105 protein-coding genes, 1 tRNA gene and 4 pseudogenes are annotated in these 112,638 nt (G+C 69.8%); 38 read left to right on the plus strand and 72 right to left on the minus strand.

The window, feature by feature from the left end; all coding sequences use genetic code 11:
* From H293_RS0136225 to glgB, 4 genes and pseudogenes are all read left to right on the plus strand, one after another.
* Positions 1-627, plus strand: a pseudogene (locus tag H293_RS0136225) (alpha-1,4-glucan--maltose-1-phosphate maltosyltransferase); the annotation flags it as partial.
* A complete protein-coding gene (treS, locus tag H293_RS0136230) occupies positions 624-2,324 on the plus strand; it encodes a maltose alpha-D-glucosyltransferase (protein WP_020122706.1) in 1,701 nt (566 codons plus the stop codon). The pseudogene H293_RS0136225 and the gene treS, both read left to right, overlap by 4 nt.
* 96 nt (positions 2,325-2,420) lie before the next feature.
* The gene (locus H293_RS0136235) at positions 2,421-3,809 is read left to right on the plus strand and encodes a maltokinase N-terminal cap-like domain-containing protein (RefSeq protein WP_020122707.1); all 1,389 of its coding nucleotides are present in this window, start codon (positions 2,421-2,423) and stop codon (positions 3,807-3,809) included.
* 33 nt (positions 3,810-3,842) lie between these two features.
* Positions 3,843-6,530 (plus strand): 1,4-alpha-glucan branching enzyme, encoded by a 2,688-nt coding sequence (glgB, locus tag H293_RS0136240; protein ID WP_020122708.1) that lies wholly within the window; start codon positions 3,843-3,845, stop codon positions 6,528-6,530.
* Between the two features lie 80 nt (positions 6,531-6,610).
* Here the strand turns inward: glgB and H293_RS0136245 are convergent, their stop codons facing one another.
* The 6 genes and pseudogenes from H293_RS0136245 to H293_RS53045 form a co-directional block, all read right to left on the minus strand.
* On the minus strand, positions 6,611-8,875 hold the full coding sequence (locus tag H293_RS0136245) for a HelD family protein (protein WP_078612770.1): 2,265 nt from the start codon (positions 8,873-8,875) through the stop codon (positions 6,611-6,613).
* A gap of 119 nt (positions 8,876-8,994) precedes the next feature.
* On the minus strand, positions 8,995-9,327 hold the full coding sequence (locus H293_RS0136250; protein WP_310591944.1) for a thioredoxin family protein: 333 nt from the start codon (positions 9,325-9,327) through the stop codon (positions 8,995-8,997).
* Positions 9,324-9,752 carry a MerR family transcriptional regulator gene (locus tag H293_RS0136255; protein ID WP_028808503.1) on the minus strand — a complete coding sequence of 143 codons (429 nt, stop codon included), beginning with the start codon at positions 9,750-9,752 and terminating at the stop codon, positions 9,324-9,326. Before H293_RS0136255 ends, H293_RS0136250 begins: the two co-directional genes overlap by 4 nt.
* A gap of 277 nt (positions 9,753-10,029) precedes the next feature.
* Positions 10,030-10,266 carry a nucleoporin Nup84/Nup107 family protein gene (locus H293_RS50655; RefSeq protein ID WP_259294601.1) on the minus strand — a complete coding sequence of 79 codons (237 nt, stop codon included), beginning with the start codon at positions 10,264-10,266 and terminating at the stop codon, positions 10,030-10,032.
* An 81-nt stretch (positions 10,267-10,347) separates the two neighbouring features.
* Positions 10,348-11,145 (minus strand): DUF2127 domain-containing protein, encoded by a 798-nt coding sequence (locus H293_RS0136265; protein ID WP_020122713.1) that lies wholly within the window; start codon positions 11,143-11,145, stop codon positions 10,348-10,350.
* Between the two features lie 206 nt (positions 11,146-11,351).
* Positions 11,352-12,222, minus strand: a pseudogene (locus H293_RS53045) (MFS transporter); the annotation flags it as partial.
* Between the two features lie 110 nt (positions 12,223-12,332).
* On the opposite strand from H293_RS53045, the gene H293_RS0136275 reads away from it, so the two are divergent.
* Positions 12,333-12,950, plus strand: coding sequence for a TetR/AcrR family transcriptional regulator (locus H293_RS0136275; RefSeq protein WP_020122715.1), 618 nt, complete (start codon positions 12,333-12,335; stop codon positions 12,948-12,950).
* A gap of 127 nt (positions 12,951-13,077) precedes the next feature.
* Here the strand turns inward: H293_RS0136275 and H293_RS0136280 are convergent, their stop codons facing one another.
* The gene (locus tag H293_RS0136280) at positions 13,078-14,454 is read right to left on the minus strand and encodes a C4-dicarboxylate transporter DctA (RefSeq protein WP_020122716.1); all 1,377 of its coding nucleotides are present in this window, start codon (positions 14,452-14,454) and stop codon (positions 13,078-13,080) included.
* Positions 14,455-14,604: 150 nt separating this feature from the next.
* Here H293_RS0136280 and H293_RS0136285 point away from each other — a divergent pair, with 150 nt between their 5' ends.
* The 5 genes from H293_RS0136285 to H293_RS0136305 all read left to right on the plus strand — a co-directional run bounded on the left by H293_RS0136285 (position 14,605) and on the right by H293_RS0136305 (position 20,257).
* The gene (locus H293_RS0136285; RefSeq protein ID WP_020122717.1) at positions 14,605-16,386 is read left to right on the plus strand and encodes a sensor histidine kinase; all 1,782 of its coding nucleotides are present in this window, start codon (positions 14,605-14,607) and stop codon (positions 16,384-16,386) included.
* Positions 16,383-17,072 carry a response regulator gene (locus H293_RS0136290; protein WP_007384787.1) on the plus strand — a complete coding sequence of 230 codons (690 nt, stop codon included), beginning with the start codon at positions 16,383-16,385 and terminating at the stop codon, positions 17,070-17,072. The genes H293_RS0136285 and H293_RS0136290 overlap by 4 nt, the downstream gene beginning before the upstream one ends.
* Before the next feature lie 115 nt (positions 17,073-17,187).
* Complete coding sequence (locus tag H293_RS0136295) at positions 17,188-18,555, plus strand: extracellular solute-binding protein (RefSeq protein WP_020122718.1); 1,368 nt, start codon at positions 17,188-17,190, stop codon at positions 18,553-18,555.
* The gene (locus H293_RS0136300) at positions 18,552-19,412 is read left to right on the plus strand and encodes a carbohydrate ABC transporter permease (protein ID WP_020122719.1); all 861 of its coding nucleotides are present in this window, start codon (positions 18,552-18,554) and stop codon (positions 19,410-19,412) included. Before H293_RS0136295 ends, H293_RS0136300 begins: the two co-directional genes overlap by 4 nt.
* A 2-nt stretch (positions 19,413-19,414) precedes the next feature.
* Positions 19,415-20,257 (plus strand): carbohydrate ABC transporter permease, encoded by an 843-nt coding sequence (locus H293_RS0136305; protein ID WP_020122720.1) that lies wholly within the window; start codon positions 19,415-19,417, stop codon positions 20,255-20,257.
* Between the two features lie 737 nt (positions 20,258-20,994).
* Here the strand turns inward: H293_RS0136305 and H293_RS0136310 are convergent.
* A complete protein-coding gene (locus H293_RS0136310) occupies positions 20,995-21,453 on the minus strand; it encodes a PPOX class F420-dependent oxidoreductase (RefSeq protein WP_020122721.1) in 459 nt (152 codons plus the stop codon).
* A 178-nt stretch (positions 21,454-21,631) separates the two neighbouring features.
* Here H293_RS0136310 and H293_RS0136315 point away from each other — a divergent pair, with 178 nt between their 5' ends.
* Positions 21,632-22,336 (plus strand): helix-turn-helix domain-containing protein, encoded by a 705-nt coding sequence (locus tag H293_RS0136315; RefSeq protein ID WP_020122722.1) that lies wholly within the window; start codon positions 21,632-21,634, stop codon positions 22,334-22,336.
* Between the two features lie 21 nt (positions 22,337-22,357).
* On the opposite strand, the gene H293_RS0136320 is transcribed toward H293_RS0136315, so the two are convergent.
* Entirely contained in the window at positions 22,358-23,383 is a 1,026-nt protein-coding gene (locus tag H293_RS0136320; protein WP_020122723.1) for an ATP-dependent 6-phosphofructokinase, read from the minus strand.
* Between the two features lie 195 nt (positions 23,384-23,578).
* On the opposite strand from H293_RS0136320, the gene pta reads away from it, so the two are divergent.
* The 3 genes from pta (at position 23,579) to pyk (ending at position 28,400) form a co-directional block, all read left to right on the plus strand.
* The gene (gene pta / locus H293_RS0136325; protein ID WP_020122724.1) at positions 23,579-25,678 is read left to right on the plus strand and encodes a phosphate acetyltransferase; all 2,100 of its coding nucleotides are present in this window, start codon (positions 23,579-23,581) and stop codon (positions 25,676-25,678) included.
* The gene (locus H293_RS0136330) at positions 25,675-26,892 is read left to right on the plus strand and encodes an acetate kinase (RefSeq protein WP_020122725.1); all 1,218 of its coding nucleotides are present in this window, start codon (positions 25,675-25,677) and stop codon (positions 26,890-26,892) included. Before pta ends, H293_RS0136330 begins: the two co-directional genes overlap by 4 nt.
* Before the next feature lie 83 nt (positions 26,893-26,975).
* Positions 26,976-28,400, plus strand: a complete 1,425-nt coding sequence (gene pyk, locus H293_RS0136335; protein ID WP_020122726.1) for a pyruvate kinase — start codon at positions 26,976-26,978, stop codon at positions 28,398-28,400.
* Positions 28,401-28,468: 68 nt separating this feature from the next.
* Here pyk and H293_RS0136340 read toward each other — a convergent pair whose 3' ends face one another.
* From H293_RS0136340 to H293_RS0136360, 6 genes and pseudogenes are all read right to left on the minus strand, one after another.
* The gene (locus H293_RS0136340; RefSeq protein WP_020122727.1) at positions 28,469-28,882 is read right to left on the minus strand and encodes a hypothetical protein; all 414 of its coding nucleotides are present in this window, start codon (positions 28,880-28,882) and stop codon (positions 28,469-28,471) included.
* Positions 28,883-28,977: 95 nt separating this feature from the next.
* Positions 28,978-29,109 (minus strand): annotated as a pseudogene (locus tag H293_RS60565) (polymorphic toxin type 27 domain-containing protein); the annotation flags it as partial.
* A gap of 292 nt (positions 29,110-29,401) precedes the next feature.
* A complete protein-coding gene (locus H293_RS0136345) occupies positions 29,402-30,730 on the minus strand; it encodes a hypothetical protein (protein ID WP_020122728.1) in 1,329 nt (442 codons plus the stop codon).
* Positions 30,720-31,283, minus strand: a complete 564-nt coding sequence (locus H293_RS0136350; RefSeq protein WP_020122729.1) for a DUF6114 domain-containing protein — start codon at positions 31,281-31,283, stop codon at positions 30,720-30,722. The genes H293_RS0136345 and H293_RS0136350 overlap by 11 nt, the downstream gene beginning before the upstream one ends.
* A gap of 135 nt (positions 31,284-31,418) precedes the next feature.
* Entirely contained in the window at positions 31,419-32,072 is a 654-nt protein-coding gene (locus H293_RS0136355; RefSeq protein WP_020122730.1) for a DUF6230 family protein, read from the minus strand.
* A gap of 662 nt (positions 32,073-32,734) precedes the next feature.
* Positions 32,735-33,712, minus strand: a complete 978-nt coding sequence (locus H293_RS0136360) for a tetratricopeptide repeat protein (protein WP_028808506.1) — start codon at positions 33,710-33,712, stop codon at positions 32,735-32,737.
* 232 nt (positions 33,713-33,944) lie between these two features.
* On the opposite strand from H293_RS0136360, the gene H293_RS0136365 reads away from it, so the two are divergent.
* Entirely contained in the window at positions 33,945-34,571 is a 627-nt protein-coding gene (locus tag H293_RS0136365) for a TetR/AcrR family transcriptional regulator (RefSeq protein WP_020122732.1), read from the plus strand.
* A gap of 18 nt (positions 34,572-34,589) precedes the next feature.
* Here H293_RS0136365 and H293_RS0136370 read toward each other — a convergent pair whose 3' ends face one another.
* The 8 genes from H293_RS0136370 to H293_RS0136405 all read right to left on the minus strand — a co-directional run bounded on the left by H293_RS0136370 (position 34,590) and on the right by H293_RS0136405 (position 40,610).
* Positions 34,590-36,290 (minus strand): acyl-CoA mutase large subunit family protein, encoded by a 1,701-nt coding sequence (locus H293_RS0136370; RefSeq protein WP_020122733.1) that lies wholly within the window; start codon positions 36,288-36,290, stop codon positions 34,590-34,592.
* 76 nt (positions 36,291-36,366) lie between these two features.
* Positions 36,367-36,705: a DUF3817 domain-containing protein gene (locus H293_RS0136375; protein ID WP_020122734.1), complete on the minus strand. Its 339-nt coding sequence runs from the start codon at positions 36,703-36,705 to the stop codon at positions 36,367-36,369.
* Between the two features lie 43 nt (positions 36,706-36,748).
* The gene (locus H293_RS0136380) at positions 36,749-37,258 is read right to left on the minus strand and encodes a MarR family winged helix-turn-helix transcriptional regulator (RefSeq protein WP_007384766.1); all 510 of its coding nucleotides are present in this window, start codon (positions 37,256-37,258) and stop codon (positions 36,749-36,751) included.
* A gap of 489 nt (positions 37,259-37,747) precedes the next feature.
* A complete protein-coding gene (locus H293_RS0136385; protein ID WP_020122735.1) occupies positions 37,748-38,398 on the minus strand; it encodes a TetR/AcrR family transcriptional regulator in 651 nt (216 codons plus the stop codon).
* The gene (locus H293_RS0136390) at positions 38,395-39,075 is read right to left on the minus strand and encodes a DUF4166 domain-containing protein (protein WP_020122736.1); all 681 of its coding nucleotides are present in this window, start codon (positions 39,073-39,075) and stop codon (positions 38,395-38,397) included. The genes H293_RS0136385 and H293_RS0136390 overlap by 4 nt, the downstream gene beginning before the upstream one ends.
* Positions 39,072-39,824: a hypothetical protein gene (locus tag H293_RS0136395; RefSeq protein ID WP_020122737.1), complete on the minus strand. Its 753-nt coding sequence runs from the start codon at positions 39,822-39,824 to the stop codon at positions 39,072-39,074. Before H293_RS0136395 ends, H293_RS0136390 begins: the two co-directional genes overlap by 4 nt.
* A 145-nt stretch (positions 39,825-39,969) precedes the next feature.
* Entirely contained in the window at positions 39,970-40,263 is a 294-nt protein-coding gene (locus H293_RS0136400; RefSeq protein WP_007384762.1) for an MTH1187 family thiamine-binding protein, read from the minus strand.
* Positions 40,260-40,610 carry a DUF3817 domain-containing protein gene (locus H293_RS0136405; RefSeq protein ID WP_020122738.1) on the minus strand — a complete coding sequence of 117 codons (351 nt, stop codon included), beginning with the start codon at positions 40,608-40,610 and terminating at the stop codon, positions 40,260-40,262. Before H293_RS0136405 ends, H293_RS0136400 begins: the two co-directional genes overlap by 4 nt.
* Before the next feature lie 541 nt (positions 40,611-41,151).
* Here H293_RS0136405 and H293_RS0136410 point away from each other — a divergent pair.
* The 4 genes from H293_RS0136410 (at position 41,152) to H293_RS0136425 (ending at position 43,799) form a co-directional block, all read left to right on the plus strand.
* Positions 41,152-41,784 (plus strand): AIM24 family protein, encoded by a 633-nt coding sequence (locus H293_RS0136410; RefSeq protein WP_033416047.1) that lies wholly within the window; start codon positions 41,152-41,154, stop codon positions 41,782-41,784.
* 1 nt (position 41,785) lies between these two features.
* Positions 41,786-42,436 carry an AIM24 family protein gene (locus tag H293_RS0136415; protein ID WP_020122740.1) on the plus strand — a complete coding sequence of 217 codons (651 nt, stop codon included), beginning with the start codon at positions 41,786-41,788 and terminating at the stop codon, positions 42,434-42,436.
* Entirely contained in the window at positions 42,433-43,230 is a 798-nt protein-coding gene (locus H293_RS0136420) for an AIM24 family protein (protein ID WP_020122741.1), read from the plus strand. The genes H293_RS0136415 and H293_RS0136420 overlap by 4 nt, the downstream gene beginning before the upstream one ends.
* 92 nt (positions 43,231-43,322) lie before the next feature.
* Positions 43,323-43,799: a MarR family winged helix-turn-helix transcriptional regulator gene (locus H293_RS0136425; protein WP_020122742.1), complete on the plus strand. Its 477-nt coding sequence runs from the start codon at positions 43,323-43,325 to the stop codon at positions 43,797-43,799.
* 13 nt (positions 43,800-43,812) lie between these two features.
* Here the strand turns inward: H293_RS0136425 and H293_RS0136430 are convergent, their stop codons facing one another.
* Together H293_RS0136430 and H293_RS0136435 are read right to left on the minus strand one after the other, a co-directional pair.
* Entirely contained in the window at positions 43,813-45,201 is a 1,389-nt protein-coding gene (locus H293_RS0136430; RefSeq protein WP_020122743.1) for a sensor histidine kinase, read from the minus strand.
* Positions 45,198-45,860 (minus strand): response regulator transcription factor, encoded by a 663-nt coding sequence (locus tag H293_RS0136435; protein WP_020122744.1) that lies wholly within the window; start codon positions 45,858-45,860, stop codon positions 45,198-45,200. Before H293_RS0136435 ends, H293_RS0136430 begins: the two co-directional genes overlap by 4 nt.
* Positions 45,861-45,995: 135 nt before the next feature.
* On the opposite strand from H293_RS0136435, the gene H293_RS0136440 reads away from it, so the two are divergent.
* Entirely contained in the window at positions 45,996-46,556 is a 561-nt protein-coding gene (locus tag H293_RS0136440; protein WP_020122745.1) for a PepSY domain-containing protein, read from the plus strand.
* 48 nt (positions 46,557-46,604) lie between these two features.
* Here H293_RS0136440 and meaB read toward each other — a convergent pair whose 3' ends face one another.
* Together meaB and H293_RS0136450 are read right to left on the minus strand one after the other, a co-directional pair.
* On the minus strand, positions 46,605-47,561 hold the full coding sequence (gene meaB / locus H293_RS0136445; RefSeq protein ID WP_020122746.1) for a methylmalonyl Co-A mutase-associated GTPase MeaB: 957 nt from the start codon (positions 47,559-47,561) through the stop codon (positions 46,605-46,607).
* A 38-nt stretch (positions 47,562-47,599) separates the two neighbouring features.
* Positions 47,600-48,802, minus strand: a complete 1,203-nt coding sequence (locus H293_RS0136450) for an acetyl-CoA C-acetyltransferase (protein ID WP_051138207.1) — start codon at positions 48,800-48,802, stop codon at positions 47,600-47,602.
* 148 nt (positions 48,803-48,950) lie between these two features.
* Between H293_RS0136450 and mce the strand changes: the two genes are divergently transcribed.
* The 7 genes from mce to H293_RS0136490 all read left to right on the plus strand — a co-directional run bounded on the left by mce (position 48,951) and on the right by H293_RS0136490 (position 58,734).
* The gene (gene mce, locus H293_RS0136460) at positions 48,951-49,391 is read left to right on the plus strand and encodes a methylmalonyl-CoA epimerase (protein ID WP_007384751.1); all 441 of its coding nucleotides are present in this window, start codon (positions 48,951-48,953) and stop codon (positions 49,389-49,391) included.
* Positions 49,392-49,600: 209 nt separating this feature from the next.
* A complete protein-coding gene (scy, locus tag H293_RS0136465) occupies positions 49,601-53,479 on the plus strand; it encodes a polarized growth protein Scy (protein ID WP_020122749.1) in 3,879 nt (1,292 codons plus the stop codon).
* Between the two features lie 183 nt (positions 53,480-53,662).
* Positions 53,663-54,598, plus strand: a complete 936-nt coding sequence (locus tag H293_RS0136470) for a coiled-coil domain-containing protein (protein ID WP_020122750.1) — start codon at positions 53,663-53,665, stop codon at positions 54,596-54,598.
* A 227-nt stretch (positions 54,599-54,825) separates the two neighbouring features.
* Positions 54,826-55,788 carry an ABC transporter ATP-binding protein gene (locus H293_RS0136475; RefSeq protein WP_020122751.1) on the plus strand — a complete coding sequence of 321 codons (963 nt, stop codon included), beginning with the start codon at positions 54,826-54,828 and terminating at the stop codon, positions 55,786-55,788.
* Positions 55,789-55,790: 2 nt separating this feature from the next.
* Positions 55,791-56,561, plus strand: a complete 771-nt coding sequence (locus H293_RS0136480; RefSeq protein WP_028808509.1) for an ABC transporter permease — start codon at positions 55,791-55,793, stop codon at positions 56,559-56,561.
* 113 nt (positions 56,562-56,674) lie between these two features.
* On the plus strand, positions 56,675-57,859 hold the full coding sequence (locus H293_RS0136485; RefSeq protein WP_020122753.1) for an ABC transporter ATP-binding protein: 1,185 nt from the start codon (positions 56,675-56,677) through the stop codon (positions 57,857-57,859).
* Positions 57,856-58,734 (plus strand): ABC-2 transporter permease, encoded by an 879-nt coding sequence (locus H293_RS0136490; protein ID WP_020122754.1) that lies wholly within the window; start codon positions 57,856-57,858, stop codon positions 58,732-58,734. Before H293_RS0136485 ends, H293_RS0136490 begins: the two co-directional genes overlap by 4 nt.
* Positions 58,735-58,760: 26 nt before the next feature.
* Here the strand turns inward: H293_RS0136490 and H293_RS0136495 are convergent, their stop codons facing one another.
* Entirely contained in the window at positions 58,761-59,102 is a 342-nt protein-coding gene (locus H293_RS0136495) for a hypothetical protein (protein ID WP_020122755.1), read from the minus strand.
* A gap of 223 nt (positions 59,103-59,325) precedes the next feature.
* Between H293_RS0136495 and H293_RS0136500 the strand changes: the two genes are divergently transcribed.
* A complete protein-coding gene (locus H293_RS0136500; RefSeq protein WP_028808511.1) occupies positions 59,326-60,354 on the plus strand; it encodes an LLM class flavin-dependent oxidoreductase in 1,029 nt (342 codons plus the stop codon).
* 86 nt (positions 60,355-60,440) lie between these two features.
* Here the strand turns inward: H293_RS0136500 and H293_RS0136505 are convergent, their stop codons facing one another.
* The gene (locus H293_RS0136505) at positions 60,441-60,833 is read right to left on the minus strand and encodes an SCO5389 family protein (RefSeq protein WP_007384741.1); all 393 of its coding nucleotides are present in this window, start codon (positions 60,831-60,833) and stop codon (positions 60,441-60,443) included.
* Positions 60,834-61,088: 255 nt separating this feature from the next.
* On the opposite strand from H293_RS0136505, the gene nucS reads away from it, so the two are divergent.
* Positions 61,089-61,760: an endonuclease NucS gene (gene nucS / locus H293_RS0136510; RefSeq protein WP_020122757.1), complete on the plus strand. Its 672-nt coding sequence runs from the start codon at positions 61,089-61,091 to the stop codon at positions 61,758-61,760.
* A gap of 87 nt (positions 61,761-61,847) precedes the next feature.
* Here nucS and H293_RS0136515 read toward each other — a convergent pair whose 3' ends face one another.
* From H293_RS0136515 to H293_RS0136530, 4 genes are all read right to left on the minus strand, one after another.
* Positions 61,848-64,364 carry an ATP-binding protein gene (locus tag H293_RS0136515; RefSeq protein WP_020122758.1) on the minus strand — a complete coding sequence of 839 codons (2,517 nt, stop codon included), beginning with the start codon at positions 64,362-64,364 and terminating at the stop codon, positions 61,848-61,850.
* 229 nt (positions 64,365-64,593) lie between these two features.
* Positions 64,594-64,917, minus strand: coding sequence for an STAS domain-containing protein (locus H293_RS0136520; RefSeq protein WP_007384738.1), 324 nt, complete (start codon positions 64,915-64,917; stop codon positions 64,594-64,596).
* A 170-nt stretch (positions 64,918-65,087) separates the two neighbouring features.
* Positions 65,088-65,936: a 3-hydroxyacyl-CoA dehydrogenase family protein gene (locus H293_RS0136525; RefSeq protein WP_020122759.1), complete on the minus strand. Its 849-nt coding sequence runs from the start codon at positions 65,934-65,936 to the stop codon at positions 65,088-65,090.
* A 137-nt stretch (positions 65,937-66,073) separates the two neighbouring features.
* A complete protein-coding gene (locus H293_RS0136530; protein ID WP_020122760.1) occupies positions 66,074-66,715 on the minus strand; it encodes a TetR/AcrR family transcriptional regulator in 642 nt (213 codons plus the stop codon).
* Between the two features lie 79 nt (positions 66,716-66,794).
* Here H293_RS0136530 and H293_RS0136535 point away from each other — a divergent pair, with 79 nt between their 5' ends.
* The 6 genes and pseudogenes from H293_RS0136535 (at position 66,795) to H293_RS0136565 (ending at position 72,240) form a co-directional block, all read left to right on the plus strand.
* Complete coding sequence (locus H293_RS0136535; RefSeq protein WP_020122761.1) at positions 66,795-67,577, plus strand: ABC transporter ATP-binding protein; 783 nt, start codon at positions 66,795-66,797, stop codon at positions 67,575-67,577.
* A 7-nt stretch (positions 67,578-67,584) separates the two neighbouring features.
* A complete protein-coding gene (locus H293_RS0136540) occupies positions 67,585-68,334 on the plus strand; it encodes an ABC transporter permease (protein ID WP_020122762.1) in 750 nt (249 codons plus the stop codon).
* 13 nt (positions 68,335-68,347) lie between these two features.
* Complete coding sequence (locus H293_RS0136545; protein ID WP_020122763.1) at positions 68,348-68,920, plus strand: cob(I)yrinic acid a,c-diamide adenosyltransferase; 573 nt, start codon at positions 68,348-68,350, stop codon at positions 68,918-68,920.
* Positions 68,921-69,219: 299 nt separating this feature from the next.
* Positions 69,220-69,660, plus strand: a pseudogene (locus tag H293_RS50665) (sensor histidine kinase); the annotation flags it as partial.
* Positions 69,657-70,298, plus strand: a complete 642-nt coding sequence (locus tag H293_RS0136560) for a response regulator (RefSeq protein WP_020122765.1) — start codon at positions 69,657-69,659, stop codon at positions 70,296-70,298. The pseudogene H293_RS50665 and the gene H293_RS0136560, both read left to right, overlap by 4 nt.
* Before the next feature lie 118 nt (positions 70,299-70,416).
* A complete protein-coding gene (locus H293_RS0136565) occupies positions 70,417-72,240 on the plus strand; it encodes a glycoside hydrolase family 18 chitinase (protein WP_020122766.1) in 1,824 nt (607 codons plus the stop codon).
* A 306-nt stretch (positions 72,241-72,546) separates the two neighbouring features.
* Here the strand turns inward: H293_RS0136565 and H293_RS0136570 are convergent, their stop codons facing one another.
* From H293_RS0136570 to H293_RS0136695, 26 genes are all read right to left on the minus strand, one after another.
* A complete protein-coding gene (locus H293_RS0136570) occupies positions 72,547-72,993 on the minus strand; it encodes a DUF2550 domain-containing protein (RefSeq protein ID WP_020122767.1) in 447 nt (148 codons plus the stop codon).
* A 142-nt stretch (positions 72,994-73,135) separates the two neighbouring features.
* Positions 73,136-73,510, minus strand: a complete 375-nt coding sequence (locus H293_RS0136575) for a F0F1 ATP synthase subunit epsilon (protein WP_007384727.1) — start codon at positions 73,508-73,510, stop codon at positions 73,136-73,138.
* A gap of 133 nt (positions 73,511-73,643) precedes the next feature.
* A complete protein-coding gene (gene atpD / locus H293_RS0136580) occupies positions 73,644-75,080 on the minus strand; it encodes a F0F1 ATP synthase subunit beta (RefSeq protein WP_020122768.1) in 1,437 nt (478 codons plus the stop codon).
* On the minus strand, positions 75,080-75,997 hold the full coding sequence (locus tag H293_RS0136585) for a F0F1 ATP synthase subunit gamma (RefSeq protein ID WP_007384725.1): 918 nt from the start codon (positions 75,995-75,997) through the stop codon (positions 75,080-75,082). The genes atpD and H293_RS0136585 overlap by 1 nt, the downstream gene beginning before the upstream one ends.
* A gap of 21 nt (positions 75,998-76,018) precedes the next feature.
* Positions 76,019-77,608, minus strand: a complete 1,590-nt coding sequence (gene atpA, locus H293_RS0136590; RefSeq protein WP_020122769.1) for a F0F1 ATP synthase subunit alpha — start codon at positions 77,606-77,608, stop codon at positions 76,019-76,021.
* A 125-nt stretch (positions 77,609-77,733) separates the two neighbouring features.
* Positions 77,734-78,549 carry a F0F1 ATP synthase subunit delta gene (locus tag H293_RS0136595; RefSeq protein ID WP_020122770.1) on the minus strand — a complete coding sequence of 272 codons (816 nt, stop codon included), beginning with the start codon at positions 78,547-78,549 and terminating at the stop codon, positions 77,734-77,736.
* On the minus strand, positions 78,546-79,091 hold the full coding sequence (locus tag H293_RS0136600; protein ID WP_020122771.1) for a F0F1 ATP synthase subunit B: 546 nt from the start codon (positions 79,089-79,091) through the stop codon (positions 78,546-78,548). Before H293_RS0136600 ends, H293_RS0136595 begins: the two co-directional genes overlap by 4 nt.
* Before the next feature lie 42 nt (positions 79,092-79,133).
* Positions 79,134-79,370 carry an ATP synthase subunit c family protein gene (locus H293_RS0136605; RefSeq protein ID WP_019060721.1) on the minus strand — a complete coding sequence of 79 codons (237 nt, stop codon included), beginning with the start codon at positions 79,368-79,370 and terminating at the stop codon, positions 79,134-79,136.
* 73 nt (positions 79,371-79,443) lie between these two features.
* The gene (gene atpB / locus H293_RS0136610) at positions 79,444-80,265 is read right to left on the minus strand and encodes a F0F1 ATP synthase subunit A (protein WP_020122772.1); all 822 of its coding nucleotides are present in this window, start codon (positions 80,263-80,265) and stop codon (positions 79,444-79,446) included.
* Positions 80,266-80,490: 225 nt separating this feature from the next.
* On the minus strand, positions 80,491-80,904 hold the full coding sequence (locus H293_RS0136615) for a hypothetical protein (RefSeq protein WP_020122773.1): 414 nt from the start codon (positions 80,902-80,904) through the stop codon (positions 80,491-80,493).
* A 308-nt stretch (positions 80,905-81,212) separates the two neighbouring features.
* On the minus strand, positions 81,213-82,520 hold the full coding sequence (locus H293_RS0136620; protein WP_020122774.1) for an MraY family glycosyltransferase: 1,308 nt from the start codon (positions 82,518-82,520) through the stop codon (positions 81,213-81,215).
* Between the two features lie 129 nt (positions 82,521-82,649).
* Positions 82,650-83,891 carry a serine hydroxymethyltransferase gene (locus tag H293_RS0136625; RefSeq protein ID WP_020122775.1) on the minus strand — a complete coding sequence of 414 codons (1,242 nt, stop codon included), beginning with the start codon at positions 83,889-83,891 and terminating at the stop codon, positions 82,650-82,652.
* 121 nt (positions 83,892-84,012) lie between these two features.
* Positions 84,013-84,684 (minus strand): arsenate reductase/protein-tyrosine-phosphatase family protein, encoded by a 672-nt coding sequence (locus H293_RS0136630; protein WP_007384716.1) that lies wholly within the window; start codon positions 84,682-84,684, stop codon positions 84,013-84,015.
* Positions 84,681-85,328 (minus strand): L-threonylcarbamoyladenylate synthase, encoded by a 648-nt coding sequence (locus tag H293_RS0136635; protein WP_020122776.1) that lies wholly within the window; start codon positions 85,326-85,328, stop codon positions 84,681-84,683. Before H293_RS0136635 ends, H293_RS0136630 begins: the two co-directional genes overlap by 4 nt.
* 52 nt (positions 85,329-85,380) lie before the next feature.
* On the minus strand, positions 85,381-86,226 hold the full coding sequence (gene prmC / locus H293_RS0136640; protein WP_020122777.1) for a peptide chain release factor N(5)-glutamine methyltransferase: 846 nt from the start codon (positions 86,224-86,226) through the stop codon (positions 85,381-85,383).
* 64 nt (positions 86,227-86,290) lie between these two features.
* Entirely contained in the window at positions 86,291-87,367 is a 1,077-nt protein-coding gene (gene prfA, locus H293_RS0136645; protein ID WP_020122778.1) for a peptide chain release factor 1, read from the minus strand.
* Between the two features lie 104 nt (positions 87,368-87,471).
* The gene (rpmE, locus tag H293_RS0136650) at positions 87,472-87,690 is read right to left on the minus strand and encodes a 50S ribosomal protein L31 (RefSeq protein WP_020122779.1); all 219 of its coding nucleotides are present in this window, start codon (positions 87,688-87,690) and stop codon (positions 87,472-87,474) included.
* A gap of 151 nt (positions 87,691-87,841) precedes the next feature.
* A complete protein-coding gene (locus H293_RS0136655; RefSeq protein ID WP_020122780.1) occupies positions 87,842-88,948 on the minus strand; it encodes an LCP family protein in 1,107 nt (368 codons plus the stop codon).
* Positions 88,949-89,155: 207 nt separating this feature from the next.
* Positions 89,156-90,958 (minus strand): trypsin-like serine protease, encoded by a 1,803-nt coding sequence (locus tag H293_RS0136660; protein ID WP_020122781.1) that lies wholly within the window; start codon positions 90,956-90,958, stop codon positions 89,156-89,158.
* Positions 90,959-91,091: 133 nt separating this feature from the next.
* On the minus strand, positions 91,092-93,125 hold the full coding sequence (gene rho, locus H293_RS0136665) for a transcription termination factor Rho (protein WP_020122782.1): 2,034 nt from the start codon (positions 93,123-93,125) through the stop codon (positions 91,092-91,094).
* Positions 93,126-93,534: 409 nt separating this feature from the next.
* The gene (gene thrB / locus H293_RS0136670) at positions 93,535-94,464 is read right to left on the minus strand and encodes a homoserine kinase (protein WP_020122783.1); all 930 of its coding nucleotides are present in this window, start codon (positions 94,462-94,464) and stop codon (positions 93,535-93,537) included.
* 231 nt (positions 94,465-94,695) lie between these two features.
* Entirely contained in the window at positions 94,696-95,754 is a 1,059-nt protein-coding gene (gene thrC / locus H293_RS57655; RefSeq protein ID WP_020122784.1) for a threonine synthase, read from the minus strand.
* 6 nt (positions 95,755-95,760) lie between these two features.
* Positions 95,761-97,053, minus strand: coding sequence for a homoserine dehydrogenase (locus H293_RS57660; RefSeq protein WP_020122785.1), 1,293 nt, complete (start codon positions 97,051-97,053; stop codon positions 95,761-95,763).
* Positions 97,054-97,211: 158 nt separating this feature from the next.
* Entirely contained in the window at positions 97,212-98,603 is a 1,392-nt protein-coding gene (gene lysA / locus H293_RS0136685) for a diaminopimelate decarboxylase (protein WP_020122786.1), read from the minus strand.
* Positions 98,604-98,619: 16 nt separating this feature from the next.
* The gene (nrtL, locus tag H293_RS0136690) at positions 98,620-99,795 is read right to left on the minus strand and encodes an ArgS-related anticodon-binding protein NrtL (protein WP_020122787.1); all 1,176 of its coding nucleotides are present in this window, start codon (positions 99,793-99,795) and stop codon (positions 98,620-98,622) included.
* Positions 99,796-99,970: 175 nt separating this feature from the next.
* Positions 99,971-100,489, minus strand: a complete 519-nt coding sequence (locus H293_RS0136695) for a response regulator (RefSeq protein WP_259294602.1) — start codon at positions 100,487-100,489, stop codon at positions 99,971-99,973.
* 120 nt (positions 100,490-100,609) lie between these two features.
* On the opposite strand from H293_RS0136695, the gene H293_RS0136700 reads away from it, so the two are divergent.
* Together H293_RS0136700 and H293_RS0136705 are read left to right on the plus strand one after the other, a co-directional pair.
* A tRNA-Arg gene (locus H293_RS0136700) sits at positions 100,610-100,681 on the plus strand.
* 209 nt (positions 100,682-100,890) lie between these two features.
* The gene (locus H293_RS0136705) at positions 100,891-101,529 is read left to right on the plus strand and encodes a hypothetical protein (protein WP_259294603.1); all 639 of its coding nucleotides are present in this window, start codon (positions 100,891-100,893) and stop codon (positions 101,527-101,529) included.
* A gap of 69 nt (positions 101,530-101,598) precedes the next feature.
* Here H293_RS0136705 and H293_RS0136710 read toward each other — a convergent pair whose 3' ends face one another.
* The 13 genes from H293_RS0136710 to H293_RS0136770 form a co-directional block, all read right to left on the minus strand.
* Entirely contained in the window at positions 101,599-102,972 is a 1,374-nt protein-coding gene (locus H293_RS0136710; RefSeq protein ID WP_020122790.1) for a tyrosine-type recombinase/integrase, read from the minus strand.
* Positions 102,969-103,139, minus strand: a complete 171-nt coding sequence (locus H293_RS0136715; RefSeq protein ID WP_020122791.1) for a helix-turn-helix transcriptional regulator — start codon at positions 103,137-103,139, stop codon at positions 102,969-102,971. Before H293_RS0136715 ends, H293_RS0136710 begins: the two co-directional genes overlap by 4 nt.
* Complete coding sequence (locus tag H293_RS0136720; protein ID WP_020122792.1) at positions 103,139-104,506, minus strand: replication initiator; 1,368 nt, start codon at positions 104,504-104,506, stop codon at positions 103,139-103,141. Before H293_RS0136720 ends, H293_RS0136715 begins: the two co-directional genes overlap by 1 nt.
* 98 nt (positions 104,507-104,604) lie before the next feature.
* Positions 104,605-104,889: a hypothetical protein gene (locus H293_RS0136725; protein ID WP_020122793.1), complete on the minus strand. Its 285-nt coding sequence runs from the start codon at positions 104,887-104,889 to the stop codon at positions 104,605-104,607.
* A gap of 18 nt (positions 104,890-104,907) precedes the next feature.
* A complete protein-coding gene (locus tag H293_RS59330) occupies positions 104,908-105,063 on the minus strand; it encodes a hypothetical protein (protein WP_020122794.1) in 156 nt (51 codons plus the stop codon).
* A 13-nt stretch (positions 105,064-105,076) separates the two neighbouring features.
* Complete coding sequence (locus tag H293_RS0136735; protein WP_020122795.1) at positions 105,077-105,256, minus strand: mobile element transfer protein; 180 nt, start codon at positions 105,254-105,256, stop codon at positions 105,077-105,079.
* 15 nt (positions 105,257-105,271) lie between these two features.
* Positions 105,272-105,964 carry a DUF2637 domain-containing protein gene (locus H293_RS0136740; protein ID WP_020122796.1) on the minus strand — a complete coding sequence of 231 codons (693 nt, stop codon included), beginning with the start codon at positions 105,962-105,964 and terminating at the stop codon, positions 105,272-105,274.
* Positions 105,965-106,051: 87 nt separating this feature from the next.
* A complete protein-coding gene (locus H293_RS0136745) occupies positions 106,052-107,422 on the minus strand; it encodes an FtsK/SpoIIIE domain-containing protein (protein ID WP_020122797.1) in 1,371 nt (456 codons plus the stop codon).
* A 5-nt stretch (positions 107,423-107,427) separates the two neighbouring features.
* Complete coding sequence (locus H293_RS0136750) at positions 107,428-107,775, minus strand: SCO3933 family regulatory protein (RefSeq protein ID WP_020122798.1); 348 nt, start codon at positions 107,773-107,775, stop codon at positions 107,428-107,430.
* Positions 107,776-107,953: 178 nt separating this feature from the next.
* Positions 107,954-108,775 (minus strand): protein phosphatase 2C domain-containing protein, encoded by an 822-nt coding sequence (locus H293_RS0136755; protein WP_020122799.1) that lies wholly within the window; start codon positions 108,773-108,775, stop codon positions 107,954-107,956.
* Positions 108,772-109,623, minus strand: a complete 852-nt coding sequence (locus H293_RS0136760) for a sigma factor-like helix-turn-helix DNA-binding protein (protein ID WP_020122800.1) — start codon at positions 109,621-109,623, stop codon at positions 108,772-108,774. The genes H293_RS0136755 and H293_RS0136760 overlap by 4 nt, the downstream gene beginning before the upstream one ends.
* Before the next feature lie 175 nt (positions 109,624-109,798).
* Positions 109,799-110,200: an ATP-binding protein gene (locus H293_RS55600; RefSeq protein ID WP_020122801.1), complete on the minus strand. Its 402-nt coding sequence runs from the start codon at positions 110,198-110,200 to the stop codon at positions 109,799-109,801.
* 96 nt (positions 110,201-110,296) lie between these two features.
* Entirely contained in the window at positions 110,297-111,160 is an 864-nt protein-coding gene (locus H293_RS0136770; protein WP_078612772.1) for a helix-turn-helix domain-containing protein, read from the minus strand.
* Between the two features lie 1,187 nt (positions 111,161-112,347).
* On the opposite strand from H293_RS0136770, the gene H293_RS0136775 reads away from it, so the two are divergent.
* Positions 112,348-112,638 (plus strand): transposase domain-containing protein (locus tag H293_RS0136775; protein WP_028808514.1); only part of this gene is annotated, 291 nt, incomplete at its 3' end.

A 112,638-nucleotide genomic window follows, 5' to 3' on the forward strand; every position in this document is an offset into this window, starting at 1 on the left:
GGTGAGGCGGCCTCCTACATGCGGCCGAACTTCTTCGCCAACACCCCCGACATCCTGCACGCCTTCCTCCAGCACGGCGGCCGTCCCGCGTTCGCCCTGCGCGCGGTCCTGGCCGCGACCCTCTCGCCGACCTGGGGCATCTACTCCGGCTACGAACTGGCCGAGAACACCCCGCTGCGCGAAGGCAGCGAGGAGTACCTGAACTCGGAGAAGTACCAGCTCAAGACCCGCGACTGGGACACCCCCGACTCCCTCGCCCCCTTGATCACCCAGCTCAACACCGTCAGGCGGGACAATCCGGCCCTACGGCAGTTGCGCGACCTCCACTTCCACCACGCGGACAAGGACGAAGTGATCGCGTACTCGAAGCGGAGCGGCTCGAACACGGTTCTGGTGGTCGTGAACCTCGATCCGCACCACACCCAGGAGGCCACGGTCTCGTTGGACATGCCGCAACTCGGCCTCGATTGGCACGAGTCGGTGCCGGTGCGCGACGAGCTCACCGGTGAGACCTATCACTGGGGCAGGACGAACTACGTGCGTCTCGAACCGGGCACGCGCCCCGCGCACATCCTCACCGTCCTGCGACCGTCCACCCCGCAGATCGGAGGGTCACCCACAATATGATCGTCAACGAGCCCGTCCACGACACCTTCGAGGACACCCCGGCCAAGGACCGTGACCCGGACTGGTTCAAGCGGGCGGTGTTCTACGAGGTCCTCGTCCGCTCCTTCCAGGACAGCAACGGCGACGGCGTCGGCGACCTCAAGGGCCTGACCGCCAAGCTGGACTACCTCCAGTGGCTGGGCGTGGACTGCCTGTGGCTGCCGCCCTTCTTCAAGTCACCTCTGCGAGACGGCGGTTACGACGTCTCGGACTACACCGCCGTCCTCCCGGAGTTCGGTGACCTCGCCGACTTCGTGGAGTTCGTCGACGCCGCCCACCACCGCGGCATGCGCGTGATCATCGACTTCGTCATGAACCACACCAGCGACCAGCACCCCTGGTTCCAGGAGTCCCGCAAGGACCCCGACGGCCCCTACGGCGACTACTACGTGTGGGCGGACGACGACAAGCAGTACCAGGACGCGCGGATCATCTTCGTCGACACCGAGGCCTCCAACTGGACCTTCGACCCGGTCCGCAAGCAGTACTACTGGCACCGCTTCTTCTCCCACCAGCCGGACCTCAACTACGAGAACCCGGCGGTCCAGGAGGAGATCATCTCCGCCCTGCGGTTCTGGCTGGACCTGGGCATCGACGGCTTCCGCCTCGACGCCGTGCCGTACCTGTACCAGCAGGAAGCCACCAACTGCGAAAACCTTCCGGCAACCCACGAGTTCCTCAAGCGGGTCCGCAAGGAGATCGACGCGTCCTACCCGGACACGGTCCTGCTGGCGGAGGCGAACCAGTGGCCCGAGGACGTCGTCGACTACTTCGGCGACTACGAGGCCGGCGGCGACGAGTGCCACATGGCCTTCCACTTCCCGGTCATGCCGCGCATCTTCATGGCGGTCCGCCGCGAGTCCCGCTACCCGGTCTCGGAAATCCTCGCCAAGACCCCCGCGATCCCCGCCGGCTGCCAGTGGGGCATCTTCCTGCGCAACCACGACGAGCTCACCCTCGAAATGGTGACCGACGAGGAACGCGACTACATGTGGGCCGAGTACGCGAAGGACCCACGGATGCGCGCCAACATCGGCATCCGCCGCCGGCTCGCCCCGCTCCTCGACAACGACCGCAACCAGATCGAGCTCTTCACCGCGCTGCTCCTGTCGCTCCCCGGCTCGCCGATCCTCTACTACGGCGACGAGATCGGCATGGGCGACAACATCTGGCTCGGCGACCGGGACGCCGTCCGGACCCCGATGCAGTGGACACCGGACCGTAACGCAGGCTTTTCCTCCTGTGACCCCGGGCGGCTCTATCTGCCGACCATCATGGACCCGGTCCACGGCTATCAGGTCACCAACGTCGAGGCGTCGATGGCGTCGCCCTCCTCGTTGCTGCACTGGACGCGCCGGATGATCGAGATCCGTAAGCAGAACGCCGCCTTCGGCCTCGGCTCGTACACCGAGCTCCCGTCGTCGAACCCGGCGGTGATCGCGTTCCTGCGGGAGTACGAGGACGACCTGGTCCTGTGCGTGCACAACTTCTCCAGGTTCGCGCAGCCGACGGAACTCGATCTGAGCGCCTTCAACGGACGGCACCCGGTCGAGCTGTTCGGTGGGGTGCGGTTCCCGGCCATCGGTGATCTGCCGTACTTGCTGACGCTCGGCGGGCACGGGTTCTACTGGTTCCGGCTCCGCAAGGACGCCGCATAACCGACGAGGACCCGGGCGGGGCGGTTTCCACCGCCCCGCCCGGGGCACGCATCAGTAACACCCCGACCAGCCAGCCCGGGGAAAGGACGCCACGCCATGTCGGAAGCCGTCACCCGTACCGCCACGACAAGTCCAGGCCTCCTCGCCTCACTGGACCCACTCCTGCGCGAGTGGCTGCCGCGGCAGCGCTGGTTCGCGGGCAAGGGGCGCCCGGTCACCGGCTTCTCGCTGGTGGAGGCCACCGAGCTGCTGCCGCCCACCGCCAAGCTCGGTCTGTACCACCTGCTGGTCCGCGCCCACCAGCCGCTCACCGTGGGCGCCCCGCCGCACCCGGGGGACTGCTACCAGCTCCTCATAGGCGTGCGCGAGGCGCTGCCGCCCCGGCTGGCGCCCGCGCTGATCGGCCATGTCGAGGAGGGCCCGCTCGCCGGGCGTACCGCGTACGACGCCCTCCACGACCCACTGCCCGCCGAACTGCTCCTGGAGGCGATCCGCTCCGGGAGCCGGATCGGCGGGCTGCGTTTCGAACGGGACCCTGACCAGGAGATCCGGGAGGGTCTGGTGGCCCGGGTGATGACCGCCGAGCAGTCCAACTCGTCGATCGTCTACGGAGATACGTTCATCCTGAAACTCCTGCGCCGGATCGTGCCCGGCGTCAACCCCGACCTGGAGCTGCCGCTGGCGCTGGCCCGCGAGGGCTGCCCCCGGGTGCCCGCGCCCACGGGGTGGCTGCGGGCGGAGCTGGCGGGAGAGCCGTACACCCTCGGAGTGCTCCAGCCCTTCGTGCAGGGTGCTTCGGACGGCTGGGAGCTGGCCCTGCGGGAGCTCGCCAAGGGCGAGGACTTCAGCGCCGAGGCGCACGCGCTCGGACGGGCCACCGCCGAGGTGCACACCGCGCTCGCCCGGAGCCTGCCGACCGTGACACTGGGCCACCAGCAGCTCCAGTTGCTGGTCGACGGCATGATCGAGCGGCTGGAGGCGGCCGTGCAGGCGGTCCCCGCGCTGCGGCCGCACGCGCCGGGCCTGCGCTCCGCCTTCACCGCGCTGGGCGACCTCTCCTCCGAGGGCCGCACCTGGACCGCGCAGCGCATCCACGGCGACCTCCACCTCGGCCAGTGTCTGCGCTCGGCCGCCGGGCACTGGTCGCTGATCGACTTCGAGGGCGAGCCGTCCAAGCCGCTCTCCGAACGCCGTCTGCCGCAGCCCACGGCCCGGGACGTCGCCGGGATGCTGCGCTCCTTCGACTACGCGGCACACTCGACCGACCTGCCGGTACCGGGCTGGGCCGAGGCGTGCCGGGCCGCGTACTGCTCCGGATACGCCGAGGTCAGCGGCGTGGACCCGCGGACCGATCCGGTGCTGCTGCGTGCGTATGAGACCGACAAGGCGATCTACGAGGTCGTCTACGAGGCCCGGCACCGCCCGGACTGGCTGCAGGTGCCGATGGCCGCGGTCGCGCGGTACGCGTCGTCCGACCTGATCTGACCCGACCTGACCTTCGCCAAGGAGGCTCCGCCAGTGACCCCCCGCCCCACCCCCAGCGGTTCGGACCCGAAGAAGACTGCGAAGAAGAAGGCCGCGGAGAAGGCAGTGACCAAGAAGGCGTCGGCGCAGAAGGCGGAGCCGGTGGCCAAGAAGGCCCCCGCGAAGAAGGCGGCCGCCGCCAAGACGGCTGTCGGCGCGGCGGCGGCGGAAACGGCGCGTGCCGTGAAAGCCGGTGCCGAGAAGGTCGGCGCCGAAGCAACCGGTGCCGTGAAAGCCGTCGCCAAGAGGGGCGGCGCCGGAAAGGCCGTGGCCAAGAAGGCCGGCGCCGAGAAGGCCGTGGCCAAGAAGGCATTGGTCAGGGAGGCGGCCGTAGACAAACCTGTCGTGAAGAAGGCCGCCGCGAAGAAGGCCGCGGCGAAGAAGGGGGCCGCCAAGAAGGTGACCACCAAGACCGCGGCGCCGAAGCCGACCGGTGTGAACCCCGCGGTGGAGCCGGCAGCCCCCGCCCCCGCCCCGCCGCCGGAGGCACCCGTCTCCCCCGCCATGGACGCCGCCGACCGGGACCGGCTGCGCGCCGGCACCCACCACAATCCGCACGGCGTGCTGGGAGCCCACCCGGTGCCCGGCGGGGTGGCCTTCCGGGTGTTCCGCCCCTACGCGCTGGGCGTCACGGTCGTGGCCGGGGACGTGCGGGCCGAACTGCAGGACGACGGCGACGGCTTCTTCTCCGGCCTGCTGCCGCAGCGGGAGATCCCCACCTACCGGCTGCTCGTAGCGTACGAGGAGACGGTCCAGGACACGGAGGACGCGTACGCCTTCCTGCCCGCGCTCGGCGACCTCGACCTGCATCTGATCGGCGAGGGCCGGCACGAGCAGCTGTGGACGGCGCTGGGCGCGCAGCCCATGACCCACCAGGGCGTGACGGGGACCCGCTTCACGGTGTGGGCGCCGAACGCGCGCGGTGTGCGGGTGGCAGGCACCTTCAATTTCTGGGACCCCTCGGCGTTCGCGATGCGCTCGCTCGGCTCCACCGGGGTCTGGGAGCTGTTCGTGCCCGGTGTAGGCGAGGGCGAGCTGTACAAGTTCGAGATCACCCGCCCCGACGGCTCCAAGACCCTGCGCGCGGACCCGCTGGCCCGCCGCACCGAGGTCCCGCCCAAAACCTCCTCGATCATCCACACCTCGCACTACGAGTGGCAAGACCAGGAGTGGCTGGCGAACCGGGCGGCCGGCGCCCCGGCGCACGAGGCTCCCTTCTCGGTCTACGAGATCCATCTCCCGTCCTGGCGACCGGGTCTGACGTATCGTCAGCTCGCCGAGCAGCTGCCCGCCTACGTCAAGGACCTGGGCTTCACCCACGTCGAGCTGATGCCGGTCGCCGAGCACCCCTTCGGCGGCTCCTGGGGCTACCAGGTCACCGGCTTCTACGCGCCCACGGCACGTCTGGGCACCCCCGACGACTTCAAGTACCTCGTCGACGCGCTCCACCAGGCCGGGATCGGCGTCCTGATGGACTGGGTGCCGGCCCACTTCCCGCGCGACGACTGGGCGCTCGCCGAGTTCGACGGCCGCACCCTGTACGAGCACGAGGACCCGCTCCGCGCGGCCCACCCCGACTGGGGCACGCTGGAATTCGACTACGGACGCCGGGAGGTGCGCAACTTCCTGGTCGCCAACGCCGTGTACTGGTGCGAGGAGTTCCACATCGACGGCCTGCGGGTCGACGCGGTCGCCTCGATGCTCTACCTCGACTACTCGCGCGAGCCCGGCCAGTGGATCCCCAACGTGCACGGCGGCCGGGAGAACCTGGACGCGGTGGACTTCCTCCAGGAGATGAACGCGACCGTCTACCGCCGGGTGCCGGGCGTGGTGACGATCGCGGAGGAGTCCACGGCCTGGGACGGCGTGACGCGCGCGACGCACCACATGGGCCCGGGCGGCTTCGGCGGCCTCGGCTTCGGCCTGAAGTGGAACATGGGCTGGATGCACGACTCACTGGACTACATGGCCCACGAGCCGGTGCACCGCAAGTACCACCACCACGAGATGACGTTCTCGATGGTGTACGCGTACAGCGAGAACTACGTCCTGCCGATCTCCCACGACGAGGTCGTCCACGGCAAAGGCTCACTGGTCTCGAAGATGCCGGGCGACTGGTGGCAGCAGCGCGCCAACCTCCGCGCCTACCTGGCCTTCATGTGGGCGCATCCCGGCAAGCAACTCCTGTTCATGGGCCAGGAGTTCGCCCAGGGCGCCGAGTGGTCGGAGGCCCACGGCCCCGACTGGTGGCTGCTCGACCCGGCATACGGCGCCGAGGCGGACCACCGGGGCGTCCGCGACCTGGTCCGCGACCTGAACGTCGTCTACCGCCACACCCCGGCCCTGTGGCAGCGCGACACGGACCCCTCGGGCTTCCAGTGGATCGTGGGCGACGCCGCGGAGGACAACGTCTTCGCCTTCCTGCGGTACGACGCGGAGGGCATCCCCCTGCTGTCGGTGTCCAACCTCGCCCCGGTGGTCCGCCCCGGCTACCGCCTGGGCGCCCCGGACGACGTCCCGGCCTGGGTGGAGTCCCTGAACACGGACGCCGCAGGGTACGGCGGCGGCGACGTGACCAACCCGGAGATCGTGAAGCCGGACCCGCAGAGCTGGCACGGCCGCCCGGCCAGCCTCCAGGTGACGCTGCCGCCCCTGGCCACGGTGTGGCTGCGCCCGGCCTGAACCGGAACACCGGAGCGGACCCGTGGGGTCCGCTCCGGGCCGCCGGGGCATCCTCGCAAGGCCATGGTGACCTATGACGCTCAGGTGGTGACCAGCGCCTTCGGCAGCCGGCCCGTGTGCAGCACGCCCAGCCGCTGGGTGGCGCGGGTCAGCGCCACATACAGGTCACTCGTGCCGTAGAGGCCCGGCTCGACCACGAGCACGGAGTCGAATTCGAGCCCCTTCGACTGCCGGGGGTCGAGGAGTACGACGGTGTGCGTCAGGTCCGGTTCCGCGCCCGCCGTCACCCCGTCGAGGCGGGCCGCGAGCCTGCGGTGCAGATGGCGGGGGGCGATGACCGCGAGCCGGCCCTCGGCGGGGGTCAGCTCCTTCACCGCCTCCGCGACCGCGCCGGGCAGGTCGTCGGTGGCCCGCACCCATGGCCGCACCCCTGTCGACCGCACCGAGCTCGGCGGCTCGAAGCCGGGGTCGGAGGCGCGCACCACGGCCGCCGCGAGCTCCATGATCTCGGCCGGGGTGCGGTAGTTGACGCCCAGCCGCGCGTGCTCCCAGCGGTCCTGGACGTACGGCTGAAGGATCTTCTGCCACGAACCCACGCCCGCCGCCTCCGCGGTCTGCGCCGGGTCGCCGACCAGGGTCATCGAGCGGGTCGGGCTGCGCCGCATGAGCAACCGCCAGGCCATCGGCGACAGTTCCTGCGCCTCGTCGACGATGATGTGCCCGAACGCCCAGGTGCGGTCGGCCGCCGCGCGCTCGGCGGCGCTGCGGTGGTCGTCCTCCTCCTGCCGCTCGGCGAACCGCTCGGCGTCGATGATGTCGTGCGCGGACAGGACCTCGGAGTCCTCCTCGTCCTTGTCGTCGAACTCGTAGGTGCGCGAGGCATACGACACATCGAGCACCCCCTGCGCGTACGCGACCTGGTTCTCACGCTCGCGCTCGGCCCGGGCCCGCGCCAACCGCTCGTCCACACCGAGGAGTTCGGCCGCCTCGTCGAGCAGGGGTACGTCCGCCACGGTCCAGCCCCGGGTCACCGGGCGGCGGATGGCGGCCGCGTCCTCGTCGGGGAGGTGGCCGACCGGATCGGCGAGGAAGTCCGCGACCAGCCGCTGCGGGGTCAGACGTGGCCACAGCTGGTCGATGGCGGCCCAGACCTCGGGGTTCTCGGCGAGTTCGTCGCGGATCTGCGTGATGTCGCTCGGGTCCAGCAGATTCGTCCCGTCGAAGGGGTCCGTGCCGATACGTTCGGCGACCATGTCGGTGAGCGTGTTGAGGATGTGGCCCTCGAAGTGCTCACGGGCGACGTTGTGCGGCAGCCGGGCGGCGCGGGTCTTCTCGCGGGCGACCTTGACCAGGCCGTCGTCGAGCATGAGGATCTCGCGGTCGTGCTCGATCGCGATCACCGGGTCGGGCAGCGCCTGCCAGTCGCGTACGACGTCGGCGAGGACGTCCGCCATGGCCGCGCGCCCCTTCACCGCGGCCGCGGCACGGCTGTCGGTCGCCGTCGCCTTCACCCCGGGGAAGAGCTCCCCGACCGTCGCGAGGAGCACACCGGTCTCGCCCAGCGAGGGCAGCACCTCGCCGATGTAGCCGAGGAAGGCCGGGTTGGGGCCGACGATCAGCACGGCCCGCTTGGCCAGCAACTCCCGGTGTTCATAGAGGAGATAGGCGGCCCGGTGCAGGGCGACGGCCGTCTTGCCGGTGCCAGGGCCGCCCTCCACCACCAGCACTCCGCGGTGCGGGGCGCGGATGATCTCGTCCTGCTCGGCCTGGATGGTCTGCACGATGTCGCTCATGCGTCCGGTGCGCGCGGTGTTGAGCGCGGCGAGCAGGACGGCGTCGCCGGTCGGGTCCTCGTGGCCGGTCCGTTCCTGATCGCCCAGGTCGAGGATCTCGTCGTGCAGGTCGGTCACCCGGCGGCCCTCGGTGCCGATGTGCCGGCGGCGGCGCAGGCCCATCGGGGTGTGCCCGGTGGCCAGGTAGAAGGGGCGGGCGACGTCGGCCCGCCAGTCGATGAGGATCGGGGTGCGGTCGGCGTCCTCGCGGCGCAGTCCGATCCGGCCGATGTGATGAGTGGTGCCCGAGGTGAAGTCGATCCGGCCGAAGCAGAGGGAACCGTCGACCGCGTTCAGCGCGGCCAGCAGACCCGAGCGCTCGGCGACCAGGATGTCCCGCTCCAGCCGGGCCTGCATCGGGGTGTTGCCCTGGCCGAGCGCGTCCGTGACGGACGCCTCGGTGTCGCCGCGCAGGGCGTCCACATGTGCGTACAGGCCGTCGATGAATTCCTGTTCCTGCCGCAATTCATCGTCCGGAAAACCGGTGTTTGACAATTCCACTCCCGCCCGGATATACTGTGCTCACTGAACTTCTTTGCGACCCGATAATTTTGAAGTCGCGAATCATTGAATATACGCAAAGAAATCCCCCGAGCGCAATCGCTCGGGGGATTTCTGTGTATTGCGCGGGCTCACAGGACGTCGGTCAGCTCCTCCAGCAGCCGCCGCTTGGGCCTCGCCCCCACCATCGACCGCACGGGCTCCCCGTCCCGGAACACCATGAAGGTGGGCATCGACAGCACCTTGTAGGCGTTCGTGGTCAGCGGATTGGTGTCGACGTCCAGCTGGACGACCTTGAGCCGCTCCCCCTCCTCCGCGGCGAGAGCCGTGAGCACCGGCCCCATCTGCCGGCACGGCGGACACCAGTCGGCGGTGAACTCCACCAGCACCGGCAGCGGTGCGCCGAGCACCTCCGTATCGAAGTCCGCGTCCGTCACCTCGGCCACGCCTGCTGCTCTGATCACCTGTGGTCCCCTCCCAGTTCGCACACCGGCTCCGGACCGCCCGGAACCTCCGCGTCGGCGGCCAGCTCGGCACGCGCCCGCTCGGCCCGCTCCAGCTGCTGCCCGACCTGGGCGCGCACGGCCTGCAACTCACCGATCAGCGCGTCCAGTTCACCGAGCTTGCGCCGGTAGACCGCGAGCGAGGCGGGACACGAGTCGCCCTCGGGATGACCGGCCCGCAGACACTCCACGAAGGGCCGCGTCTCCTCCAGGTCGAACCCGAAGTCCTGGAGCGTCCGGATCTGCCGGAGCAGCTTCAGGTCGTCCTCGTCGTAGGTCCGGTATCCGTTGTGCCCGCGCCGCGCGGGCAGCAGCCCCCGCGCCTCGTAGTAGCGCAGCGTCCGCGTCGTGGTTCCGGCCCGTGCGGCCAGCTCGCCGATTCGCATGCCCATGAACGTAGCCCTTGACGCCGACGTCAAGGCAAGAGCGCGTTGGGCTCGCGCCCGTTCGACGTCGCCGTCGGCCAGGACTGCCGCACCCCGCGCAGGCGGCGAGCGGCCCTGCGGCCCCATAGGGCCGCGCATTCCTCGACGCCCATTACGGCGGGGGAAAGCGCCGGGCGGAGTCCGCTTCCTCGACCGAACCCCGAATTTCCCTATTCACGGCGGAGTGGTGCGAGGCACTCGATGGATGCCCGGCCCGAGCGCCCCACCCGCTCCCGCGTCACCGGGGAGCCGTGACCCCCGTCCACGGCTCCCCGGTGCGCTCCGCCCACTCCCGGGCCGCTTCCGGGCGGCCGGTGAGCATTAGGAGCAGGGAGGTGACGGGACCGCGGATCTCCCCGGCGGCCCCGCGCGTCCATGCGATGTCGGTGGCGACGAGCCGCGCCTTCGGCAGGGGCCAGGGGCGGGGCGGGAACCGCATGGTCCACACCCGCTCGGCGGCGTCCCGGGCGGCCACCGGCGGCACCGGGCGCTTACGGCCGAAGCCCGGTTCCGGGTCCTTCGGGCTCGGAACGCAGGCCTCAGCGTTCGGAACGGCTCACGGCTGTCGAGACCCCTGACCGGATGCGCTGACCTGACGCAGCCCGCCCGCCTCCTCGACCTCCAGCAGCGACGCGCTCTGCCGTTCCTCCTCGAAGGCCCGGTGGCCGCCGCGCAGGCCGAACAGGCGCTTGGCCAGGAGGATGTAGAGGACGGCGAGGATGTTGAGGAGCAGCGTGGCGATCTTCAGCCAGCTGATGCGCTCGGTGAGTTCGTAGATCTCCAGCGGGAGGAACGCGGCGGTCGCGACCACCGTCAGGTACTCCGCCCAGCGCTTGGCGTACCAGAGGCCGACCGCCTCGACGAGTTCGATCAGGGCGTACGCCAGCAGCAGCACGGCCACCAGGACAAGGGTGCTGTGCTTGTACCCGAAGGTCTTCTGGACGGTGTCGACGATCGGCGAGTGGTCGAGGTCGTAGTGGAAGTGCCGGAACACCGGCCGGAAGACGTCCAGATACTCGTCGAAGAGCCGGCGCACCGCGTCCTGGCTGTTGCTGAACTTCCACACCGCCACCGCGGCCAGCACGATGAACACCCCGCGCACCGCCCGTTCGATCGCGAGGAAGCGAAGGATGAACAGGTCCCTGAGCACCTTGCCGCGCGGCACGAGGGGCGCGTGGTCCGCGGGTCCCGAGCCGTGCGGCTCACCGAGGGCGAAGTCGCCGCAGCGCAGGCAGCGCCACGCCCCGCCCAGGGCGGTCTCGGCGTACAGCCGGTCCCTGAGGCGGGGTTCGTCCGGCGCGTACGTCACATGGCCGCGACGCGCGCAGGTCCGCCGGTCCCAGTCGATCTTCATCCCCCGTGCGCCTCCGATGACAAAGCGTGCCGTCCGGGGACGGCACGCTAGTGGGGCCGGGTAAGAGTTCGGTGAGTCAGCGGGTGCCGACCAGCTCCTTCGCCTCCTCGGCCTCGGAAGCGGGCTCCGCGGTCTTGCGGCCGGGCAGCAGCACCGCGACCAGTACCGTGCCGACGCCCAGCACGATCGCTCCGACCAGGCTGGTGTGCGACGGCGAGGTTGGCGCCCGCGAAGCCGCGGTCGGTGAAGCGGCGGACGTCGACGACGGGGCGCGGGTGGCGCAGCTCCCGGGCGACGAAGAGCGCGAGCCCGACGCCCGCGACCACCGCGGCGGCGATCGCCTTGGCGTGCCAGCCGAAGTGCGGGCCTTCGATGATCATGCAGACCAGCGCGCCGATCCACACGACCGACAGCAGACCGCCGACGTAGTCGATACGCCCGTGCTTCGCGGCCTTGGACGGCGGGACGAGGACGAGGGCGGCGACCAGCGCCACGGCCGCGATCGGGACGTTGATCAGGAACGTCGACGTCCAGGCGTGGTGCTCCAGGAGCGCGCCCGCGACGAGCGGCCCGGCGGCGATCGCCACACCCGAGGTGGCGGTCCACACGGTGATCGCCTTGGCGCGCTCACCGCGCGGGAAGGTCGCGGCGAGCAGGGACAGCGTGGCCGGCATGATCATCGCGGCGCCGGTGCGCACCACCGCGCGAGCCGCGATGACGGTCGTGGCGCTGTCGGCGAAGAAGCCGAAGACCGAGCCGCCGCCGAAGACCCCGAGGCCCAGCAGGAGCGCGCCGCGGCGGCTGTACTTGTCGCCGATCGCACCGAACAACAGCATCAGGGCGGCGTACGGAACGGTGTAGCCGTCGATGACCCTCCCCCACTGCCTTAAGGGGGTGCCCCCAGCGGTCGGCGCTGGACAGGCCGAGGTCCTCGGTCATGCCGGGGGCCGCGACCGTGAGGGCGGTGTTCGCCATCACGATGATCAGCAGGCTGACGAAGAGGACGAGGAGTGCCCACCAGCGGCGGGCGTAGGGACGCTCCATCTTCTCGACCGGTTCGGCCATGACGAGTCGCATGGCAGAGGCGGCCTTCCTCAGCGGACTTGCACAGTGATGTGCATTCGCTCAACACCGTGCAATGTGCGCCTGTTGCACAGCGCTGTGCAAGTTCAGCCGGGAGGGGCACAATGGCGCCCATGACCACGGGCCACTCCAGTCGCGCCGACGCCAACCGACGCCGCATCCTCGACATCGCACTCGCCGAACTGCTGCGCGACCCCGACGCGTCCATGGACCAGATCGCGCGCGCCGCCGGTGTCGTACGGCGGACCGTGTACGGCCACTTCCCGAGCCGTGAGGCGCTGATCGGCACGCTCGTCGACGGGGCCGTGGAGGCGGTGGCGGCCGCGCAAGCGGCGGGACGGGCGGAGAGCGAGGACCTGGCGCAGGCCGTCGCGGGCTCCGTGCTCGCGGTCTGGAAGGTCGCCGACCGCTATCGCATCCTGGTCGCGCTCGCCCAGCGCAGCGTCACGGTGCAGGGCATCCGCGAACGGCTCGCCCCCGTGCGGGACGCCTGCACCGAACTGCTCCAGCGCGGCCTGGACGAGGGCGTCTTCGTCTCACCGCTGCCCGCGCCCGCGCTGGCCTACGTCCACGAGCGGATGATGTTCGCGGTGATGGAGGCGGTGAACGACGGGCTGCTGGACGCGGAGGAGGCGGGCCGCTCCACCGCGGTCACCGTTCTGACCGCGGCGGGCGTACCCGCCTCTCTGGCCACCGCGCTGGTGGCGAAACTGAGCGACTGAACCTTTGGAGGAAATGAGCCCGGGCGTACGGGGGAGTACCCGGCCGCCCGGGGCGGGAGCCGGGCCCGGGTTCAGGTCGGGCCCGGCTCGGCTCTGTGTGGCCCTTAGGCCACGGCTGTGCGGCCCCTCAGGCCTTGGCCAGCTCCTTCTCGCCGCCCTGCTCGGGGATGTCCGCCGTGACCTCGGCGTCGTCGTGGTCGAGGAGGGTCTTCTCGTCGAAGGGCAGGTGACCGGCGAGCACCTGGTCGACGCGCTCGCGGTCGATCTCCTTGGTCCAGGTGCCGATCAGGACGGTGGCGACGGCGTTGCCCGCGAAGTTGGTCAGGGCGCGCGCCTCGCTCATGAAGCGGTCGATGCCGACGATCAGGCCGATGCCGTCCACCAGGGCGGGCTTGTGCGACTGGAGACCGCCGGCCAGGGTCGCGAGACCGGCGCCGGTGACACCTGCGGCGCCCTTCGAGGCGACGAACAGGAAGAGCAGCAGCGGGATCTGCTCACCGATCGACATCGGCGTGCCCATGGCGTCGGCGATGAACAGCGAGGCCATGGTCATGTAGATCATGGTGCCGTCGAGGTTGAAGGAGTAGCCGGTCGGGACCGTGATGCCGACGACCGGCTTGCTGACGCCCAGGTGCTCCATCTTCGCGATCAGCCTCGGCAGCGCGGACTCGGAGGACGAGGTCGACAGGATCAGCAGGAACTCACGGCCCAGGTACTTGAAGAGCGTGAGGATGTTCAGGCCCGCGATGATCCGCAGCAGGGTGCCGAGCACGATGATGACGAACAGGAAGCAGGTGATGTAGAAGCCGACCATCAGGAGCGCGAGGTCCTTGAGCGCGTCCACGCCCGCGGAACCGACGACGGCGGCCATCGCGCCGAAGGCACCGATCGGGGCGGCCCACATCACCATGGCGAGGATGCGGAAGACGAGCCGCTGGATGTGCTCGACACCGCGCAGGACCGGCGCTCCGGCCGGACCCATGGCCTGCAGCGCGAAACCGGCGAGCAGGGCGATCAGCAGGGTCTGGAGGACCTCGCCCTCGGTGAAGGCGGAGACGAACGTGGTCGGGATGATGCCGAGGAGGAACTCGGTGGTGTCCTTGGCCTCCGCGTCGACCTGCGCGTGGCCGACGTCCTTGACCGCGTCGGTCACGGCGAGGCCGGTGCCCGGGTCCAGGATGTTGCCGACGACCAGGCCGATGCCCAGCGCGACCAGCGACATGATCGTGAAGTAGACCAGCGCGATACCGCCGACGGCGCCGACCTTGGCGGCCTTCCGTACCGATCCGATACCGAGGACGATCGTGCAGAAGATGATCGGCGAGATCATCATCTTGATCAGGTTCACGAACCCGGTGCCGATCGGCTTCAGCTCGACCGCGAAGTCGGGTGCGACCAGGCCGACGGTGATACCCAGGGCAACCGCGACGATCACCGCGATGTACAGGTAGTGAGTGCGGTCCTTTTTGACTGCGGGTGCCGTATCGGGGGTGCTGGCGGCCACGGCTGCCCTCCTTGACGTCTTCGTCGGATGACCGGCGTGCGGCTCACGTCCGGGCTTTTGAAGGAATGCCGTGACTATCTCCCGCCCTGTGAGGGCGGTCACCCTTCCGTTCATTTAGTTCACAATCAGCCAGGGAGGCAGACTGACACCATGCGCATCCCCGTACCGAGACCCCGGAGCCTCGCGGCCCAGCTCTTCGCCATGCAGGCGGTGCTGATCGCCGTGGTCGTGGCGGGATACGCGCTGTTCACATACGTCAGTGACCGGGGCCAGGCCGAGGACGCGGCGCGCAGCCAGGCCAGGGCCGTGGCGCGGGCGGTCGCGGACTCGCCGTCCGTGCGGGAGGCGATCGGTACGCCGAAGCCGACGGTCGAACTTCAGCCGTACGCCCTCAGGGTGATGGCCGACACCGGGGTCGACTTCGTCACGATCATGAGTCCGCAGGGCATCCGCTGGACCCACCCCGACCCGGACCAGATCGGCAGGCACTTCCTCGGCAACACCGAGCGGGCCCTCAAGGGCGATACCTTCACGGAGACCTACACCGGCACGCTGGGCGCCTCGGTGCGGGCGGTCACCCCGGTCAAGGACGACGACGGGAAGGTCATCGGCCTGGTCAGCGCCGGCATACAGGTCGCGAAGATCAGCGAGCGGGTGCAGGGCCAGCTCACCGCCCTGCTCGCGGTCGCGGGCGGCGCTCTCGCGCTCGGCGCCATCGGCACCTACGTCGTCAACGCCCGCCTGCGCCGCCACACCCACGGCATGAACGCGGCCGAGCTCAGCAGGATGCACGACTACCACCAGGCCGCCCTGCACGCGGTACGCGAGGGGCTGCTGATGCTGGACGGGCAGTACCGTGTCGCGCTGATCAACGACGGGGGACGGGAGTTGCTGGGGGTGTCCTCGCAGGACCAGGTGATCGGGCGGTCGGTGGCGGACCTCGGGCTGCCGGCACCGCTGACGGGTGCGCTGCTCTCCTCGGAGCCACGCGTCGACGAGGTCCATCTGACGTCCACGCGCGTCCTGGTCGTCAACACCTCCCCGGTCTCCGGCGGAGAGCAGCGCGGCACCGTGGTCACCCTTCGCGATGTGACCGAACTCCAGTCCCTGATGGGTGAGTTGGACTCCGAGCGGGGCTTCACCCAGGCGCTGCGCTCCCAGGCCCACGAGGCGGCGAACCGGCTGCACACCGTCGTCTCCCTGATCGAGCTGGGCCGCGCGGAACAGGCGGTGGACTTCGCGACCGCCGAACTGGAGCTGGCGCAGGCGCTGACCGACCAGGTCGTGGCGGCGGTCGGCGAGCCGGTGCTGGCCGCCCTGCTGCTTGGCAAGACCGCGCAGGCGAACGAGCGGGGTGTGGAGCTGGTCGTGTCGGAGGACAGCCGGCTGGACGACGGGTTGCTGCCGGAGAGCCTTCCCGCCCGGGACCTGGTCACGATCCTCGGCAACCTCATCGACAACGCGGTGGACGCGGCGCAGGGCAGCGTGCGGGCGCGGGTGACGGTGACGGCTTACGCAGCGGGCACAGCGGACACGGCCGGCCGCGGGCTGGTCCTGCGGGTCGCCGACACCGGCGCGGGCGTCGACCCGGCCCACGCCGAGGCGGTCTTCCAGCGCGGCTTCTCGACGAAGCCGGCGGGACCGGGCGGGCGGGGGCTGGGCCTCGCACTCGTACGCCAGACGGTCAACCGCTGCAAGGGAACCCTGACCGTGGCGGAGGCGGAGGGTGGCGGCGCCGAGTTCGAGGTGCGACTCCCACTCGGGGACCAGGAGGTACGGGGCCCTGTCGGGGACCAGGAGGTACGGGTCCCCGCCGGAGGCCAGGAGGTACGGCTCCCCACCGGGGACCAGGCCACGCCCCCGGACGGCCCCCCGATCCCCCTCGGGCCCCCGGCCCCCGACGGTGCCAAGGTTCCCGGAGGCGATGTATGACCACCTCGCAGCCCATCCGTGTGCTGGTCGTCGAGGACGATCCGGTCGCCGCCGACGCGCATGTCCTGTACGTCAACCGGGTCCCCGGCTTCACGGCCGTCGGCAAGGCCCACACCGGTGCCGAGGCCCGGCGTCTGCTGGACCGTACGGCCGTCGACCTGCTCCTGCTCGATCTGCATCTGCCGGACGGGCACGGCCTCCAGCTGGCCCGTTCGCTGCGCGCGGCCGGGCATCAGGCGGACGTGATAGCGGTGACGTCGGCCCGGGACCTGACGGTCGTGCGGGAGGGCGTCTCGCTGGGGGTCGTGCAGTACGTACTGAAGCCGTTCACCTTCGCCACCCTGCGGGACCGGCTGATCCGGTACGCGGAGTTCCACGCCTCGGCCGGTGAGGCGAGCGGTCAGGACGAGGTGGACCGCGCGCTGGCCACGCTCCGGGCGCCGGGCCCGGCCGCCCTCCCCAAAGGGCTCAGCTCACCGACGCTGGAGCGGGTGACGGTGGCCCTGCGGGACTGCGCGGAGGGGCTCACGGCGACCGGTCTGGCCGAGGTGGTCGGCATCTCCCGGATCACGGCCCGCCGCTACCTGGAGCATCTGGTCGACGCGGGCCGGGCGGCCCGCAGCCCGCAGTACGGGACGGTGGGCCGGCCGGAGTTGCAGTACCGGTGGGTCAAGGGGCAGCAGTAGGTCCAAGGGCCCGCAACGGCCAAGCCGTGCACGCTCATTGACCTGACTAGACCACTCCTCCTACCGTCACCGGGCAACCACCCCGCGCCACCACGACGTGAGCCCGCAGGAGGTCATGCCCGTGCGCCCCACCGCCGCTAGGACCGCCTTTCTCGCCACCGCCCTCGCCCTCGCCGCATCCGCCCTCACCGCCTGCGGCGGCGGTTCCGGCAGTGATCCGGACACCGTGAGGATCTCGTTCAAGCAGTCCACGGACAACTCGATCCACGTGATGGACGACTATCTCGCGGACATCAAGAAGCAGTTCGAGAAAGCGAACCCGGGCAAGAAGGTCGAGCTCGTCCCGATCAAGGCCCCGGACTCGGAGTACTACACCAAGCTCCAGCAGATGCTCCGCTCCGCGAAGACCGCGCCCGACCTGGTCTACGAGGACACCTTCCTCATCAACTCCGACATCACCAGCGGGTACTTGAAGCCGCTCGACCCCTACCTCGCCAAGTGGCCGGACTGGAACCGGTTCATCGACACCGCGAAGGCCGCCGCCAAGGCCGAGGACGGGAAGACGTACGGCGTCCCGGACGGGACGGACACCCGCGGGCTCTGGTTCGACAAGGGGATCTTCGCCAAGGCCGGGCTGCCCGCGGACTGGCAGCCGAAGACCTGGGACGAGGTGCTCGACGCGGCCCGCACCATCAAGCGCAGGGTCCCGGACGTCACGCCCCTCAACGTCTACACCGGCAAACCCGCGGGCGAGGCCGCCACCATGCAGGGCTTCGAGATGCTGCTCTACGGGACCGAGGACCGGCTGTACGACGACTCCGCCAAGAAGTGGATCGCCGGCAGTCAGGGCTTCGAGGACGCCCTCTCCTTCGTCGAAACGGTCTACCGGGAGAAGCTCGGCCCGGACGTCTCCACCGCCCTCGACCCCAACATCCAGACCATCGTCCGCGGTGACCTGCTTCCCAAGGGCAAGCTCGGCATCGACCTGGACGGCTCCTGGCTCCCGCAGGACTGGCTGCCCGGCAGCGGTCACGAATGGCCCGAGTGGTCCCGCGAGTTGGGGCTCGCGTACATGCCGACCCAGCACGGGCAGGACCCCGGCAAGGTGAGCATGTCCGGCGGCTGGACCTGGTCGGTACCGGCCAAGGCGGGCAACCCCGATCTCGCCTTCGAGTTCGTGAAGACCATGCAGACCAAGGCCAACGCGCAGAAGTGGTACGTCGCCAACTCCGGTATCTCCGTACGCGAGGACGTGGCCGCGGACCCGGCGTACGCCAAGGCCCAGCCCGGCATCAAGTTCTTCACCGACCTGGTCGCGAGCACCCACTACCGGCCCGCGTACCCGGCGTATCCGAGGGTCTCCACCGCGATCCAGGAGGCGATGGAGGGCGTGACGACCGGGGACGTCTCCGTCGAGGACGCGGCCAGGAAGTACGACGACTCGCTCAAGGAGGCCACGGACAACCAAGTGATCGAAAAGTGACCCCGCGCTCCCTCACCCGCGCCCTCCCCCTCACCCCCGCGCTCGTCCTGCTGCTCCTCTTCCTGGCCGGGCCGATCGCCTACTGCGCCTGGATCGCCTTCACCGACCTGCAGTTGACCGGCCAGGCCGAGTCGTCGTTCGTCGGCTTCGAGAACTTCCGTACGGCCTTCCGCGACGAGGGGTTCCTCAACGCGGTATGGCTGACGCTGGTGTTCACGGTCGTGTCCTCGCTGCTCGGGCAGAACACGCTGGGTCTGGCGCTCGCTTCGCTGATGCAGCGCGCCTCGAAGCCCGTGCGCACGCTCACGGGTGGCATCGTCATCACGGCGTGGGTCCTCCCCGAGGTGGTCGCGGGCTTTCTCCTCTACGCCTTCTTCCGCAAGGAGGGCACCCTGAACGCCCTGCTCGACCTGCTCCATCTCCCGTCCCAGAACTGGCTGTTCACGCTGCCGATCCTGGCGGTGTCCTTCGCGAACGTGTGGCGGGGCACGGCCTTCTCGATGCTGGTCTACTCGGCGGCGCTGAACGAGATCCCGAAGGAGATCACGGAGGCCGCCGAGGTCGACGGCGCGGGTGGCTGGCGCCGGATGTGGCACATCACCCTGCCCATGATCCGGCGTTCCATCGGTACGAACCTGATGCTGAACACCCTCCAGACGCTGTCGGTGTTCGGGCTGATCTGGGTGATGACCAGGGGCGGTCCGGGCGACAAGAGCCAGACCCTGCCCCTGTTCATGTACGAGCAGGCCTTCCAGAACAGCATGATCGGCTACGGCACCGCGGTGGCCCTGCTGCTGCTCCTGGTGGGGTCCGTCTTCTCCGTGGTCTACATGCGCCTGCTGCGCACGGAGGTGTGAGGGTGGCCGTGACACCTCTCGCCGACCGCCGCCGCAACCGCCGACTGGCAGCCGACGCGGGGCTGTTGACGGTCGCGGCCGCGTTCGTGCTGCCGCTCGCCTGGGTGGTCCTGTCGGCGCTGGACCCGCGTGCCGACCTGCGGGTGAAGATCCCCGACGGTGTGACGCTCGGGAACTTCAACGCGATCCTGACCTCGGAGATCACCTTCACGCCGTTGCTCAACAGCCTGATCCTGTGCGGTGGGGCGACCTTGCTGACGGTGGTCTGCGCGGCCCTCGCGGCCTATCCGCTGTCCCGCTTCCGCTCCCGCCTCAACCGGCCGTTCCTGCTGTCGATCCTCTTCGCGACCAGTCTGCCCATCACGGCGATCATGGTCCCGGTGTACGCGCTGTTCGTGCAGGTCGACCTGATCGACACCCTCCAGGGCACGATCCTGTTCTTCGCCGCCTCCCAACTGCCGTTCGCCATCTGGCTGATGAAGAACTTCATGGACGGCGTGCCGAAGGAACTGGAGGAGGCGGCCTGGACGGACGGCGCGGGTTCCCTCCAGTCCCTGCTCCGGATCGTGCTGCCGCTCATGGGCCCGGGAGTCGCGGTCGTGACCGTCTTCTCCTTCGTCATGATGTGGGGCAACTTCTTCGTCCCGTTCATGCTGCTGCTCACCCCGGACCAGATGCCGGCGTCCGTCAGCATCAACGAGTTCTTCGGCAACCGCGGATTGGTGGCCTACGGCCAGCTCGCCGCGTTCTCGATCGTCTACTCGACCCCGGTGATCCTGCTGTACGTACTGGTCGCGCGACGGTTGGGAGGCGGGTTCGCACTGGGCGGCGCGGTCAAGGGGTGACGCGGGGATCACGGCCTCGGCGTCCGAAGTCCCACGCCCCGAAAGGAGACGTGCCGAGCCCGGCACGGGCCCCCACAGCCCTGTTCGGATGAACCCGGATCTGGAGACGAGCGCGTTCTGCTGAGTCGGCCGGGACACCGGCCCAGGAAGCGGGCACCGACTGCCAGGTGCCGCCGGGGTTCACCTGGGTTGCGACCGGCCGCTGAGCCGCCCGACCGGCAGCCGGCCCCCAGAGGCCGGCACGGGCCGACGGGCCCGCACAGCCCTGCTCCGGCCGACCCGGACCTGAAGACGGGCACGTTCCACGAAGTCGGCCGGGACACCGGCCCAGGGTAGAAAAGGGTGACTACCGGGTGCCGGCGGAATCCACCGGGAGTCACCCGGTCGCTGAGCCTGCCCGACCTGCAGCCGGCCCCCGAGCCAGGCGCGGGCGACGCGGGCCGGCACAACCCCGCTCAGGCCGACGCAGACCTGAAGACGGGCTGTCCCACGAAGGCGGGGCGCCGGCCCACGGAGCGGGGGTTGCGACCCGGTCGGGCAGCGGGCTCCGGAGCCGACCGGGGGGCACGGGCCCGCGCAGACCTGCAACGGGTGGACCCGGACCCACAGACGGGCACGTTCCACGAAGTCGGCCGGGGCGCCGGGACCCAGGGTGCAGGGGGCCGGGTTCCGACGGGGGCCACCCGGTCGCCGAGCCGCCCGACCGGCAGGTGCGAGGAGGCCCCGGCCGCGCGCCCTCACTCCTCCCGCAGCACCCCGGGACGGAACGGTTCCACGCCCACCACCCTGCGCACCCGCACCGGCTCGATCAGGAGCATCACCCGGCGCTCCCCCGCGAGCAGCCACGGGTACCGCTCCTCGCCGATGTACTTCCGGGTGAGCCTGTCCATGGAGCGCTCCGCCTCCTCGCCCTCCACGAAGCGCACCACCCGGCCCCGGATCTCCACGCGGTCGTAGGGGTTCTCGGGGTCGTGGTGGGAGAGGGAAACGTTCGGATTGCGCCGCAGGTTTTCCTCCTTCACGCGTCCGATCGCCGTGTTGACCATGACGAACTCACCTTCGAGGTCCGCCCACATGGGCGAGACCTGCGGCGCGCCGTCCGGACCGACCGTCGCGAGGTGCCAGAAGTTCGGCGCCAGCAGCCGCTCGCGAATATGCCCCTCTACCTTGCCATTCACTTCGTACACGAAGATCACACCTCTTTCCGGCCCCCCGTCCGGGCACCCGGCGCCATCCTCGTCACCACCCCCGCACCCCCGACAGACGATCTTCGGCCAGCCCGAACCCACGGCCGAAACCGTAGGTTCATACAATCCGTGATCCTGGCCGAACAGACCGTAGTCATCGCACTCCGGCACCCCTAGCTTGTGGGCCGTGCGCCGACCCCCCGCCCTGCCGAACCAGCCCGGACCGCCCTTCGACAACCTCACCGCCCGCAGACTCCGTGTCGCTCTCGGCATGGGTCCCGAGCACGTGGCCTACGGGCTGCGCGTCTCGTACGGGCTCCCCTACGTCACCCCGGATCTCGTGCTCGCCTGGGAGCGCGGGATCGTCTGTCCCACCAGTCCGGAACTCACGGCTCTGTCGGGCGTGTTGTGGTGCTCCCCCGGTGAACTCATCGGCCGCCCCCGCACCCTGCGCGAACACCGGGTGGCGCGCGGCATCGCCCCCGAGGACGTGGCCCGTGCCGTGGGCCTGGAACTGCTCGTCTACCTCGGCATGGAGGAGCGCGACGAGTGGCGCGGCACCGACCGCCAGTCCGCCGCCCTCGCCGATCTGCTGGAGCTGACCCTGCCGGACTTCGTCGCCGTCACGGGACGCGAGAAGCGGCTCGCCGAATGCCTGCGCGGCGCGGTCAGCACCCGCTGGCAGGCCTACGTCCGTCAGGTGGCGAAGATCGTGCCCCTGGACCGGCGCCTGGTGGAGGAGACCCTGATGGATCTGCACCGGCAGTACCAGGGGCAGATGGTGTCGACCCTGAGCTGGGGCGGGAGTGGCGAACGCTCCGGCGAGGCCGGCCAGGAGTTCCTGGACGACATCGTGGAACGGTTCTGGGACGCGGTCGAGAGCCGGCCGTAGAACCGGAACCGCCGACCGGGTCTAGAAGACCGACTCGGCCTCGTCCATCCGGTCCTTGGGGACCGTCTTCAGCTCGGTGACCGCCTCCGCGAGCGGCACCATCACGATGTCGGTGCCCTTGAGCGCGGTCATCCTGCCGAACTCTCCCCGGTGCGCGGCCTCCACGGCGTACCAGCCGAAGCGGGTGGCGAGGACCCGGTCGTACGCGGTGGGGACGCCGCCGCGCTGGACATGGCCGAGGATGACCGGCTTGGCCTCCTTGCCGAGGCGGCGTTCCAGTTCGTACGCCAGGGCCGTGCCGATGCCCTGGAAGCGCTCGTGGCCGAACTTGTCGATCTCGCCCATGCCGTAGTCCATGCTGCCCTCGGCGGGGTGGGCGCCCTCGGCGACGCAGACCACGGCGAACTTCTTGCCGCGGGCGAAGCGCTCCTCGACCATCTTGACCAGGTCGGCCGGGTCGAAGGGGCGCTCGGGCAGGCAGATGCCGTGGGCGCCGGCGGCCATGCCGGACTCCAGGGCGATCCAGCCCGCGTGCCGGCCCATGACCTCGACGACCATCACGCGCTGGTGGGACTCGGCGGTGGTCTTGAGGCGGTCCATGGCCTCGGTGGCGACACCGACGGCGGTGTCGAAGCCGAAGGTGCGGTCGGTGGAGGAGATGTCGTTGTCGATCGTCTTCGGGACGCCGACGACCGGGAGACCGGCGTCGAACAGCATGCGGGCGGCGGTGAGCGTGCCCTCGCCGCCGATCGGGATCAGCGCGTCGATGCCGAACTGGTGGATCATGTCGGAGGCGCTCTCGCACGCCTCGCGCAGTCGGTCGCGCTCCAGCCGGGAGGAGCCGAGGATGGTGCCGCCGCGGGCCAGGATGCCGCTGACGCTGTCCAGGTCGAGGGCGCGGTAGCGGCCGTCCAGGAGGCCGGAGTAGCCGTCCTCGAAGCCGATGACCTCGTCGCCGTAGTGGTCGACCGCGCGGTGCACGACCGACCGGATCACTGCGTTCAGGCCGGGGCAGTCTCCGCCTGCGGTGAGAACTCCGATGCGCATCGTGCTGTGTCTCCTGCTCGCTGTTGATACCGGGGAGCCAGGTTCCGATTCTTTCACGTCCCGCAGAGGACCGTCGCATCCCGTGCTGGCGGGCGCCTTATCGATCGACCGGGGTACTGTCAAGAGGGTTTCCGCTCACCTCGGTGGGCGATTTTCATGACCCGCGCGAGAGAGCGCGAGAGAGGGAGATCACGCGTGACCCGCAGCGTGTACGTGACCGGGATCGACCGCGGCGACGGCCGCCAGGTCGTCGAGCTGGGGGTCATGGAGCTGCTGACCCGCCAGGTCGACCGGGTGGGGGTGTTCCGGCCGCTGGTGCACCACAGTCCCGACCGGCTCTTCGAGCTGCTGCGCGCCCGCTACCGGCTCTCCCAGGACCCGGCCACCGTCTACGGCCTCGACTACCACGAGGCCTCCGCGCTCCAGGCCGAACGCGGCACCGACGAGCTGGTCTCCACCCTCGTCGACCGCTTCCACCTGGTGGCCCGCGACTTCGACGTCGTCCTGGTCCTCGGCACCGACTTCGCCGACACCCAGCTCCCGGACGAGCTCGCGCTCAACGCCCGCCTAGCCAACGAGTTCGGCGCCTCCGTGATCCCGGTCGTGGGCGGCCGCAAGCAGTCCGCGGAGGCGGTACTCGCCGAGACCCGCAACGCCTACCGGGCCTACGACAGCCTGGGCTGCGACGTCCTCGCCATGGTCACCAACCGGGTGGCCCGGGAAGACCGCGACGAGATCGCCGAGCGGTTGTCCGGCCGGATGCCGGTGCCCTGTTACGTCGTGCCGGACGAGCCCGCCCTCGCCGCGCCCACCGTGGCGCAGATCGGGCAGGCCCTGGGGGCCAGGGTGATCCTCGGCGACGACTCCGGGCTCGCCCGGGACGCGTTGGACTTCGTGTTCGGCGGCGCGATGCTGCCGAACTTCCTGAACGCCCTGACCCCGGGCTGCCTGGTGGTCACCCCGGGCGACCGCGCGGACCTGGTCGTCGGCTCGCTCGCCGCGCACAGCGCCGGGACCCCGCCGATAGCCGGTGTGCTGCTCACCCTGAACGAGGTGCCGAGCGACGAGGTCCTCACCCTCGCCGCCCGCCTCGCCCCCGGCACCCCGGTGCTGTCGGTGGCGGGCAACAGCTTCCCCACCGCCGCCGAACTCTTCGCGCTGGAGGGGAAGCTGAACGCGGCCACCCCGCGCAAGGCGGAGACCGCGCTCGGTCTCTTCGAGCGGTACGCCGACACCGCCGAGCTCGCCCGCCGGGTCTCCGCGCCGAGCAGCGACCGCCTCACGCCGATGATGTTCGAGCACAAGCTCCTGGAGACGGCCCGCTCCGACAAGCGCAGGGTCGTCCTCCCCGAGGGCACCGAGCCGCGTGTGCTGCACGCGGCCGAGGTCCTGCTGCGCCGGGGTGTCTGCGACCTGACGCTGCTCGGCCCGGTCGACCAGATCCGCAAGAAGGCCGCCGACCTCGGCATCGACCTCGGCGACTGCCAGGTGATCGACCCGGCGGCCTCCGAGCTGCGGGACACCTTCGCCGAGAAGTACGCGGCCCTCAGGGCCCACAAGGGCGTCACGGTCGAGCTGGCCCACGACGTGGTCTCCGACGTGAACTACTTCGGCACGCTGATGGTCCAGGAGGGCCTCGCCGACGGCATGGTGTCCGGGTCGGTGCACTCCACGGCGGCGACGATCCGCCCGGCCTTCGAGATCATCAAGACGAAGCCGGACGCCGACATCGTCTCGTCGGTCTTCTTCATGTGCCTCGCCGACAAGGTGCTGGTGTACGGGGACTGCGCCGTGAACCCCGACCCGGACGCCGTGCAGCTCGCCGACATCGCCATCCAGTCGGCGGCGACGGCCGAGCAGTTCGGTGTGGAGCCGCGGATCGCGATGCTGTCCTACTCCACCGGTACGTCGGGCTCGGGCGCCGACGTCGACAAGGTGCGGGAGGCCACCGAGCTGGTGCGGCAGCGGCGGCCCGACCTCAAGATCGAGGGGCCGATCCAGTACGACGCGGCGGTCGAGCCGACCGTCGCGGAGACCAAGCTGCCGGGATCCGAAGTCGCGGGCCAGGCCAGCGTGTTGATCTTCCCCGACCTCAACACGGGCAACAACACCTACAAGGCCGTGCAGCGTTCGGCCGGGGCGATCGCCGTCGGTCCGGTGCTGCAGGGTCTGCGCAAGCCCGTCAACGACCTGTCCCGGGGCGCCCTGGTCTCGGACATCGTCAACACGGTCGCCATCACGGCGATCCAGGCCCAGATCCCGACCGCTCCGACAGAGAAGGCTCCCGCCCAGTGAGTGCCACCCGCGTCCTCGTCCTCAACTCCGGCTCCTCGTCGGTGAAGTACCAGTTGCTCGACATGCGGGACAGCAGCCGGCTGGCGATGGGGCTCGTCGAGCGCATCGGCGAGGAGGGCTCGCGTCTCCGGCACACGCCCCAGGGCGGCGGGTCGCGCGAGTGGACCGGCCCGATCGCCGACCACGACGCGGCGCTGAAGGCCGTGGCGGAGGAACTGTCGAAGGACGGGCTCGGCCTGGACTCCCCCGAGCTGGCCGCGATAGGCCACCGCGTGGTGCACGGCGGCAAGACCTTCACCGAGCCGACGGTGATCGACGAGGCCGTGCTCGCCGAGATCGAGCGGCTGATCCCGGTCGCCCCGCTGCACAACCCGGCCAACCTCACCGGCATCCGCACCGCGCGGGCGCTGCGCCCGGACCTGCCCCAGGTCGCCGTCTTCGACACCGCGTTCCACACCACGATGCCGGAGTCCGCGGCGCGCTACGCGATCGACGTGGAGACCGCCGACGCGCACCGCATCCGGCGGTACGGCTTCCACGGCACCTCGCACGCGTACGTGTCCCGGGCGACCGCGAAGCTGCTGGGGAAGGCGCCGGAAGAGGTGAACGTGATCGTGCTGCACCTCGGCAACGGCGCGTCCGCGTCCGCCGTGCGGGGCGGCCGGTGCGTGGACACCTCCATGGGGCTGACGCCTTTGGAAGGGCTTGTGATGGGTACGCGCTCCGGGGACATGGACCCCGCCGTCATCTTCCATTTGATGCGTGTTGGCAAAATGTCCACGGACGAGATCGACACTCTTCTCAACAAGAAGAGCGGGCTGATCGGGTTGTGCGGGGACAACGACATGCGGGAGATCCGCCGCCGGGTCGACGAGGGCGACGAACAGGCGAAGCTCGCATTCGACATCTACATTCACCGGTTGAAGAAGTACATCGGCGCCTATTACGCGGTGCTCGGCCGCGTGGACGCGATCGCGTTCACGGCCGGCGTCGGGGAGAACGCGGCACGGGTGCGCGAGGCCGCCGTGGCGGGCCTGGAGTCCCTGGGCCTGGCGGTGGACGACGCGCTGAACGCCGTACGGAGCGACGAGCCGCGACTGATCTCGCCGGCGGACGCCCGGGTGGCGGTGGCCGTGGTGCCGACGGACGAGGAATTGGAAATCGCGACACAGGCCTACGCGCTGGTCGAAGAAGAAAAAGCAACTGAGCAGTAACCGCAACTGAGCGCGACCCCGCCCATTTGTATCTTCCACCAGGCGGAATATTCCGCAGCGAAACAAACCGATAGGATCGCCCCATGCGCCGTTCGAAAATCGTCTGTACTCTCGGCCCCGCGGTCGACTCCCACGAGATGCTGGTCTCGCTGATCGAAGCCGGCATGAACGTGGCCCGTTTCAACTTCAGCCACGGCTCGCACGCCGAGCACCAGGGGCGGTACGACCGCGTCCGTGCCGCCGCCAAGGAGACCGGCCGGGCCATCGGTGTCCTCGCCGACCTCCAGGGCCCGAAGATCCGGCTCGAGACCTTCGCGGAGGGTCCGGTCGAGCTGGAGCGCGGTGACGAGTTCGTCATCACCGTCGAGGACGTCCCCGGTGACAAGACCATCTGCGGGACGACCTACAAGGGCCTGCCCGGTGACGTCTCCCGGGGCGACCAGATCCTCATCAACGACGGCAACGTCGAGCTGAAGGTCCTGGACGTCGAGGGCCCGCGGGTCAAGACGATCGTCATCGAGGGCGGTGTCGTCTCCGACCACAAGGGCATCAACCTGCCCGGCGCGGCGGTGAACGTCCCGGCGCTGAGCGAGAAGGACATCGAGGACCTCCGCTTCGCGCTGCGCATGGGCTGCGACATGGTCGCGCTGTCCTTCGTCCGGGACGCCAAGGACGTCGACGACGTCCACCGCGTGATGGACGAGGAGGGCCGCCGGGTCCCCGTCATCGCCAAGGTGGAGAAGCCGCAGGCGGTGGACAACATGGAGAGCGTCGTGATGGCGTTCGACGCCGTCATGGTGGCCCGTGGCGACCTGGCCGTCGAGTACCCGCTCGAGAAGGTCCCCATGGTGCAGAAGCGCCTGATCGAGCTGTGCCGCCGCAACGCCAAGCCGGTGATCGTGGCGACCCAGATGATGGAGTCGATGATCACCAACTCCCGCCCGACCCGCGCCGAGGCCTCCGACGTGGCCAACGCGATCCTGGACGGCGCGGACGCGGTCATGCTGTCGGCGGAGTCGAGCGTGGGCGCGTACCCGATCGAGACCGTCAAGACGATGTCGAAGATCGTCGTCGCGGCCGAGCAGGAGCTGATGTCGAAGGGCCTCCAGCCGCTGGTCCCCGGCAAGAAGCCCCGCACGCAGGGCGGTTCGGTGGCCCGTGCGGCCTGCGAGATCGCCGACTTCCTCGGCGGCCGGGGCCTGGTGGCCTTCACCCAGTCCGGCGACACCGCCCGGCGCCTGTCGCGCTACCGCGCGCAGCAGCCGATCATCGCCTTCACCACCGACGAGAACACCCGCAACCAGCTGGCGCTCAGCTGGGGCGTGGAGTCGCACGTGGTGCCGTTCGTGAACACCACGGACGAGATGGTCGACATGGTCGACCAGGAGATCGCCAAGATCAACCGCTTCAGCCCGGGCGAGATCGTCATCATCACCGCCGGCTCGCCCCCCGGCGTCGCGGGCACGACCAACATGCTCCGCGTCCACCACATCGGCGGCGCGGCTTAGTAAGGCACCCTGTACGAGGCCGAGGGCGCCCCCCGTCACGGGGGGCGCCCTCGGTGTGTGTCAGGGCCTCAGCCGACCGAGCCGGATTCCGCGGGGAAGTCCGGCGGCCAGGGCAGGGAGGCGTCGTACAGGGCCTCCCGGTCGCCCATCAGCGCGTACTCGGCCTCGCACCAGCTCGGTGTGCCGCTGACGACGAAGCTGTCGCCCTCCGGGTCCAGCATCCAGGTGTACTCGGCGTCCTCCGCCGTGAGCCGGTGCCGTTCGCTCAGGGTGGCGAAGTCCTGGGCGGTGGCCCGACGGATGTGCACGCCGTCCGGGTAGTAGGGCCGCAGCAGCATGAGCTCCACGTGACCGAAGTACACCTCGACGCGGGTCGTGGTCCCGTCCACGGCCAGCGCCTCGCCGGCGAGATAGAGCTGCCGGTGAGAGGGGTTGAGGCCGACGACCCGGAACAGCCGGCCCCTGCGGATGAAATCTGGCATGTCCGCCGTCCTCTGTGTTGCCCGGGCACCGGTGTGACAGCGTCGGGCAGCCTGAACCGCCCGGGGTAGGCGCGGTTCCCCTTACAGCAGCATCCTCAGCGCGTCGTCCGCGGTGTGGGCGGCGCGCCCTCGACGCCGTCCAGGGAAGCCGACAGCCGGACCCTCGGGTTGGACACCGCCTTCTCGACACCGACCGTCCAGACCGGCCCCCGAGGCTCTCCACGAGGGCGTCCGAACTGCCGTCCGGGGCCAGCAGCTCATCGCCCGGACGCAGGTCCCGGGCTTCGGTCCAGTCCCGGTCCTGGATCCAGTACGGGTGCGCGTGGGTCGACTCGACCGTGCCGTGCTCCGTCTCGACTCGGACGAGATGACCGACGGGACCAGACCAGGCCGCCGACCCGGGTGGATTCCGTGATGGGGTCTTCCGGAGGGGCGACTGATCGCGACTGTGCCCCGCCGGGTCGGGCCCGGCGGGGCACAGTCGTTCTGCGGCTCCCGGAAGGGTTCGTGAGGGGCTGGTCAGCCCTCGCTGTACTGGCGCATACCGGGCACCGTCAGCGTCCCGCCGTACTGGGCTGCCTGCTGGACCGTCACATTGGTGAAGTAGATCACCGGAATGTTCAGCGGCGGAGGGCTGTCCGGGGTGAACGTGAGCGGGATCAGCCCCAGCAGGTTGCCGGAGATGCTCTCGGTGTACATGACCGTCTTGCCGCCGGTGATCGTGGACGGCTTCATGCCCTTGCCCGCCTGCACGTGATACGTCGTGCCGCGGTCGGTGACGGTCTGGTGGAGGTCACCGATCTCGGTGCCGCCGGATATGACGTACTTCAGGACCCTCTTGGTCTTGCCGCCCGCGGTCCTGACCTTGACGACACCCTGGTAGTCGGCGTCCTTGAGGAGCAGCGAACTGGCCTTGAGGGTCCAGGCGTTGTCCGCCACCGTGATACCGGGCTCGGTGTCGCCCACGTCGTCCGTGGCGGCCGGGCAGTCCTCCGGGTCGGTGCTGGAGCTCGCCGAGGGGCTCGGGGAGGCCGTGGCGTCCGCCGCCGCCTCGGCCGCCTTGGTGGCGTCCTCGACAGCCTTGGTGGTGTCCTCGGTCGCCTTGGACGCCTTGTCGGTCGTGTCCTTCACGGTGTCCTTCACCGTGTCGGTGACCTTCTCGGTCGTCTTGTCGACGGTGCCACCCGCGGTGTCGTCCGCACTCTTGGACGCCGAGGCCGAGGGGGTCGGCGTCGGGGTGGCGCCGGACGCACCACTGGAGCCGGAGCCGCCCGTGAAGATCCCGGTGATCGCGTCGCCGATGTCCGTGAGGAGGTTGCCGTCGTCGCTCGCGGAGGCGGACGGGGACGGCGTGGCGGTGGCCGAGCCGCCGGAGCCGGAGGAGGAACTGCTCTCCTCCTTGCTCGCCGAGGCGGAGGGGGACGGCGTGGGCGTGGCGTTGTCGCCGGAACCCGAATCCGACGAGGAGGAGCCGTTCGAGCCCGAGCCGGAGCCGGACCCCGAGCCGGAGGTGGCCGAGGGGGACGGCGTCGCCGTGGTGTCGTCGCTGGACGGGGACGCACTCGCCGAGGCGGACGGGGAGGCGCTGTCGCTCAGGGCCGCGACGCAGTCCTTGTACTCGTCCGCCGTCAGGCTCTTCGCGGTCGGCGCGTCATCGGCCAGCGCGAGCGTCGGCGTGAACCCGATGCCCATGAGAACGGCCGTCGGCATCGCCGCCATGGCTATCGCCTTGCCGGCCGGCATGTGGAACCTGGTGATCAGCGGCTTCTTGGGTGCCGCGTGGCGGGGCCCGGATCTCGCACGGGACGCCTCAACGTCAGCCCCGTGGGTCGCCTCGTCAGCCGGCACTGTGCCTCCCGTTCGCCCCGTTGACCGGGCTCGTTCCTGACAGATCGTTCGGCTCGCCCACCGGGTCCACCGGCCGCAGGAGCGTGGTGTCGTAGTCCGTGGCCTCGGGCGCGCCGCCCTCACCGGTCGTGTCCTGCTGGGCCGGCTCCTCCGCGGGCGGTACGCCCGGCGCCCACGCCACGGCCATCGCCCCGCCGAGCAGCGCGAAGAGGAAGCCGACGATGAAGCCACCGAAGTTGGAGACGGGGAGGGACACCAGCCCCAGCAGGATCGCCGCGACACCCGCGAAGGTGCGTACGTGCTTCTGGAACCAGAGGGTGATGCCCAGGACGACGAGCAGTACGCCGATGATCAAGGATCCTGCGCCCGCCGTGGTGGCCATCGCGATGGTCAGGCCACCGAGCTTGAGGTGCGCATACGGGAAGTACATGATCGGAAGTCCGCTGATCATGACGAACAGCCCCGCCCAGAACGGGCGGGTGCCCCGCCAGGCGCGGAACTGCTGCCTCCGGTGGTCGAACTGGCCGGGCGCGGCAGGACTCTCGGCGCTCATGGAAAACAGCTCCCTGGTGCGGCGTTGCTCTTGATGAGGGTGTATCGCGATGATGAAGGTGGGGGGATGTGAAGGCGACGGGCGGGAGATGGCAGGCGGGGGGCCGTAACGGCTCCCCCGCCCGTCACTGAGCGCCTAGTAGCACTCGATCCCGTCGCCGCTGCCCCAGCTCAGACCCATGTGGAGGTCGGAGAGCTTGAAGGTGCCGGCCGTGGTGGCCCACGCCGTCTGCTTCACATCGGTCAGCACGGCCTTGTCGGCCTGCTGGGCGAACCCGAACGGGTTGGACTGCTCCCCGTCCGCGGTCTTGGGCTTCGGGGTGTTCCCCTTGGTGGTCCCGGCCGGGACACCGATGTTGATGCCCGAGAACACGGCATCTTTCGCGTCGAGGTTGGCGACATCGATGTAGATCTTGTCGGCCTCGACCGCCGTGCCCTTGTCACCCGCGGTCAGCTTCAGGGTGACCGACTTGTTCAGGAACGGAACCGGGGTGACCACGGACTGACACATGTTGGTGATCGTGGCGTGGTCGAACGCCGACACCGACACCGGGTGCGCCTGGTCCTTGCCGTCAAGACCCTTGCCCGAGTCTATGGCGCCGTACTGATTCATGTCGTAGCCGACGAGCTGGCCGGCCCGGACCTTGAACTCCTGCCCCGACACACTGAACGACGCGGCAAGCGCGCCCTGCGCGAGGGCGACACCTATCACAGCCGTGGCGGCAACGCTGGGCACCATGACCACAGCGAACCGCTTCCATCTTGTCCCGCCACGCACCTGGGACTCCATATTTCCTCCTTCTCGGACGTACATCTCCTGGCCCTGACTGCCCTCTCGAAAGGACGGCTCAGCCGGGCAGGGATGGGAGAAGTGCTACGTCCTCGGGAAGGAGAGCGCCCGCACTCGGAGGCGCGAACCGCGCACCGATCACCGGCGATCACCCCCGAGCGACAACCACTTGGTCGCGCCTGACACGCATCATGCACAACCTTGCTGGACAGGCTCCGCCGTCGGGCGAAGACCCCCCTGTCCAAGAGCCGGCGCACCTGCCGCCTGCTCTGCTCGGTGGGGACCCAAGGAATCCCGCGGCCCGACCGGCTGTCGGGGTAGGGGAAAGGACCGAGCGTCGCCGATCGTGGTGCATTCTCGCCGCCCGCACAAGGGGCTTCGTTACTCGGTAGTAACGGGCGGATAACCGAACAACGACCCGCTGGTCTCGGTCGGCGACGCTGGGTGGCAAACGGGGGGAGGACAAAGCAGTTTATGGATGGACAGAATCCGACAGATCAACGCCGCCGACTTACTGGAAGTAACAGCGGCCGCGTTTACCAAGTTTTGGCAAAGCGCGGCCGCAGTGACCCCCCGACAACGAATCTTTCACTCCGGCAACACATGCCGGAGTGTTTAGCGACTGGTCAGAACCGGACTCGCGCCCCGCTCCGACTCCCCGCTCAGAACAGGGCGCGGGACAGCGCCCTGCGGGCCGCCGCCACCCGCGGATCGTCGGCACCGACCACCTCGAAGAGCTCAAGTAGCCGAATCCGTACGGTGTCCCGCTCGTCGCCCGCCGTGCGCCGCACGGTGTCGATGAGCCGTCCGAACGCGTCCTCGACATGACCGCCGACCAGATCCAGGTCCGCGGCGGCGATCTGCGCCTGCGCGTCCCCGGGCTTCTCGGCCGCCTCCTTGCGCGTCCGCTGCGGGTCGAGGCTCTGCACCCGGTGAAGCAACTCGGCCTGGGCGAGCCCCAGTTTGGCCTCGCTGTTGCCGGGGTCGTCACTCAGTACGTTCTTGTAGGCCTGGACGGCCCCGCCGAAGTCCCCTGCGTCCAGGGCGCGTACGGCGGCTTCGAGGAGTGCGTCGTACGGCCCCGCCGGTACGGCCGCGGGCTGCGGGGCGGCGCCGGGCCGGGCATCCGGGTCGACCGTGAGGCCGGTCAGGCCGAAGCGCTCCTCGGCGACCTGCACCAGCTGGTCCAGTGTCTGCTGGATCTGCTCCTTGCCGGCCGCGCCCTGGAAGAGCGGCAGGGCCTGCCCGGCGACGACGGCGAACACGGCCGGGATGCCCTGCACCCCGAACTGCTGCATCAGCATCTGGTTGGCGTCGACATCGATCTTGGCGAGGAGCAGGCGTCCGTTGTACTCGAGGACGAGCTGCTCCAGCACCGGGCTCAGCTGCTTGCAGGGCTCGCACCACTCGGCCCAGAAGTCGATGACGACCGGGACCTCGGTGGACCGCTGCAGGACATCGCGCTCAAAACCCGCCTCGTCTACGTCGATGACGAGATCGGCCGGGGAGACGGCACCCGGGCCGCCGCCCTGCCTGGCCGCTTCGGCGCGCGCCTGCTCCGCCTTCGCCTTGGCCTCCTGGGCCGCTTTCACCGCGGCGAGGTCGACGACTCCGCTCATGGACATGTTCCGTGGCTGCATGCGTCTATCCTCCCCCGTGCGCGCGCGTCTGTGAAAAGCACTGTGAAAGCCGGTCGTGCAGCGCGGTCCTGACGCCGGGTCCCCACCCCGCGCCGTGCGCACCGTCGCCCGCGTACGTCTGTCGCGAGCTTTCGCTACGAGTCGTAGCGTAATGGCACCCAGTGCCTGCCCGGTACCCCACCCCGGTGATCTCTCTCACTGCGTCTCGAGAACCGCCCGTTATGGTCGGAGAATGCAGAGCCGCACCCCCGCCCCCCGCACCACAGGACGCCCGCGCAGCGCCGCCGCGGACACGGCGATCCTCGCGGCGACGAGGACTGTGCTGGTGGAGCTGGGCTGGTCGAAGCTCACGCTGGGAGATGTGGCTACCCGTGCGGGGGTCGCGAAAACCACCCTGTACCGACGCTGGGCCGGCAAGAACGAACTCGTCGTGGACGCGGTGGCCGAGCTCTTCGACGAACTGGAACTGCCCGACTGCGGCACCCTGGCCGACGACATCGAGGGTGTGGTCCTGCAGTTCGCGGCGATCCTGGCCCGTCCGGAGGCCCAGAACGGGCTGATGGCGGTGGTGGCGGAGTCCTGCCGCGACGACGCGCTGCGGGAGCGTATCCGCGCGTCGATCGTCGACCGCCAGAAGCGGCTGGTCCTCCAGGGCCGGGAACGCGCCCAGGCCCGCGGCGAACTCCCTCCGGAGGCGGATCCCGCCGAGGCGGCCCGCACGGTCGACCTGATCTTCGACATGGTGGCGGGAGCGGTGGTCCACCGCACGCTGGTCAGCGCGGAGGCGGCGGACGCCCGGTGGGTGCACGACTTCACCCGGATCCTGCTGACGGGCCTGACGGGACCGGCCGCGGAGTAGGGCCGGCCGCCGTCGCCCTCAGAATCCCGCCGGTTCCGTGTACGCCCCCCACTCGTCCCGCAGCACCCCGCAGATCTCCCCGAGCGTCCCCTCCGCCCGCACCGCGGCCAGCATCGGCCCGATCATGTTGGACCCGTCGCGGGCGGCAACGAGCATGGCCTCCAGGGCAGTTCGCACGGCCCCTTCGTCCCGCCGCGCCTTACGGCCGCCCAGGGCCCGCACCTGGTCCCGCTCCACCTCGTGGCTCACCCGCAGGATCTCCAGGTCCCCGGTGACCGATCCGTGGTGGACGTTGACCCCCACGACCCTCTTCTCGCCCTTCTCCAGGGCCTGTTGGTACCGGAAGGCCGCTTCCGCGATCTCCCCGGTGAACCAGCCGTCCTCGATCCCGCGCAGGATCCCGGACGTGATCGGGCCGATCGGGTGCCGCCCGTCCGGATGGGCCCTGAGCCCCCGCTCCCTGATCTGCTCGAAGATCTTCTCCGCGTCCGCCTCGATCCGGTCCGTCAGCTGCTCCACGAACCACGAACCCCCCAGCGGATCGGCCACGTTGGCGACCCCGGTCTCCTCCATCAGCACCTGCTGAGTCCTGAGCGCGATCTCCGCGGCCTGCTCGCTCGGCAGCGCGAGGGTCTCGTCCAGCGCGTTGGTGTGCAGGGAGTTGGTCCCGCCGAGCACCGCGGCCAGCGCCTCCACCGCCGTACGGACGACGTTGTTGTACGGCTGCTGCGCGGTCAGCGAGACCCCCGCGGTCTGGGTGTGGAACCGCAGCCACTGCGCCTTCTCGGACCGTGCCCTGTACACGTCCCGCATCCACCGCGCCCAGATCCTGCGTGCCGCCCGGAACTTGGCGATCTCCTCGAAGAAGTCGACGTGCGCGTCGAAGAAGAAGGAGAGCCCGGGCGCGAACACGTCGACGTCCAGGCCGCGGCTGAGCCCCAGCTCGACGTACCCGAACCCGTCCGCGAGGGTGTACGCCAGCTCCTGCGCGGCCGTCGAACCGGCCTCGCGGATGTGGTACCCGGAGACGGACAGCGGTTTGTAGGCGGGGATGCCGGCCGCGCAGTACTCCATCAGGTCGCCGATGAGGCGCAGGTGCGGCTCGGGCTGGAAGAGCCACTCCTTCTGCGCGATGTACTCCTTGAAGATGTCCGTCTGGAGCGTGCCGTTGAGGACGGACGGGTCCACGCCCTGCCGCTCGGCCGCGACCAGGTACATGCAGAAGACGGGGACGGCGGGCCCGCTGATCGTCATGGAGGTCGTCACGTCGCCCAGCGGGATGTCCCGGAACAGGACCTCCATGTCGGCCGCCGAGTCGATGGCGACCCCGCAGTGCCCGACCTCGCCGAGCGAGCGGGGATCGTCGGAGTCCCGCCCCATCAGGGTCGGCATGTCGAAGGCGACCGACAGGCCGCCGCCCCCGTCGGCGAGGATCTTCTTGTACCGCTCGTTGGTCTGCTCGGCGTTCCCGAACCCGGCGAACTGCCGGATGGTCCAGGTCCGCCCCCGGTAGCCGGTCGGATACAGCCCGCGCGTGAAGGGGTACTCCCCCGGCCACCCGATCCGCTCGAAGCCCTCGTAGACGTCCCCCGGCCGTGGCCCGTACACCGGCTCCACGGGATCACCCGAGAGCGTGGTGAAGTCGCCCGCACGCCTGCGCGAGGCGTCGTACCGGGCCTGCCAGCGTCGGCGGCCCCCTTCGATCGCGTCAGCGTCCATACCATCGAAGTTACTAGGACACCCTAGTAAACGTCGACAAGGCGACCGCCGTACGCGTGCCGTACGGCGGTGGGGGTTACGCCTTGACGGGAGCGGGAGCCCCGTCCGTGACCCTGCTCTCCAGTTCGCGGCTGACCTTCCGCTCCACGAAGAAGGCGGCCGTCGGGATCGTCCCGGCGAGCAGGACCCACAGCTGCTTGGCGACCGGCCACTTCGCCTTGGAGCCGAGGTCGAAGGCGAAAACGAGATAGACCACGTACAGCCAGCCGTGCGCGATACCGACGGCCGTAGTGAAGCTGTCGGCACCGTCGATCTTCAGCAGGTACTTGGCGATGACGCCGAGGGTCAGCAGGACCAGCAGCACACCGGTGACGTAGGCCATCACGCGATAGCGGGTCAGCACGCTCTTCTTCATGGCATCGAGCGTAACCGTCCGTTCCGGGAGATCTTGCCCCGGGTCAGTCCTCGTCGAAGTCCCGCGCGGCGATCCTCAGCGGACGCAGCATCGCGAAGATCTCCGCACACTCCTCGGCGTCGTACACACCGAGCCCGAAGTCCATCGCCATGAGGTCCCGCGTGGCGGCCTCGACGACCTCGCGGCCCTTGTCGGTGATGGAGGCGAGGGTGCCGCGGCCGTCGTTGGGGTTGGGGCGCTTGTCGACCAGGCCAGACCTGACCAGGCGGTCCACGGTGTTGGTGACCGACGTGGGGTGCACCATGAGCCGCTCGCCGATCTTCGACATCGTCAGCTCGCCGGCCTTGGAGAAGTTCAGCAGCACCAGCGCCTCGTACCGCGCGAACGTCAGCCCGTACGGCTTGACGACCGCGTCCACCTCACCGAGCAGGATCTGGTGCGCGCGCATGATCGAGGTGATCGCCGCCATGGACGGCACGTTTCCCCAGCGCTGCTTCCAGAGTTCGTCGGCGCGGGCGATGGGGTCGAAGGGAAGACTGAGCGGCTTCGGCACGGCACCGACCTTACCGGCCGGTCACATGGTGGTCAGCAGTGTCTCGCCCTTCAGACGGTTGCCTCCGGCGGTTGGGCGGATTGGGGTTGGGTGGAGTGGGGTTGGGGTGCGGGTGCGGGTTGGTGGGGGCGGGCGTTTTTGCGCAGTTCCCCGCGCCCCTGGAGGCCTGCGGCGCAGCTGCGGGCCCGGTGGGGGCTTGTGTAGCGCGTGCGGTGTGGTGGGTGGGTCGGGGCCGGGGTGGGGGGTATCCGTCCTCGGTCCGGCGGCTCGGTCCCTTGAGTAGGGCTCGGTGACGGACGCCGGCCGCTGCGGGCGGACACCCCCCACCCCGTCCCCTGCCCGCCGTACGCGGCCAACGGCCCATCCTGGTGCAGGCGACTGCAACCCCCTAGGGGCGCGGGGAACTGCGCGACCAGCCCCCACCGGCCCGCACCCGCCAAACAACCGAACCCGGCATCCCCCTAGGCGCCCCGCCCAAGCCCAGCGCAGCTACCGGCGGCCCGTCCTGCGGAGGTGGTGGCGTACCGCGCGCTGGGCGACCGGGCCCAGGTCCTCCAGCGCGGCGACGAGCACGCCGAGTTGCTCCAGGGCGTCCAGGGCCGCCGTGGCACCGGACGCGTCGACCCCTTCGTACAGCTCGATGCCCACGAAGGACGCGGCCACCGCCCGGGCCAGGCCCGCGGGGTCGGCGAACTCGCCGAAGGGCGTGGCCGCGAGGACTCTGGTGAGGACCTGCTCGATCTCGGCGATCCACAGTTCGAGGCCCGCCGCGGTGGCGGGGCCGAGGGTGGCGTGGGTCTGGGCGCCGGCCAGCAACTGGCCGAGGAGGGCCACATGTCCTCCGGCCCGCTCCTCCTCGTGGACCTTGCGTCCCACCGCGAGGAGTTCGGACAGCGAGGTCACGGCGGCCAGCCGTTCCCGGTAACGGGCCACCGCTCGCTCCGCGCCGTAGCGACAGGCCGCGGCGAGGAGTTCGTCGACGGAGCCGAAGTGGTAGAAGACCAGCGCCTGGTTGACCCCGGCGGCCGCCGCGACCGTACGGGCGGAGGTCTTGGCGATGCCCTGTTCGGTGAGGGTGCGCAGCGCGCCCTCCAGGAGTTTGGCCTTGGTCTCCAGGGACTTCGCGGACTCGGGACTCACGCGCGCGCTTCCTCGCGGAGGGGACGGAGACCGGGGCGGACTCCGCAGGCCGCGATGTCGCTGTACGTCGCCTCGAAGCTGCCCTCGTAGCCGAAGAGCGGGCCGAAGTACCGGTTGACGACCCGGACACCGATGCGGAAACGGCCCGCCCGCTCGTCGTAGGACTCCCTCACCTCCGCCGTCGCGCCGATCAGCTCGGGCACCCGGACGTCCACCGCGCCCTCCCGGAACCGGTGCTCACCGGAGCGGATCAGCAGCGAGCCGTCGGGCTCGGCACGGAAGTGCAGCTCGCTGGCCAGGTGCTGGTGGGTGCCGAGGTAGTCGAGGATGCGGTCACCCTTGGGGCTCAGCACCATCTGGGCGTCGAAGCGGCGGGGGCGGCCGGGCAGGTGGAAGGTGCGCACGAAGGTCACCGTCTCACGGCCGTAGGTGTCCGCGTAGGGGACGTTCTCTATCACGAACGGCACGTTCCGCCCCGGTCTCGGCACCAGGATATTGCGGGTCGTACCGAGGGCCAGGAAGGGCTTCACGAACGCCCCGCCGTGCCAGATGCGGTCCATGACGCCCCGGCCGGTGCAGGCCTCGCCGGTCGTCAGGCCCACCGAGAAGCGGCGCTGGAGCTGCGGGTGGAGGCGGTCGAAGTCGGCGCCCATCACCGTGCGGAACATCGAGGTCATCGCGGGGTCTCCAGAGTGCGAAGGACACGCGGCGCACGCACGGGCGTGGGGGGCCGGCGCAGACAGCGGCGGGCGGCCGGGGTGCCGGGCAGGGGGGACTTGAACAGAGCCAGGGAGATGGTGAGGGCGAGGAGCAACGGCGAGACGTAGGCCATGGACGCCGCCAACGGGCCGAAGAAGTCCAGGAAACGCTCCAGGGCGAGGCCGGTACCGGCGACGAGCACGACGAGGGCGCGGACCAGGAGTTCGGCCAGCCAGTTCCACAGGGCCCGCTCCGGGGTGATCCCCCGCTCCAGCCACAGCCGCAACCGGTCGAAGGACCAGGCCGTCGCCCAGCCGATGAGGGGGCGGAAGAGGAGGCGGTCGGCCACGGCGCCGACGCGGCCCCAGCGAGGGCGGTAGTCGTAGCCGGTGAGGAAGGTGACGCCGTCGCCGTCGGGGACGTAGCGCCAGTAGCCGCTGCCCTCCGCAAGGAGCGAGAGCGGGTGCGGGGAAGAGAAGCGCAGGGCGGAGGTGCGGGTGCCGTCGGGGCGTTCCCGTTCCCCTGCGGAGACACCGGTGCCGGCGACGGTGAGACCGGGCAGTACGCGCGTGGCGTAGCGGAAGCGCTGCGGCTCGTCCTCCGCGCGCGGGAGGTAGGTGATCCGGGTGAAGCGGAGGTCCCAGCGCTGGTGCTGGGACGGTTCCTGCGTCCGGGTCCAGAGGTCGTCGAGATCGGCACGGATGCGTGCCTCTATGTAGAGCCCCATTGATTCCCCCAGGTGAGCTGGCTGTTTGAGCGACTGCTCAAACTCACTGGACAGGAAGGTACACGTTTTTGAGCGATCGCTCAATCAGGACGGGTGAGAAAACCCCGGCCCGCGCGGGCCGGGGTTCGTCTGTGTCGCGGTCGGGTCAGTCGGCGAGGTGGCGCTCCACCGTCTCCACCTTGGAGGTCAAACCGTCCGTGACGCCGGGGCGGATGTCCGCCTTGAGCACCAGCGACACCCGGGGCGCCCGCGCCTCCACGGCGGCCACGGCACGCTTCACGACGTCCATGACCTCGTCCCAGTCCCCCTCGATCGAGGTGAACATGGCGTCGGTGCGGTTCGGCAGCCCCGACTCACGGACGATCCGCACCGCGTCGGCGACGTACTCCCCCACGTCCTCGCCGACCCCGAGCGGGGTCACGGAGAAGGCGACGATCATGCGTTCACGATCCCTTCCTGGCGGGCGCGGGACGCGATGACAGCGTCCTCGGCCTCACGGCGCAGGGCACGCTCGATGATGAAGCCGCCGCCCGGGATGACGGAGTACGCGAAGTAGAGAGCCGCCTTGCCCTTGGCCCACTTGGTGCGGTTCCAGGCGTCCGCCCAGAAGATCACGTAGAGGATGAACAGCACACCGTGAATGGGACCGAGCACGGGGGCGACGTCGAAGCCGGAGGCGACCGTGTACTTGATGACGGTGCAGGTCGCGAGGATGATCCAGGAAGCCCCCTCCGGCACGGAGATCAGGCGGAGGCGTCGGATGGCGGAGGCTGTCTTGAGGTCCACGGGTCACCTTCGGTGGGAGGTACGTCGTCGGTCTGGCGGTTTGTGAACGAACGCACAAGCGTGCGTCCATTGTGGCAAACGGTTCCACGATCCAGTCCGGGGGGTCAGAGGCCTATGAGGTTGCCGGGTGAGCTGGTCGGGCGGCTGCGGGTGCGTTTGGGCTGGTCGCGCAGTTCCCCGCGCCCCTAGGGAGTTGCAGTCACCGGCGTCCCGACGGGCCGTTGGCCGCGTACGGCGGCAAGGGGACGGGGTGGGGGGTGTCCGCCCGCAGCGGCCGGCGTCCGTTACCGAGCCCTGTTGAAGCAGCCGAGCCGCCGGACCGAGGACGGATACCCCCCACCCCGGCCCCGACCCACCCACCGAACCGCACGCGCTACACAAGCCCCCACCGAGGCCGCACAGGCCGCCGCAGGCATCCAGGGGCGCGGGGAACTGCGCAAAAACACCCGCCCCCACGCACCCGCACCCACCCCACAGCCCGACCTCCACCCCCCACATCTGTCCGCAACCGCTTCCAGCCAGCTACCTTCACTCCGTGGCGATGTTTCGACTCCAAGGCAGCAAGGTGCTGGCCGTCGACATGACCGGGGACGCCGTGAAGGCGAAGAACGGCTCCATGGTCGCGTACGACGGGCAGATGGCGTTCAAGAAGATGAGCGGCGGTGGTGAGGGGATCCGAGGCATGGTCACCCGGCGCATCACCGGCGAGCAGATGACCGTGATGGAGGTGTCGGGGCACGGAACGTGCTGGTTCGCGGACCGGGCCTCGGAGATCAACCTCGTCAGTCTCCAGGGGGACAAGCTGTACGTGGAGTCGAGCAACCTGCTCGCGACCGAGGCCGGACTCAGGACCGGCACCAGCTTCACCGGCCTGCGCGGAGCCTCCCAGGGCAACGGACTGTTCACGACGACCGTCGAGGGACACGGCCAGGCGGCCATCATGTCGGACGGCCCGGCGGTCGTCCTGCGAGTCAGCCGCCAGTACCCGCTGACCGTCGACCCCGGCGCTTACATCGCCCACCAGGGCAACCTCAGCCAGTCCTTCCAGTCCGGTGTGACATTCCGCACATTCATGGGCGAGGGCGGCGGCGAGGCCTTCCAGATCCGCTTCGAGGGGGACGGTCTGGTGTACGTCCAGCCCAGCGAGCGGAACACGATCGCGGGGGATGTGTGACATGCCCTTCCGCGAGATCAACTCCAAGATGGTCGAGGCGACCGTCCTGCCGGGCCAGCGCCTGTTCAGCCAGCGCGGCGCGATGCTGGCGTACAAGGGCGAGGTGTCCTTCACGCCCAACATCCAGGGCGGCCAGGGCGGCGTCATGTCGATGATCGGCCGGCGCGTGGCCAACGAGGACACGCCCCTGATGACCGTCGAGGGCAGCGGCACCGTGCTCTTCGGACACGGCGGCCACCACGTGACGGTCGTCAACCTCTCCGGCGACACCCTGTTCGTCGAGGCGGACCGCCTGCTCGCCTTCGAGGGCACCCTCCAGCAGGGCACCATGTTCATGGGCTCCCAGGGTGGCGTCATGGGCATGGTGCGCGGCCAGATCAGCGGCCAGGGCCTGTTCACGACCACGCTGAAGGGCCACGGCTCGGTGGCCGTGATGGCCCACGGCGGGGTCTTCGAGGTCCCCATCACCCCGCAGCGCCCGGTTCACGTCGACCCGCAGGCCTACGTCGCCCACCACGGCGACGTCCGCAACAAGCTGTCGACGGCGCTCGGCTGGCGCGACATGGTGGGCCGCGGCTCCGGCGAGGCCTTCCAGCTGGAGCTCAGCGGGAACGGCGTGGTGTACGTGCAGGCGTCCGAGGAGAAGCTGTGAGCCACTACCCGGGCGCGGGCCCGACCGTGTACGACCCGATGACGCTGCCGTCCGACGACAACGTCAACAACTACACCTTCTGCGTGGAGCTCAAGGGGAGCCAGTGGTTCCTGCAGAAGGGGAAGATGATCGCCTACTACGGGCAGATGGATTTCAACGGCATCGGACACGGCCGCCTGGACGGTCTCGTCCGTACGTCGTTCCATTCGCCTCTGCACGCGAGCGACTGGGTCGTGGCGCAGGGCTCGGGCAAGATGCTCCTCGCCGACCGGGCCTTCGACGTGAACTCGTACGACCTCGAAGACGGCAACCTGACCATTCGCTCCGGCAACTTGCTTGCTTTTCAGCCAAGTCTCGCGCTGAAGCAGTCGATCGTGCCCGGCTTCCTGACCCTCATCGGGACCGGAAAGTTCGTGGCCGCCTCCAACGGTCCCGTGGTGTTCATGGAGCCCCCGATCCGGGTGGACCCGCAAGCGCTTGTGGGCTGGGCGGACTGCCCCTCGCCGTGCCACCACTACGACCACGGCTACATGGCCGGTCTGATGGGCGGTCTACGTGCGATGACGGGCCTCGGCGGGGCCTCCGGGGAGGAGCACCAGTTCGAGTTCGTGGGGGCCGGCACCGTACTGCTCCAGTCGACGGAGGTCCTGATGGCCGAGCAGGCCACGGGGGTGGTTCCGTCCGAGCCCGGAGTACCCGGCGGTTACGGGGCACCCGCAGGCCAGCCGCAGCAGCCGGGCGCACCGCGCCTTCCCGGACAGCTGGGGGACCTCCAGCGTCGCTTCGGGCTGTGAGCGGTAGTCTGCGGAGTGTGACGTCGAACGTGTGCACGCCGTCACACGACCCTCATTAGTTCGCCTTTCAACCTTTTAGGTAGACTGCATTCATGGAGACCGAGACGGCCACGCGCTGGCTGACCGATGCGGAGCAGTGCGCCTGGCGCACCCACCTGGAGGTCAACAGGCTGTTGACGTATCAGCTCGAGCGGGACCTTCAGCCGTTCGGACTGACGATGAACGACTACGAGATCCTGGTCAATCTCTCCGAGTCGGAGGGCGTACGGATGCGGATGAGCGACCTCGCGTCCGCCACCCTCCAGTCCAAGAGCCGGCTCTCGCACCAGATCACCCGCATGGAGAACGCGGACCTGGTCCGGCGTGAGAACTGCGAGTCCGACCGCCGCGGCCTGTACGCGGTCCTGACCGAGCACGGCATGGAGACGATGAAGAAGGTCGCGCCGCATCATGTGGCGTCTGTGCGGAGGCACTTCATCGACCTCGTGCCGCCCGAGTCCCTGAGGGAGCTGGACAAGGCCCTGAAGCCCATCGCGGAGCACCTGCGGGGGCACCGGGGACGTCCCTGACACCGGGACACGGCTAGGCGATCGGCAGGCGGAGTTCGAACAGGGCTCCGCCTGCCGGCGCGTCCCGGACCGTGAGCGTGCCGCCGTGCCGGGCGGCGACGTCCCGGGCGATGGCGAGACCGAGTCCGGCGCCCCCGTCGTCCCGCGCCCGTGCCTCGTCCAGCCGGACGAACCGCTCGAAGACGCGCTCCCGGTCCCCGGCCGGCACCCCGTCCCCGTCGTCGGCGACCTCGACCACCGCGCGGTGGTCCCCGTCCCGTCGTACCGTCACCACCACCGCCGACCTCGCGTGCCGCCGCGCGTTGTCCAGCAGGTTGTCGAGCACCCGCTCCAACTGCCCCCGGGACCCCTTCACTTCCACGGCCTCCGCCCGCACGGTCACCCCGGGCCGCCCGGCGGCCCGCTCCCGTACCAGCGCCGCCAGTTCGACCCGGGCGTCGGCGACCCGCTCCCCCGCGTCCAGGCGGGCCAGCAACAGCAGGTCCGCGGCCAGGTGCTGGAGCCGTACCGTGTCCTCGACCGCTCCGTCCAGGTCCAGCAACTCGGGGTGCGCGGCGGCCACTTCGAGCTGGGTGCGCAGTGAGGCGATCGGGCTGCGCAGCTCGTGCGAGGCGTCGGCGACGAACCGGCGCTGGCGCTCGACGGAGGTCTCCAGGGCGGCCAGGGTCTCATTGGTGGTGCGGGCGAGGCGGGCCACCTCGTCGTGGGTGTCCGGCACCGGGACGCGGCGGGCGAGGTCCTCGGAGGCGGTGATCGCCGCCATCTCGCTGCGGATGGCCTCGACCGGGCGCAGGGCCCGGCGCGTCACCGTCCAGGTCACCCGGGCGACCACCGCGAGCAGCACGGGCAGGCCGACGAGCATGACGGTGGCGGCGGTGTGCACGGCGTCCTGCTGGGCCTCGAGCGAGGCACCGGCGTACACCCGGACCGTCCTGTCGCCGCGGTCCGTGACCTCGACCTGGGCGAACCGGTACGCGATGCTCTCCCCGTCCACGGTGGCCCGGCCCTGGCCGTGCCAGGTGACCTCGCCGACCTCGCCCGCCTCGGCGTCGTCCCCGTCACCGTCCGGCCGCGCGTCGGGGCGGGCCACGGGTGTGACCCCGCGGACGCCGGTACCGCTGATCGCCTCCAGGTCCTCGCTCGCCGCGAGCACCCGCCCGTCCCGGTCGACCACCTGGGCCGGGTGGTCCCCGTCCAGGTCCAGCTCCCGGTACGGCACGCCCTGCGCGATCTGCGAGGCCACGTTGCGGGCGGCGCCGTCGGCGGCCGTGTCCGCCTGGCCCGCGAGGTTGCTGCGCAGCGACAGCAGGACGACCGCGCCCGCGGCGACCAGGGCCACGGCCACCACCGCGGTCGCGGCCAGCGTGGCCCGCGCCCGGACCGAGCCGAACAGCCGCCTCATCCGCCGGTCTCCAGTCGGTACCCGGCGCCGCGGACGGTCCGGATGAGGCCCGCGTCCAGCTTCCGGCGCAGGGTGCTGACGTACACCTCGACGATGTTGGGATCGCCGTCGTACGCGAAGTCCCAGACGTGCTCCAGGATCCGCGCCTTGGACACCACCTCGCCGGCCCGCAGCGCGAGCTGCTCCAGGACGGAGAACTCCTTGGCGGTGAGGGCGACTTCGGTGCCGTCGAGGAAGACCCGGCGGGCGGCGGTGTCGATCCGCAGCGCCCCGGTCTCCAGCACCGGGGAGGCCCCGGTCCCGCGCCGCCGCAGCAGGGCCTTGATCCGGGCCACGAGGACGACGTAGGAGAAGGGCTTGGTCAGGTAGTCGTCGGCGCCGGTGTCCAGGCCCTCGGCCTCGTCGTACTCGCCGTCCTTGGCGGTGAGCATCAGGATCGGCACCTCGTGGCCGGCGGCGCGCAGGGCGGCGCAGACCCGGTAGCCGTTGAGGCCGGGCAGCATGATGTCGAGGATCACCAGGTCGTACGACCCCTCGCCGGCCCGGTGCAGTCCCTCGCGGCCGTCGTGGACGACGTCGACGGCGTAGCCCTCGGCGGTGAGGCCCTTGGCGAGGGACAGGGCGAGTCGTTTCTCGTCCTCGATGAGCAGCAGGCGCATGTGCACAGCCTCGCAAAGCGAACCTGAAGACACCTTCAGGAGGCTTCAGGTCCGCTTCAGCTCCCCTCCGGCAGCTTGGTTGTCGTCGAACGCCGACGAGGCAGAACGAAACAGACCTGCTCTGGAGGAATCCTCATGAAGCGCAACATCGTCATCGCCACCCTCACCGCCGCCGCGCTGGCCACCGGCGGCACGGTCGCGGCCTTCGCATCGGGGAACGACGAGGCGACGGCGACGCAGCGCCAGGCGAACGCGGGGGCCAAGGTCACCGCGGCCGAGGCGATCGCGGCCGCCCTGAAGCACACCCCGGGCACCGCCGTCTCCGCCGACCTGGACGACGACGGCGCCGACGCGTGGGAGGTCTCCGTCGTCAAGGGCGACGGCTCCGAGTCCGAGGTGCGGATCGCCCCGGACTCCGGCAAGGTGCTCGGCGCCCAGCGCGACACCGAGGACGACACCGACACCGACGACACCGACGACCGCGCCGAGCTCGCCGCGGTGAAGGGCGCGCACACCGACGCCCGCGAGGCCGCGCTGGCCGCCGCCGCGAAGGGCACGGTGACGGAGGTCGGCCTCGACGACGACAACGGCACCGTGGCCTGGAGCGCGGACACCGTGAAGGACGGCAGGCAGGGCGAGTGGAAGGTCGCCCTCGACTCGGGCAAGGTCACGCAGGACCGCGACGACGACGCCTGAGTCGGCCGCCGCGCGGCGGTCGCGGCACCCTGTGCCGTCCCGAGGGGCTCAGCCCCTGGTCAGGCCCTCGACCAGTTCGTCCGCCGCCCGGTAGGGGTCCAGCTCGCCGGCGACGATCTTCTCCGCGAGGGCGTCCAGGCGCCGGTCGCCGTGCAGGTCGTCGATGCGTTCGCGCAGGGCGGTGACGGCGATCGTCTCGACCTCGTGGGCGGCGCGGGCGCGGCGGCGCTCGGTGAGGACGCCGCGCTCCTCCATCCAGGCGCGGTGCTTCTCCAGGGCTTCCACGACCTCGTCGACGCCCTCCGCGCGGGCGGCGACCGTCTTGACGATCGGCGGGCGCCACTCGCCGGGGGCGCGGGACTCGCCGAGGCCCAGCATGTGGTTGAGCTCGCGGGCCGTAGCGTCGGCGCCGTCGCGGTCGGCCTTGTTGACGACGTACACGTCGCCGATCTCCAGGATTCCGGCCTTGGCGGCCTGGATGCCGTCGCCCATGCCCGGCGCGAGCAGCACCACGGAGGTGTCCGCCTGGGAGGCGATCTCCACCTCGGACTGGCCGACGCCGACCGTCTCGACCAGGACCACGTCGCAGCCGGCCGCGTCCAGGACCCGGATGGCTTGCGGGGCGGCCCAGGCGAGGCCGCCGAGGTGGCCCCGGGTCGCCATGGAGCGGATGTAGACGCCGGGGTCGGAGGCATGCTCCGACATACGGACCCGGTCGCCGAGCAGGGCGCCGCCGGAGAACGGCGAGGACGGGTCGACGGCCAGGACGCCGACCCGCCTGCCCTGCTTGCGGTAGGCGGTCACCAGGGCCGAGGTTGACGTCGACTTGCCCACCCCGGGCGACCCCGTCAGGCCCACCACGTACGCGTTGCCCGTGAGCGGGGCGAGCGCTTCCATGACCTCCCTGAGCTGCGGGGACGCCCCCTCCACGAGGGAGATCAGCCGGGCCACGGCCCGCGGCCGGCCCTCCCTGGCCTGGGCCACCAGGGTGGAGACGTCCTGCATCACAGCTCCGTTCACAGCGAGGTCCTACAAAGGAGAACTCAGGCCTTGGGTACCCGCACGACGAGCGCGTCACCCTGACCGCCGCCGCCGCACAGGGCCGCCGCGCCGACCCCGCCGCCGCGCCGCTTCAGTTCCAGGGCGAGGTGCAGGACGAGCCGGGCGCCGGACATGCCGATGGGGTGGCCCAGGGCGATCGCGCCGCCGTTCACGTTCACCTTTTCGGTGGACACGCCGAGGTCCTTCATCGACTGGACGGCGACCGCGGCGAAGGCCTCGTTGATCTCGATCAGGTCGAGGTCGGAGACCTCCAGGCCCTCCTTCTTGAGGGCGTGCAGGATCGCGTTGGACGGCTGGGACTGCAGGGAGTTGTCCGGGCCCGCCACATTGCCGTGGGCGCCGATCTCGGCGATCCACTCCAGGCCGAGCTCCTGCGCCTTGGTCTTGCTCATCACGACCACGGCCGCCGCACCGTCCGAGATCTGGGAGGCGGAGCCCGCGGTGATGGTGCCGTCCTTGGTGAACGCGGGGCGCAGCTTGCCCAGGGACTCCGCGGTGGTGTCGCCGCGGATGCCCTCGTCCTGGCTGAACACGACCGGCTCGCCCTTGCGCTGCGGGACCTCCACGGGGGTGATCTCGGCTTCGAAGACGCCGTTCTTCTGCGCGGCGGCGGCCCGCTGGTGGGACAGGGCGGAGAACTCGTCCTGCTCGGGGCGCCGGATGCCGAGGCGGGTGTTGTGCTTCTCCGTGGACTCGCCCATGGCGATGTTCTCGAAGGCGTCGGTCAGACCGTCGTACGCCATGGCGTCGAGCATCTCGATCGCCCCGTACTTGAAGCCCTCGCGGGACTTCGGGAGCAGGTGGGGGGCGTTGGTCATGGACTCCTGGCCGCCCGCGACGATCACGTCGAACTCGCCGGCGCGGATCAGCTGGTCGGCCAGCGCGATCGCGTCGAGGCCGGACAGACACACCTTGTTGATGGTCAGCGCCGGGACGCTCATCGGGATGCCGGCCTTGACGGCGGCCTGGCGGGCCGGGATCTGGCCCGCTCCGGCCTGGAGCACCTGGCCCATGATGACGTACTGCACCTGGTCGCCACCGATTCCCGCCCGGTCCAGGGCGGCCTTGATCGCGAAGCCGCCGAGGTCGGCTCCGGAGAAGGACTTCAGCGAGCCCAGCAACCGCCCCATGGGCGTTCGGGCGCCCGCGACGATCACCGAGGTCGTGCTGTTCGATCCAGACATGAGCTGCGATCCCCTTACCGGCTGCACTGCCGAGGAGTGAACGAGGGTTTACTTCAAAGGTACTGAGTGGCACTCCGTGCCGTCATCGCCCCGTCGGTGTGATCGCGCGCACGTTGCGTAACCGTTTCGCGAGCGCTGCACTGACTACATGCTGACGCGAATCGACCACATCGGGATCGCCTGTTTCGACCTCGACAAGACCGTCGAGTTCTACCGGGCCACGTACGGCTTCGAGGTGTTCCACTCCGAGGTCAACGAGGAGCAGGGCGTGCGCGAGGCCATGCTCAAGATCAACGAGACCTCCGACGGCGGCGCCTCCTACCTGCAGCTTCTGGAGCCGACCCGCCCCGACTCGACCGTCGCCAAGTGGCTGGACAAGAACGGCGAGGGCGTCCACCACATCGCTTTCGGTACGGCGGACGTCGACCAGGACGCCGCGGACATCAAGGACAAGGGCGTACGCGTCCTGTACGAGGAGCCGCGACGCGGCTCCATGGGGTCACGGATCACCTTCCTGCACCCGAAGGATTGTCATGGCGTACTGACAGAACTGGTCACTTCGGCGCCTGTTGAGTCACCTGAGCACTGACCCTCGTACATATGGGCCGGTAGGGTTGGGGGCGGTCGCTCCCGGAAGGGGGGTGGCCGCTTTCCGGGGTCCGGGTTTCGGGGGACGAGCGACGGGCAGCAGCCCATGCTCCGTCGTTGATCTGACACCATTCCCCGGGGGCCCCGTTCGGCGGATGGACGGGGCTCGTTTGGAGAGACTTGCGACCAGGGGACGGATGGGACCGCGCAGTGCGGGGCTACGAACGCCAGGAGCGAGAGCCGGCGGCTGACGTCGACCACCTCTCTCGGTTCGAGGCCGAGATGGAGCGGCTGAAGACCGAGCGGGAAAAGGCGATCCAGCACGCCGACGACCTCGGCTACCAGGTCGAGGTGCTGCGCGCCAAGTTGCACGAGGCGCGGCGCACCCTCATGTCCCGGCCCGAATTCGGCGGCGGTGACATCGGCTACCAGGCCGAGCAGTTGCTGCGGAACGCGCAGATCCAGGCCGACCAGTTGCGCCAGGACGCCGAGCGCGAGCTGAGCCAGGTCCGCGCCCAGACCCAGCGCATCCTCCAGGAGCACGCCGAGCAGGCCGCGCGTCTGCAGGCGGAGCTGCACCAGGAGGCCGTCACCCGTCGCCAGCAGCTCGACCAGGAGCTGGCCGAGCGCCGGCAGACCGTCGAGTCGCACGTCAACGAGAACGTGGCGTGGGCCGAGCAGCTGCGCGCCCGCAGCGAGTCGCAGGCCCGACGGCTCCTGGAGGAGTCCCGCGCGGAGGCCGAGCAGGCCATGGCGGCCGCCCGTGCCGAGGCCGAGCGGGTCACCAACGAGGCTCGCCAGCGTCTGCAGAGCGAGGCCGAGGCGGCCCGCGCGGAGGCCGAGCAGCTGCTGCGCCGCGCCCGCGCGGACGCGGAGCGGCTCCTGGAGACCGCCTCCACGCAGGCCCAGGAGGCCACCGACCACGCCGAGCAGCTGCGCACGTCCACCGCGACCGAGTCGGACAGCGCCCGCCGCCAGGCCACCGAGCTGAGCCGGGCCGCCGAACAGCGGATGACGGAGGCCGAGGAGGCGCTGCGCAAGGCGCAGGCCGAGGCCGACAAGGTGCTCACCGAGGCGAAGTCGGCCGCCGAGAAGGCGCTCGCGAGCGCGGAGTCGGCCAATGAGCAGCGCACGCGTACGGCCAAGGAGCAGGTCGCCCGGCTGGTCACCGAGGCCAGCCAGGAGGCCGAGGCGACCAAGGAGGCCGCCGAGCAGATCGTCGCGGATGCCCGCGCCGAGGCCGAGAAGATCGTCACCGAGGCCGCCGAGAAGGCCCGCACGCTCACCGCCGAGGAGAGCGCGACCCAGCTGTCCAAGGCGGCCAAGACCGCCGAGGACGTCCTCAACAAGGCGCAGGAGGACGCGCAGCGGACCACCAAGGCCGCTACCGAGGAGGCCGAGCGGATCCGCCGTGAGGCGGAGACCGAGGCGGACCGGCTGCGCGCCGAGGCGCACGACATCGCCGAGCAGCTCAAGGGCACGGCGAAGGACGACACCAAGGAGTACCGCGCCAAGACGGTCGAGCTGCAGGAGGAGGCCCGCCGGCTGCGCGGCGAGGCCGAGCAGCTGCGCTCCGACGCGGTCGCCGAGGGCGAGAAGATCCGCGCGGAGGCCCGCAAGGAGGCCGTCCAGCAGATCGAGGAGGCGGCCAAGACCGCCGAGGAGCTGCTCTCCAAGGCGAAGGCGGACGCCGACGAGCTGCGCCAGACCGCCACCACGGACAGCGAGAAGGTCCGCACCGAGGCCATCGAGCGCGCCACCACGCTGCGCCGGCAGGCCGAGGACACCCTGGAGCGCACCCGCAACGAGGCCGAGCGGCAGCGCGCCGAGGCCGTCGCACTGTCCGAGGAGATCGCAGCCGCCGCCGAGCGGGCCGCGGACGAGCTGCGCGAGGAGACCGAGCGGGCCATAGAGGCACGCCGTGCCGAGGCCGCCGAGGAACTGACCCGGCTGCGCACCGAGGCCGAGGAGCGTCTCGCCACCGCCGAGCAGGCCCTGACCGAGGCCCGCGAGGAGGCCGCGCGGATCCGCCGCGAGGCCGCCGAGGAGACCGACCGGCTGCGCGGCGAGGCCGCCGAGCGGATCCGCACCCTCCAGCAGCAGGCCGAGGCCGAGGCCGACCGGCTGCGCACCGAGGCCGCGTCCGACGCGTCCGCCTCCCGCGCCGAGGGCGAGGCCGTCGCCGTACGGCTGCGTTCCGAGGCCGCCGCCGAGGCGGAGCGTCTCAAGACCGAGGCCCAGGACACCGCGGACCGCGTCCGGGCGGAGGCGCAGACCGCCGCCGAGCGGATCGCCGCCGAGGCCTCCGAGACGCTGGCCGCCGCCCAGGAGGAGGCCAACCGGCGACGCCGCGAGGCCGAGGAGTACCTCGGCTCGGCCCGCCAGGAGGCCGACCAGGAGCGTGAGCGGGCCCGCGAGCAGAGCGAGGAGCTGCTGGCCTCGGCCCGTAACCGGGTCGAGGAGGCGCAGGCCGAGGCCGTACGGCTGGTCGAGGAGGCGGACCGGCGGGCCACCGAGATGGTGTCGGCCGCCGAGCAGCACGCCCAGCAGGTGCGGGACTCGGTCGCGGGGCTGCACGAGCAGGCGCAGGAGGAGATCACCGGGCTGCGCAGCGCCGCCGAGCACGTGGCGGAGCGCACCCGGCGCGAGGCCCAGGAGGAGGCCGACCGGGTCCGTTCGGACGCCTACTCCGAGCGGGAGCGGGCCAGCGAGGACGCGGCCCGGATCCGGCGCGAGGCCGCCGAGGAGACGGACGCCGCCAAGTCCCTTGCCGAGCGCACCGTCTCGGACGCGATCGCGGAGGCGGAGCGGCTGCGTTCGGAGGCGTCCGAGCTCGCCCAGCGGGCCCGCACCGAGGCCTCGGACGCCATCGCCCAGGCCGACCAGGACGCCTCCCGTACCCGGGCGGACGCCCGCGAGGACGCCAACCGCATCCGTTCGGACGCGGCGCGGCAGGCCGACGCCCTCATCACCGAGGCGCGCAGCGAGGCCGAGCGGCTCACCGAGGAGACGATCACCGACACCGACCGGCTGCGGACGGAGACGGTCGCCGAGGCGGAGCGCGTGCGGGCCGAATCGGTCGCCCAGGCCGAGCAGTTGATCGGGGAGGCCAGCGGGGACGCGGAGCGGCTGCGGGCTGAGGCCGCCCAGACGGTCGGGCAGGCGCAGCAGCACGCGGAGCGGATCCGCAGCGAGGCCGAGCGGGTCAGGGCGGACGCGGCGGCCGCGGCCGAGGAACTGGTCAACTCCGCGCGCGCGGAGGCGGACCGCACCCTCGACGAGGCCCGCAAGGACGCCAACAAGCGGCGTTCCGAGGCGGCCGAGCAGGTCGACACGCTCATCACGGAGACCGCCGCGGAGGCGGACAAGCTGCTCAACGAGGCGCAGCAGCAGGCGCAGAAGACCACCGCGGACGCGGAGGCGCAGGCCGACACCATGGTGGGCGCGGCCCGCCAGGAGGCCGACCGGCTGGTGTCCGAGGCCACGGTCGAGGGCAACGCGCGCGTGGAGAAGGCCCGTACGGACGCGGACGAGCTGCTCGTCGGCGCGCGCCGGGACGCCACCGCCATAAGGGAGCGCGCCGAGGAGTTGCGCGACCGGATCACGGGCGAGATCGAGGCGCTGCACGAGCGGGCCCGGCGTGAGGCCGCGGAGACCATGAAGTCGACCGGTGACCGCTGCGACGCGCTCATCAAGGCCGCGGAGGAGCAGCTCGGCAAGGCGCAGGCGAAGGCCAAGGAGCTGGTCTCGGAGGCCAATTCGGAGGCCGGCAAGGTGCGCATCGCCGCGGTCAAGAAGGCCGAGGGGCTCCTCAAGGAGGCCGAGCAGAAGAAGGCCACGCTGGTCCGGGAGGCCGAGGAGCTCAAGGCCGAGGCGATCCGCGAGGCGAAGCGCACGGTCGAGGAGGGCAAGCGCGAGCTGGAGGTCCTCGTCCGCCGCCGCGAGGACATCAACACCGAGATCTCCCGTGTCCAGGACGTCCTGGAGGCGTTGGAGTCGTTCGAGGCCCCGTCGGCGGGCAAGGACGGCGGCGTCAAGGCGGGCGCCACGGTCGGCGCCCCTCGTTCGGGTAAGCCGTCGGACAGCTGACCGACTGGTCGGAATCCGGTGCCGTCTGGGGCCTTTGACCAAGTTTTTGGCAAGCCGTCCGAGGGTTAGCCACTCAAAAGGGGTGTCATTCTCCAGATCAAACACGTATCCGCTCGATGACACACCGCTTCGGCCCCTAGGATTCCCCCTATCACCTCACCGGTCTCATTTGACAGGAACCCCATGAGCGACACTTCCCCCTACGGCTTCGAGCTTGTGCGGCGTGGGTACGACCGCGCTCAGGTGGACGAACGGATCTCCAAGCTCGTCTCCGACCGTGACAGCGCTCTCTCCCGCATCACCGCCCTGGAAAAGCGCATCGAGGAGCTCCACCTCGAGACGCAGAACGCCCAGGCTCAGGTAAGCGACGCCGAGCCGTCGTACGCCGGCCTCGGCGCGCGTGTCGAGAAGATCCTCCGCCTCGCCGAGGAGGAGGCCAAGGACCTGCGCGACGAGGCCCGTCGCGCGGCCGAGCAGCACCGCGAACTCGCCGAGTCGGCGGCCCAGCAGGTCCGCAACGACGCAGAATCGTTCGCTGCGGAGCGCAAGTCCAAGGCCGAGGACGAGGGCGTCCGGATCGTCGAGAAGGCCAAGAGCGACGCGTCCCAGCTGCGTTCCGAGGCTCAGAAGGACGCGCAGTCCAAGCGTGAGGAGGCGGACGCCCTCTTCGAGGAGACCCGCGCCAAGGCCGCGCAGGCCGCCGCCGACTTCGAGACGAACCTCGCCAAGCGCCGGGAGCAGTCCGAGCGCGATCTGGCCTCGCGTCAGCAGAAGGCGGAGAAGCGTCTCGCGGAGATCGAGCACCGCGCGGAGCAACTGCGCCTGGAGGCCGAGAAGCTGCGCACCGACGCCGAGCGCCGCGCCCGCCAGACGGTGGAGACCGCGCAGCGCCAGGCCGAGGACATCGTGGCCGACGCCAACGCCAAGGCCGACCGCATCCGTTCGGAATCCGAGCGTGAGCTCGCGGCTCTGACGAACCGTCGCGACTCGATCAACGCCCAGCTGACGAACGTCCGCGAGATGCTCGCCACGCTCACGGGCGCCGCGGTGGCCGCCGCCGGCACCCCGGCCGACGACGAGCCGATCTCCCGTGGGGTTCCGGCCCAGCAGTCCCGGTAACACCGCCTGACGGCATCAAGGGCCCGCACCTTCACCCCCGACAGGTGCGGGCCTTTGGCGTGTCCGGGGGCACTGGTGCACCGGGGCCCCGTCCGAGTGACGTGATCTTGGCCCCTGCCTACTGCTTCCGGCCCTCTCCCCCGGGTGGCGCATTTTTGCCCTTCTGGTCGGTCTCCGTTTGCCCGCACGATTGGCATCTGCCGAACCCGCCCCCTAGCGTGGTCCGCATGATCGAGCTGGCGGGCCTGACGAAGCGGTACGGCGAGAAGGTGGCGGTCAACAACCTGACCTTCACCGTCAGACCGGGCATCGTCACGGGCTTCCTGGGTCCCAACGGCGCCGGCAAGTCGACCACCATGCGCATGATGCTCGGCCTGGACCGTCCCACCGCCGGGGACGTCCGCATCGACGGCAAGCACTACGACCAGCTCAAGGACCCGCTGACGTACATCGGCGCCCTGCTGGACGCCAAGGCCATGCACGGCGGGCGCAGCGCCTTCAACCACCTGCTGTGCCTCGCGCAGAGCAACGGCATCCCGACGAAGCGGGTGCACGAGGTCCTCGACACGGTCGGTCTCACCGCCGTCGCGAAGAAGAAGGCCAAGGGGTTCTCGCTCGGTATGGGCCAGCGGCTCGGCATCGCGGGCGCGTTGCTCGGCGATCCGCGGATCCTGATGTTCGACGAGCCGGTCAACGGGCTCGACCCCGAGGGCATCCACTGGATCCGCAACCTGATGAAGTCCCTTGCCGCGCAGGGCCGTACGGTCTTCGTCTCCTCGCATCTCATGAGCGAGATGGCGCTGACCGCCGACCACCTCGTCGTCATCGGCCAGGGGCGGCTGCTCGCCGACACCTCCATGGCCGACTTCATCGCGCAGAACTCGCGGTCCTACGTCCGCATCCGCACCCCGCAGCGCGAGCGGCTGCTGGACGTGCTGCACGCGGCCGGGGTCACCGTCGTCGAGACCGGCAACGGCACGCTGGAGGTCGACGGCAGCAAGTCCGAGTACATCGGCGAGCTGGCCGCCCAGCACCAGCTCGTGCTGCATGAGCTGAGCCCCCAACAGGCCTCCCTGGAGGAGGCGTTCATGCAGCTGACCGCCGAGTCGGTCGAGTACCACGCCCACAGCGACACACCCGTCGAGGCACCGCGGCAGCAGCCGTGGGGCAACGACTGGAAGGGGAAGTGACCATGGCGGCGACCCAGGTCATCCGCTCCGAGTGGACCAAGATCCGGTCGGTGGCCTCCACGGTGTGGACGCTCTCCCTCGCCGTGGTCGTCACCATCGGGCTCGGCATCCTGATCTCGGCCCTGTCGAAGAACGAGTTCGACAACATGAGCCGGCAGGACAAGCTCTCCTTCGACCCGACGTTCATCAGCTTCGCCGGGATGAGCCTCGGGCAGCTCGCGATGATCGTGTTCGGGGTGCTCGTCGTCTCGAACGAGTACAGCACCGGCATGATCCGCACCTCGCTGGCCGCCGTTCCGCAGCGGGGCACCTTCCTGGCGAGCAAGATCGCGGTCGCCACCGGGCTCTCGCTGGCCGTCGGTCTCGTCACCAGCTTCGTCACCTTCTTCCTCGGGCAGGCGATGCTCGGCTCGCACAGGGCGGAGATCGGGGACACCGGGGTGCTGCGCGCGGTCATCGGCGGCGGCCTCTACATGACCCTCATCGCGATGTTCTCGATGGGCGTCGCCGCGATGCTGCGCTCGCCGATGCTGTCGCTGGGCATCCTGATGCCGTTCTTCTTCCTGATCTCCAACATCCTGGGCAACGTCTCGGCGACGAAGAAGATCGGCCGGTTCCTGCCGGATCAGGCCGGCAGCAGGATCATGCAGGTGGTCACCCCGATCGACGACGACACTCCCTACGGCCCCTGGGGCGGGCTCGGGATCATGGCGCTGTGGGTGGCGGTGGCACTGATCGGCGCCTATGTCCTGTTGAAGAAGCGGGACGCGTGACGCGCAAGGCCCTTTGCTTTCATTTGAGCGGAACCGTCAGCGCCCCGATAAGCTCCTAACCCTTACGGGGGGCGTGCGCCCCGCTGTCCTGAACCTTGCGATGGGTGCGGAGCATGATCGAGGCAGTCGGCCTGACCAAGCGCTACGGCGACAAGACCGCTGTGTACAACCTTTCCTTCCAGGTGCGTCCCGGCACCGTCACCGGCTTCCTGGGCCCCAACGGCTCGGGCAAGTCGACGACCATGCGGATGATCCTCGGCCTGGACAACCCCACGTCGGGGCAGGTGACGATCGGCGGCTACCCGTATCGCAGGCTGCCCAACGCGGCCCGGCAGGTCGGTGCGCTGATCGACGCCAAGGCCGTGCACGGCGGCCGGGCGGCCCGAAACCACCTGCTGTGCCTGGCCCAGCTGTCCGGCATCCCGGCCCGCCGGGTGGACGAGGTGCTGGGCGTGGTCGGCCTCCAGGACGTGGCCAGGAAGCGTTCCAAGGGCTTCTCGCTCGGCATGGGCCAGCGGCTCGGCATCGCGGCCGCGCTGCTCGGCGACCCCCAGGTGCTGCTCTTCGACGAGCCGGTCAACGGGCTCGACCCCGAGGGCATCCTGTGGGTGCGCAACCTGATGAAGGCGCTGGCGGCGGAGGGCCGCACGGTCTTCGTCTCCTCCCACCTGATGAGCGAGATGGCGCTGACCGCGGACCATCTCATCGTCATCGGTCGCGGGCAGCTGCTCGCCGACATGAGCATCCAGGACTTCATCGCCGCGAACTCCGCGGGCTTCGCGCGGGTGCGGACGCCCGACACCGAGCCCCAGCTGCGCGAGAAGCTGTCGGCCGCGATCACCGAGGCGGGCGGGCACGTCCTGCCGGAGCAGGACGGCGCGCTGCGCGTGACCGGGCTGCCCCTCCCCCGCATCAGCGACATCGCGCACGACACGGACGTACGCCTGTGGGAGCTGTCGCCGCACCAGGCCTCGCTGGAAGAGGCGTACATGCGGATGACGCAGGGCGCGGTGGACTACCGCTCGACCATCGACCAGAAGGCGGGGCTCATGCAGCCCCTCCCGCCCGGCGCGCAGCCGCCCATGCCGGTCCCGGGCCAGGGCCAGCCGGGCTGGTACGCCCCGCCGCCGCCCCAGCCGGGCGGGCAGCCGTTCGCAGGCCCGCAGGACCCGGCGCAGGCGGGCCCGTACGGCGCCCCCAACCCGTACGCGCAGCCGCCGGCGCAGCCCCCGGCCGCCGCGCCCGCCCCGCAGACATCCGCCCCCGCCACCCCGACCGAGCCCGAGGACGCCCGATGAGCACCCCGCAGCCTTCGATGCCGCAGGCCCAGGCCGCCGTACCGAACTGGCAGTCGGCGGGTGGGCCGTCGTACGCCGGTTACACCTCGCCGATCCCCGTGGTGCGCACCCATCTCGGGCACGCCATCGCCTCGGAGTGGACGAAGATCCGGTCGGTGCGCTCGACGATCTGGACGCTGGGCGTGTTCGTCCTGCTCATGATCGGCATCGGGCTGGGAGCCGCCGCGCTGGTCGCGGCCAACGCCTCGCAGGAGAGCCTGCGCGACGAGAACCCGCTGTCGTTCGGCTTCTTCGGACTGCTGCTCGGCAGCATGTGCGTCATCACGCTCGGCGTGCTGACCACGGCCTCGGAGTACGGCACCGGGATGATCCGTACGACGATGGTCGCCTGCCCCTCCCGCGGCCGGGTCCTCGCGGCGAAGGCGGTGGTGTTCTTCACCGTCGCCTTCGTGACCACCCTGGTCTCGGTCCTCGTGGTCGCCCTCGCGGACGTGGCCCTGCTGGACGGCGCCCGCAACCCGACCGGTCAGGAGTGGCTGAAGGGCACGGTCGGCATCTCGCTCTACATCGCGCTGCTCGGTCTGCTCTCGCTGGTCGTCGGCTCGATCATCCGGCACTCGGCGGGCGCGATCACCGTCATGATCGGTGTCGTGCTGGCCCCGCTGGTCATCGCGCTGTTCATGTTCTCGCAGTCCCTGGAGGGCCTGCGGCAGGCGCTGTTCGAGTACTCCATCCCGAACCAGCTCAGCGTGTTCTACTCCAACTCCCTCACCGAGAGCGGCCCTTCGGACTGGGACCCGCTGTGGATCATCCTGGGTGTGACGGCCGTCGCGTTCGCCGGCGCCTACGCGCTGCTGGAGAAGCGGGACGTGTAGAAGCCCCCGGAGCCCCCTTCGGGGGCTCAGAACCTCGGCGCGTTACGGGACCGCTGCACCCGCGTGGTGCGGCGGTCCCGCGCGTTCCAGCAGGCCTTGTGCCAGTGTCTGCGCTCGTCGACACCCGAGTGGTCCGGCCAGGCCACCACGTGCGGGACACCGTCCGGGATCATCTGGTCGCAGCCCGGGCAGCGGTACGTCTTGCCCTGCGCGCTCGCCCCCGCCACATGCCGGACGTTCCAGTCCTCGCCCTGCCAGTGTGTGGCCGACTGGAAGCCGCCGTAGCGGCCGGACCGGTCGTCCTCGGCACTCCGGCCGGCCGAGTCCGACGAACCGGAACCCTTGGGTCGGTTGCGACGCGGGGACACAGGACACCTCACGGGGCTATACAGGAAGCAGGGACCGCGTCCAGCCTACGCGGCACGCGGCGGGCTACGCGTAGGGCACCAACCCCCACAAGTCCCCCTCCGGGACAACCCATTCTGCAGACAATCGGCAAATCTCTCCACCAGGCCGTGTCCTCGGCACGTGTCAGCCGGTTATGCCGTGTGGGGGAGCTCCGTGTCGGAGCCAAGGAAGCAGGAAAAGCACATGCACGTTGGAAGTTTCGTGTTGGCGGCCCAGTTCCCGGGGCAGGGCCAGGGGGAGGCGCTGCACCGCGCGGTCCGCTCTGCCGAGGTCGCGGAGGAGGCCGGGCTCGACGCGGTCTGGCTGGCAGAACACCACTTCGTGCCGTACGGCACCTGTCCGTCGGCGATCACCCTGGCGGCGCTGCTGCTGGGCCGCACCCGCCGTATCCGCGTCGGCACCGCCGTGAGCGTGCTGCCCACGGTGCACCCCGTGGCCCTCGGGGAGCAGGCCGCGCTGCTGCACATGACGAGCGGCGGGCGCTTCTCGCTGGGCGTGGGGCGCGGCGGTCCGTGGGTCGACCTGGAGGTGTTCGGCTCGGGCCTTGAGGCGTACGAGAAGGGCTTCCCGGAATCACTCGATCTGCTGGTGCGCTGGCTGCGCGAGCCGTCCGTCGGAGCGGCCGGCGAGCGCTTCCGCTTCCGCGAGGTGCCGGTCGTCCCGCGGCCGTCGGAGGCGCTCACGGAAGTCGACGGTCCCGAGGTCGTCGTCGCCTGCACCTCCCCGGCGAGCGTCCGGCTGGCCGCCGAGCGCGGGCTGCCGATGCTGCTCGGGATGCATGTCGGGGACGAGGAGAAGGCGGAGATGGTCGCCCTGTGGCGCAGGCGGGCGCGCGCCGCCGGACACGCGCCCGAGAAGGTGCTGGACGCGCCCCATGTCTCGGCCGGTGTCTGCCAGCTCGCGGACCGGCGCACGGACGCGGTGGAGGCCCTGGTGAAGGCGATGCCGGGGTGGCTCAGGCAGGGACTCGGCGCCCATGTCACGGTCGACGGCCGCGCCCGGCAGATGCGCGATCCGGTGGCCTACACCGAACTGCTCTGCGGACTGCACCCGGTGGGCACCCCGCGGCTCGCCGCCGACCGCCTCGCGGCGACCAGCGAACGGACGGGTGTCTCCCGTTTCGCCCTGCTCGTCGAGGGCTCGGGAGATCTGGCGGCCACCGAGGAGAACGTACGGCGGCTGGGTGCGGAAGTACTGCCGCATCTGACCTGAAACGGAACAACCCTGTCCGGCGGGAGCTTGCCGCCCCGGTACTGATGCACCTCCCGCGTACGGAGCGGCAAGCGAGCGGCGCCGCGTCAGCAGTCCCGGAACTCCGGAGACTGGTTCAGCAGCTGACTGCGCACCGAGGTGAAGCGGACCAGCGTCTCGTCGACGGAGGAGTCCAACGGGAACACCGCCACCCGGTGGCAGTTCTGGAAGGCCAGCCGCACACCGAAGTGCCGCTGAAGCGCGCCGCGTATCGCGTCACTCGCAAGCGCACGCAGCAGCTGACCGCGTGCCTGCTCGTCCGGCGGGGGCGTCTGGTTGTCGGCGAAGTTGCCGCCGTCGACCTTCAGCTGGGCCACCAGGGAGCTGATCATCTCCCATGCGTAGGGCAGGGAGGTCCGGACGCAGTCGACGAATTCCGCTTCGTCGACCTCGCCTCGCTCGGCCTTCTCGAGTAGGGCCGGTGAGACGTCGAGCGACATGGGTTCTCCTCTCGCACCCCTGATTCGTCAGGGGTTGCCGGACAGATGAGGGAGTCCGCGCTGCCGGACACGCTCAGTGCACGCCTCGCGACCTCCCGTTCACTACGGTAGGCAACGGACGGTGACGGCACCAGGAGAATGCGAACAAAGGGCGCTCCCAACAGGCCCACAATCGGCCACAAGTGAACAGGCTTTCTCCACAGCCTTACGGGCCGAATCGCGTGGACATGCGCCCGTCGAGTAGCGTTGCCGACCATGCGTCTCGTCATTGCCCGGTGTTCCGTCGACTACGCGGGCCGGCTCACCGCCCACCTGCCCTCGGCCCCCCGTCTGATCCTGGTGAAGGCCGACGGCAGCGTCTCCATCCACGCCGACGACCGGGCCTACAAGCCCCTGAACTGGATGTCGCCGCCCTGCACGTTGAAGGAGGGGACCGGCGACGAGGAAGGCGTCTGGACCGTCATCAACAAGGCGGGCGAGAAGCTCATCATCACGATGGAGGAGGTCCTGCACGACTCCTCGCACGAACTCGGTGTGGATCCCGGCCTGATCAAGGACGGCGTGGAAGCACACCTTCAGGAACTGCTCGCCGACCGCATCGAGACCCTCGGCGACGGCTACACCCTGATCCGCCGCGAGTACATGACGGCCATCGGCCCGGTCGACATCCTGTGCCGGGACGCCGAGGGGCAGACCGTCGCGGTGGAGATCAAGCGGCGCGGTGAGATCGACGGTGTCGAGCAACTCACCCGCTACCTCGACCTGTTGAACCGCGACCCCCATCTCGCTCCGGTCCGCGGCATCTTCGCCGCGCAGGAGATCAAGCCGCAGGCCCGTGTCCTCGCGACGGACCGCGGTATCGGCTGCCACGTCATGGACTACGACGCGCTGCGGGGCATCGAGGACGACAAGCTGCGGCTGTTCTGACAGCGCCTCTTCCGCTACGACGAGTTCTTCCACGAAGAGGGCCGGGTCCGTTTCTGGACCCGGCCCTCCTGTTGTCGCGCCTGTGCGTCAGATGACCGGCTGCGAGGCGCTTGCCGAGCTGCTCTCCGGGGCGCTGGCCGAGCTGCTGGTCTCCACCGGGGTGGTGGAGGCGGGGCCGCTGGCCGAGGTGGAGTTGCTCGGGGTCGTGTCGGTCGGGGTGGGCGTGGCGCTGTCCGACGGGGAGCCCGACCCGGACGGCGTCGTTGACGGGGTACCGGAACCCGTCGGCGTGGGCGGAGTCGACGGCTTGGTCGTCGAGGGCTTGGGGGATGTCGGTTTCGGAGAGCTCGGCGTGCTCCCCGGCTTCTTCGTCCCACTTGGATCGTCCGAAGGCTCCGCCCCACCCGTGGGCGTCGGATCGTCCGAAGTGCCGTACGTCCCGTCGGGCCCGGGATCGGTCGGACGGGATGTCGCCTTGCCCGTGTCGCCCTTGCCGTCGTCGTTCTTCGGGACGTCCGCGCCGAGGTTGCCGTCGTCGATGCCGACGCTGGCCGACGGGTTGACGCCGACCTGGTCGGACGGGGCGTTCGGGTCGTTGTCGGAGGTGGCGCCCAGGGTCACGACCGTGCCGAGCACCGCGACCAGCAGCGCGCCCGCGCCGGCCGCGACGAGGTTGCGCTTGGCGAGGCCCTTGAGTCCGCCCCGGGCCTTGCGCGAGGGCGCGGACGTGGAGGGCGAGCGGTGGACGACGATCGTCTGCGAGTCGGCCGGCGGCTGGAGCGGCGGGAAGGCCGCGGGGACTCCCCCGGGCGGTGAGGCGGACTCGTCGTACCGGGCGTCGGGCAGCTCCTCGCCCGCCATCGCGCCGAGGCCGGCCAGGCCGGGCGCGCTGCCGTCCCGGTCGGAGACGAGGGCGAGGGCGCGGCGGCCCGCGACGGTGCCGCGCTTGTCGGCGAGGGCGCCGCGCAGGCCGACGGAGGCCTCCAGTTCGGCGCGGGCCCGGTCGAGCTGTCCGCCGCAGAGCGCGAGGATGCCGAGCTCGTGGTGGAAGTAGGCCTGTTCGGAGACCTCACCGGCCAGCCGGGAGGCCTCGGAACCGGCCCGCAGGCAACGCTCCCAGGCGCCCCAGTGGCCGCCGGCGGCGAACGCGGGCGCCGCCGTGCGGGCCAGCTGAACGGTCACGGCCTCCTCGCCCTCGTCGGGCGCGGTGGTGACCGGGACCAGGACGGCGAGGGCGGCCAGCAGGGCGTCGGCCTCCGCGCAGACCCGCTCGGGGGTGACCGAGGGGTGTCCGGCCCACCAGCCGTAGTGCTGGGCGGCGGTGAGGGCGCGGCTCTCGATGTCGTCGCCGTATCCGGCGGCCTCCAGCTGGGCGAGGACACCGGCGGCGAGCCGGTAGCGGGAGCCGACCGGGGAGACCAGACCGCAGTCCGCGAGCTCACCGAGGGCGGCGTCCGCGTGGGTGTCGCCGATCAGGGCGGGCAGGTGCGCCTGGTGGGGCACCTCGCCGCCGAGCGCGACCGCGAACCGCAGGGTGGCGCGCGCGGACTCGCTCAGCCGGGAGGCGAGCAGTGGAGCGGGAGCGGCGGCCTCGCCGAGCGCGGGCAGGGAAATCTCCTCGCCCTCGTCGGGGGCGAACAGCGCGTCGACAGGGGCCGCGTCCGCGAAGACGCCGAACTCGTCGACGGCACTGGTCCCGGCCCGCAGCCGGTCGCGCTGCCTGAGCAGGGCGCCGGCCTGGACGAAGCGCAGGGGCAGGCCCTCGGACTCGAACCAGAGGTCGCCCGCCCAGTTCGACTCCTCCTCCGTCAGGACCCGGCCGACGGAACGCTCCAGGAGCTCCACACCGTCGGCGCGCTCCAGGCCGCTGAGGAAGACCTCCTCGACGGCGGAGTCGGCCGAGGGCGCGGGCACGTCGGGCGTCGCGCCGATCACGAAGGCGCACTCGGGGGTGGCGTCGAGCAGTTCGTCGAGGGCCGCGCCGCCGAACTCGATGTCGTCGAGGACGACGACCGCGCCGATCTCCCGCACGCAGGAGAGCAGCTCGTCCCGGTCGGGGCGGTGCAGGGGCGCGTCGAAGACAGCGTAGAAGAGGTCGTACAGCAGCTCGGTCGCCGTGCGGTGGAAGCCGGTGAGGCGGACCACGCCGTCGGGGGCGAGGTCCGAGCAGTCCTCGGCGACGACGTCGAGGAGGCTCGTGCGACCGGAGCCGGCGGGGCCGGTCAGGCGTACCGAGCGGCCTCGGGCGGACAGCCGTACGAGTCGCTCGCGCTCGTCCTGGCGGGCCAGGAGCGGCAGGGCGGTGCGGGTCGGTCCGGGTGGGACGGGCGGGCGGGCCGCTCGGTCCACCTCGGCGCGTTCGGCGCTGCCGAACTTCGCGGGGCGGGCCGGTCGCTCGCCGGGCGGGCAGGCCTCTATCTCGCTGCCGTCGACGGGGTTGACGGTGAGCAGGAAGTCACCCGCGACGAGCTGCACGGTGCGGGCGAGCGCCGGCGTGTGCTGGCCGAATTCGGATGTGAGGGAGTCCCTGGGAGGCCGCTGACGCGGCGAGCCGCCGTCGTCGTCATGGCCGTACTCCTCGGGTCCCCGGTTGTTCGGGTCCATAGGTTCAAGCCCCCCAAAAGCGTCTCGTGTGCCGACAGTGGCCCCTCCCGGCCTGCAGCACACCGCGCTGTCGCTTCTGGTCCGGGCCCGCTGGAAGGGATGCAGACAGCAGGCGACCGAACCCTAAACCTTCGCACAGTATCTACGACAGCCCGGGGTACCGCGCCGTCCGAGACGTCACAGTCTCGTGAGGATTGCGCGGGACCTGCGTTTCGCCACGTCGGACCGGTCAGACGCGGGGCAGCGACTCCACGCCGATGCCGCCCTCGATCGCCAGGATGCGGTGCAGCCGGGTGGCGACCAGGAGGCGTTGCATCTGCGCCGGTACGTCGCGCAGCACCAGCCGGCGGCCGCAGCGGCCGGCCCTGCGGTGGGCCCCCATGATCACCCCGAGACCGGTGGCGTCCCAGGAATCCAGCTCGGACAGGTCGAGCACCAGGTCGCCGACTCCGTCGTCGACGGCCGAATGCAGGACCGTACGGGCGTCCGCCGCGCTGCGGACGTCGAGGCGGCCCCCGACGACCAGCTCGGCGTGGTCGCCCCTGATGTACATATGCGCTCCCCGAGAGTGCCTGTAGTACTCCACGAATCTGATGTCCAGTGATGACACCTCTGACTGCGTAGGGCGGTCGGAGGTTGCCGTCTGTAAGCGAACCGATACCGAATTCACCCCTCGGGGTGAAACCAGAGGGGCTTGTGCGGTTACGGGGACGGAAAAAGCCGTCAGTGCTTGTAGAAGCCCTGCCCGCTCTTGCGTCCGATGTCACCGGCGTCCACCATCCGGCGCATCAGCTCCGGCGGGGCGAACTTCTCGTCCTGGGACTCGGTGTAGATGTTGCTGGTGGCGTGCAGCAGGATGTCGACGCCGGTCAGGTCCGCCGTGGCGAGCGGTCCCATGGCGTGGCCGAAGCCCAGCTTGCAGGCGAGGTCGATGTCCTCGGCGGTCGCGACGCCCGACTCGTAGAGCTTGGTCGCCTCGACGACGAGGGCGGAGATGAGACGGGTGGTCACGAATCCCGCCACGTCCCGGTTCACGACGATGCAGGTCTTGCCGACGGACTCGGCGAACTCCCGCGCGGTGGCGAGGGTTTCGTCGCTCGTCTTGTAGCCGCGGACCAGCTCGACGAGCTGCATCATCGGCACCGGCGAGAAGAAGTGCACCCCGACGACCCGTTCCGGGCGCTCGGTGGCCGCCGCGATCTTGGTGATCGGGATCGCGGAGGTGTTGGAGGCCAGTACGGCGTCAGGGCGCACGATCTTGTCCAGCGTGCGGAAGATCTCGTGCTTGACTTCGAGCTTCTCGAACACGGCCTCGACGACGATGTCGGCGTCTGCGGCCGCATCCATGTCGGTGGTCGCGGTGATCCGGGCGAGGGCCGCGTCGGCGTCGTGCGCCTCCAGCTTCCCCTTGCTCACGAACTTGTCGTACGAAGCCTTGATACCGTCGGTACCGCGCTTCAGCGCCTCGTCGGTGACGTCCCGCAGGACCACGTCCCAGCCCGCCTGGGCGGATACCTGAGCGATGCCGGAACCCATCAGGCCGGCGCCGATGACGGCAAGCTTCCGTGCCACTGTTGCGACTCCCCTTTGAAACGCCTTACGCCCTGTTTACGTTGCCTCTGCGGCGGACACTAGCGCTCGTGAAGGGCTGTGTGACCGGTTAGTAATGCGCGTCACGTCTCATCTGACGGACATCACACCGGTAGCTGTCACGAGTGGTCTCGTACGGCGTAGTTGAGCACCTTATCGCTCAACAACTCCTCCATGTCGTCGAGAAGCGCGAGTGTCTCTCGTGATACTTCGTCCGGTTCGCGCCCCGCGACCATCTCGTGCCCGATGCTGCCCATGACCGTCTGGTGGATCCAGTTGATCTGACCTGCGATCAGGGCGGGCAGCGGATCGCCGGGCGCGGCGCCCGTCTCCTCCCGGAGGGTCGTCTCCAGGTTCTCCTGGACCTCCTGCTGGATGCTCCACAGCCGGGAGCGGAGCGGGGGTGCGTCGTGGATGACCCGCATGAAACGGTCATAGCCCGGCATCAGGCCGACCCGGGGCGAGACCGCCTCGACCTCGTCGCGCAGCTCCCTGAGTACGGCGGCCGCCGCCGACTCGCCCACGTCCCGCCCGCGCACCCAGCGCGAGAGGCGGTCGACGACGCCCTTGCTGCGGTCGAGGAAGAGGTCCTCCTTGGTCGGGAAGTAGTTGTAGACGGTGTTCACGGACACGTCGGCGGCGTCCGCCACCTCGGCGATCGTCACCGTGACGAAGCCGTGCTCCAGGAACAGCCCCGTGGCGATGTCCGAGATCCGCTGCCTGGTCTCGCGCTTCTTCCGCTCCCTGAGCCCCTCTGCCATGGGTCGAATGCTAGCTTCGTGGGCCGTCTGAAATTTTGGGGCCATTGCAAAGTTTAAGAGACTCTGTTTTTCTTGGCCCATGCCCATCATCAGTACGGCCTCGCTCGCCCGTACCTTCCAGACCCGGCGTGGCCCCGTGGAAGCCGTGCGCGGCATCGATCTGACCGTCCGCGAGGGCGAGATCCTCGGCTTCCTCGGCCCGAACGGAGCCGGGAAGACCACCACGCTCCGGATGCTCACGACCTTGCTCGAACCCACCGGCGGCGCGGCCACCGTGGCCGGCCACGACCTCGCGACCGACGCCGCCGGGGTGCGCCGGGTGTGCGGGTACGTGGCCCAGTCCGGCGGGGTGGACCCACAGATCTCCGTACGCGAGGAACTGGTCACCCAGGGCCGCCTGTACCGCCTGACGAAAGCCCAAGCAGTAGCGCGTGCAGCCGAGTTGGCCCGCGACCTGGATCTCACCGACCTGCTCGACCGCAGGTGCGGCACGCTCTCCGGTGGTCAGCGCCGCCGCCTCGACATCGCGATGGCGCTCACGCACCGCCCGAAGGTGCTGTTCCTCGACGAGCCGACGACCGGCCTGGACCCCGCGAGCCGCGCCGACCTGTGGGACCTGGTCCGCGGACTGCGCGACGCGCACGGCACGACCGTCTTCCTGACCACTCACTACCTCGACGAGGCCGACGCCCTCGCCGACCGCCTCGTGATCGTCGACCAGGGCGTGGTCGTGGCCGAGGGCACACCGAGCGCCCTGAAACTGGAGTACGGCGGCTCGATCGACGCCTCGCTCCAGGACACCTTCCTCGCGATCACCGGCCGAGGTCCCCTCCCGGCCGACGCCGCCCCCGTAGCCGTATAGGACAGCCATGCTTCTGCACGACACCTCGATCATCTACGGCCGCTACCTGCGCCAGTCCCTGCGCTCCCGCTTCGCGCTGCTGTTCGGCGTCCTGATGCCCTTGCTGTACCTGGTCTTCTTCGGTCCGCTGCTCACCGGTCTCCCGCTGGGTGGGCGCGGCAGTTCCTGGCAGGTCCTGGTGCCGGGGCTGCTGCTCCAACTGGGGCTGTTCGGGGCGCTGTTCGCGGGCTTCATGATCATCCTGGAGAAGGGGCAGGGGGTGACGGAGCGGATGCGGGTCACGCCCGTCAGCCGGCTCGCCCTGCTCCTTGGCAGGGTGCTGCGGGAGGCGACGGTGTTCGTCTTCCAGGCGGTGCTGCTGGTGCTCGCCGCGGTCGCGATGGGGTTGCGGGCACCGCTGGCCGGGGTCCTGATCGGCTTCGCGTTCGTCGCCCTGCTGACCGTCTCGCTGGCCTCGCTGTCGTACGCGCTGGCGATGAAGGTCCGTACACCCCAGGAGTTCGGTCCGCTGGTCAACGCGGTGTCGATGCCGTCGATGCTGCTGTCCGGCCTGATGCTCCCGATGACCCTGGGCCCGGCCTGGCTGGACGTCCTGTCGCACCTCATGCCGTTCCGCTATCTGGTGGACGCGATGCGGGACGCGTACGTCGGCTCGTACACGACGGATCACATGCTGTACGGCGTCCTGGTCGCCGTCGCCCTGACGGTGGTGGCCGTGACAGTGGGCACACGGGTCTTCCGGACGTCCGGGGCGTAATTACCCTGGCCTCATGGTCAATCTGACGCGCATCTACACCAGGACCGGCGACCGGGGCACCACCGCCCTCGGCGACATGAGCCGGGTCGCCAAGACCGATCTGCGGATCTCCGCGTACGCGGACGCCAACGAGGCGAACGCGGTGATCGGCAGCGCGATCGCGCTGGGCGGGCTCGACGAGGAGGTCGTCAAGGTCCTCACCCGGGTGCAGAACGACCTGTTCGACGTCGGAGCCGACCTGTCCACGCCCGTGGTCGAGAACCCCGAGTTCCCGCCCCTGCGCGTCGAGCAGTTCTACGTCGACAAGCTGGAGGCGGACTGCGACCGCTTCAACGAGCGGCTGGAGAAGCTCCGCTCCTTCATCCTCCCGGGCGGCACCCCGGGCGCGGCCCTGCTCCACCAGGCCTGCACGGTCGTACGCCGGGCCGAGCGCTCGACCTGGGCGGCCCTGGAGGTCCACGGTGACCACATGAACCCGCTCACCGCGACCTATCTGAACCGGCTGTCGGACCTGCTCTTCATCCTGGCGCGGACGGCCAACAAGGACGTGGGGGATGTCTTGTGGGTGCCTGGCGGCGAACGCTAGCGAACCCCTCCCCGGCCGGGGGTCCGGGGGTTGCCCCCGGAAGACGCAGCATCCTGGCGCGGACGGCCAACAAGGATGTCGGGGACGTCCTGTGGGTGCCCGGCGGCGAACGCTAGCGAATACCCCTCCCCGGCCGGATGTGGGGACGTGCTCCGAGTGTCGGGCGGGGAGCGTCAGCGCTCGCGCTTCGGGAACAGCGTGTAGCTGCCGGCGATGACCAGGTTGATGCCGATCAGCCAGAGCATGCGCTGCTGCCAGGCGCGCAGCGAGTCGGTCTGCCCGTCGCCGACGTACCAGACCGCCGGCTGATCGGCATCCTGCGCGACGGCGACCACGAACCCTCCGCCGTCCCCACCCTCGACGGCCTCACCGCCCTCGTCGACGGAGCCCGCGCCAACGGTCTGGACGTCACCCTGGACGCCTGCCACCACACCTCCGTGCCCGCTCCGGTCGAACTCGCCGCTTACCGCATCGTCCAGGAGTCGCTGACCAACGCCCTCAAGCACGCCTGTCCCGGCCGGGTCACGGTGTCCCTCGCCGAGCGGGACGGCGATCTGACGGTCGAGGTGAGCAGTCCGTACGGCGACCGGGACGGGCCGCGCGCCCCCGGTTCAGGGGCCGGTCTGGTCGGGATGCGGGAGCGGGCCACGCTGCTCGGCGGCGCGTTCGACGCCGGTCCCGACGGGGCGCACTGGACCGTACGCGCCACCCTGCCCCTGGACGAAGGAGTCCCCGAATGATCCGTGTCCTCGTCGCCGAGGACCAGTCCGCCGTCCGCGCCCGGCTCGTCCTCATCCTGCGCAGCGCTCCCGGCATCGAGGTGGTCGGCGAGGCGGCGGACGGTGAGCAGGCGGTGGCGCTGGCCCGGGAGCTGAGACCGGATCTGGTGCTGATGGACGTCCAGATGCCGCGGCTGGACGGGGTGTCGGCGACACGGAAGGTCGTCGCGGAAGGGCTCGCGGACGTCCTCGTGCTGACCACCTTCGACCTCGACGAGTACGTGTTCGGGGCCCTGCGGGCCGGCGCCGCGGGTTTCCTGCTGAAGAACACGGAGGCGAAGGACCTCATCACGGCCGTGCGCACGGTGGCGCGGGGCGAGGGCATCGTCGCCCCGGCCGTCACCCGGCGTCTGATCGCCGAGTTCGCCGCCAGGCCGGTCCGCGGGACGAGCGTCGATCCGGCCGTCCTCGGCACCCTCACCCGCCGGGAACGCGAGGTGCTCTCCTACCTCGGGGAGGGCCTGTCCAACGCCGACATCGCCGAGCGCCTGGACATGGCCGAGGCCACGGCGAAGACGCACGTCAGCCGTCTGCTGGGGAAGCTGGAGCTGCGCAGCCGGGTGCAAGCGGCCGTACTGGCGCAGGAGTTGGGCGTCTAGTTGCGTCTTGCACCAAGGTGGTCCAGACCTATTGACCTGTGGTCCAGACCTTTCTATTCTCGCGGCACCGTGGGTGTGAAGGCTCAGTCACGCCCCCAACTCCCCTAGGAGGCGCACGATGCGCTTCAGACACAGAGCCGCGGCAGGGTTCGCGACGCTGTTGCTCCCCTTCGCCGGCCTGGTCGGCCTCGCGAGCCCAGCCCAGGCCGCGAGCACCGCCACCGCCACCTACGCCAAGACCCAGGACTGGGGCACCGGCTTCGAAGGCAAGTGGACGGTGAAGAACACCGGTACCACCAGCCTCAGTTCCTGGACCGTCGAGTGGGACTTCCCCTCCGGCACCTCCGTCACCTCCGCCTGGGACGCCGACGTCACCTCCGCCGGCACCCACTGGACCGCCAAGAACAAGTCCTGGAACGGCACCCTCGCGCCCGGCGCCTCCGTCTCCTTCGGCTTCAACGGCGCCGGCAGCGGCTCCCCCGCCAACTGCAAGCTGAACGGCGGCAGTTGTGACGGCGGGTCCACTCCGGGCGACGCGGCCCCGTCCGCCCCCGGCACGCCCACCGCCTCCGGCATCACCAACACCTCGGTGAAACTGGCCTGGAGCGCCGCCACCGACGACAAGGGCGTCAAGAACTACGACGTCCTGCGCGACGGCGCCAAGGTGGCGACCGTGACGACGACGTCGTACACGGACACCGGCCTGACCGCCGGCACCGACTACTCGTACACCGTGCAGGCCCGCGACACCGCCGACCAGACGGGTCCGGCCAGCGGGGCGGTCGCGGTGCGCACCACCGGCGGCACCACCGAACCGCCGCCCACCGGCTCCAAGGTCAAGCTCGGCTACTTCACCGAGTGGGGCATCTACGGCCGCAACTACAACGTCAAGAACCTGGTGACGTCGGGCTCGGCCGCCAAGATCACACACATCAACTACGCCTTCGGCAACGTCACCAACGGCCAGTGCGCCATCGGCGACTCCTACGCCGACTACGACAAGGCCTTCACCGCCGACCAGTCGGTCAGCGGCGTCGCCGACACCTGGGACCAGCCGCTGCGCGGCAACTTCAACCAGCTGCGCCAGCTGAAGGCCAAGTACCCGAACATCAAGGTCCTGTGGTCCTTCGGCGGCTGGACCTGGTCCGGCGGCTTCGCCCAGGCCGCGGCCAACCCGGCCGCGTTCGCGCAGTCCTGCTACAACCTGGTCGAGGACCCGCGCTGGGCCGACGTCTTCGACGGCATCGACATCGACTGGGAGTACCCGAACGCCTGCGGGCTGTCCTGCGACACCAGCGGGGCAGCGGCCTACAAGAACCTGATGCAGGCCCTGCGCGCCAAGTTCGGCACCGGCAACCTGGTCACCGCGGCCACCACGGCCGACGGCACCTCCGGCGGCAAGATCGACGCCGCCGACTACGCGGGCGCCGCGCAGTACGTCAACTGGTACAACGTGATGACGTACGACTTCTTCGGCGCGTTCGACGCGGACGGCCCGACCGCCCCGCACTCCCCGCTCACCACCTACAACGGCATCCCCCAGGCCGGGTTCACCACCGCCGACGCGATCGCCAAGTTCAAATCGAAGGGCGTGGCCGCGAGCAAGCTGCTCATCGGCATCGGCTTCTACGGCCGCGGCTGGACCGGCGTCACCCAGGCGGCACCCGGCGGCACAGCCACCGGACCGGCGCCCGGCACCTACGAGCAGGGCATCGAGGACTACAAGGTCCTCAAGACGTCCTGCCCGGCCACCGGCACCATCGCGGGCACGGCCTACGCCTACTGCGGCAACAACTGGTGGTCCTACGACACCCCCGCGACGATCGCCGGGAAGATGTCCTGGGCCAAGAACCAGGGTCTGGGCGGCGCGTTCTTCTGGGAGTTCAGCGGCGACACCGCGGGCGGTGAGCTGGTGAGCGCCATCAACAGCGGACTGAGCTGACCCACGATCCACTGAGGGCGCGCGGCATGTGCCGCGCGCCTTCGGCGTACTCCCCCCAGGGCCGTTCGGCCCTCGCCGAGGGACCATCAGCGGCCGCAAGACAGCTGCCGACGGGGAACAATCGGTATCTCGACCGCAAGCGGAATGACTCATTCGGGGGGACGAATGACACGCAGTTCCAGCAACAGGCGAAACCCCGGCAGCCCGTCGGCCAGGCCCAGGACGGCCTACGTGGGGATGTTCACCGGGACGACGGTCGCGGCACTCCTGACCGTCTGGCCCGCCGGCGTCACCGTGACCCTCGGCTCAGGCCACGTTGACACGCTGACCGGGGGGAGCTGCCTCCAGCCACGCCAGGAAACCGGTCAGCGCGTCCTCGCTCATGGCGAGTTCGAGACGCGTGCCCCGGTGCAGACAGGTCAGGATGACGGCGTCGGAGAGCAGGGCCATCTCCTCCTCCCCGTCGGGGAGACGACGGCCGGCGACCTCGATCGCGGCCCGCTCCAGGACCCGGCGCGGGCGATAGGCGTAGGAGAAGACGCGATACCACTCGACGCGGTCGCCGTTGTAGCGGGCGACGCCGTAGCTCCAGCCCTTGCCGCTGGGATCGGTCTTCTCCGGGACGTCCCACCGCAGGGAACAGTCGAAAGTGCCGCCGGAGCGCTGGATGAGTCTGCGCCGCAGACCGAAGACGAACAGCCCCAGCACCACCAGGGCCACGACGATTCCGCACACAGTCAGAGCGAGGACCATCGACACCGACCTCCTCGTCTCCTAGGTACCTTCAGTAGGTAACGGAACGGAAAAAACATCCAGATCTGCCTCAGCCGCGACCGGCTCCGGATCGCTCCGGTGCCGGCCGCGGCTGAGTGACGTCATACGGCTCCGCGCTGGTTCAGCGCGCAGTCGCCGCGCGCAGTCGTACGTCCGCGCGACGCTCGGCGGCGGCGTCGCCCTCCGCCTTCGCGCGCTCCAGCTCCCGCTCCGCGCGCTGGACGTCGATCTCGTCCGACAGCTCGGCGATCTCGGCCAGCAGCGACAGCTTGTTGTCGGCGAACGAGATGAAACCGCCGTGCACCGCGGCGACGACCGTCCCCCCATCGCTCGTACGGATGGTCACCGGGCCCGACTCCAGCACACCGAGCAGCGGCTGGTGACCGGGCATGACGCCGATGTCGCCGGACGTGGTGCGCGCGACGACCAGGGTGGCCTCGCCGGACCAGACCTCTCGGTCGGCCGCGACCAGCGCGACGTGCAGCTCAGCAGCCAAGGTGGCTCCTCGGGTCACCACCCGGCGGTTCGGCCGGGTGTTGGTTACAAGTCTAGTGGGCGTGAAAGAGGGGGCGGGACGTACCCCGCCCCCTCAAGCGTGAACCACAGGGTTCACATGGAACTCAGTGGGTTCAGGAGACGCCGAGCTCCTTGGCGTTGGCCTTGAGGTCCTCCAGGCCACCGCACATGAAGAACGCCTGCTCCGGGAAGTGGTCGAACTCGCCGTCGCAGATCGCGTTGAACGCGGTGATCGACTCGTCCAGCGGCACGTCCGAGCCGTCCACGCCGGTGAACTGCTTGGCGACGTGGGTGTTCTGGGACAGGAAGCGCTCGACGCGGCGGGCACGCTGGACGACCAGCTTGTCCTCCTCGCTGAGCTCGTCGATGCCGAGGATCGCGATGATGTCCTGGAGGTCCTTGTACTTCTGGAGGATCCCCTTGACACGCATGGCCGTGTTGTAGTGGTCCGCCGTGATGTAGCGCGGGTCCAGGATCCGGGACGTGGAGTCCAGCGGGTCCACGGCCGGGTAGATGCCCTTCTCGGAGATCGGACGGGACAGAACCGTCGTCGCGTCGAGGTGGGCGAAGGTGGTGGCCGGGGCCGGGTCGGTCAGGTCGTCCGCGGGGACGTAGATCGCCTGCATCGAGGTGATCGAGTGACCACGGGTCGAGGTGATGCGCTCCTGGAGGAGACCCATCTCGTCGGCCAGGTTCGGCTGGTAACCCACCGCGGAGGGCATACGGCCGAGCAGGGTCGACACCTCGGAACCGGCCTGCGTGAAGCGGAAGATGTTGTCGATGAAGAACAGCACGTCCTGCTTCTGCACATCGCGGAAGTACTCCGCCATGGTCAGACCGGCGAGGGCCACGCGCAGACGGGTGCCCGGGGGCTCGTCCATCTGGCCGAAGACCAGCGCGGTCTTGTCGATGACGCCCGAGTCGGACATCTCCTCGATGAGGTCGTTGCCCTCACGGGTGCGCTCACCGACACCGGCGAACACGGAGACACCGTCGTGGTTGTTGGCGACGCGGTAGATCATCTCCTGGATGAGCACCGTCTTGCCGACGCCGGCACCACCGAACAGACCGATCTTTCCACCCTTGACGTACGGGGTGAGAAGGTCGATGACCTTGACGCCGGTCTCGAACATCTCGGTCTTCGACTCGAGCTCGTCGAAGTTCGGGGCCTTGCGGTGGATGGACCAGCGCTCGCCCTCGTACGTCTCGTCGACGTTCAGCACCTCACCGAGGGTGTTGAACACCTTGCCCTTGGTGAAGTCGCCGACCGGGACGGTGATGCCCGTGCCGGTGTCGGTGACGGTGGCCTGGCGGACCAGACCGTCGGTGGGCTGCATCGAGATGGTGCGGACCAGGCCGTCACCCAGGTGCTGGGCGACCTCCAGGGTCAGCGTCTTCTTCGCGCCGTCCTGGGCCGGGTCGGCCACCTCGACGTGCAGAGCGTTGTAGATCTCCGGCATCGCGTCGACGGGGAACTCCACGTCGACGACCGGGCCGATGACCCGGGCGACGCGGCCCGTGGCAGCGGCCGTCTCAACTGTCGTCGTCATTACCTGTCACTCCCCGCGGACGCGTCGGCGAGGGCTGCGGAGCCACCGACGATCTCGCTGATTTCCTGGGTGATTTCGGCCTGGCGGGCCGCGTTGGCAAGTCGGGAGAGCGTGGTGATGAGCTCTCCCGCGTTGTCGGTGGCCGACTTCATCGCACGCCGCGTGGCGGCGTGCTTGGAGGCGGCCGACTGGAGCAGCGCGTTGTAGATACGGCTCTCCACGTAGCGCGGCAGCAGGGCGTCGAGGACGTCCTCCGCCGAGGGCTCGAAGTCGTAGAGCGGGAGGATCTCGCCCTGCGGCTTGGCCTCCTGCGCCACCTCTTCGAGGCTGAGCGGCAGCAGACGGTCGTCGAGCGCCGTCTGCGTCATCATCGAGACGAACTCGGTGAAGACGATGTGGAGTTCGTCCACGCCGCCCTCGGCCGTGTCCTTCTCGATGGCCTCGATCAGCGGAGCCGCGACCTTCTTGGCGTCCGCGTACGTGGGCTCGTCGGTGAAGCCGCTCCACGACTCCGCGATCTTGCGCTCACGGAAGTTGAAGTGCGCGACACCGCGGCGGCCGACGATGTAGATGTCGACCTCCTGGCCCTCGCGCTCCAGCCGCTCGGTGAGCCGCTCCGCCTGCTTGATGGCGTTGGAGTTGAAGGCGCCGGCGAGACCGCGGTCGCTCGTCAGGAGCAGCACCGCGGACCGCGTGACCGTCTCGGCCTTCGTGGTCAGCGGGTGCCTGGTGTTCGAGCCGGTGCCGACCGCCGTGACCGCGCGGGTGAGCTCGGTCGCGTAGGGCGCCGAGGCCGCCACCTTGCGCTGCGCCTTGATGACGCGCGAGGCGGCGATCATCTCCATCGCCTTGGTGATCTTCTTGGTCGCGGTGACGGATCGGATGCGACGCTTGTAGACCCGGAGCTGGGCTCCCATGAGTCAGGTCCCTTCCTTACGTCACTTGGCCGCGGCCGGGGCGTCCTCGCCGAGAAGCTTGCCGTCCGAGGTCTCGAACTGCTTCTTGAAGTCGGCGATCGCGTCGGCAACAGCGGTGAGGGTGTCGTCCGACATCTTGCCGCCCTCCTTGATGGAGGTCATGAGGCCCTGCTCCTTGCGGTGCAGGTACTCCAGGAGCTCCTTCTCGAAGCGGCGGATGTCGTTGACCGGGACGTCGTCCATCTTGCCGGTGGTGCCGGCCCAGACGGAGACGACCTGGTCCTCGGTCGCCATCGGCTGGTACTGGGCCTGCTTCAGCAGCTCGACCATGCGCTGGCCGCGCTCCAGCTGCGCCTTCGACGCGGCGTCCAGGTCGGAACCGAAGGCGGCGAAGGCCTCCAGCTCACGGAACTGGGCGAGGTCCACGCGCAGACGACCCGAGACCTGCTTCATCGCCTTGTGCTGCGCGGAACCACCGACTCGGGAGACGGAGATACCGACGTTCAGCGCGGGGCGCTGACCGGCGTTGAACAGGTCCGACTCCAGGAAGCACTGGCCGTCGGTGATGGAGATGACGTTGGTCGGGATGAACGCCGAGACGTCGTTGGCCTTGGTCTCGACGATCGGCAGACCGGTCATCGAGCCCGCGCCCATCTCGTCGGAGAGCTTGGCGCAGCGCTCCAGCAGACGGGAGTGCAGGTAGAAGACGTCACCCGGGTAGGCCTCGCGCCCCGGCGGGCGGCGCAGCAGCAGGGACACGGCGCGGTAGGCGTCGGCCTGCTTCGAGAGGTCGTCGAAGATGATGAGGACGTGCTTGCCCTCGTACATCCACTGCTGGCCGATGGCCGAACCGGTGTACGGCGCCAGGTACTTGAAGCCGGCCGGGTCGGACGCCGGGGCGGCGACGATGGTCGTGTACTCCAGCGCGCCGGCCTCTTCCAGGGCGCCACGCACGGAGGCGATGGTCGAGCCCTTCTGGCCGATGGCGACGTAGACGCAGCGGACCTGCTTCTTCGGGTCGCCGGAGCGCCAGTTGTCACGCTGGTTGATGATCGTGTCGACGGCCAGGGCGGTCTTGCCGGTCTGACGGTCACCGATGATCAGCTGGCGCTGGCCACGGCCGATCGGGGTCATCGCGTCGACGGCCTTGTAGCCGGTCTCCATCGGCTCGTGCACCGACTTACGGGCCATGACGCCCGGAGCCTGCAGCTCAAGCGCGCGACGACCGCTGGTCTCGATCTCGCCGAGGCCGTCGATCGGGGCACCGAGCGGGTCGACGACGCGGCCGAGGTAGCCCTCGCCGACGGCCACGGAGAGGACCTCGCCGGTACGGGTGACCGGCTGACCCTCCTCGATGCCGCTGAACTCACCGAGGACGACGCAACCGATCTCGCGCTCTTCCAGGTTGAGCGCGAGGCCGAGGGTGCCGTCCTCGAACTTCAGCAGTTCGTTGGCCATGGCCGAGGGCAGACCCTCGACCTTCGCGATGCCGTCGCCGGCAAGGGTGACCGTACCGACCTCCTCGCGCGAGGCCGCGTCCGGCTTGTACGACTGGACGAAGTTCTCCAGCGCGTCCCGGATCTCCTCCGGCCGGATCGTGAGCTCCGCCATCTGGGTTCCCTGCTCTCCTTGTTGGGCCCGAAGTTTCACTTTGGGGGTCTGGGGGCGACCCCCAGGATTCTTCATGTACGGCCCAACCAGGGCCGTCGTAAGTACGTACTGCTATGAAGTTGCTGCTAGCCCGCCAGGCGGCGGCCGGCGTCCTCGATGCGGTCCGCGATGGAGCCGTTGATGACCTCGTCGCCGACCTGCACCCGGATCCCGCCGAGGACCTCGGGGTCCACGTCGAGGTTGAGGTGCATCGGGCGGCCGTAGAGCTTCGCCAGGGCACCGCCCAGGCGCTGCTTCTGCTGGTCGCTCAGCGGAACCGCCGAGGTGACGACGGCCACCATGCGGTCCCGGCGCTCGGCGGCGAGCTTGGACAGGGACTCAAGGCCCGCCTCCAGGCTACGTCCCCGGGGCGCGGCCACAAGGCGCGTCACCAAACGCTCGGTCGTCGCATCGGCGCGGCCACCGAGCAGGCTGGCGAGCAGCTCACGCTTGGCCTGGGCCGATGCGGCGCGGTCGGTCAGCGCGGCGCGCAGCTCGGTGTTCGAGGCGACGATCCGGCCGAACCGGAACAGCTCGTCCTCGACGTTGTCGAGCGTGCCCCGCCGCTGCGCGGCGGTCAGGTCGGCGATGTTCGCCAGCTCCTCCAGCGCGTCCACCAGGTCGCGCGAGCGCGACCAGCGGGAGCGCACCATGCCGGACACCAGGTCGGTGGCGGGGCCGCCGACCTGCGTGCCGATCAGGCGCTGGGCCAGTTCGGCCTTGGCCTCGCCGGGCTGCGCCGGGTCGGTCAGGACCCGACGCAGCGACACCTCGCGGTCGAGCAGCGCGGTGACGGCGGCCAGCTCGTCGGCGAGCGAGCCGGCGTCCACGGACGTGTTGTCCGTCAGCGCGTCGAGACGCTCGCGTGCGGCTGCCAGGGCCTCGCGGCTCGCTCCGTTCATCGCGCGGCCTCGGCCTTCTCCTCAAGGTCCTCAAGGAAGCGGTCGATCACGCGGGACTGGCGGGCGTGGTCCTCGAGGGACTCGCCGACGAGCTTGCCGGCCAGCTCGGTGGCGAGCTTGCCGACGTCCTGGCGCAGCGCGGACGCGGCGGCCTTGCGGTCCGCCTCGATCTGCGCGTGACCGGCGGCGACGATCTCCTCGCGCTGCCGCTGGCCTTCCGCGCGCATCTCGGCGATGAGCGTGGCGCCCTGCTCCTGCGCCTCCTGGCGCAGGCGCGCGGCCTCGTGGCGGGCCTCGGCGAGCTGTGCCTTGTACTGCTCAAGGACGCTCTGGGCCTCGGTCTGCGCGGCCTCGGCCTTCTCGATACCGCCCTCGATGGCCTCGCGACGCTCTTCCAGAACCTTGTTGATGTTCGGGAGGAGCTTCTTGGCGAGGAAGCCGAAGACGATGACGAAGGCGATGAGGCCGATGACAAGCTCGGGGATCGGCGGGACGAGGGGGTTCTCGGACTCCTCGACTGCCAGAATGAGCAGCTGGCTCATATCAGTGCCTTTCGTCTAGTCGGCTGGTCGTGGATCCGCGGATCACTTGCCGTAGACGAACGGCATGACCAGACCGATGAGGGCGAGCGCCTCACAGAAAGCGAAGCCGAGGATCTGGTTGGCGCGGATCAGGCCGGCGGCCTCGGGCTGACGGGCCAGGGCCTGGGTGCCGTTACCGAAGATGATGCCGACGCCGACGCCGGGGCCGATGGCAGCGAGGCCATAGCCGATGGAGCCGAGCGAGCCGGAAACAGCGGCAAGGGTCTCAGTGGCAGCCATGGTGATTCTTCCTTCTGTTTCTAAGGCCGGTGGGGGTTGGCCACCGGACGACTGTGGGGTCGGGCGGGGTCGCTCAGTGGTGCTCGGCGAGCGCGCCCTGGATGAAGGTGCAGGTCAGGAGCACGAAGACGTAGGCCTGCAGGGCCTGAATGAACAGCTCGAAGGCCGTCATGATGATGACCATGATGAACGAGACGCCCGCGTAGGCGATCCCGATGCCGTTCAGCAGGTACCAGCTGGCGATCGTGAAGAGCAGCAGCAGGGTGTGACCCGCGAACATGTTGGCGAAGAGTCGCACAGCGTGGGTGAACGGCCGGACGAGCAGGTTCGAGAAGAACTCGATGAACATCGCCAGCGGGAGAACCGGGCCGAGCGACTTGTCGTAGCCGGTGAAGTTCTTGAAGGCTCCGACGAACCCGTGCCGCTTGAAGGTCAGCGAGACCCAGAGGACGTAGACGATCGCGGCAAGGCCCGCAGGGTACGAAATGATCGCCGTGACCGGGAACTGGGCGACCGGAATGATCGACCAGAGGTTCATCATCCAGACGAAGAAGAAGAGTGAGACGACCAGGGGGACGTATTTCTCTCCTTCCTTCTTGCCGATGGTCTCGTAGACGATGCCGCGCCTGACGAAGTCGTAGCCCGCCTCGGCGACCATCTGCAGCTTGCCCGGGACGACCGCAGGCTTGCGGAAGGCGGCCCAGAAGAAGCCGATGATGATGACGGAACCGAGTAGCGCCAGCAGCATCGTCTTGTCGAAGTACACGTTGCTGGTGCCGTCGCCCACCAGGGGCTCGAACAGGAACGAGTGCAGGCCGGGAGCCGGGAAGCCACAGCCGTCAAAGATGTGGCAGTCGGTCTCGAAGGCGAGCACCTGCGTCGGGTCAGCACTCACCGCGGGCTCCTTCAGCGTGGCGCATAGGTACGGCAACCTCGTTGTGTCGGCGCGGCGTACAGCCGCGGTTCGGCACTGGACTGGTGTTACGGATATGGGGGCGGCCGGGGGGCATCGAGCCTCGCGTTCGAGCAGGCGTCAGCTCGGATGCCCGCGCCCGCGATGCCGCAGTTGGCACCGGACGATAGCAGGAGATCTCAGACGTCTTTATCCCGGCCCTACCCCTCACGACGAGTGCCCCGATTTATCGGGCTCGACGTAGAGGATTTTGGACTTCATGTGCGCACGGGTCTGCGCGGCGATCCACGCGAGGGTGCCGGCGACCAGCGTGAACGCGAAGGCCTTGGGGTGGAAGAGCGTGGTGTTCTTGAACGCGGCCAGGAAGACGAACAGCAGCAGGATCTGCGTCGCGTACAGCATGAGGCCCATCGCCTGGAACAGGTGCGGAAGCGATTTGGCAGTGCGCTGCAGGATGTAGAGACCGAGACCCATGAAGAGGATCACGATCAGTGTCGCCACCCCGGCCCCGATCGCACCCTTGCCACCGACGACCACACCACTGACGACGGCGGCGATCGCGCCGACGGCAGCCGTGGGCACGGCGGCCTGAGCCAGGATCCGGACGTCGTTGGACGGCATGGCGGCAACTCCGCTTTCAAAAGGGGGGGTGTGTCGTCATGGACGAGCGTAGTCCCGGGCTGAGGGTGACCCTCACGCCAAGGGACCGTCGCACTGCGGTCCTTCGGCTCTGCCCCGGGTTCTCGTGAACCGTATCACAAACTATTTGATGCGGTCTTTACCTAGAACGTGTGCCCACTGTCACACATGAGAGTGAAGCTGCGCGTCTGCGCGGAAACGCGGGGGAGTTGTCTGGTATAAGGGCGATTTGTCGCCCCGTCGAACTCCCACGCGTTGGCAATGCTTTAGTCAGATTCTTACCTTGGGCGTCAGCGCGAGGTCTCGGCCTTGCGCCTCTCCGGCACGTGCGAACGGGCGCTCAGCGCGGTCGCCCCGTTGACACCCGCCACCCCCACCGCGACCGGGGTGCGCTGTTCCACCTCCATGGCCTCCGCGACCGCCGCCCGCCGACGGCGGCGGTAACGCGGCGGCACGACGTGCTGGGCCCACATCGGCACGCGCGGGGTGAAGCGCGGCAGCAGCAGCAGCACGAGACCGATCGCGCTGAGGAACACGACGCCGAGCACGATCCACATGGACGCGGAGTTCACCGAGTAGGCGAGTGAGCCGAACGCGATCAGCGCCGACCAGAAGTACATGATCCACACCGCCCGGCTGTGCGAGTGCCCAATCTCCAGGAGCCGGTGGTGCAGATGCCCGCGGTCGGCGGCGAACGGCGACTGGCCCCGCCAGGTGCGGCGCACGATGGCCGAGATCAGGTCGGCGGCCGGCACCGCGATGATGGTCAGCGGGAGCAGCAGCGGGATGTAGACGGGAACCGTCTGGTGCACGGCCGCCTTCTCGGACCCGGCGAACAGCTTCAGCGCGTCCGGGTCGATCTGCCCGGTGATGGAGATCGCGCCCGCGGCCAGTACCAGGCCGATGAGCATCGATCCCGAGTCGCCCATGAAGATCCGCGCCGGATGCATGTTGTGCGGCAGGAAGCCGATGCACATGCCCATCAGGATCGCCGCGAACAGCGTGGCCGGGGCGGCCGCCTCGATGCCGTACGAGTACCAGATGCGGTAGGCGTACAGGAAGAACGCGCCGGCGGCGATGCAGACCATGCCGGAGGCGAGACCGTCGAGGCCGTCGACGAAGTTCACCGCGTTGATGGTGATGACGACGAGCGCGACCGTCAGCAGGGTGCCCTGCCACTGGGTCAGCGCGACCGAGCCGACGCTGGGGATGGGCAGCCACAGGATCGTCAGACCCTGCATCACCATCACGCCCGCGGCGATCATCTGGCCGCCCAGCTTGATCAGGGCGTCGATCTCGAACTTGTCGTCCAGGACGCCGATCAGCCAGATCAGGGCGGCCCCGGAGAGCAGCGCGCGCGGTTCGTTCGACTTCTCGAAGACCGCGCTGAGGTTGGTCAGGTGGTCGGCGACCAGCAGGCCCGCGCACAGTCCGAAGAACATGGCGATACCGCCGAGCCGCGGAGTCGGTTCCCGGTGCACGTCACGGGCCCGGATCTCCGGCATCGCTCCGGCCACGATCGCGAACTTCCGTACCGGCCCTGTCAGCAGATACGTCACCGCGGCCGTGATGCAGAGCGTCAGCAGGTATTCACGCACAGGCTTCCCCACAGGTCTCGCTGGCCATCTCAGCCCCACACCCTAGCGACGCACGCATATGGTTGGGGACTTCCGGGTAGAGCCGATGGTTGCACGTGCGGCTGTGCCCGCAGGTGCGGATACCCTCGCTCAGGCCGGATACGGCGGAAATCCGCCGACCAGATCCCGCACTTCTTCACGTGCCCTGGCGCTCTCGACCTCCCCGCGCACCACCCCCGCGAGCAGGGCGGCGATGCCCGTCATCTCCTTCTCGGCCATGCCCTGGGTGGTGACGGCGGCGGTGCCCAAGCGCAGTCCGCGCAGGTCGGCGTGAGGAAGCGCACAGCAGTCCAGCACCATTCCCGCGGCCGCGAGCCGTCCCCGCGCGGTGCGTCCGTCGACGCCGAGCGGCGCCGGATCGGCGGTCACGAGATGCGTGTCGGTCCCGCCGGTGGTGACCACGAGTCCCTCGTCGGCCAGCGCGGCCGCGAGGACCCGCGCGTTGGCGACCACCTGATGGGCGTACGCGGAGAACGCCGGTGTCGCCGCCTCGCCGAACGCGACCGCCTTCGCGGCGATGGTGTGCATCTGCGCGCCGCCCTGCGTGAACGGGAAGACGGCCCGGTCGACCCGCTCGGCCAGCTCGCTCCCGCACAGGATCATTCCGCCGCGGGGCCCGCGCAGCACCTTGTGGGTGGTGGCGCAGACGACATCGGCGTACGGCACCGGACTGGGCGCCGCTCCCCCGGCGACCAGCCCGATGGGGTGGGCGGCGTCGGCGATGAGATACGCGCCCACCTCGTCGGCGACCTCGCGGAAGAAGGCGTAGTCGATGTGCCGGGGGTAGGCGATGGAACCGCACACGATCGCCTTGGGCCGGTGGGTGCGGGCGAGGGTGCGCACCTGGTCGTGGTCGATGATCCCGGTCTCGGCGTCGACGCCGTAGGGGACGAAGTCGAACCAGCGGCCGGAGAAGTTGGCGGGCGAGCCGTGGGTGAGGTGGCCGCCGTAGGGCAGGCCGAGCGCGAGGACGGTGTCGCCGGGGCGCAGGAGCGCGGCGTAGGCGGCCAGCACCGCCGAAGAGCCCGAGTGGGACTGCACGTTGGCGTGTTCGGCGCCGAACAGGGACTTCGCCCGCTCCACGGCGAGCCGCTCGGCGACGTCGACCAGCTCGCAGCCGCCGTGATGGCGGGCGCCCGGATAACCCTCGGCGTACTTGTTGGCCAGCGACGAGCCGAGCGCGGCCAGGACGGCCGGCGAGCAGAAGTTCTCGGCGGCGATGAGCTGGAGCGTCGACGACTGCCGGTCGAGCTCCCCGAGCAGAATCTCGGCCAGCTCGGGGTCCTGCCGCGCGAGGACGTCGGCGGTCTGGGGCGCGTGGGTGACCGACATGGTGGACTCCGGGGCGTCGACGGTGACGTACGTCCAATGTAGGCCCGGGGCCGGTGGGGTGCCCGGTCGTTACGTCCTTGCGGGTACGCCCGTGAGCGCCGTGACGACCGGACAGAGCGCGTCACGCGCGCGCAGGAACCCCGGTCAGCGCCGTCACCACCGGATCCAGCGCCTCGTTTATCTCGTCCCCGATCGAGCGGAAGAAGGGCAGCGGTGCTCCGTACGGGTCGAAGACCTCGTCGGCCTCGGCGGTGGGGGCCAGGAGCCACCCGCGTAGAGCGGCCGCCGCGCGGACCAGGGCGCGGGCGCGGCTCACCAGGCCCTCCTCCAGGGGCGGCAGGGTCGCCGGGTCTATCGCCTTCACCAGACGGGTGAACTCCTTCAGGGTGAAGGTGCGCAGGCCCGCCGAGTGCCCCATGGAGATCACCTGCTGGCGGTGGTCGCGGGTGGCGGTCAGCACCAGGTCCGCCATGATCACGTGTTCGTCCAGCAGTTCGCGCCCGGTGAAGCCGGAGGGGTCCGCGCCGAACTCGGCAAGGACCGTCTCCGCGTTGGCCTCCATGGGCGCGCCCTCGTGGCCCCAGGTCCCGGCGCTCTCCACGACCAGGCCGCCCCACAGGGGGTCGCCGAGCCGGTCCGCCAGGGCATGCCGGGTCAGCCGCTCGGTGATCGGCGAGCGGCACACGTTGCCGGTGCTGACGTGGAGGATGCGGAAGCTGTCACGCGGGAGCCCTGTGAAGGTCCGCGTCTCTTCCCCGTCCCATATGCCACGCCCCGCGTCAGGGGCCGTCAATTCGCCACCTCGAGGTCGGGTACGACCTTCCTGAGCTCTTCCGCGGAGATCGCGCCCGCGCGCAGCAGCAGGGGCACCTCGCGGGTGACGTCGACGATCGAGGAGGGGACGTTGCCGGGGGTCGGGCCGCCGTCGAGGTAGACGGAGACCGAGTCGCCGAGCATGTCCTGGGCGGCGTCACAGGTCTCCGGCGAGGGGTGACCGGTCAGATTGGCGGAGGAGACCGCCATGGGGCCGACCTCGGTCAGCAGCTCGATGGCGACGGGGTGGAGCGGCATCCGGACGGCCACCGTGCCCCTGGTGTCGCCCAGGTCCCACTGGAGGGACGGCTGGTGCTTGGCGACGAGCGTGAGCGCGCCCGGCCAGAAGGCGTCGACGAGCTCCCAGGCCAGCTCGGAGAAGTCGGTGACGAGACCGTGGAGGGTGTTCGGGGAGCCGATCAGCACGGGAGTGGGCATGTTGCGGCCCCGGCCCTTGGCCTCCAGGAGGTCATGGACGGCCTCGGAGGAGAACGCGTCGGCGCCGATGCCGTACACCGTGTCGGTCGGGAGGACCACGAGCTCGCCACGGCGGACGGCGGACGCGGCTTCGCGCAGACCGGTCGTGCGGTCGGTCGCGTCGTTGGTGTCGTATCGCCGTGCCATATCTAGCGGGCCTCCTCGTACACGTACTGCTCTGGAGTCTGGGGAGTGCGGCTCACGGCATCGCCCTGCGGGCGGTCGCGAACCTGGGGCGGTTGTTGAGGTCGGGGTGGTCGGCCGCGTCGGCCCAGCCCCGCTCCTCGGTGAAGATCCACGGCACCTGGCCGCCCTGGGTGTCGGCGTGCTCGATGACGACGACACCCCCGGGGCGCAGCAGCCGGTGTGCGGTCCGTTCCAGACCGCGGATGAGGTCGAGGCCGTCCTCGCCGGAGAACAGGGCGAGTTCGGGATCGTAGTCCCGCGCCTCGGGAGCGACGTACTCCCATTCGGTGAGCGGGATGTACGGCGGATTGGAGATGACCAGGTCGACATGGCCGTCGAGGTCGTGGAAGGCGTCCAGGGCGTTGCCCTGGCGCAGGTCGACCCGCGACCCCTCGACGTTCTTACGGGTCCACCGCAGCGCTTCCTCGGACAGCTCCACGGCGTGCACGCGGGAGCGCGGGACCTCCTGGGCGAGGGCGAGCGCGATGGCGCCGGAGCCGGTGCACAGGTCGACGATGCACGGCTCGACGACGTCCATCGCGCGGACCGCGTCTATGGCCCACCCGACCACGGACTCGGTCTCGGGGCGCGGCACGAACACACCGGGGCCCACCTGGAGTTCGAGGTAGCGGAAGTAGGCGAGGCCGGTGATGTGCTGGAGCGGTTCGCGCTGTTCCCGGCGCGCGATGGTCTCCCAGTAGCGGGCGTCGAAGTCCGCGTCCTTCACGGAGTGCAGCTCGCCCCGCTTCACGCCGTGCACGAACGCGGCGAGCTCCTCCGCGTCGTTGCGCGGCGAGGGCACGCCGGCGTCGGCCAGCCGCTGGGTGGCCTGGGCCACCTCTGCGAGCAGCAGGTTCACGCAAGTCCTCCGTGTCGTACTCGGTCGTGCGTACGTGCCTCTTTCGGGCGCTCTTCGGCGGCCTTTACGCGGCCGCCAGCTTCGCTGCCGAGTCCGCGTCGACGCATGCCTGGATCACCGCGTCGAGGTCGCCGTCCAGGACCTGGTCCAGGTTGTACGACTTGAAGCCGACGCGGTGGTCCGAGATGCGGTTCTCCGGGAAGTTGTACGTGCGGATCTTCTCGGAGCGGTCGACGGTGCGGACCTGGCTGCGCCGGGCGTCGGCGGCATTGCGCTCCGCCTCCTCCTGCGCCGCCGCGAGCAGCCTGGAGCGCAGGATACGCAAGGCCTGCTCCTTGTTCTGCAGCTGGCTCTTCTCGTTCTGGCAGGAGGCGACGACTCCGGTGGGAATGTGCGTGATGCGCACGGCGGAGTCGGTCGTGTTGACGGACTGCCCGCCGGGCCCGGAGGAGCGGTAGACGTCGATGCGGAGGTCGTTGGGGTTGATCTCGACGTCGACCTCCTCGGCCTCGGGCGTGACCAGCACACCGGCCGCGGAGGTGTGGATACGGCCCTGGGACTCGGTCGCCGGGACGCGCTGCACCCGGTGCACACCGCCCTCGTACTTCATCCGGGCCCAGACGCCCTGCCCGGGTTCGGTGGCACCGTTTCCGCCCTTGGTCTTCACGGCGACCTGGACGTCCTTGTAGCCGCCCAGTTCGGACTCGGTGGCGTCGATGATCTCGGTCTTCCAGCCGACGCGCTCGGCGTACCGGAGATACATGCGCAGCAGGTCGCCCGCGAACAGCGCCGACTCGTCACCGCCGGCACCGGCCTTGATCTCCAGGATGACGTCCTTGTCGTCGCTGGGGTCGCGCGGGACCAGGAGCAGCCGCAGCTTCTCCGTCAGCTCGTCGCGGGCCTTCTCCAGCTCCTTGACCTCGGCGGCGAACTCCGGGTCGTCGGCACCGAGTTCGCGCGCGGTCTCGATGTCGTCGCCGGTCTGCTTCCAGGAGCGGTACGTGGCGACGATCGGGGTGAGCTCGGCGTAGCGCTTGTTCAGCTTGCGCGCGTTGGCCTGGTCGGAGTGGACCGACGGGTCGGCGAGCTTCTTCTCCAGGTCGGCGTGCTCACCGACGAGTTCCTCGACGGCCTCGAACATCTTGGGCTCCTGAACTGCGTAAAGAAAGACGGAAGGCGGGCGACCAAAAACGCCGGTCCCGGCGCACTCCGAGGAGTGCGGCGTGGACCGGCGCTGGTGGCTCGCTACTTCTTGGCAGCAGCCTTGCCGAAGCGGGCCTCGAAGCGGGCCACACGGCCACCGGTGTCGAGGATCTTCTGCTTGCCCGTGTAGAACGGGTGGCACTCGGAGCAGACCTCGGCACGGACGGTGCCGCTGGAGATCGTGCTACGGGTGGTGAACGACGCGCCACAGGTGCAGCTGACCTGCGTCTCGACGTACTCGGGGTGGATGTCGCGCTTCAAGGTGTCTCCTAGTTCCGGGAGGGTGCCGGGTCGCCATCGCGGATTGCGGAGGCGTGAACCGGGACCGACGTACCAGTCTGCCAGGACTGGCCGCATCCCCCAAAACGAGGGGTCGCCGCGATCTATTCCCAGCCACTGGGCAGGCGGTCCGCTACGAGGTGACGACGCCCTTGGCCTGGCCCGTCGCGGTGCCTTCGGTGGCCGACCTCGGGATCGCCCGGTCGTGCTCCAGGGCCGTCCAGATCTGCTTGGCCTTGGCTTCCTGCACGATCACGCGGTTGGGGTTCGCCGGGTCGTAGCGGACCGGCATGGTGACCATGGTCATGTCCGAGGGGCTGATGCCCTTGAGGCCGCCCGCGAAGGAGACCAGGGAGTTGACCGAGCCGAGGTGGGAGTCGGTGGTGACGGCCTTGGTGGCGGTGTCGGCGAGGTCGTACAGCTTCTTCGGGCTGGACAGCACGCCGACGCTCTTGACCTGCTTGACCAGTGCCTTGATGAAGGCCTGCTGGAGCTGGATACGGCCGAGGTCGCTGCCGTCGCCCACGCCATGCCGGGTGCGGACGAGACCGAGGGCCTGGGCGCCGGTGAGCTCGTGCGTGCCGGCCTTGAGGTCCAGGTGGCTGTCGGTGTCCTTGATGGCCTTGGTCGTGGTGACCGTGACCCCGCCGAGCTCGTCGACCAGCTTCTCGAAGCCGCTGAAGTCGACCTCCAGGTAGTGGTCCATGCGGATGTCGGTCATGGACTCGACGGTCTTCACCGCGCAGGCCGCGCCGCCGGTCGTGTAAGCGGAGTTGAACATGACGTCCGAGGCGGCGTCGTGCTCCTTGCCGTCGGTGTCGGTGCACTGCGGGCGGTCGATCAGGGTGTCGCGCGGAATGGAGACCACGGTGGCCTTCTTGTGGCCCTTGTACACGTGGATGATCATCGCGGTGTCGGAGCGGGCGCTGCCGTCGTCGGTGCCGCCGCCGAGCTTCTTGTTGGAGCCGGAGCGGGTGTCCGAGCCGAGGACGAGGATGTTCTCGGAGCCGTTGTCGACCTTCGTGGGCCGGGAGCTGCCGAGGACCTGGTCGATGTCGACGCTCTTGATGTTGCCGTTGAGCTTGAAGTACACGTAGCCGGCCCCGGTGCCGCCCACCACGACGATCCCCGCGGCGACCCATGCCATGACCAGCAGGCCCTTGCTGCCCCTGCTGCGGGGTTTGCGGCGGCTTCCCTTGCCCCCCGGTATTCGGGGATTCGGCTTGCTCTCGGCTGACATGCGCTCCTCGAATCTCGTCCGGTCGGTTACCCCCTGCTTTCAGGGTCAGACGTGGTCAGAAAAAGACCCGTACCGCACCATGGTCGCTCCGCCTGGTCAGACGGGGAAACTCGAGAAAGGGTTGCACAACGCCCTGTGACCACCATGTGCAGCGGTGGTCACAGGGCGTCACGAGAACCTCAGAGTGAGCCTTGCTCACCAGCGGTTTCAGCCAAAGATGTCGTACTGCTGGAAACCCGTCCCCGCACTGGTCCTTGTGGCAAAGATCTCGCTGGTCGCCTTGCCGGTGCCCTTGTACAGGTAGAGCGTGCCGCCCGGGGTGCGGGCCAGCAGGTCGGCCCTGCCGTCGCCGGTGATGTCACCGACGGCGTCGAAGGCGTTGTAGCCGCTCCAGTTCGTGCGCACCTTGACCCGGGCCGCGAAGACGCCCGTGCCGGACGTGCCGGTGCCCTTGTACAGGTAGAGGTCGCCGGTGCTCTTGTTGCGGGCGAGCACGTCCGCCTTGCCGTCGCCGGTGAAGTCGCCGTGGCCGAGCAGCTGGTTGTACTGGCTCCAGCCGCCGCCGACCCTGACCCGGGCCGCGAAGCTGCCGTCGCCCTTGCCCGGGTAGATCCACAGGACGCCCGCGGAGTCCACGGAGAGCAGGTCGGGCTTGTAGTCGCCGGTCACGTCGCCGGGGGTGACGATCCGGGTGCGGGTCCGCCAGTCGGTGAAGACCTTCTTCGGGTCGGCCCAGGCGCCTCCGGTGGACGACGGGACGAACCGCAGCCAGTACACATCACCGGTGGCGGAGACGCGGTACAGGAGGTCCTGGAAGCCGTCCCGGTTGAGGTCGGTCTGCCGCACCAGGTTCACCCCGTTCCAGTCGCCCCAGGACTGCCGGGCGGCGAAGGTGGTGCCCTTGGAGTCCTGCTCGTAGCCGACCTTGGTGGAGGAGTTGCGAGCCCACAGGTCGGCCTTGTGGTCGAAGCTCAGGTTGGTGTCGTCGACGCGCGGGTAGGCGGCACCGACGTACTTGCTGACCTTGGTGAAGACGCTGTAGGCGCCCTTGGCGACGCAGTCCGTCACGTTCCAGGAGACGACACCGACGATCCGCCCGTTCACGACGAGGGGGCCGCCGGAGTCACCGCTGCAGATGGCGGTCGTACCGGAATCGCTGCCGCTGGCGGCCGGGCCCGCGCAGGTCATGTGCCCCTTGATGAACCAGGAGCCGTAGGCCGCGGCGCACGTCGTGTCCGACTTGATGGGCAGCGTGGCCGTCTTCAGCGTCTCGGAGATGTCGTCGCTGGTGGAGCTGGTGCGGCCCCAGCCGTAGACCTTGGCGGTCTTGGCACCGGTGGTGGCGGGGTCGTACGAGGCGGTGTCGGTGGCCGTCGTCATGCGGATCGGGGTCGCCTTGACGGGGGCCGCCAGGGTCAGGACCGCGATGTCGTTGTCGATGGTGTCCGCGTTGTACGACGGGTGGTACCACTGCCGCAGTACGGCCGTGGCGGTGCCGCCGTGCAGGTCGCCGTCCTCGGAGGGCAGCTGCGTGGCACCGGTCACCACGGCGCCGCCCTTGGCCCAGTTCGCGCCCTTGACGCAGTGCGCGGCGGTGAGGATCTTCGTCGGCGCGACGACCGCGCCGCCGCAGAAGAACCCGGTGTCGTCGCTGGTGTCCGTGGTCCCCTGGTCGTCGGTGTACCAGAGCTGGGCCATCCACGGGGCCGAGGTGATGGTCGTCGTCGTACCGCCGATGATCATCGGCGAGACGGTGGAGTCGACCTTGCCCCCGCTCATCGGCGACCGGGTCATCGTGCGGGAGGTGTCCTCCGCCGCGACGGCACCGGCGATCCGGTGCTCCAGCTCGGACTGCGACGGCGTGGACGCGGTGGCGGCGGCCGGGGCCGGTGCCTGCGGCTCGGGCACTACGGTGGCGGCGTTCGCCGACGTGGCCAGCAGCGCGGCGGCCACGGCGACGGGCAGGGCGATCCACGCACGCCGTCTGTGCCGGCCGGCGCCTCCGGACATGGGTATACCCATGCAAGTCCCCCCAAGGGATCAGAAGTTCAGAGATCGAAAAATCGACCGAAGAGCGCGATCCTAAACCAAAGAGGACCGCCCCCCGTGGTCGGGGGGCGGTCCTCTTTCCGAACGCTTGACGTCAGTCGCCGTTGCCCGGCGTCGGCGTCGTCTTCTGGATCTGCATCAGGAACTCGGCGTTCGACTTCGTCTGCTTCATCTTGTCGAGAAGCAGTTCGACCGCCTGCTGCTGGTCGAGGGCGTGCAGCACCCGGCGCAGCTTCCAGACGATCCCGAGCTCGTCGGGAGCGAGCAGGATCTCTTCCTTACGGGTACCGGACGCGTCCACGTCCACCGCCGGGAAGATCCGCTTGTCGGCGAGCTTCCGGTCGAGCTTGAGCTCGGCGTTGCCGGTGCCCTTGAACTCCTCGAAGATGACCTCGTCCATGCGGGACCCGGTGTCCACCAGGGCGGTGGCGAGGATGGTCAGCGAGCCGCCGTCCTCGATGTTGCGGGCCGCACCGAAGAAGCGCTTCGGCGGGTACAGGGCGGTCGAGTCGACACCACCGGACAGGATGCGGCCGGAGGCGGGCGCGGCGAGGTTGTACGCACGGCCCAGACGCGTGATCGAGTCGAGCAGCACGACCACGTCGTGGCCCAGCTCCACCAGACGCTTGGCACGCTCGATGGCGAGCTCGGCGACCGTGGTGTGGTCCTCGGCCGGGCGGTCGAAGGTCGAGGAGATGACCTCGCCCTTCACCGACCGCTGCATGTCGGTGACCTCTTCCGGACGCTCGTCGACCAGGACGACCATCAGGTGGCACTCGGGGTTGTTGTGCGTGATCGCGTTGGCGATCGCCTGCATGATCATGGTCTTGCCGGTCTTCGGCGGGGCCACGATCAGACCGCGCTGGCCCTTACCGATCGGCGCGACGAGGTCGATGATGCGGGTGGTCAGGACGCCGGGGTCGGTCTCCAGACGGAGGCGGTCCTGCGGGTACAGCGGTGTCAGCTTGTTGAACTCCGGGCGGCCGCGGCCGTGTTCGGGCGCCATGCCGTTGACGGAGTCCAGGCGCACCAGCGCGTTGAACTTCTCGCGCCGCTCGCCTTCCTTGGGCTGACGGACCGCGCCGGTGATGTGGTCGCCCTTGCGCAGGCCGTTCTTGCGGACCTGGGCGAGGGAGACGTACACGTCGTTGGGGCCCGGCAGGTAGCCCGACGTACGGATGAAGGCGTAGTTGTCGAGGATGTCCAGGATGCCGGCGACCGGGATCAGGACGTCGTCCTCGTTGATCTGCGGCTCGGGGCCGCTCATCTCGTCACGGCCACGACGGCCGCGGCGGTCCCGGTAGCGACCGCGCCGGCCGCGGCGACCGCCCTCGAAGTCGTCGTCGTCCTGGGGGCCGTTGTCGCGCTGACGGTCCTGGCGGTCCTGACGGCCGCCGCCCTGCTGCTGGTTCTGCTGCTGGCGCTGACCGCCCTGGCCCTGCTGGTCGTCGCTCTTGCGACGCTCACCACGGTCCCCGCGGTCGCCACGCTCACCACGGTCACGGCCGCGGTCACGGCGGTCGCGGCGGCCACGGCCGTCGCCGTCACCGGCGTCGCCCTGCGGCTGCTGCGCGGGATTCTCGGCCTTGGGCTCGCTCTTCGCCTCGGCCACGACGGTCTCGGGGCTGCCCGAGGGGGCGCCGGCCTCGGCGGTGGCACGGCGGCGACGGCGCTCGGCGGGAGCGTCGTCCCCCGCGCGCTCGGCGGCCGGCTGGCCGGGGATCTCGATCTGCTGCTGGGCCACGGCCTTCTCGGCGGGGGCCTCGGCCTTCGCCTCCGCCTTCTTCTCGGCGGCGTCGCCCGTACGGGCCTTGGAGGTGGCGCGGCGCTTCGGCTTGGTCTCGGCGGCGTCACCGGCGGGCGAGGATGCAGCCTTGGGAGCCGCGGCACCTCCCCCGGCCTGCGCTTCCTTGATGACCTCGATCAGCTGGCTCTTGCGCATACGCGCGGTGCCCTTGATGCCGAGGCCGGATGCGACCTGCTGCAGCTCGGCCAGCACCATGCCGTCGAGGCCGGTACCGCGGCGCCGCCGGGAGCCGGCACCGGCGGCAGGCGCGGAGGCGTCCGTGGAGGGCGCGGCAGCGGTCTCCTCGACACGTGCGCCCATCAGATCGGTGGTGTCGCTCACGAAGGGTCCTTCCCTGGAGCGGACGTCGGCCTGTCTGGCTCGGCGACCGTTTGTGCTGTCCGACGTCGGTCCCATCCTTGTGGACCGAGCCGGGGCGGTGGTCCGCCTAAGCGGCGGAGGAATGTGGTGACGGCGCTTCCGATAGCCGTGGCACTGAGTGTCCGTGTCACGTTGGCTTGGTCGCACCGGTTCCGGAGCGTGCCCGGCAAGTCGCTCAGTGCCCGCGTACGAGGTACTGCCCTTGTACGTCGTACGGAACGCAGTGCGGCTTGGGAGGCTCCCGGAAGAATGTCTGTCCCGGACGGGGACGTGAAGCACCTCGCCATGGTGGGGTCGGGTGCAGACTTGAGATTAACACTACCGGATCCAACAAACATTCCCCCTCTCGAAATCCGGCACACGCCGGATCTCAGATGTCACTGGCTGCCGCGAGCGGGAGCACACAGGCCCCCTGGGCGTCGAGGTCCAGCCGGTTGGCGGCCCAGCCCGCGCCCGCCAGATGGGCCACCTTGTCGGCGCTGGCAGCGTCGACGAGCGCGAGCACGGTGGGCCCCGCCCCCGAGATGACTGCCGGGACTCCGTCGGCCCGCAGCCGCTCCACGAGTGCGGCGCTCTCCGGCATGGCGGGAGCGCGGTACTCCTGGTGGAGACGGTCCTCGGTGGCCGGCAGCAGCAGCTCGGGGCGCCTGGTGAGGGCCTCGACGAGCAGCGCGGCACGGCCGGCGTTGGCGGCGGCGTCGACGTGCGGCACGGTGCGCGGGAGCAGTCCGCGCGCGGTCTCGGTCAGGACGGGCTTTCCGGGCACGAAAACCACCGGAACGATGGAATCGTCGGGCTCCAGCCTGATCGCCCGGGCGGCACCGGCCTCCATCCAGGCGATGGTGAAGCCGCCGAGCAGACACGGGGCCACGTTGTCGGGGTGGCCCTCGATCTCGGTGGCGAGCTCCAGGAGCGCGGTGTCGTCGAGCCGGGCCTCGCCGCCTATGGTCACGGCGCGCGCGGCGACGATTCCGGCGCAGATGGCGGCCGAGGAGGAGCCGAGGCCCCGGCCGTGCGGGATGCGGTTGGCGCAGACGATCTCCAGGCCGCGCGGCTGGCCGCCCAGCAGGTCGAAGGCGGTGCGCAGGGAACGTACGAGGAGGTGGTTCTCGTCCCGCGGGAGCGTCTCGCTGCCCTCTCCCGCGATGTCGATGTGCAGCCCTGAGTCGGCCACCCGGACGACAACGTCGTCGTAGAGCCCCAACGACAGGCCCAGGGCGTCGAAGCCCGGGCCGAGGTTGGCGCTGGTGGCGGGGACGCGCACCCGGACGGCGGCGGCGCGGAAAGCGGGACCGGCCATCTCTCGATGACTCTCCTTGAGCTGCGTGATTGTCGAATGACATTCGATGACGTACGAGGACCCTGCTGGCCGCGGAGACGACGTGGCACCCCGCTGTACGCGAGGGCATATGCAGCGGGCGGGTTCGGTACAGCCTATCGAAGGAAGGTTCTGTGGCGACATAGGGCGCACAGGAGGCGCACGATGCGTGTCGTAAGCCCCCCGTGCACCCCTCTCGGGGGATTCCCTGTCTCAGGCGAGCCCGAGGCGCTCGGCCGCCGTCGCCGCGTCGACCGGGACGGTGACCGGCTGCGGAGCACCCGCGACGGCCCAGTCGGGGTCCTTGAGGCCGTTGCCGGTGACCGTGCACACGATCCGCTGGCCCGGGTCGACCTTGCCCTGCTCGGCGGCCTTCAGCAGACCGGCCACGGAGGCGGCGGAGGCGGGCTCCACGAACACACCCTCCTGAGCGGCCAACAGCCGGTAGGCGCGCAGGATCTCACGGTCCGTCACCTCGTCGATGAACCCGCCGGACTCCTCCTTCGCCGCGAGCGCGTACTGCCAGGAGGCGGGGTTGCCGATACGGATGGCGGTGGCGATGGTCGACGGGTCCTTGACGACCTCGCCGCGCACGATCGGGGCACTGCCGGAGGCCTGGAAGCCCCACATGCGGGGCGTCTTGGCGGCCACCCCGTCGGCGGCGTACTCCTTGTAGCCCTTCCAGTACGCCGTGATGTTGCCGGCGTTGCCGACCGGCAGGACGTGGATGTCGGGCGCGTCGCCGAGCATGTCGACGATCTCGAAGGCGGCGGTCTTCTGGCCCTCGATACGGACCGGGTTGACCGAATTGACCAGCGCCACCGGGTAGTTGTCGCTCAGCGAGCGGGCCAGGGTGAGGCAGTCGTCGAAGTTTCCGTCGACCTGGAGGATCTTCGCACCGTGCACGAGGGCCTGGCCCATCTTGCCGAGCGCGATCTTGCCCCGCGGCACCAGCACGGCACAGACCATGCCCGCGCGTACGGCGTAGGCGGCGGCGCTCGCCGACGTGTTGCCGGTGGACGCGCAGATGACCGCCTTCGCGCCCTCCTCCTTGGCCCGCGTGATGGCCATGGTCATACCGCGGTCCTTGAAGGACCCGGTGGGATTGGCGCCCTCCACCTTGAGGTGGACCTCGCACCCGGTGCGCTCGGAGAGCACCTGCGCGGGCACGAGGGGCGTGCCGCCCTCACGGAGCGACACGACCGGCGTGGTGTCGGAGACGGGCAGCCGGTCCCGGTACTCCTCGATGATTCCGCGCCACTGGTGGGTCATTGCTGGTTACTCTCCTTCAACCCGCATGATGCTGGCGACACCCCGCACGGTGTCGAGCTTGCGCAACGCCTCGACTGTCCCGCCCAGGGCGGCGTCCGACGCGCGGTGCGTGACGACGACGAGAGACGCCTCGCCGTCCTTCCCCTGCTGCCGAACGGTATCGATGGACACCCCGTGCTCGGCGAACACGGTGGCAACCTGGGCGAGAACACCCGGTTTGTCGGCCACGTCCAGGCTGATGTGGTAGCGCGTGACGACCTCGCCCATGCCCTCGACGTGCAGGGCGGCGTACGCGGACTCGCCCGGACCCGTGGTACCGCTGAGGCGGTTGCGGCAGACCGCGACGAGGTCACCGAGGACGGCGGAGGCGGTGGGGGCACCGCCCGCGCCCGGGCCGTAGAACATCAGCTGGCCGGAGGCGTCGGACTCGACGAACACGGCGTTGTAGGCGCCGCGGACGGACGCGAGGGGATGCGTGAGCGGGATCATCGCGGGGTGCACGCGCGCGGTGACGGACCTGCCGTCCTCGGCACGCTCGCAGATGGCGAGCAGCTTGATGGTGCAGCCCATGTTCTTCGCGGAGGCGAAGTCGGCGGCGGTGACCTCGGTCATGCCCTCGCGGTAGACGTCGTCGAGACGCACGCGCGTGTGGAAGGCGATCCCGGCGAGGATGGCGGCCTTGGCGGCGGCGTCGAACCCCTCGACGTCGGCGGTCGGGTCGGCCTCCGCGTATCCGAGGGCGGTGGCCTCGTCGAGGGCCTCCTGGTAACCGGCGCCCGTGGAGTCCATCTTGTCGAGGATGAAGTTGGTGGTGCCGTTGACGATCCCGAGCACCCGGTTGACCTTGTCGCCGGCGAGGGACTCGCGCAGCGGGCGGATCAGCGGGATGGCACCGGCGACGGCGGCCTCGTAGTAGAGGTCCTTGCCGTGCTGTCCGGCCACCGCGTGCAGGGCGGCGCCGTCCTGGGCGAGGAGCGCCTTGTTGGCGGAGACGACGGAGGCGCCGTGCTCGAAGGCGGTGGTGATGAGGGAACGGGCGGGCTCGATCCCCCCGATGACCTCCACGACCACGTCGATGTCCCCGCGTTTGACGAGGGCGGTGGCGTCGGTGGTGACGAGTTCCTGCGGGATGCCCTCACGGACCTTGGAGGGACGCCGTACCGCGACCCCGGCGAGCTCCACGGGGGCGCCGATGCGGGCGGCGAGGTCGTCGGCGTGCGTCGTCATGATGCGCGCCACCTCTGAGCCGACCACTCCACAGCCCAGCAGCGCCACCTTCAGCGGACGCGTACGCATCATCCGACCTCGTTTCCTCATACCGTCTACGGTGGGTCCAGTCTCACTCACCGGACGGGAGTTTCTGCCCCTCGTCCGGATTATGAGACATCTATTTCATTTGTCCGGGGGCGGAAGACCGTAGATCTTCCTTTCCTTGCCCGCGGGGGTCCGGCGGGGGTTTATCCCACGTCGAGCCGCAGAAGGTCCTCCTCCGTCTCCCGGCGGACGATGACCCGGGACTCGCCGTCATGGACGGCGACGACCGGCGGGCGCAGCACGTGGTTGTAGTTGCTCGCCATGGAACGGCAGTAGGCGCCCGTCGCCGGCACGGCGATGAGGTCACCCGGTGCCAGGTCGGCCGGCAGGAACGCGTCCTTGACCACGATGTCCCCGCTCTCGCAGTGCTTGCCGACGACCCGGGCGAGCATGGGTTCGGCGTCACTGGTCCTCGACACAAGGGCGACGGTGTACTCGGCGTCGTACAGCGCGGTGCGGATGTTGTCCGACATCCCGCCGTCGACGGAGACGTAGGTGCGCAGCCCGTCGAGGGGCTTGATGGTGCCGACCTCGTAGAGCGTGAAGGCCGTCGGACCGACGATGGCGCGCCCCGGCTCCACGGAGATCCGGGGAGTCCGCAACCTGGCCGCCTCGCACTCCCTCGTCACGATCTCGGTGAGCGCCTTGGCGATCTCGTGCGGCTCGCGGGGGTCGTCGTCGCTGGTGTAGGCGATGCCGAGGCCGCCCCCGAGGTCGATCTCGGGAAGCTCGACACCGTGCTCGTCACGGACGTCCTTGAGCAGCCCGACCACGCGATGTGCCGCGACCTCGAAGCCGGACATGTCGAAGATCTGCGACCCGATGTGGGAGTGGATGCCGATGAGTTCGAGTCCGTCGAGCTTCAGCGCCCGCCGCACGGCCTCGGCGGCCTGTCCGCCGGCCAGCGGGATACCGAACTTCTGGTCCTCGTGGGCGGTGGCGATGAACTCGTGGGTGTGTGCCTCGACTCCGACGGTGATGCGGATCTGGACCCTTTGCCGCTTCCCCAGGCTCTGCGCGATGTGCGCGACCCGGACGATCTCCTGGAACGAGTCGAGGACGATACGCCCCACCCCGCTCTCGACGGCCCGGGTGATCTCCGCCGTCGACTTGTTGTTGCCGTGGAAGGCGATGCGGTCGGCGGGCATGCCGGCGGACAGGGCGGTGGCGAGCTCGCCGCCGGAGCACACGTCCAGGTTGAGCCCTTCCTCGTGCAGCCAGCGGACGACGGCTCGCGACAGGAACGCCTTGCCGGCGTAGAAGACGTCGGCATCGGTCCCGAAGGCACCGCGCCAGGCCCGCGCCCGGGCCCGGAAGTCGGCCTCGTCGACGACGTAGGCGGGGGTGCCGTGCTCCTCGGCGAGGGTCTTGACGTCGATGCCGCCGACGGTGACGACCCCGTTCCCGTCACGGCCGACCGTCTGGGCCCACACCTTGGGGTCGAGGCTGTTGAGGTCGGCGGGCGGCGCGGAGTAGTGACCCTCGGGAAGGACGTCGGCGTGCCGGGGCCCGGCGGGATGTGCGGAACGGCTCATCTTCTTGACTGGCTCTCTAGAGGTGTTCGGGTGCGTCGATGCCGAGCAGGGACAGGCCACCGGCCAGCACCGCCCCGGCGGCTTCGGCGAGCGCGAGCCGGGCACGGTGGGCGGCCGAGGGTTTCTCCGCGCCACGCGGAAGGACGACTGCGAGAAAGGGGAGAACGGCATCGGCGACGGTGACGAGATACCGGGCCAGGCGATCGGGGGCGTGGTGCGCGGCGGCGGCCTGGAGGACACGGGGGTGATCGGCGAGGAGGTTCCGCAGGGCTGTCGTGTCGTGTACGACGGTGTCCTGGACGGTGGTTTCCGCTACGGCGGTTTCCGGTACGTCGGCCTGCCGTGCGTCGGTCCCCTGTACGGCTGCCGCTGTGTCCCCCCGTGGGTGCACGTCCACGTCCCCGGGCTCGGCGTGGAAGCCCAGGTCGGCGGCGTTGCGGCTGAGAGCCCGGGTGCGGGCGTGGGCGTAACGGACCCGGAAGAGAGGGTTGCTCTCCCGCTGGATCAGGTGGTCGGCGGTGATGCGGGCCCGGTCGTGAGGGGCGGGGTGAAGAAGCGCCCAGCGGGCGGCGTCCCGGCCGAGGGCGTCGGGGTCGAGGGACCCGAGGCCGACCGGTACGGGTCGTGGTCGTACGTTGACGTCGAGGGGGGCGGGGGCGGGGGCATCGGGGGTGCCGTACGCATCGACCTCGACGCCGAGGATGTCCGTCCAGGCCGGCTCCGGGCGAGCAACGCAACTGGTGCGGACGAGGGCGCCCTGGGAGCGGAGGATGCGGGCGACGGCGTCCATCACGACGACGGCGCGGACCTCGTGGGGCGCGTGGAGCTGCACGAGCTGCCCGGTGGGCCGGTCGGCATGGCCGTACCGCTGTCCGAGTCGCAGGATCTCCCGCACGAGGGCGTCGCCGCTCCCCCGCAGGCTGATGTTGAGGAACCCGGGCCCGGTGACGACGACGTCACCGATGCCGTCGCTGTGCGCGAGCCGCTGCCGGAGAATCTCGGCGACCCGCAACGGGGGCTGCCCGGCGGGCCGGGCCAGCTGGAGGGCGACGTTGGTGGCGTAGTCACCACACCCACCGGGCCCCGGGGGCGTGACGTCGGTCCGCCCCGGGACGGCCACGTCCAGCTCCCCGTCGTCGACAGCACGACGCACCGCGCGCAGCACGGTACGGGAGAGCTCGACGGGGGTCACGGGACAAGCGTAGGGGAGGAGGGGGGTGGGAGGGCGAGCGGGTTTGGGCGGGGTCCGGGATGTGGGACGGGGTGGGGCGGTACTGGGCTGGGCTGGGCTGGGCTGCAGGATGCGGGCGTGGGCGCGGGGCGTGAGGACCCGGATGTCACTGCGAGGCCGCCGCGTCTCGTGAGGTTCAGCCGCCGGCGCGACCGGCCCGCTCGGCCTCTCCGCCCCCGAGTACACCGCCGACCAGAGGAGTGTCCCCCTCCTCCGACCGCCGTCGCTCCCGGCTCTGGTCCATCAACTGCCGTACGAGTCGCACGAGTTCGGCGGGCTCGAAGGGCTTGGCGAGGAAGGCGTCGACGCCGACGTCGAGACCGCTGTCGACCTCGTGCTGCGTACAGGCGCTGACGATGACGAGGGGAAGGTGAGCGGTCCGGGGGTCGGAACGCAGCTGTGCGGCGGTCCGCAGTCCGTCCAGCCGGGGCATGACCACATCGAGGGTCACGACATCGGGACGCACCTGATGAACGACATCCAGACACTCGACACCATCGGCCGCGGTCACGACCTCGAGACCCTCCAGCTCGAGATTGACCCTGATCAGCTGCCGGATGACCTTGTTGTCGTCCACAACAAGCACCCGGCCCGACGCGCCTGGCACAACTCGAGAGTAGGTGCGGACCGGCCACCGCGTCCGGGTTTTCCCCACTTCCACCCCGTGCGGGGGACCCAGGCCGCTGAGGCGCGACCACGAAACCCGTTCCGGATCACCCCGAGGGAGCTGGTAGTGTTCTACCCGTCGCCGCGAGCCACCAACTCCGACCGACACGCCCCCGTAGCTCAGGGGATAGAGCAACGGCCTCCGGAGCCGTGTGCGCAGGTTCGAATCCTGCCGGGGGCACCTTGCATGAGGTGCCCAAAGACCCCGTCACCAGCGGAAACGCTGAGGCCGGGGTCTTCGCGTATGTGCAGGCGTATGCGGCCCGAAGCGGCTCTATGTCGAGGTCTGTGGACGAGGCGTGGACGGGATCTTGAAGCATCGCCGCAGGTGATGCCCTTAGCTCAAGCAGAATGCTCCCTGGACAGTCGAATCGACGGGTGGGGGACCGCGTGGACGTGACCACTCTTGCTGTCGCGCTCATCAGCGTCGGGGGAACACTGGGCGGCACTCTGGGCGGGGCTGTGCTCAGCCAGCGCGCCAGCCGGACCCAAGCCGCGGAGCAGAACCAGCGCGCCGATCGTGAACGGGCAGAGCAACGAACCGCTCAGGCCCTGCAAGCCAAGCGTGATCTTTATGCGCTGCTGAACGCCACGGCTCGCGCTTACCGGATCGCCGCCCGAGACGCCGTCCGAGCAGCCGAGCGCGGTGAAAGCAGCGAGCCGGCGGTCCTGGACGCCGCAAAGGATGCTTGGGCCGACCAGTACGCACAGGCGCAGATGGCGCTGCCGAAGGACGTTCTGGAAGTGGTCTCGACCTTGAACAGGGCGCTGGGGGTCGGGTACTTGGTCGTCAAGCAGCTGCCGACCAGCTCTGACCTGGACGGAGCATACGCGCGGGCGAGGACTTGGTTCAGCGGTTCAATGTCCGATGGCGTGTACCTGTTGAGAGTGGCGCTGCGACATGACCTCGGCGTGGAGGTCAACGCGAACTTCGAGCAAGCTCGTACGCAGATGCTCGCCACGCTCGACAGCTCGCGAAAGCACCTGGAACGGCTACTCGCCGCCGAGAGAATGCAGGCCCCCGGGTGAATTAAGGACGCTTCAAAAGAAGAGGCCCCTGGACTGCATACCAGGGGCCACAGACACATTCAGGCTGTGTCACTCGTACTCACGAAGCAGGTCCTCGATACGCCGATTGGCGACGTCCTGCCGTCCGTCCAGGCACTTCGCGTAGCGCGTCAGAAGTACCTCAACGCTGTTGCCTGCGCGCTCGGCCACCTCGGTGGGATCGACTCCGGCATTGAGCCACGTCGACAGCGCCGAGTGCCGGAGGTCGTACGGGCGACTCGCGAGTGGCGAGGAGGCCACGGTCGGCGGGAGCGCGAGGAGCCGGGCCTCCTGCCACACGCGGTAGTAGGTCGAGGACGGGACGACCGAACCTTTCTCGCTGAAGAACAGGCGCCCGTCGTCCGCAGTGCCAAAGGTGGCCAGGTGCTCACGGAACACGGCGACGAGGTGAGGCGGAATAGGTACCCGCCGGACGTCCTCGGTCGGCCGGTTCTTCAGCCCGCGGTCGTCGTGGGTCTCCCCCGAGTCGGTCCACTGCTTGCCGACCGACGGGCGGGTCCGGTGAAGCAACGCGGAGCCCCAGCCCTGTGCCGGGAGGATCAGGTCCGTCTCGGCGAGGCCGACCGCTTCAGCCGGCCGAAGACCGCCGAAGTACATCGCGGCAAACAGACCCACGAGACGACGGCCGCGGGCACGCCGGTATCCGCCCACATAGGAGACGGCCGCCAGGAGGTTGCGAGCCTGCTCCGGGTTGGCGACGACGCGCGGGTCAACCTGGTTGGACACCTTCGGTTTCTGCCAGCGGACAGCCGTAATGGGGTTCTCGCGCAGCTCCCCCAGGTCGACCGCATAGTTCGCGGCGTTGACGAGGGTCCGACGCTTGCGCCGCACGGTCTCTGCCGCTGCCGCCGTGCCGTCGAGCTTGAGCTTCAGCGAGTCGAGGACCGCACGGGCCGTGGCGGGTTCAGCAAGGTCGGCGAGCGGCCGAGAGGCCTTGGACACCCAGTGAAGAACGTTCCGTACGTCGTCCGGGATTTCCCGATCGTCGGGCCCCGGCAAGACGAAGGCCCAGTTGCGCAGCGCTTTGCGGATCACCTCGTCGGACGGCCTTCCGGCACGCTCGTCGAGGAGCTCCAGCGTCACGCTGGTGAGGGATTCATTGATGCCGTCCCTCGTGTTGGGGGCGGCATGGGGCCACTTCATGGCGAGATATCTGAGGGCGAAGGCGTACCAGGACACGGCCGACTTCTTCTCCTCCATCGAAGCCGGGAGGCCCGACCCGGTGTCGAACTCCTCACCGTCGCGCATCGCTCGCATGAGCTTCGTGCGGTAGTGGTCGGCGAGCGCTTTGGTGCGGAAGGACTCGGAGAAGACGTTGCCGGCCACTGACCAGCGGACGCCGTACGAAGGCGTTTTGGTGTCCCGCTTTCGCACGCCCCAGACCTTCGCATCAAGGGACTTCACGCCGCCGCCTCCAGCTGTCGCAGCAACGTGGTGAAGTCGCTCCGCCATACCCGGAGTTCTCCGTTGGGTAGCTTGAAGGCGGCCGGCCCGTATCCCAGCTCCCGCCAGCGGTAGAAGGTGCGGCGGGAGACGCCGCCCAGCTCGGTAAGGATCTGCGGGACAGTCATCAGTTCGTCTCGTCGGCGGTCCACGCCGAGTCTCCTTCCGTGTCGGGGGTGCTCGGTCGCCGTGAGGCTGCAAGCCAGGTCTCGACGGCGGTCAGGCCGGTGCTGGCGAAGCGCCAGTGCGAGAGGACGAGGACGCTGTCCGGGTCGGGCAGCGGGTGACCCGCCTCTGCCGCGCGTTCGCGGGTGAGTGCTTCGTTGTGGTCAGCGCGTTCCTGGCGGAGGGCGCCGAGGGTGACGGAGTACGCGCGGGACTTGGTGGAGAAGTGGCCGCGGAATCCGAGCATGTGAGCCCACTTGCGGAGGCGCAGGTCTTCGAGTTCGGACCGGGCCCCGAGGTGCCAGCAGGTGAAGATCAACTGACGTGCGTGATCGGTGACTTCAGCGCCGATCAGGTCGGTGATGGGGTTACGGATGGGCCGGTCCAGGGTGCCCGTCGCGGTTTCGGCACCCTTGGTGGCGTACTTGGCGATGTAGGCGGCGACGGCGCGGCTGGTGAGGTCGGTGGCGCCGGTGAAGTCGGCCGAACGGATAGGGCGGATGTCGAGTTGTTCGCCGAAGCGGAAGGTGTGGGCACGGCCGTCGAGGACCGGGCCGGGCGTCTCGGCGAGGTGGACGGCCAAGCGGATGGAGTCGGCGAGGAGTTCGGCGGTGGCCCAGGTGGGTGGGGTGTCCTCGGCTCCGTCCGGGCCGTCGAGCCGGATCACCGCGTGGAAGTGAACGGCGCCTCGCCGCTGATATTCGGCGACCTTGGCGTAGGAGACCTTGAGGCAGTCGCGCAGCGCCGAGCGGCCGATGCCCGCGCGGGAGGCGAGTTGTTGGCGGAGGTAGGTGGTGAAGCGGGCCCAGAGGGCACCGGCGTGCGCGTTCCACAGGACGGCGGCGCGGTAGTCGTAGCGGTCGGGGTTCAGGGGCGTGCCAAGGACAGGGTCACCGTCCGGGTGGAGACGTCCGCAGCGGCAGCGGCCGCCGCCGGGCCGGTTGTGGACAGGGCCGAAGGAGGGGGCGGTGAAGGTGGCGAAGACGCGGGGATGTCCGGCGACAGCCGGGCCGATTCCCTTGCCGCCGCTCAGACCGGCTGTGACGAGGTGGTACGTGTCTTTGCGGTAGACCTCGGCGCACGCGGCGCACCTTGTGGCGCGGCGGTTGTTGCAGCGGATGAGGAACTGTCCGGCGGGAAGGTCGCGGTCGACGATCTCGCGGACGATCTCACCCGACGAGGCGTGGACGTCGAGGCGGTGGCCCTCCATCCGTACGGGCCGCTCGCAGCCGCCGAGCCGCTGGATCTGGTGTGCGTAGGTGCTCAGTTCGCCGTGCAGGGCGAGGGCCGCCAGTTGGCGGATGGCTCCGGTCGGAGCCTCGGGGCGCATGTGCGAGTTCCTCCTTGGGGGCGGGAGCGGGGACAGCAGCCCGCCTTGTCCAGGGGGCTAGACAGCGTGGGCAAGCCGGACTGCTGAGCAGATGGGGGTCAGCGGCGGTCGCTCTTGAGGATCGAGCGGACGGTGACGGCGCAGACGGCCACCGAGGCGGCGGTGATTGCCACGGCCAGGAGCATGGAGACCAGGACGGCGCCGAGGACGAGGACCAGGGCGCCACCGCCGGCGGCGAGGGTGAGCATGCTGCCCGGAGTGAGCTGGACCATGGGCCGGTTGGAGGCGGGGGCGGACGGAATCGGGGTGGAGGTGGGGGCGTAGGGCGCCGGGATGGTCGGCGCCGGAGCGGTGTCCTGCGGCGGGTACTTGGGGGTGAACATGGCTGGTCCCTTCTGAAATCAGTCGAGGAGAGCGGCGACAGCGGGGGCGAGCACGCTGTTGGCGACGAGGTAGCCGCCGAGGAGGAGCAGGACGACGAGCCACCAGGGCGGACGGGCTAGTTGGATGCCGAGGACGGCGACGACGAGGACGGCGAACCAGAGCGGGACATCCATCGGTGATCTCCTGTCAGGCGGAGCAGCGGTGGGTGCGGGCGGCGAGTTCGGCGGCGGAGCGGCTGTCGTACTCGGCGGAGAAGTCGCAGCGGGGTGCCGTGCAGGCGGCGAGGTGGCGGTTTCGTCCACGGGAGAGGAACGAGGCGACCTGGACGGGCCCGATGCGGCGGATGTTGTGGAAACGCGGGGTCACTTGAGCGGTCCTTTCTCAGAGGTGGGCGGCGACGGACAGGGTCATGGACGGCGGCAGGCCGAGCCGGGCGCGTACGGCGTCGGGGTCTGCCGGTTGGCCGGTGGCGGCGCGCAGTTCCTCGGCGAGGGCCTGCGCGCGGTCGATGAGCGCGGGCGGCAGGGGTACAGCGGGAACGCGCGTCGGCGCGACGAGGACGGGGTTCTGTGCGGGTTCCTCGGGGGCCGGATCCGCGGCCGTAGCGGGGAGTTCGTCACGGCGGGACGTGTCGACCGCGCCCGGCCCAGTGGTGGGTTCGGGCTCAGAGACCACCTGGGCCGCAGGTTCCTCCACGATGCGTGGCGCGTGGGCCAGAAGCGTTCCGCCGAAGAATGCGACGGCAGGCCAACCGGCCACCACGACGCGCAGTGACGCAGGTACGTGGTCCAGATCGAGGAGACCGGCTGTTGCGATGTTGGCTCCGAGGGAGGCGGCCAGGGCGATTAGGAACCACAGGCGCGCTCCCCCGGCGGGCTGTCCGGCGCGCTGCTGTTCGCGCATCCGGCGCCAGGCGGCGACCAGAAGCAGATCGACGCTGACCGGGTAGGCCCATGCCTTCCAGCCGCCTTGCCCGGCCGCTTCAGCGAGGTCATGAAGGTGGGAGAAGGACAGGGCGCCCGCGATGACGGCCTGGACGATCACGGCGTCCACGCGGGCGAGGTGGGCACGCATCGAGTCGTTCTCCTTCCGGTTCGAGGCATGGGAGGGGTAGGGACGTGGCGCGAGGCGGTCGCGCCGACCGTGGGGAGAGCAGTGCGGTTACTCGGTCACCGGGCGCGCGACCGGTACGGCAGTGGCGGGCGAGGCGACCGCGGCCGGTTCGACGGTGACGGCGGGCCGGAAGGCGTCGAGGCGGGGCAGCTCTGGCACGAGAGCGGACGTAGCGCGGCAGACGGCCGCCGCTTCATCGAGGGTGAGGTGCGGGGAGCGTGCGCGGGACCAGCCGCCGGAAGAGTCGCCGACGATGGCGACGCCGGGGCGTTCGGCGGGAATGGCGGTTGCGGCGAGGGCCGCTTCCGGGGAGATGTCGGCGAGCGCCATGTTGGCGGACGACTCGTCGTTGACGCGGTGGCAGATACGGCCAGTGAGTTGGGCGCGGAGCATGGTGGCGCCTTTGCCGAGTTCGGAACCGAAGCGCTGTCCGCAGACTTCGAGGTAGATGCCGGCCGCGCGGCCGAGCTGGGCGATCCGGACGAGCTTGGTGACCATGGCATCGCGTCGCTTCTCGTCGTCCCGGCTCGCGGCGAGGAAGAGTTCCGCCACCTCGTCGACGACGACCACGACCGGCACCGGCCGCACCTTCTCGGGCAGGCCCCACACGTCCGAGCTGAGGACGTCGTCAGGGCCCGCCCCGGACCGGAGTCCGATCAGCCGGAACCGTGCCTCCATCTCGTCCAGCAGGACGTCAAGGAGTTCGTTCGCCCGGTCCGGGGTGTCCGCGAGGGCCGACAGGCGGGGCGCGAACGGCGCCAGTTCCACACCCCACTTGCAGTCAATCCCGACGAGCACGACCGGTTGCCGGGCGAGCCCGCACAGCAGGTTGCGTAGGTACACGGACTTGCCGGACTGCGTTGCGCCGAGGATGAGTTCATGCGGCACGGCACGGAAGTCCCTTACGTGCCAACGCCCGTCATCCCGCAGCGCCATCGGAAGGGAGAGCAGACCGCCGTTGCCACGACGGCGCCGAGTCGGCCGTACGTCCGCGAGTACATCCCAGCCGATCAACCGCAGTTCGAGCCACCCCGGCTTGGTCGGACGGATATGCACGGCGTGCGCGGCCCAGGCGTGCCGCAACCGGTCGGCGGAAGCGAGGAAGTCCTCCGGCGCCTGCCCGGTCGCCATACGCAACCGCATCACGAGACCGGCACTGGTCGGTATGGGGAACGACCTGCGAGGCGGAACCGGCGCCGCTTCCCGCCCGACCATCCGGGCTGTGGCCCGACGCATGGCCGAAGCCGGAACGGTCAGACCACAGGCGTCCATGGTCGTCCGGTACGACGTCAGCACCCTCACCGCGACGAGCGGATAGCCGATGAGCCACCAGAACACGACCGGCACTCGACGACGCAGCACCAGCAGCGCGACCAGGCCGAACAGACCTAGGACGAGCACCCATACGGTGTCGCTCATGGCGATCAGCCCTGCACCGACGCCGGAGCGTCGACCATGACGGCGTCCGCCCGGTAGGCGATGCCGTGCCGCATCCGGCCACCGAACTCGCTCTCCCACGGCCGGGCGATCAGCCCGGACAGGATGACCGGAGCTCCCATCACCAGGCCCTCACCGATGCCCTGCTCCGGAACGGTGACCTTGATCATGTCCGAACCGCCCTGCGCGATGAAGACGACCTCCAAGACCATGAGCCGCTGGTTGGTCACCGGGTCCACGGCGATCTCACCGGTCTGACGGTCCCTCACCTTGACCTCGGGCAGCTTCGTGACGAGCAGGGTTGCGTCCGAGGCGTTCACGGGAATGACACGCATTTCTTGAACCTCACTGGTCGGCGACGCCCTGGTGAGCGCCGATCCCTTCTGGATACCCCCCTAGACAGCAGGGAGGTGGCCCGCCCTGACTGTCTAGGGGGGTTGACAGAAACAGTAGACCGCAACCAACCCAACTGTCTAGGGGGGTATACGAGTCCTCTCGGAAGGCGTGGAGTTGCTAGACCAGGACCCAGTGCAGGGCGGTGGCATCGTCGTGCGTCTTGCCTCGCGGCCAGCGGCGCCCGTCGGAGTCTCCTGCCTCGGCCTCCCGCACCCGGCGGATCAATTCGGCGGGCCCGGACGTGCTGAGGAGGGCCAACGCCTGCGGCCAGGTGGAGAGTTCGAAGGAGTCGACCAGTCTCGTCGCACCGTCGCTCAGCAGGGACACGGACGTCAGCGACGCCAGCGGCACCGCCCCGGTGAGAGCGTGTTCGGCCGCCTTCGGGTCTGGCCCGGCGATCCAGAAGCCACCAGGGCGATTGCGGTGCCCTGTAAGGGCGTCGCGGTACTCGGCCAGACCGGCGGCATGTTCGGGTGAGCCGGTCGGGAGCGCGTCGACCGGCCCGCGTAGTTGCCTGCCGACCTCATCCAGGCGCTGATCCGTGATCGCGTTCGTCTTGCCGTCAGCGTCGGCGAGCAACAGCGTTGAGTCGCCGAGGACGAGGTACTCCAGGGCCCCCGAAGTGGCCCGTACCGCGAGGACCGTACTGGTGGGACTCGCCCTATAGGTCAAGTCACACGTGCCCTCATGCAGAGCGCGGACAGCCCGGATCGAGTCGGCGAGGCAGGTGGTAAGCGGCCGGAGGGGTTGCGCGGAGATGGCGCCCAGCAGCAACCCACCCAGCGTCGAGGAGAACCAGGCGACGCCGTGCTTGCATCCGGTCTCCGCGCCGGCCACGCCGGCACCGTCGAGGAGGACGGCCGCCCCATGCGCGGCAGCGGCGAAGTCCTCATTGCCTCGGCCCGGTTCGGCAGGCTGTGAGTCGAGGACGACGTTCACGCCGTCGTCTCCTCGTCGTGCAGGTAAAGCGGGGTGAGCAGTTCGACGGACTGCGGTTCCTCGGTCTCGGGGTCGTACTCGACACTCACCAGCGTGGAGAAGCGACGCTCGCCCACCTGCCCCCACAAGGCATTCAAGTCGGAAGAGAGCAGCTGGACGACGCCGAGGGAACCCGCGGTGTGGATGCCGGCGATGGCAAGCACCGAGCCGTTGCCGTCCGGGCGAGGCAGCCTCCCGAGGTATCCGACGTCATGGGGGCGGTAAGGCTCCGTGTCCGCTCCCGCACGGTACGAGGCGCCGGTACGACGGTCCGCCAGGGCCCAAGGCTCACCGTCCGGATGCTCCCAGCCGAGTACCGGATCCTGGGCGTACAGGTCGCTCATGGCCTGAGACATGCCAGGTCCGCAGACAACGACCAGGCCGTCACGGTTGAGGTCGATCTCACCGCCCACTTGCACGTGCCCGGAGCTCACGTCGAGGCCGTACGACTTGGCCAGCTCTTCGAGCCGCTTCCCGGAGTTCATGTCGGCCATGGCGACGACCGGACGCTTCTTTTCACCGTCCCACCGCAGCGGGGTGACGATCGTTACCGCACCAGCCCCCAGGAAGGCACCCTCAGGCGCTGGCCCGGTATGCCGGATCTGATGAATGCGCCCGCGGCTGAGACCGGCCTTCTCCGCGATCTGCGCATACGACAGCCCCTGTGCATGCAGGTCCTGAACGACACGACGGCGAAGCCGGGCGAGCTCGGTCACCTCCTGCTGCGCGGCGGCCAGTCGGGCCGTGACCTCACGCAGGAGCAGGTACGGATCATCAATCGCCATGATCCGTTGCAACTCGTCCGACATGACCACACCTCCTAGAACTAGCCAGGAGTCTAGGGCCCTAGACAGAACGGGCGCGAGACGCCGTCCCGAATGCACCCCGATCACGTAGAACGCGGACCTTCGCCGAGGTACCCCCTTGGGGCTCACCACCCACCGCTTGCGGGACAGGCATAAAGTTCTTCTCCACCGCGGACCATCACCCACTCACCCGAGCGAGTTCCGCCCATACGCAGCGTCCACCCGCAGGCCGATCTTTCACGCCCCAGTCCTTGGCGCAGGCCGAGACCATCAGGAGTCCACGGCCCCCCTGGTCCACAGCACTGTTCACGCTCCGCACACGAGGCTCGTCTTCGCCTCCCTGGTCGATGACCTGGATGCGAACAAAATCGTCGGTGAAGCCGACGACCACGAGGAACCACCCTCGGTACCAGCCACTACGGGTGTGCCGTACGGCGTTGGCCGCCAACTCGCCGACCACCAGGACGGCATCATCAACGAGGCGTTGGGCTTCACCCTCCAGTAGAGCGGCAGCGAAGTGACGAGCTTCGGCCACCTGCCAGGCCTGGCCTGGGAACATGCGGGCCCAGTCTTTGGGCATGGGACACTCCCTCATTGTCTAGGGGGCTAGACGTTGCAGTGAGCAGAGTATTCCTGCGCATGACTGATGGGCCAGGCATCTTGAGGAATTATTCCTCTATCGAGTGGTGGGGGCGTCCAGCTCCCTGAAGTCCGTCATCACCTGGAGGAGCAGTTCCCGCACCTCGGACCCGAAGACCGCGGCTTCCTCGAAGCGACTGAACATGTCCTCGTACGCGGCGACTTCGGAGACGTCGTCCACGACTCGCTCGCCCCGGAAGCTCTCGACGACGGCCGTCTCACGGTCGCACAGGGTGAAGCCATGGCGGGGCATGACAGGCACTGGCCGACGCCACGGAATGACGCCGAGCCGTACGGTGCTCAGACTCTCGACGGCCAGCAGCCGATCAATCTGGGCGAGCATGAGCGCAGGACTCCCCGGCCAGGTCCTCAACACACCCTCGGTGAGCACGAACACCGACTCGCGTCCCGGTTCGTACAAAAGGCTCTGCCTCTCCACGCGGGCAGCGACGGCGCGGCCGACAGCCTCAGGGGAAGCGTTCGGCGCGCTGTCGAAGACGTGCCGCGCGTACTCCGCACTCTGGAGCATGGCCGGCAGGACGACGCACTGGAACGAACGGATCAGCCGAGCCGACCGAACGACGTCATCAAGGACTACCCCGACGGGGGCCAGGTCGCCGGATGCCTCGTCTGCGTCCGCGTCTACGTCCGGCGCAGCTTCAACGGCGACCAGGAGGTCATGCACTTCACGGGAGGACACGTCGTCGAGGTCGAGAGCGCGAGACAAGCGGCCCAACACATCGACACTGGGGACCATCCGCCCGTTCTCGACCTTGGACACGGTCGGCTGTCCTACACCGGCCCGCTGTGCCAGCACTGCACCAGTCAGACCAGCATCCGTACGCAGCCCACGAAGGCGCGCACCAAGCGCCTGCATCCGCTCCCGCCGCTCACTCCCCATATCCAGGGTTCTACACCACGAGGCGGGCGACAGCGGGCGCGAGACCCTAGATGGTCAACACCGCCGCGACCATGATTCAAACTTTCTCTACTGGTTCAAGGCGGCTCGCTCCGCTCCCCGCGCGCGGCCCGGCCCCCGGCCGGGCCTGCGCTCCTGCCTACGTCCCGCTCCAGCCCGGCCAGCGCCCGTGCCGCGCACAGGCGAATGAGCCGAGAACTTGGGGCGAGTCAGTTGAGGTCAAGGCGTTGCCTCCGGCGGGGGATCGGCCGGCACCGGGAGGCGGGGGCTCCGTCGCCGACTGCAGCCCCGTAGGGGTGCGCGAGGGTGCTCCCGTCCCGCCCCCCATCGACCCAGGCAAAGCCAAGCGGGCGCGGCCCAGGGCGTCAAGGTCGTTCGTGCAGTGGCGCGCTCCACCTTGACGCCCTGAACCACGCACGCTTCACGGTGTGTGGGTCGACGGCGGACGGGACGGGAGCTGCAGCGGGTGATGAGCTGAGCAGGTTCTTCAAGATCCTGGCGCAGGGAACTTTTTAAATAGGAGTGCGGAACGGCGAACTCTTGCCGATACTACAGAGTGGAACTACCGCACTTCAGAAACAGGGGGGAAAGTGGCGAAGAAGAGTCGCAGGCCGCTGCCAAAGAGGCTGGCTGATCATAAGTGGGTGGGAAAGAATCTAATTCCACCTATGATCCAACACGGGGCCATCTTGACCGATTGGGTGCGAGATGATTTCCCCGACCTTTTGTGGATAGCTCTGCTTATCGAACAAGAGGGTGACGACGGCGCGCGCCTCTTTTCTTCACTACAGCAAGAGTGGCTTGAGCAGACATGCGATGCAGGATATTCATCCGAACTAGACGGAAGGCTGTCTTCCCTGGAGAGGATGCCAGCTCCCGCGCGAAACGATTTCCTGAACCTGATTTCACGTCACGACAGAGCGCGAATGGTGCCAAAGGCCCTGCACACGATTGCCGCGTGGTACCCAGACATGCCAGGTCGATGGGCCTTTGCCGAGATTGGCGCCCCGAGTGCCAGCGACTTGGACGAGATGCTGGACACGCTTGTCCACGCCCTATTGCTGTGCCTTGGCCGGCGCGGAAAGGCACTTGCGGTGACAGCGCCCCTAGGCTCAATACCAGTGACTTAAGGGTCTCGACTGGTAGCGTGGCATCCAGGAGGTGCCTGGATGCCACGCCCTGGGCAGGTCAAGCCGGAGACGGATGAGCGGTTGTCGGACCGGATCGCGGTCGGGCTGCTAACGCGTACATTTCCGCCGGAGCTGGTGGACCGGGTGGTCGCTGAGTCCGGTCGTTCGGGTCAGCGCACTCGGCTGCTGCCGCCGCGGGTGGTGGTCTACTTCGTGCTGGCGATGTGCTTGTTCTCCGGGCAGGGGTATGAGGAGGTTGCGCGGCTGCTCACGCAGGGCCTGACCTGGGCGAAGCGCTGGTCAGGCTCGTGGCGGGTGCCGACCACGGCG

The organism is Streptomyces canus 299MFChir4.1, from assembly GCF_000383615.1.
In the GTDB taxonomy this organism is placed as follows: Bacteria; Actinomycetota; Actinomycetes; order Streptomycetales; family Streptomycetaceae; genus Streptomyces; species Streptomyces canus_C.

Bases quoted from the DNA above. Each gene is read 5' to 3' on its own strand.
- H293_RS0136740 (WP_020122796.1), bottom strand. From the start codon at position 105,964: ATGCGTGCCCACCTCGCCCGCGTGGACGCCGTGATCGTCCAGGCCGTC.
- H293_RS0136435 (WP_020122744.1), bottom strand. From the start codon at position 45,860: ATGCGCCTGCTGCTCATCGAGGACGAGAAACGACTCGCCCTGTCCCTC.
- H293_RS57660 (WP_020122785.1), bottom strand. From the start codon at position 97,053: ATGATGCGTACGCGTCCGCTGAAGGTGGCGCTGCTGGGCTGTGGAGTG.
- H293_RS0136255 (WP_028808503.1), bottom strand. From the start codon at position 9,752: ATGCGAATCGGCGAGCTGGCCGCACGGGCCGGAACCACGACGCGGACG.
- H293_RS0136545 (WP_020122763.1), top strand. From the start codon at position 68,348: ATGGTCAATCTGACGCGCATCTACACCAGGACCGGCGACCGGGGCACC.
- H293_RS0136265 (WP_020122713.1), bottom strand. From the start codon at position 11,145: ATGAAGATCGACTGGGACCGGCGGACCTGCGCGCGTCGCGGCCATGTG.
- treS (WP_020122706.1), top strand. From the start codon at position 624: ATGATCGTCAACGAGCCCGTCCACGACACCTTCGAGGACACCCCGGCC.
- H293_RS0136400 (WP_007384762.1), bottom strand. From the start codon at position 40,263: ATGATCGTCGCCTTCTCCGTGACCCCGCTCGGGGTCGGCGAGGACGTG.
- H293_RS0136720 (WP_020122792.1), bottom strand. From the start codon at position 104,506: ATGCGCCCCGAGGCTCCGACCGGAGCCATCCGCCAACTGGCGGCCCTC.
- H293_RS0136655 (WP_020122780.1), bottom strand. From the start codon at position 88,948: ATGTCAGCCGAGAGCAAGCCGAATCCCCGAATACCGGGGGGCAAGGGA.
- H293_RS0136605 (WP_019060721.1), bottom strand. From the start codon at position 79,370: ATGGCTGCCACTGAGACCCTTGCCGCTGTTTCCGGCTCGCTCGGCTCC.
- H293_RS55600 (WP_020122801.1), bottom strand. From the start codon at position 110,200: ATGCCCAAAGACTGGGCCCGCATGTTCCCAGGCCAGGCCTGGCAGGTG.
- H293_RS0136475 (WP_020122751.1), top strand. From the start codon at position 54,826: ATGATCGAGCTGGCGGGCCTGACGAAGCGGTACGGCGAGAAGGTGGCG.
- H293_RS0136745 (WP_020122797.1), bottom strand. From the start codon at position 107,422: ATGAGCGACACCGTATGGGTGCTCGTCCTAGGTCTGTTCGGCCTGGTC.
- H293_RS0136585 (WP_007384725.1), bottom strand. From the start codon at position 75,997: ATGGGAGCCCAGCTCCGGGTCTACAAGCGTCGCATCCGATCCGTCACC.
- thrB (WP_020122783.1), bottom strand. From the start codon at position 94,464: ATGGCCGGTCCCGCTTTCCGCGCCGCCGCCGTCCGGGTGCGCGTCCCC.
- H293_RS0136500 (WP_028808511.1), top strand. From the start codon at position 59,326: ATGCACGTTGGAAGTTTCGTGTTGGCGGCCCAGTTCCCGGGGCAGGGC.
- H293_RS0136560 (WP_020122765.1), top strand. From the start codon at position 69,657: ATGATCCGTGTCCTCGTCGCCGAGGACCAGTCCGCCGTCCGCGCCCGG.
- H293_RS0136635 (WP_020122776.1), bottom strand. From the start codon at position 85,328: ATGGCACGGCGATACGACACCAACGACGCGACCGACCGCACGACCGGT.
- H293_RS0136350 (WP_020122729.1), bottom strand. From the start codon at position 31,283: ATGAGCGCCGAGAGTCCTGCCGCGCCCGGCCAGTTCGACCACCGGAGG.
- H293_RS0136415 (WP_020122740.1), top strand. From the start codon at position 41,786: ATGCCCTTCCGCGAGATCAACTCCAAGATGGTCGAGGCGACCGTCCTG.
- H293_RS0136430 (WP_020122743.1), bottom strand. From the start codon at position 45,201: ATGAGGCGGCTGTTCGGCTCGGTCCGGGCGCGGGCCACGCTGGCCGCG.
- H293_RS0136360 (WP_028808506.1), bottom strand. From the start codon at position 33,712: ATGCAGCCACGGAACATGTCCATGAGCGGAGTCGTCGACCTCGCCGCG.
- H293_RS0136275 (WP_020122715.1), top strand. From the start codon at position 12,333: ATGGCGCCCATGACCACGGGCCACTCCAGTCGCGCCGACGCCAACCGA.
- H293_RS0136595 (WP_020122770.1), bottom strand. From the start codon at position 78,549: ATGAACGGAGCGAGCCGCGAGGCCCTGGCAGCCGCACGCGAGCGTCTC.
- lysA (WP_020122786.1), bottom strand. From the start codon at position 98,603: ATGAGCCGTTCCGCACATCCCGCCGGGCCCCGGCACGCCGACGTCCTT.
- H293_RS0136565 (WP_020122766.1), top strand. From the start codon at position 70,417: ATGCGCTTCAGACACAGAGCCGCGGCAGGGTTCGCGACGCTGTTGCTC.
- H293_RS0136480 (WP_028808509.1), top strand. From the start codon at position 55,791: ATGGCGGCGACCCAGGTCATCCGCTCCGAGTGGACCAAGATCCGGTCG.
- meaB (WP_020122746.1), bottom strand. From the start codon at position 47,561: ATGCAGGACGTCTCCACCCTGGTGGCCCAGGCCAGGGAGGGCCGGCCG.
- H293_RS0136490 (WP_020122754.1), top strand. From the start codon at position 57,856: ATGAGCACCCCGCAGCCTTCGATGCCGCAGGCCCAGGCCGCCGTACCG.
- H293_RS0136660 (WP_020122781.1), bottom strand. From the start codon at position 90,958: ATGTCCGGAGGCGCCGGCCGGCACAGACGGCGTGCGTGGATCGCCCTG.
- H293_RS0136365 (WP_020122732.1), top strand. From the start codon at position 33,945: ATGCAGAGCCGCACCCCCGCCCCCCGCACCACAGGACGCCCGCGCAGC.
- H293_RS0136410 (WP_033416047.1), top strand. From the start codon at position 41,152: ATGTTTCGACTCCAAGGCAGCAAGGTGCTGGCCGTCGACATGACCGGG.
- H293_RS0136425 (WP_020122742.1), top strand. From the start codon at position 43,323: ATGGAGACCGAGACGGCCACGCGCTGGCTGACCGATGCGGAGCAGTGC.
- atpD (WP_020122768.1), bottom strand. From the start codon at position 75,080: ATGACGACGACAGTTGAGACGGCCGCTGCCACGGGCCGCGTCGCCCGG.
- H293_RS0136505 (WP_007384741.1), bottom strand. From the start codon at position 60,833: ATGTCGCTCGACGTCTCACCGGCCCTACTCGAGAAGGCCGAGCGAGGC.
- H293_RS0136515 (WP_020122758.1), bottom strand. From the start codon at position 64,364: ATGGACCCGAACAACCGGGGACCCGAGGAGTACGGCCATGACGACGAC.
- H293_RS0136750 (WP_020122798.1), bottom strand. From the start codon at position 107,775: ATGCGTGTCATTCCCGTGAACGCCTCGGACGCAACCCTGCTCGTCACG.
- H293_RS0136290 (WP_007384787.1), top strand. From the start codon at position 16,383: ATGACCACCTCGCAGCCCATCCGTGTGCTGGTCGTCGAGGACGATCCG.
- H293_RS0136570 (WP_020122767.1), bottom strand. From the start codon at position 72,993: ATGGTCCTCGCTCTGACTGTGTGCGGAATCGTCGTGGCCCTGGTGGTG.
- H293_RS0136540 (WP_020122762.1), top strand. From the start codon at position 67,585: ATGCTTCTGCACGACACCTCGATCATCTACGGCCGCTACCTGCGCCAG.
- prfA (WP_020122778.1), bottom strand. From the start codon at position 87,367: ATGTTCGAGGCCGTCGAGGAACTCGTCGGTGAGCACGCCGACCTGGAG.
- H293_RS0136340 (WP_020122727.1), bottom strand. From the start codon at position 28,882: ATGCCAGATTTCATCCGCAGGGGCCGGCTGTTCCGGGTCGTCGGCCTC.
- H293_RS0136715 (WP_020122791.1), bottom strand. From the start codon at position 103,139: ATGACTGTCCCGCAGATCCTTACCGAGCTGGGCGGCGTCTCCCGCCGC.
- H293_RS0136320 (WP_020122723.1), bottom strand. From the start codon at position 23,383: ATGCGCATCGGAGTTCTCACCGCAGGCGGAGACTGCCCCGGCCTGAAC.
- H293_RS0136485 (WP_020122753.1), top strand. From the start codon at position 56,675: ATGATCGAGGCAGTCGGCCTGACCAAGCGCTACGGCGACAAGACCGCT.
- atpA (WP_020122769.1), bottom strand. From the start codon at position 77,608: ATGGCGGAGCTCACGATCCGGCCGGAGGAGATCCGGGACGCGCTGGAG.
- nucS (WP_020122757.1), top strand. From the start codon at position 61,089: ATGCGTCTCGTCATTGCCCGGTGTTCCGTCGACTACGCGGGCCGGCTC.
- H293_RS0136450 (WP_051138207.1), bottom strand. From the start codon at position 48,802: ATGTCTGGATCGAACAGCACGACCTCGGTGATCGTCGCGGGCGCCCGA.
- H293_RS0136530 (WP_020122760.1), bottom strand. From the start codon at position 66,715: ATGGCAGAGGGGCTCAGGGAGCGGAAGAAGCGCGAGACCAGGCAGCGG.
- H293_RS0136625 (WP_020122775.1), bottom strand. From the start codon at position 83,891: ATGTCGGTCACCCACGCGCCCCAGACCGCCGACGTCCTCGCGCGGCAG.
- H293_RS0136390 (WP_020122736.1), bottom strand. From the start codon at position 39,075: ATGACCTCGATGTTCCGCACGGTGATGGGCGCCGACTTCGACCGCCTC.
- pyk (WP_020122726.1), top strand. From the start codon at position 26,976: ATGCGCCGTTCGAAAATCGTCTGTACTCTCGGCCCCGCGGTCGACTCC.
- H293_RS0136370 (WP_020122733.1), bottom strand. From the start codon at position 36,290: ATGGACGCTGACGCGATCGAAGGGGGCCGCCGACGCTGGCAGGCCCGG.
- H293_RS0136355 (WP_020122730.1), bottom strand. From the start codon at position 32,072: ATGGAGTCCCAGGTGCGTGGCGGGACAAGATGGAAGCGGTTCGCTGTG.
- H293_RS0136615 (WP_020122773.1), bottom strand. From the start codon at position 80,904: ATGCCGTCCAACGACGTCCGGATCCTGGCTCAGGCCGCCGTGCCCACG.
- H293_RS0136760 (WP_020122800.1), bottom strand. From the start codon at position 109,623: ATGTCGGACGAGTTGCAACGGATCATGGCGATTGATGATCCGTACCTG.
- H293_RS0136470 (WP_020122750.1), top strand. From the start codon at position 53,663: ATGAGCGACACTTCCCCCTACGGCTTCGAGCTTGTGCGGCGTGGGTAC.
- H293_RS0136600 (WP_020122771.1), bottom strand. From the start codon at position 79,091: ATGAGCCAGCTGCTCATTCTGGCAGTCGAGGAGTCCGAGAACCCCCTC.
- H293_RS0136440 (WP_020122745.1), top strand. From the start codon at position 45,996: ATGAAGCGCAACATCGTCATCGCCACCCTCACCGCCGCCGCGCTGGCC.
- H293_RS59330 (WP_020122794.1), bottom strand. From the start codon at position 105,063: ATGGATGTCCCGCTCTGGTTCGCCGTCCTCGTCGTCGCCGTCCTCGGC.
- H293_RS0136535 (WP_020122761.1), top strand. From the start codon at position 66,795: ATGCCCATCATCAGTACGGCCTCGCTCGCCCGTACCTTCCAGACCCGG.
- H293_RS0136520 (WP_007384738.1), bottom strand. From the start codon at position 64,917: ATGTACATCAGGGGCGACCACGCCGAGCTGGTCGTCGGGGGCCGCCTC.
- H293_RS0136285 (WP_020122717.1), top strand. From the start codon at position 14,605: ATGCGCATCCCCGTACCGAGACCCCGGAGCCTCGCGGCCCAGCTCTTC.
- H293_RS0136235 (WP_020122707.1), top strand. From the start codon at position 2,421: ATGTCGGAAGCCGTCACCCGTACCGCCACGACAAGTCCAGGCCTCCTC.
- H293_RS0136770 (WP_078612772.1), bottom strand. From the start codon at position 111,160: ATGGGGAGTGAGCGGCGGGAGCGGATGCAGGCGCTTGGTGCGCGCCTT.
- H293_RS0136395 (WP_020122737.1), bottom strand. From the start codon at position 39,824: ATGGGGCTCTACATAGAGGCACGCATCCGTGCCGATCTCGACGACCTC.
- H293_RS0136375 (WP_020122734.1), bottom strand. From the start codon at position 36,705: ATGAAGAAGAGCGTGCTGACCCGCTATCGCGTGATGGCCTACGTCACC.
- thrC (WP_020122784.1), bottom strand. From the start codon at position 95,754: ATGACCCACCAGTGGCGCGGAATCATCGAGGAGTACCGGGACCGGCTG.
- mce (WP_007384751.1), top strand. From the start codon at position 48,951: ATGCTGACGCGAATCGACCACATCGGGATCGCCTGTTTCGACCTCGAC.
- H293_RS0136725 (WP_020122793.1), bottom strand. From the start codon at position 104,889: ATGTTCACCCCCAAGTACCCGCCGCAGGACACCGCTCCGGCGCCGACC.
- H293_RS0136295 (WP_020122718.1), top strand. From the start codon at position 17,188: ATGCCCGTGCGCCCCACCGCCGCTAGGACCGCCTTTCTCGCCACCGCC.